Annotated in this window: 119 protein-coding genes, 1 pseudogene and 1 other annotated feature (1 of these 121 cut by a window edge); of the genes and pseudogenes, 26 read left to right on the top strand and 94 right to left on the bottom strand. The window is 59.9% G+C overall.

What is annotated here, in order from left to right; genetic code table 11:
• The 25 genes from priA to Q1M04_RS02050 all read right to left on the bottom strand — a co-directional run.
• Window positions 1-1,733, bottom strand: partial view of a primosomal protein N' gene (gene priA, locus Q1M04_RS02170; protein WP_297996871.1) — the 5' portion only. The gene continues 712 nt to the left of window position 1, outside the view; the window shows 1,733 of its 2,445 coding nt (coding positions 1-1,733); its start codon is at window positions 1,731-1,733; its stop codon lies beyond the left edge, outside the window.
• A gap of 9 nt (window positions 1,734-1,742) precedes the next feature.
• Window positions 1,743-1,958, bottom strand: a complete 216-nt coding sequence (rpoZ, locus tag Q1M04_RS02165; protein ID WP_204789472.1) for a DNA-directed RNA polymerase subunit omega — start codon at window positions 1,956-1,958, stop codon at window positions 1,743-1,745.
• 38 nt (window positions 1,959-1,996) lie between these two features.
• Entirely contained in the window at window positions 1,997-2,593 is a 597-nt protein-coding gene (gene gmk / locus Q1M04_RS02160; RefSeq protein ID WP_293279295.1) for a guanylate kinase, read from the bottom strand.
• Window positions 2,590-2,829, bottom strand: coding sequence for a DUF370 domain-containing protein (locus Q1M04_RS02155; RefSeq protein WP_293279293.1), 240 nt, complete (start codon window positions 2,827-2,829; stop codon window positions 2,590-2,592). Before Q1M04_RS02155 ends, gmk begins: the two co-directional genes overlap by 4 nt.
• Before the next feature lie 2 nt (window positions 2,830-2,831).
• Window positions 2,832-3,713, bottom strand: a complete 882-nt coding sequence (locus tag Q1M04_RS02150; protein ID WP_297996873.1) for a YicC/YloC family endoribonuclease — start codon at window positions 3,711-3,713, stop codon at window positions 2,832-2,834.
• Window positions 3,714-3,731: 18 nt separating this feature from the next.
• Window positions 3,732-4,334, bottom strand: a complete 603-nt coding sequence (locus Q1M04_RS02145; RefSeq protein ID WP_297996876.1) for a DnaJ domain-containing protein — start codon at window positions 4,332-4,334, stop codon at window positions 3,732-3,734.
• Window positions 4,331-5,218 (bottom strand): DUF5685 family protein, encoded by an 888-nt coding sequence (locus Q1M04_RS02140; protein ID WP_297996879.1) that lies wholly within the window; start codon window positions 5,216-5,218, stop codon window positions 4,331-4,333. The genes Q1M04_RS02145 and Q1M04_RS02140 overlap by 4 nt, the downstream gene beginning before the upstream one ends.
• Entirely contained in the window at window positions 5,218-5,628 is a 411-nt protein-coding gene (locus tag Q1M04_RS02135; RefSeq protein WP_297301289.1) for a SoxR reducing system RseC family protein, read from the bottom strand. Before Q1M04_RS02135 ends, Q1M04_RS02140 begins: the two co-directional genes overlap by 1 nt.
• Window positions 5,625-7,004 carry a YbbR-like domain-containing protein gene (locus tag Q1M04_RS02130; protein WP_293279284.1) on the bottom strand — a complete coding sequence of 460 codons (1,380 nt, stop codon included), beginning with the start codon at window positions 7,002-7,004 and terminating at the stop codon, window positions 5,625-5,627. Before Q1M04_RS02130 ends, Q1M04_RS02135 begins: the two co-directional genes overlap by 4 nt.
• On the bottom strand, window positions 6,997-7,869 hold the full coding sequence (gene cdaA, locus Q1M04_RS02125; protein ID WP_293279282.1) for a diadenylate cyclase CdaA: 873 nt from the start codon (window positions 7,867-7,869) through the stop codon (window positions 6,997-6,999). Before cdaA ends, Q1M04_RS02130 begins: the two co-directional genes overlap by 8 nt.
• Before the next feature lie 152 nt (window positions 7,870-8,021).
• On the bottom strand, window positions 8,022-9,155 hold the full coding sequence (locus Q1M04_RS02120; protein WP_293279281.1) for an aminotransferase class V-fold PLP-dependent enzyme: 1,134 nt from the start codon (window positions 9,153-9,155) through the stop codon (window positions 8,022-8,024).
• Entirely contained in the window at window positions 9,152-9,403 is a 252-nt protein-coding gene (locus Q1M04_RS02115) for a DUF3343 domain-containing protein (RefSeq protein WP_204789462.1), read from the bottom strand. The genes Q1M04_RS02120 and Q1M04_RS02115 overlap by 4 nt, the downstream gene beginning before the upstream one ends.
• A gap of 112 nt (window positions 9,404-9,515) precedes the next feature.
• The gene (gene ispF / locus Q1M04_RS02110; protein WP_366131403.1) at window positions 9,516-10,004 is read right to left on the bottom strand and encodes a 2-C-methyl-D-erythritol 2,4-cyclodiphosphate synthase; all 489 of its coding nucleotides are present in this window, start codon (window positions 10,002-10,004) and stop codon (window positions 9,516-9,518) included.
• Window positions 10,001-10,732, bottom strand: coding sequence for a 2-C-methyl-D-erythritol 4-phosphate cytidylyltransferase (ispD, locus tag Q1M04_RS02105; RefSeq protein WP_297996882.1), 732 nt, complete (start codon window positions 10,730-10,732; stop codon window positions 10,001-10,003). The genes ispF and ispD overlap by 4 nt, the downstream gene beginning before the upstream one ends.
• Window positions 10,733-10,773: 41 nt before the next feature.
• Window positions 10,774-11,271: a CarD family transcriptional regulator gene (locus Q1M04_RS02100; protein WP_204789459.1), complete on the bottom strand. Its 498-nt coding sequence runs from the start codon at window positions 11,269-11,271 to the stop codon at window positions 10,774-10,776.
• Between the two features lie 195 nt (window positions 11,272-11,466).
• Window positions 11,467-12,813: a butyryl-CoA:acetate CoA-transferase gene (locus tag Q1M04_RS02095; RefSeq protein ID WP_297996884.1), complete on the bottom strand. Its 1,347-nt coding sequence runs from the start codon at window positions 12,811-12,813 to the stop codon at window positions 11,467-11,469.
• A gap of 211 nt (window positions 12,814-13,024) precedes the next feature.
• Entirely contained in the window at window positions 13,025-14,983 is a 1,959-nt protein-coding gene (locus tag Q1M04_RS02090; protein WP_297996886.1) for a bifunctional 4-hydroxy-3-methylbut-2-enyl diphosphate reductase/30S ribosomal protein S1, read from the bottom strand.
• On the bottom strand, window positions 14,974-15,615 hold the full coding sequence (locus Q1M04_RS02085; protein WP_204789456.1) for a 1-acyl-sn-glycerol-3-phosphate acyltransferase: 642 nt from the start codon (window positions 15,613-15,615) through the stop codon (window positions 14,974-14,976). The genes Q1M04_RS02090 and Q1M04_RS02085 overlap by 10 nt, the downstream gene beginning before the upstream one ends.
• The gene (cmk, locus tag Q1M04_RS02080; RefSeq protein ID WP_295755091.1) at window positions 15,612-16,289 is read right to left on the bottom strand and encodes a (d)CMP kinase; all 678 of its coding nucleotides are present in this window, start codon (window positions 16,287-16,289) and stop codon (window positions 15,612-15,614) included. The genes Q1M04_RS02085 and cmk overlap by 4 nt, the downstream gene beginning before the upstream one ends.
• 12 nt (window positions 16,290-16,301) lie before the next feature.
• Window positions 16,302-17,531, bottom strand: a complete 1,230-nt coding sequence (locus Q1M04_RS02075; protein WP_297996888.1) for an aminoacetone oxidase family FAD-binding enzyme — start codon at window positions 17,529-17,531, stop codon at window positions 16,302-16,304.
• The gene (locus Q1M04_RS02070; RefSeq protein WP_293279849.1) at window positions 17,524-18,384 is read right to left on the bottom strand and encodes a MurR/RpiR family transcriptional regulator; all 861 of its coding nucleotides are present in this window, start codon (window positions 18,382-18,384) and stop codon (window positions 17,524-17,526) included. The genes Q1M04_RS02075 and Q1M04_RS02070 overlap by 8 nt, the downstream gene beginning before the upstream one ends.
• Window positions 18,385-18,425: 41 nt before the next feature.
• Entirely contained in the window at window positions 18,426-19,322 is an 897-nt protein-coding gene (locus Q1M04_RS02065) for a polyprenyl synthetase family protein (protein WP_297996890.1), read from the bottom strand.
• Between the two features lie 3 nt (window positions 19,323-19,325).
• Complete coding sequence (gene xseB, locus Q1M04_RS02060) at window positions 19,326-19,565, bottom strand: exodeoxyribonuclease VII small subunit (protein WP_204789451.1); 240 nt, start codon at window positions 19,563-19,565, stop codon at window positions 19,326-19,328.
• Entirely contained in the window at window positions 19,547-20,779 is a 1,233-nt protein-coding gene (gene xseA, locus Q1M04_RS02055) for an exodeoxyribonuclease VII large subunit (protein WP_297996893.1), read from the bottom strand. The genes xseB and xseA overlap by 19 nt, the downstream gene beginning before the upstream one ends.
• A 4-nt stretch (window positions 20,780-20,783) precedes the next feature.
• Window positions 20,784-20,990 carry a helix-turn-helix domain-containing protein gene (locus Q1M04_RS02050; RefSeq protein ID WP_204791473.1) on the bottom strand — a complete coding sequence of 69 codons (207 nt, stop codon included), beginning with the start codon at window positions 20,988-20,990 and terminating at the stop codon, window positions 20,784-20,786.
• 86 nt (window positions 20,991-21,076) lie between these two features.
• Between Q1M04_RS02050 and Q1M04_RS02045 the strand changes: the two genes are divergently transcribed.
• Window positions 21,077-21,337 carry a hypothetical protein gene (locus tag Q1M04_RS02045; RefSeq protein WP_293279852.1) on the top strand — a complete coding sequence of 87 codons (261 nt, stop codon included), beginning with the start codon at window positions 21,077-21,079 and terminating at the stop codon, window positions 21,335-21,337.
• Between the two features lie 79 nt (window positions 21,338-21,416).
• On the opposite strand, the gene nusB is transcribed toward Q1M04_RS02045, so the two are convergent.
• From nusB to Q1M04_RS01995, 10 genes are all read right to left on the bottom strand, one after another.
• On the bottom strand, window positions 21,417-21,866 hold the full coding sequence (gene nusB, locus Q1M04_RS02040) for a transcription antitermination factor NusB (protein WP_297996895.1): 450 nt from the start codon (window positions 21,864-21,866) through the stop codon (window positions 21,417-21,419).
• A 37-nt stretch (window positions 21,867-21,903) separates the two neighbouring features.
• Entirely contained in the window at window positions 21,904-22,281 is a 378-nt protein-coding gene (locus Q1M04_RS02035) for an Asp23/Gls24 family envelope stress response protein (protein WP_204791475.1), read from the bottom strand.
• Between the two features lie 114 nt (window positions 22,282-22,395).
• A complete protein-coding gene (locus tag Q1M04_RS02030; protein ID WP_295755080.1) occupies window positions 22,396-23,016 on the bottom strand; it encodes a SpoIIIAH-like family protein in 621 nt (206 codons plus the stop codon).
• A 23-nt stretch (window positions 23,017-23,039) separates the two neighbouring features.
• A complete protein-coding gene (locus Q1M04_RS02025) occupies window positions 23,040-23,570 on the bottom strand; it encodes a hypothetical protein (protein ID WP_297996897.1) in 531 nt (176 codons plus the stop codon).
• Window positions 23,554-24,036: a stage III sporulation protein AF gene (locus Q1M04_RS02020; protein WP_297996900.1), complete on the bottom strand. Its 483-nt coding sequence runs from the start codon at window positions 24,034-24,036 to the stop codon at window positions 23,554-23,556. Before Q1M04_RS02020 ends, Q1M04_RS02025 begins: the two co-directional genes overlap by 17 nt.
• Window positions 24,033-25,112: a stage III sporulation protein AE gene (locus tag Q1M04_RS02015; protein WP_297996902.1), complete on the bottom strand. Its 1,080-nt coding sequence runs from the start codon at window positions 25,110-25,112 to the stop codon at window positions 24,033-24,035. Before Q1M04_RS02015 ends, Q1M04_RS02020 begins: the two co-directional genes overlap by 4 nt.
• A complete protein-coding gene (locus tag Q1M04_RS02010; RefSeq protein ID WP_204790888.1) occupies window positions 25,109-25,498 on the bottom strand; it encodes a SpoIIIAC/SpoIIIAD family protein in 390 nt (129 codons plus the stop codon). Before Q1M04_RS02010 ends, Q1M04_RS02015 begins: the two co-directional genes overlap by 4 nt.
• A 2-nt stretch (window positions 25,499-25,500) precedes the next feature.
• Entirely contained in the window at window positions 25,501-25,695 is a 195-nt protein-coding gene (gene spoIIIAC, locus Q1M04_RS02005; protein ID WP_204790889.1) for a stage III sporulation protein AC, read from the bottom strand.
• Between the two features lie 12 nt (window positions 25,696-25,707).
• Window positions 25,708-26,205 carry a stage III sporulation protein AB gene (locus Q1M04_RS02000; RefSeq protein ID WP_297996905.1) on the bottom strand — a complete coding sequence of 166 codons (498 nt, stop codon included), beginning with the start codon at window positions 26,203-26,205 and terminating at the stop codon, window positions 25,708-25,710.
• Window positions 26,199-27,113, bottom strand: a complete 915-nt coding sequence (locus Q1M04_RS01995) for a stage III sporulation protein AA (protein WP_297996907.1) — start codon at window positions 27,111-27,113, stop codon at window positions 26,199-26,201. Before Q1M04_RS01995 ends, Q1M04_RS02000 begins: the two co-directional genes overlap by 7 nt.
• Before the next feature lie 182 nt (window positions 27,114-27,295).
• Here Q1M04_RS01995 and Q1M04_RS01990 point away from each other — a divergent pair, with 182 nt between their 5' ends.
• Both Q1M04_RS01990 and Q1M04_RS01985 read left to right on the top strand, forming a co-directional pair.
• Window positions 27,296-27,499, top strand: coding sequence for a helix-turn-helix transcriptional regulator (locus Q1M04_RS01990; RefSeq protein ID WP_297996909.1), 204 nt, complete (start codon window positions 27,296-27,298; stop codon window positions 27,497-27,499).
• Complete coding sequence (locus Q1M04_RS01985) at window positions 27,496-27,912, top strand: hypothetical protein (protein ID WP_297996911.1); 417 nt, start codon at window positions 27,496-27,498, stop codon at window positions 27,910-27,912. The genes Q1M04_RS01990 and Q1M04_RS01985 overlap by 4 nt, the downstream gene beginning before the upstream one ends.
• A 298-nt stretch (window positions 27,913-28,210) precedes the next feature.
• Here Q1M04_RS01985 and Q1M04_RS01980 read toward each other — a convergent pair whose 3' ends face one another.
• The 18 genes from Q1M04_RS01980 to tyrS form a co-directional block, all read right to left on the bottom strand.
• Window positions 28,211-29,083 carry a TylF/MycF/NovP-related O-methyltransferase gene (locus tag Q1M04_RS01980; RefSeq protein ID WP_297996913.1) on the bottom strand — a complete coding sequence of 291 codons (873 nt, stop codon included), beginning with the start codon at window positions 29,081-29,083 and terminating at the stop codon, window positions 28,211-28,213.
• Entirely contained in the window at window positions 29,080-29,988 is a 909-nt protein-coding gene (locus Q1M04_RS01975) for an NAD(P)-dependent oxidoreductase (protein ID WP_297996915.1), read from the bottom strand. Before Q1M04_RS01975 ends, Q1M04_RS01980 begins: the two co-directional genes overlap by 4 nt.
• 21 nt (window positions 29,989-30,009) lie before the next feature.
• The gene (locus tag Q1M04_RS01970) at window positions 30,010-31,035 is read right to left on the bottom strand and encodes a CatB-related O-acetyltransferase (RefSeq protein WP_297996917.1); all 1,026 of its coding nucleotides are present in this window, start codon (window positions 31,033-31,035) and stop codon (window positions 30,010-30,012) included.
• Window positions 31,036-31,071: 36 nt separating this feature from the next.
• Complete coding sequence (locus tag Q1M04_RS01965; RefSeq protein ID WP_297997039.1) at window positions 31,072-31,323, bottom strand: hypothetical protein; 252 nt, start codon at window positions 31,321-31,323, stop codon at window positions 31,072-31,074.
• Window positions 31,323-31,835, bottom strand: a complete 513-nt coding sequence (locus Q1M04_RS01960; RefSeq protein WP_297996919.1) for a methyltransferase domain-containing protein — start codon at window positions 31,833-31,835, stop codon at window positions 31,323-31,325. The genes Q1M04_RS01965 and Q1M04_RS01960 overlap by 1 nt, the downstream gene beginning before the upstream one ends.
• 109 nt (window positions 31,836-31,944) lie before the next feature.
• Entirely contained in the window at window positions 31,945-32,409 is a 465-nt protein-coding gene (locus Q1M04_RS01955; RefSeq protein WP_297996921.1) for a methyltransferase domain-containing protein, read from the bottom strand.
• 23 nt (window positions 32,410-32,432) lie between these two features.
• Window positions 32,433-32,996, bottom strand: coding sequence for a dTDP-4-dehydrorhamnose 3,5-epimerase family protein (rfbC, locus tag Q1M04_RS01950; protein ID WP_297996923.1), 564 nt, complete (start codon window positions 32,994-32,996; stop codon window positions 32,433-32,435).
• Window positions 32,997-32,998: 2 nt separating this feature from the next.
• Entirely contained in the window at window positions 32,999-34,102 is a 1,104-nt protein-coding gene (locus Q1M04_RS01945; protein ID WP_297996925.1) for a radical SAM protein, read from the bottom strand.
• Window positions 34,099-34,671, bottom strand: a complete 573-nt coding sequence (locus Q1M04_RS01940) for an SIS domain-containing protein (RefSeq protein WP_297996927.1) — start codon at window positions 34,669-34,671, stop codon at window positions 34,099-34,101. Before Q1M04_RS01940 ends, Q1M04_RS01945 begins: the two co-directional genes overlap by 4 nt.
• Before the next feature lie 26 nt (window positions 34,672-34,697).
• Window positions 34,698-35,876, bottom strand: coding sequence for an HAD-IIIA family hydrolase (locus tag Q1M04_RS01935; RefSeq protein ID WP_297996929.1), 1,179 nt, complete (start codon window positions 35,874-35,876; stop codon window positions 34,698-34,700).
• A 10-nt stretch (window positions 35,877-35,886) separates the two neighbouring features.
• Complete coding sequence (locus tag Q1M04_RS01930) at window positions 35,887-37,401, bottom strand: glycosyltransferase family 2 protein (protein ID WP_297996931.1); 1,515 nt, start codon at window positions 37,399-37,401, stop codon at window positions 35,887-35,889.
• A 17-nt stretch (window positions 37,402-37,418) separates the two neighbouring features.
• On the bottom strand, window positions 37,419-38,405 hold the full coding sequence (locus tag Q1M04_RS01925; protein ID WP_297996933.1) for a GHMP kinase: 987 nt from the start codon (window positions 38,403-38,405) through the stop codon (window positions 37,419-37,421).
• A gap of 4 nt (window positions 38,406-38,409) precedes the next feature.
• Complete coding sequence (locus Q1M04_RS01920) at window positions 38,410-39,309, bottom strand: class I SAM-dependent methyltransferase (protein WP_297996935.1); 900 nt, start codon at window positions 39,307-39,309, stop codon at window positions 38,410-38,412.
• 1 nt (window position 39,310) lies between these two features.
• Window positions 39,311-41,230, bottom strand: a complete 1,920-nt coding sequence (locus Q1M04_RS01915) for an FkbM family methyltransferase (protein ID WP_300446315.1) — start codon at window positions 41,228-41,230, stop codon at window positions 39,311-39,313.
• A gap of 143 nt (window positions 41,231-41,373) precedes the next feature.
• Window positions 41,374-43,518: a glycosyltransferase gene (locus tag Q1M04_RS01910; RefSeq protein WP_297996939.1), complete on the bottom strand. Its 2,145-nt coding sequence runs from the start codon at window positions 43,516-43,518 to the stop codon at window positions 41,374-41,376.
• A gap of 141 nt (window positions 43,519-43,659) precedes the next feature.
• Window positions 43,660-45,429: a flagellin gene (locus Q1M04_RS01905; protein WP_297996941.1), complete on the bottom strand. Its 1,770-nt coding sequence runs from the start codon at window positions 45,427-45,429 to the stop codon at window positions 43,660-43,662.
• A 469-nt stretch (window positions 45,430-45,898) separates the two neighbouring features.
• A complete protein-coding gene (locus Q1M04_RS01900) occupies window positions 45,899-46,174 on the bottom strand; it encodes a recombinase family protein (protein ID WP_297996944.1) in 276 nt (91 codons plus the stop codon).
• A gap of 116 nt (window positions 46,175-46,290) precedes the next feature.
• Window positions 46,291-47,517, bottom strand: coding sequence for a tyrosine--tRNA ligase (gene tyrS / locus Q1M04_RS01895; RefSeq protein ID WP_297996946.1), 1,227 nt, complete (start codon window positions 47,515-47,517; stop codon window positions 46,291-46,293).
• 58 nt (window positions 47,518-47,575) lie between these two features.
• Window positions 47,576-47,820 (bottom strand) — a binding site (T-box leader).
• A gap of 185 nt (window positions 47,821-48,005) precedes the next feature.
• On the opposite strand from tyrS, the gene Q1M04_RS01890 reads away from it, so the two are divergent.
• The 4 genes from Q1M04_RS01890 (at window position 48,006) to Q1M04_RS01875 (ending at window position 51,103) form a co-directional block, all read left to right on the top strand.
• Window positions 48,006-48,587, top strand: coding sequence for a hypothetical protein (locus Q1M04_RS01890; RefSeq protein WP_297996947.1), 582 nt, complete (start codon window positions 48,006-48,008; stop codon window positions 48,585-48,587).
• Window positions 48,588-48,615: 28 nt separating this feature from the next.
• Window positions 48,616-49,503 (top strand): radical SAM protein, encoded by an 888-nt coding sequence (locus tag Q1M04_RS01885; RefSeq protein WP_297996949.1) that lies wholly within the window; start codon window positions 48,616-48,618, stop codon window positions 49,501-49,503.
• Window positions 49,504-49,640: 137 nt separating this feature from the next.
• On the top strand, window positions 49,641-50,096 hold the full coding sequence (locus Q1M04_RS01880) for an RNA polymerase sigma factor (RefSeq protein ID WP_297301850.1): 456 nt from the start codon (window positions 49,641-49,643) through the stop codon (window positions 50,094-50,096).
• Window positions 50,093-51,103 (top strand): DUF4179 domain-containing protein, encoded by a 1,011-nt coding sequence (locus Q1M04_RS01875; protein WP_297996952.1) that lies wholly within the window; start codon window positions 50,093-50,095, stop codon window positions 51,101-51,103. The genes Q1M04_RS01880 and Q1M04_RS01875 overlap by 4 nt, the downstream gene beginning before the upstream one ends.
• Window positions 51,104-51,296: 193 nt before the next feature.
• On the opposite strand, the gene Q1M04_RS01870 is transcribed toward Q1M04_RS01875, so the two are convergent.
• The 9 genes from Q1M04_RS01870 to Q1M04_RS01830 form a co-directional block, all read right to left on the bottom strand.
• Window positions 51,297-51,788: a pyridoxal-phosphate dependent enzyme gene (locus Q1M04_RS01870; protein ID WP_366131423.1), complete on the bottom strand. Its 492-nt coding sequence runs from the start codon at window positions 51,786-51,788 to the stop codon at window positions 51,297-51,299.
• 96 nt (window positions 51,789-51,884) lie between these two features.
• Window positions 51,885-53,378: a lysine--tRNA ligase gene (lysS, locus tag Q1M04_RS01865; protein WP_297996957.1), complete on the bottom strand. Its 1,494-nt coding sequence runs from the start codon at window positions 53,376-53,378 to the stop codon at window positions 51,885-51,887.
• A 24-nt stretch (window positions 53,379-53,402) separates the two neighbouring features.
• Complete coding sequence (greA, locus tag Q1M04_RS01860; RefSeq protein WP_297996959.1) at window positions 53,403-53,876, bottom strand: transcription elongation factor GreA; 474 nt, start codon at window positions 53,874-53,876, stop codon at window positions 53,403-53,405.
• A 100-nt stretch (window positions 53,877-53,976) separates the two neighbouring features.
• Window positions 53,977-54,732, bottom strand: coding sequence for a hypothetical protein (locus Q1M04_RS01855; protein ID WP_300446307.1), 756 nt, complete (start codon window positions 54,730-54,732; stop codon window positions 53,977-53,979).
• A 57-nt stretch (window positions 54,733-54,789) separates the two neighbouring features.
• Window positions 54,790-56,028: a murein hydrolase activator EnvC gene (locus Q1M04_RS01850; RefSeq protein ID WP_293280075.1), complete on the bottom strand. Its 1,239-nt coding sequence runs from the start codon at window positions 56,026-56,028 to the stop codon at window positions 54,790-54,792.
• Between the two features lie 10 nt (window positions 56,029-56,038).
• Complete coding sequence (gene ftsX, locus Q1M04_RS01845; RefSeq protein WP_297294556.1) at window positions 56,039-56,920, bottom strand: permease-like cell division protein FtsX; 882 nt, start codon at window positions 56,918-56,920, stop codon at window positions 56,039-56,041.
• Entirely contained in the window at window positions 56,913-57,626 is a 714-nt protein-coding gene (gene ftsE, locus Q1M04_RS01840; protein ID WP_293280073.1) for a cell division ATP-binding protein FtsE, read from the bottom strand. The genes ftsX and ftsE overlap by 8 nt, the downstream gene beginning before the upstream one ends.
• A gap of 242 nt (window positions 57,627-57,868) precedes the next feature.
• Window positions 57,869-58,960 (bottom strand): CdaR family transcriptional regulator, encoded by a 1,092-nt coding sequence (locus tag Q1M04_RS01835; protein WP_293280072.1) that lies wholly within the window; start codon window positions 58,958-58,960, stop codon window positions 57,869-57,871.
• Window positions 58,961-59,116: 156 nt separating this feature from the next.
• On the bottom strand, window positions 59,117-59,839 hold the full coding sequence (locus tag Q1M04_RS01830) for a pseudouridine synthase (protein ID WP_297996965.1): 723 nt from the start codon (window positions 59,837-59,839) through the stop codon (window positions 59,117-59,119).
• A gap of 107 nt (window positions 59,840-59,946) precedes the next feature.
• Between Q1M04_RS01830 and Q1M04_RS01825 the strand changes: the two genes are divergently transcribed.
• On the top strand, window positions 59,947-60,411 hold the full coding sequence (locus Q1M04_RS01825; RefSeq protein ID WP_293280070.1) for a DUF4830 domain-containing protein: 465 nt from the start codon (window positions 59,947-59,949) through the stop codon (window positions 60,409-60,411).
• A gap of 49 nt (window positions 60,412-60,460) precedes the next feature.
• Here the strand turns inward: Q1M04_RS01825 and tuf are convergent, their stop codons facing one another.
• The 6 genes from tuf to Q1M04_RS01795 form a co-directional block, all read right to left on the bottom strand.
• The gene (gene tuf, locus Q1M04_RS01820) at window positions 60,461-61,663 is read right to left on the bottom strand and encodes an elongation factor Tu (RefSeq protein WP_297996967.1); all 1,203 of its coding nucleotides are present in this window, start codon (window positions 61,661-61,663) and stop codon (window positions 60,461-60,463) included.
• 134 nt (window positions 61,664-61,797) lie between these two features.
• A complete protein-coding gene (gene fusA / locus Q1M04_RS01815; RefSeq protein WP_293280068.1) occupies window positions 61,798-63,900 on the bottom strand; it encodes an elongation factor G in 2,103 nt (700 codons plus the stop codon).
• Between the two features lie 23 nt (window positions 63,901-63,923).
• Window positions 63,924-64,394, bottom strand: a complete 471-nt coding sequence (gene rpsG, locus Q1M04_RS01810) for a 30S ribosomal protein S7 (RefSeq protein ID WP_295757317.1) — start codon at window positions 64,392-64,394, stop codon at window positions 63,924-63,926.
• A 146-nt stretch (window positions 64,395-64,540) separates the two neighbouring features.
• Window positions 64,541-64,957 carry a 30S ribosomal protein S12 gene (rpsL, locus tag Q1M04_RS01805; RefSeq protein WP_204790371.1) on the bottom strand — a complete coding sequence of 139 codons (417 nt, stop codon included), beginning with the start codon at window positions 64,955-64,957 and terminating at the stop codon, window positions 64,541-64,543.
• Window positions 64,958-65,047: 90 nt separating this feature from the next.
• Window positions 65,048-65,281 carry a ribosomal L7Ae/L30e/S12e/Gadd45 family protein gene (locus tag Q1M04_RS01800; protein WP_293279674.1) on the bottom strand — a complete coding sequence of 78 codons (234 nt, stop codon included), beginning with the start codon at window positions 65,279-65,281 and terminating at the stop codon, window positions 65,048-65,050.
• A gap of 167 nt (window positions 65,282-65,448) precedes the next feature.
• The gene (locus Q1M04_RS01795) at window positions 65,449-66,285 is read right to left on the bottom strand and encodes a TraX family protein (RefSeq protein WP_297996970.1); all 837 of its coding nucleotides are present in this window, start codon (window positions 66,283-66,285) and stop codon (window positions 65,449-65,451) included.
• 233 nt (window positions 66,286-66,518) lie between these two features.
• Here Q1M04_RS01795 and Q1M04_RS01790 point away from each other — a divergent pair, with 233 nt between their 5' ends.
• Window positions 66,519-66,986, top strand: a complete 468-nt coding sequence (locus Q1M04_RS01790; protein ID WP_295757319.1) for a hypothetical protein — start codon at window positions 66,519-66,521, stop codon at window positions 66,984-66,986.
• A 60-nt stretch (window positions 66,987-67,046) separates the two neighbouring features.
• Here the strand turns inward: Q1M04_RS01790 and Q1M04_RS01785 are convergent, their stop codons facing one another.
• Window positions 67,047-67,607 carry a biotin transporter BioY gene (locus tag Q1M04_RS01785; RefSeq protein ID WP_297294562.1) on the bottom strand — a complete coding sequence of 187 codons (561 nt, stop codon included), beginning with the start codon at window positions 67,605-67,607 and terminating at the stop codon, window positions 67,047-67,049.
• Window positions 67,608-67,740: 133 nt separating this feature from the next.
• Window positions 67,741-68,310, bottom strand: a complete 570-nt coding sequence (locus tag Q1M04_RS01780; RefSeq protein ID WP_293279667.1) for a uracil-DNA glycosylase family protein — start codon at window positions 68,308-68,310, stop codon at window positions 67,741-67,743.
• Window positions 68,311-68,355: 45 nt separating this feature from the next.
• On the opposite strand from Q1M04_RS01780, the gene Q1M04_RS01775 reads away from it, so the two are divergent.
• Window positions 68,356-68,952 (top strand): putative ABC transporter permease, encoded by a 597-nt coding sequence (locus tag Q1M04_RS01775; protein WP_300345675.1) that lies wholly within the window; start codon window positions 68,356-68,358, stop codon window positions 68,950-68,952.
• A 71-nt stretch (window positions 68,953-69,023) separates the two neighbouring features.
• Here the strand turns inward: Q1M04_RS01775 and Q1M04_RS01770 are convergent, their stop codons facing one another.
• Window positions 69,024-70,253 (bottom strand): class I SAM-dependent rRNA methyltransferase, encoded by a 1,230-nt coding sequence (locus Q1M04_RS01770; protein WP_297996975.1) that lies wholly within the window; start codon window positions 70,251-70,253, stop codon window positions 69,024-69,026.
• Window positions 70,254-70,342: 89 nt separating this feature from the next.
• Here Q1M04_RS01770 and Q1M04_RS01765 point away from each other — a divergent pair, with 89 nt between their 5' ends.
• From Q1M04_RS01765 to Q1M04_RS01755, 3 genes are all read left to right on the top strand, one after another.
• Complete coding sequence (locus tag Q1M04_RS01765; RefSeq protein WP_297996977.1) at window positions 70,343-71,083, top strand: N-acetylmuramoyl-L-alanine amidase; 741 nt, start codon at window positions 70,343-70,345, stop codon at window positions 71,081-71,083.
• Window positions 71,084-71,543: 460 nt separating this feature from the next.
• Window positions 71,544-73,091, top strand: coding sequence for a ribonuclease Y (gene rny, locus Q1M04_RS01760; protein ID WP_293279659.1), 1,548 nt, complete (start codon window positions 71,544-71,546; stop codon window positions 73,089-73,091).
• A 118-nt stretch (window positions 73,092-73,209) separates the two neighbouring features.
• A complete protein-coding gene (locus Q1M04_RS01755; protein WP_297996979.1) occupies window positions 73,210-74,085 on the top strand; it encodes a hypothetical protein in 876 nt (291 codons plus the stop codon).
• Window positions 74,086-74,127: 42 nt separating this feature from the next.
• Here Q1M04_RS01755 and Q1M04_RS01750 read toward each other — a convergent pair whose 3' ends face one another.
• A complete protein-coding gene (locus Q1M04_RS01750) occupies window positions 74,128-74,721 on the bottom strand; it encodes a hypothetical protein (protein WP_297996981.1) in 594 nt (197 codons plus the stop codon).
• Entirely contained in the window at window positions 74,705-75,685 is a 981-nt protein-coding gene (locus tag Q1M04_RS01745; protein ID WP_297996983.1) for a M23 family metallopeptidase, read from the bottom strand. Before Q1M04_RS01745 ends, Q1M04_RS01750 begins: the two co-directional genes overlap by 17 nt.
• A gap of 248 nt (window positions 75,686-75,933) precedes the next feature.
• Between Q1M04_RS01745 and rpsT the strand changes: the two genes are divergently transcribed.
• From rpsT to Q1M04_RS01720, 5 genes are all read left to right on the top strand, one after another.
• Window positions 75,934-76,197: a 30S ribosomal protein S20 gene (gene rpsT, locus Q1M04_RS01740; RefSeq protein ID WP_293279654.1), complete on the top strand. Its 264-nt coding sequence runs from the start codon at window positions 75,934-75,936 to the stop codon at window positions 76,195-76,197.
• Between the two features lie 116 nt (window positions 76,198-76,313).
• Window positions 76,314-77,117, top strand: coding sequence for a TatD family hydrolase (locus tag Q1M04_RS01735; protein ID WP_297996985.1), 804 nt, complete (start codon window positions 76,314-76,316; stop codon window positions 77,115-77,117).
• Window positions 77,105-77,959, top strand: a complete 855-nt coding sequence (locus tag Q1M04_RS01730; protein WP_297996987.1) for a hypothetical protein — start codon at window positions 77,105-77,107, stop codon at window positions 77,957-77,959. The genes Q1M04_RS01735 and Q1M04_RS01730 overlap by 13 nt, the downstream gene beginning before the upstream one ends.
• A gap of 19 nt (window positions 77,960-77,978) precedes the next feature.
• Window positions 77,979-78,599, top strand: a complete 621-nt coding sequence (locus tag Q1M04_RS01725; protein WP_297996989.1) for a TatD family nuclease-associated radical SAM protein — start codon at window positions 77,979-77,981, stop codon at window positions 78,597-78,599.
• 17 nt (window positions 78,600-78,616) lie between these two features.
• Window positions 78,617-78,856, top strand: coding sequence for a GlsB/YeaQ/YmgE family stress response membrane protein (locus tag Q1M04_RS01720; protein ID WP_295757327.1), 240 nt, complete (start codon window positions 78,617-78,619; stop codon window positions 78,854-78,856).
• 178 nt (window positions 78,857-79,034) lie between these two features.
• Here the strand turns inward: Q1M04_RS01720 and Q1M04_RS01715 are convergent, their stop codons facing one another.
• From Q1M04_RS01715 to Q1M04_RS01685, 7 genes are all read right to left on the bottom strand, one after another.
• Complete coding sequence (locus tag Q1M04_RS01715) at window positions 79,035-79,433, bottom strand: VOC family protein (RefSeq protein WP_293279646.1); 399 nt, start codon at window positions 79,431-79,433, stop codon at window positions 79,035-79,037.
• Between the two features lie 151 nt (window positions 79,434-79,584).
• Complete coding sequence (locus tag Q1M04_RS01710) at window positions 79,585-80,841, bottom strand: acetyl-CoA C-acetyltransferase (protein WP_297294570.1); 1,257 nt, start codon at window positions 80,839-80,841, stop codon at window positions 79,585-79,587.
• Window positions 80,842-81,123: 282 nt separating this feature from the next.
• Window positions 81,124-82,128 (bottom strand): peptidylprolyl isomerase, encoded by a 1,005-nt coding sequence (locus tag Q1M04_RS01705; protein WP_297996992.1) that lies wholly within the window; start codon window positions 82,126-82,128, stop codon window positions 81,124-81,126.
• 100 nt (window positions 82,129-82,228) lie between these two features.
• Window positions 82,229-85,729 (bottom strand): transcription-repair coupling factor, encoded by a 3,501-nt coding sequence (gene mfd, locus Q1M04_RS01700; RefSeq protein ID WP_297996994.1) that lies wholly within the window; start codon window positions 85,727-85,729, stop codon window positions 82,229-82,231.
• Between the two features lie 18 nt (window positions 85,730-85,747).
• Entirely contained in the window at window positions 85,748-86,335 is a 588-nt protein-coding gene (gene pth, locus Q1M04_RS01695; RefSeq protein WP_293280328.1) for an aminoacyl-tRNA hydrolase, read from the bottom strand.
• Between the two features lie 121 nt (window positions 86,336-86,456).
• A complete protein-coding gene (locus tag Q1M04_RS01690) occupies window positions 86,457-87,413 on the bottom strand; it encodes a ribose-phosphate pyrophosphokinase (protein WP_204789414.1) in 957 nt (318 codons plus the stop codon).
• Between the two features lie 90 nt (window positions 87,414-87,503).
• A complete protein-coding gene (locus Q1M04_RS01685; protein ID WP_297996997.1) occupies window positions 87,504-87,992 on the bottom strand; it encodes a hypothetical protein in 489 nt (162 codons plus the stop codon).
• A gap of 320 nt (window positions 87,993-88,312) precedes the next feature.
• On the opposite strand from Q1M04_RS01685, the gene Q1M04_RS01680 reads away from it, so the two are divergent.
• The 4 genes from Q1M04_RS01680 to gpmI all read left to right on the top strand — a co-directional run bounded on the left by Q1M04_RS01680 (window position 88,313) and on the right by gpmI (window position 92,766).
• The gene (locus Q1M04_RS01680) at window positions 88,313-88,816 is read left to right on the top strand and encodes a tRNA (cytidine(34)-2'-O)-methyltransferase (RefSeq protein ID WP_297996999.1); all 504 of its coding nucleotides are present in this window, start codon (window positions 88,313-88,315) and stop codon (window positions 88,814-88,816) included.
• A gap of 72 nt (window positions 88,817-88,888) precedes the next feature.
• Window positions 88,889-90,157: a phosphoglycerate kinase gene (locus tag Q1M04_RS01675; protein WP_297294575.1), complete on the top strand. Its 1,269-nt coding sequence runs from the start codon at window positions 88,889-88,891 to the stop codon at window positions 90,155-90,157.
• 156 nt (window positions 90,158-90,313) lie between these two features.
• Window positions 90,314-91,087, top strand: a complete 774-nt coding sequence (gene tpiA / locus Q1M04_RS01670; protein ID WP_293280336.1) for a triose-phosphate isomerase — start codon at window positions 90,314-90,316, stop codon at window positions 91,085-91,087.
• A gap of 161 nt (window positions 91,088-91,248) precedes the next feature.
• On the top strand, window positions 91,249-92,766 hold the full coding sequence (gene gpmI / locus Q1M04_RS01665; protein ID WP_297997002.1) for a 2,3-bisphosphoglycerate-independent phosphoglycerate mutase: 1,518 nt from the start codon (window positions 91,249-91,251) through the stop codon (window positions 92,764-92,766).
• Between the two features lie 48 nt (window positions 92,767-92,814).
• Here gpmI and yihA read toward each other — a convergent pair whose 3' ends face one another.
• The 13 genes from yihA to lepB (Q1M04_RS01600) form a co-directional block, all read right to left on the bottom strand.
• Window positions 92,815-93,402 (bottom strand): ribosome biogenesis GTP-binding protein YihA/YsxC, encoded by a 588-nt coding sequence (yihA, locus tag Q1M04_RS01660; RefSeq protein ID WP_297997004.1) that lies wholly within the window; start codon window positions 93,400-93,402, stop codon window positions 92,815-92,817.
• Between the two features lie 12 nt (window positions 93,403-93,414).
• Entirely contained in the window at window positions 93,415-95,808 is a 2,394-nt protein-coding gene (gene lon / locus Q1M04_RS01655) for an endopeptidase La (protein ID WP_297997006.1), read from the bottom strand.
• Between the two features lie 131 nt (window positions 95,809-95,939).
• The gene (gene clpX, locus Q1M04_RS01650; protein ID WP_297997008.1) at window positions 95,940-97,244 is read right to left on the bottom strand and encodes an ATP-dependent Clp protease ATP-binding subunit ClpX; all 1,305 of its coding nucleotides are present in this window, start codon (window positions 97,242-97,244) and stop codon (window positions 95,940-95,942) included.
• Between the two features lie 36 nt (window positions 97,245-97,280).
• The gene (gene clpP / locus Q1M04_RS01645; RefSeq protein ID WP_293279540.1) at window positions 97,281-97,883 is read right to left on the bottom strand and encodes an ATP-dependent Clp endopeptidase proteolytic subunit ClpP; all 603 of its coding nucleotides are present in this window, start codon (window positions 97,881-97,883) and stop codon (window positions 97,281-97,283) included.
• 151 nt (window positions 97,884-98,034) lie between these two features.
• On the bottom strand, window positions 98,035-99,501 hold the full coding sequence (gene tig / locus Q1M04_RS01640) for a trigger factor (RefSeq protein WP_297997011.1): 1,467 nt from the start codon (window positions 99,499-99,501) through the stop codon (window positions 98,035-98,037).
• A 99-nt stretch (window positions 99,502-99,600) separates the two neighbouring features.
• Window positions 99,601-100,281, bottom strand: a complete 681-nt coding sequence (locus Q1M04_RS01635; protein ID WP_297997013.1) for a metallophosphoesterase — start codon at window positions 100,279-100,281, stop codon at window positions 99,601-99,603.
• A gap of 37 nt (window positions 100,282-100,318) precedes the next feature.
• Entirely contained in the window at window positions 100,319-101,806 is a 1,488-nt protein-coding gene (gene thrC / locus Q1M04_RS01630; RefSeq protein WP_297997015.1) for a threonine synthase, read from the bottom strand.
• 36 nt (window positions 101,807-101,842) lie between these two features.
• Window positions 101,843-102,202, bottom strand: coding sequence for a YraN family protein (locus Q1M04_RS01625; protein WP_293279546.1), 360 nt, complete (start codon window positions 102,200-102,202; stop codon window positions 101,843-101,845).
• Complete coding sequence (locus tag Q1M04_RS01620) at window positions 102,199-102,819, bottom strand: ribonuclease HII (protein WP_297997017.1); 621 nt, start codon at window positions 102,817-102,819, stop codon at window positions 102,199-102,201. The genes Q1M04_RS01625 and Q1M04_RS01620 overlap by 4 nt, the downstream gene beginning before the upstream one ends.
• A complete protein-coding gene (locus tag Q1M04_RS01615) occupies window positions 102,782-103,315 on the bottom strand; it encodes a hypothetical protein (RefSeq protein ID WP_297997019.1) in 534 nt (177 codons plus the stop codon). The genes Q1M04_RS01620 and Q1M04_RS01615 overlap by 38 nt, the downstream gene beginning before the upstream one ends.
• Entirely contained in the window at window positions 103,315-104,184 is an 870-nt protein-coding gene (gene ylqF / locus Q1M04_RS01610; RefSeq protein WP_297997021.1) for a ribosome biogenesis GTPase YlqF, read from the bottom strand. Before ylqF ends, Q1M04_RS01615 begins: the two co-directional genes overlap by 1 nt.
• Window positions 104,184-104,777: a signal peptidase I gene (gene lepB / locus Q1M04_RS01605; RefSeq protein ID WP_293279550.1), complete on the bottom strand. Its 594-nt coding sequence runs from the start codon at window positions 104,775-104,777 to the stop codon at window positions 104,184-104,186. Before lepB (Q1M04_RS01605) ends, ylqF begins: the two co-directional genes overlap by 1 nt.
• Window positions 104,778-104,812: 35 nt before the next feature.
• Window positions 104,813-105,406: a signal peptidase I gene (lepB, locus tag Q1M04_RS01600; protein WP_204789398.1), complete on the bottom strand. Its 594-nt coding sequence runs from the start codon at window positions 105,404-105,406 to the stop codon at window positions 104,813-104,815.
• Between the two features lie 694 nt (window positions 105,407-106,100).
• Here lepB (Q1M04_RS01600) and trpS point away from each other — a divergent pair.
• From trpS to Q1M04_RS01580, 4 genes are read left to right on the top strand one after another with little or no spacing between them, the layout of a single operon-like run.
• Window positions 106,101-107,102 (top strand): tryptophan--tRNA ligase, encoded by a 1,002-nt coding sequence (trpS, locus tag Q1M04_RS01595; RefSeq protein ID WP_297997023.1) that lies wholly within the window; start codon window positions 106,101-106,103, stop codon window positions 107,100-107,102.
• Window positions 107,103-107,114: 12 nt separating this feature from the next.
• Complete coding sequence (locus tag Q1M04_RS01590; protein ID WP_297997025.1) at window positions 107,115-108,272, top strand: MraY family glycosyltransferase; 1,158 nt, start codon at window positions 107,115-107,117, stop codon at window positions 108,270-108,272.
• Window positions 108,269-109,420 (top strand): non-hydrolyzing UDP-N-acetylglucosamine 2-epimerase, encoded by a 1,152-nt coding sequence (wecB, locus tag Q1M04_RS01585; protein ID WP_297294659.1) that lies wholly within the window; start codon window positions 108,269-108,271, stop codon window positions 109,418-109,420. Before Q1M04_RS01590 ends, wecB begins: the two co-directional genes overlap by 4 nt.
• Before the next feature lie 6 nt (window positions 109,421-109,426).
• Entirely contained in the window at window positions 109,427-110,209 is a 783-nt protein-coding gene (locus Q1M04_RS01580) for a hypothetical protein (RefSeq protein ID WP_297997027.1), read from the top strand.
• 37 nt (window positions 110,210-110,246) lie between these two features.
• Here the strand turns inward: Q1M04_RS01580 and Q1M04_RS01575 are convergent.
• A pseudogene (locus tag Q1M04_RS01575) lies at window positions 110,247-110,458 on the bottom strand (hypothetical protein); the annotation flags it as partial.

Here is a 110,458-nt window from a genome sequence, read left to right as displayed (position 1 = left end):
CCCGCTCCCACCCGCTTCATGATGCCGCCGCAAACCGGACAGGCGTCAAAGCTCCTCTGGGAGTGTCCGCAGTGGTGGCACATCAGCCGTCCGTTGGCGGAGTGATAGGTCAGAGGCGCGCTGCACCGGGGACACTCCGGCACATGGCCGCACTCCCCGCAAAGCAGCATCCTGCTGCTGCCCCGGCGGTTCAAAAAGAGGATGCTCTGCTCTCCCCTTTCCAGGTTTTGTTCCAGCTCCCGCCGGAGGTCCGCCCCAATGAGGCCGGGATTCCCGGCCTTGATCTCCTGGCGGAGATCGGCGATAAGAACTTGAGGGAGACTCTGCTCATTATACCGGCGGCGAAGCAGCTCTTTGTGATACTGCCCCGCCTCCGCCGCCCAGGCCGTCTCAATGGACGGCGTAGCGGAGCCCAGAAGCAGCAGAGCCTTATCCCGGGCGCAGAGATATTTGGCAACGTCCCGTGTATGATACCGGGGCGGATTTTCCGATAGATAACTGCCCTCCTGCTCCTCGTCCAAAATAACAACGCCTAGATTTTGCAAGGGGGCGAAAATGGCGGAGCGGGTACCCAGCACCACCTTGACCTCTCCCCGGCGGATGCGCTTCCATTGGTCATAGCGCTCCGTCATGCGAAGGCCGCTGTGAAGCATTGCCGCGCCGTCTCCAAAATAAGAAGAGAATTTCCCCATCATCTGTGGCGTCAGCACAATTTCCGGCACCAGGACAATGGCGGTTCTTCCTTTGGACAGTATCTCCTGGACCAGCCGCAAATAGACCTGGGTTTTTCCGCTTCCGGTCACGCCCTGCAAAAGCGCGCCGGAGGCCCGGCCTGCCTCCGCCAGTCCGAGGAGCCGCTCAAAAGCCGTCTGCTGTTCCTCATTCAGCACGATGGGAGGTCCCGGTTCCGTGTTTCCCGGCAGGAAGACCCGCAGCTCTTCCGCCTCGGAAAAGGCCAGCAGCCCCGCCTTCTCCATTTCCCGCAAGGTTCTTGCGGAAGCGCCGGTAAAGTAGGTAATTTCCGCACAGGCCGTCTTTCCGTTTGCGGCCAGCAGCTTCACCACCTCATAACGGGCGGGAGAGGAATGCTTCTTTGCCTCCGTCAGGGCCAGGGCCTCTTCGGCACTGAGGGCCAGCTCCGCCATCCGGCGGGTCTTGTCCCCTACCTTCTGCTTTGCCGCCGTCTCATGCCAGACCACTCCCGCCTTCTCCAGAGCCCGGAGCGCCGGAAGAATGTCGTCCCCGCAGACTTCCCGCAAATCCTCCAGCCCGGCGGAACCGCCGGAGCGCTCCAGCGCATCCAGAATCTCCACCCCCCGGCGGATCCCCCCGGCGGCGGCTTTGGCCGTCTCCGGGTCCAGTTCCGCCTGTATGCGCCAGATCTCTTGAAGGCGGTACCAAAGCCCCGCAGGCAGAATGGTCCGGATCGCCTCGGACAAGGTGCAGAAATACCGCTGCCGCATCCAAAGGGCCAAGGCCAATCCGTCTCCGTCCAGTACCGGCTCCCGGTCCAACACGGCGGAAAGGGCCTTCAGGCCCTGGACCTTCTTTCCCTCGCCCCTGGCAAGAATCATGCCCTCCGACAGTTTGTTTCCCCGACCAAAGGGTACGGTCACCCGGACGCCGGGGACCGCCGAATCCTTCAGCTCCGCCGGAACCAGATAGTCATAGGGTTTGTCGATGTGATAAGGCGCGGCACTGACCGCCACTTTTACGATGGGTGAGGTCTCCATCCGGCGGCGTTACGCCTCTTCAGCGGCCGTGTCAGCGTCGCCGGAGGTGAGTTTGCCGTCAGCCACCTCGTGGATTGCCAGAGTCACCGGCTTTTCATCCAGGTGAAGCCCGGTCATCTCGGCTTCTTCCGCAATCTGGCGGGCCCGGCGGGCCACCACGTTTACCAGCATATAACGGTTGGGGATATAAGAATTGAGCTTGCTCATGGCGGGATACAGCATCATAGTCAATTGACTTCCTTTCCTGTTGCAGTTTATGGCAATTACTTACCGCTGATGATCTCCATACGCTCCTGGGGACGGCAGTGCTCGGCGGTCATAATGGCCTCCAGCTCCCGCACCGCGTTTTCCACGGAATCGTTGATGACAAAGTAATCATAGGTATGCGCCGTCTGAAACTCCACCTTGGCCCGGACCAGCCGCTTTTGGATTTTCTCCTGGCTGTCCGTCCCCCGTGAGCTGAGCCGGCGTTCCAGCTCCGCCCAACTGGGCGGGGCGATGAAAATGCGGATTGTCTCCGGCCGCTTGGCTGCGATTTGAATCGCGCCCTGAATCTCAATGTCTAAAATCACGTCCTTCCCCTGCTCCATGGCCTCGTCCACAAAGCGCTTCGGCGTGCCGTAGAAGTTTCCCACATACTCGGCATACTCTAAAAATTGATCTTCCGCAATCCACTGCTGAAAGGTTTCCACATCCAGAAAGTGGTAGTGGACGCCGTCCGTCTCACCCTCCCGGGCAGGGCGGGTGGTGGCGGACACGGAGAAATACAGGTCGTCCCTCTTGCTCAAAAGCGCCTGGAGCACCGTACTCTTCCCCACGCCGGATGGTCCTGACACGATGAACGTCTTTCCCTTTTTCATGCTTCCTCCTCTTCCCCCGCGCCGAATTTTTCCGGCGGCAGGGCTGACAAAATCACATGGTCGCTGTCCATGATGAAAATGGACGCGGTTTTCCGCCCATAGGTGGCGTCGATGAGCATCCCCCGTTCCCGGCTCTCCTGGGTCATGCGGCGAATGGGGGCGGAATCCGGGCCCACAATGGCCACCACCCGCTCTCGGGAGACCATGCTCCCAAAACCGATATTGATGAACTCCATACTCACTCCACGTTCTGCACCTGTTCCCGCATCTTCTCCACTTCGGCTTTCAGGTTCACCACCACTTGGGCGATGGACACGTCGCCGCATTTGGACCCGATGGTATTGGCCTCCCGGTTGACCTCCTGGATGAGGAAGTCCATCTTCCGCCCCATGGGCTCCGTGGATTCCAGCATCGTCTGAAGCTGCGCCGCGTGACTCCGTAAACGGACGGTCTCCTCATCCACCGCCACCTTATCGGCGTAAATTGCCGCCTCGGTGAGAATGCGCTGAGGGTCGATGGAAGCGCTTTGCAGCACCTCCTGCATCCGGGCGGTGAGCTTGGCGCGGTACTCCGCCACTGTCTCCGGGGAGCGGGCCTCCACCTGCCCCGTATACGCTTCAATGGCTCTCAGGCGGTTCCCAATGTCCTCCGCCAGCCGGGCGCCCTCCACGCCCCGCATCTCGTTGAACGCGGCCAAGGCCGCGTCCAGCACGGCGCAGAGGTCGGCGCTGACGGTTTCAAGGTCCTCATCCGCCTTGGTGACGGACAGCACGTCCGGAAACCGGGCCAGGACCTCCGGCGTCGCCTTATACGCCGCGGGGCCACAGATCTCCGCCAGCTCATTCAAGGCGGCGGCATACTGCCCCGCCAGCTCCCGGTTGACCGTTACCTGCGTCACATCGGCGGCGGAGGCGTCTACGGTGACGAACACATCCACCTTTCCCCGGGAGACCGCCTTCTGGACCCGCGCCTTCAGCGCGTCCTCGGCAAAGATATACAGTCGGGGCATCTTCACCGTACAGTCCAAATAGCGGTTATTAACCGCCCGGACCTCTACCGTGATATCCCGACTGTTCCTCGTCTCTCTGGCCCGGCCATAGCCGGTCATGCTCTTAATCATGGCAATCTCCCCTTATTTTCAGATAAAGCAGCAGTAGCCGCCGTTGCACAGGGTATAGGCACAGCAAAGGGTCAGGCAGGGATTTCCGGCGCACAAGGTCCCAAAGGGCTCCCCTCCGGGGCGGTAGGGCGAGCCGTTCCTCATCAGGTTCAGCGCCCGCTGGTACTCCGGGTTGTTGGGTTCCATTTGACAGGCGGTCTGGTAATAACGCATCGCCTCGTCCATCCAGCCTCTTCGGTAGCAAACCGCGCCCTTGAGAAAATTCCACTCGGCGTTGTGGTCGCCGGTATTGTTTAGAAGCGCCTCCGCCCGGGCAATATCGCCCATCTGGATGGCGGCTCGAACCTGCTGGAAAACGGAGGAAGACCCGCTGGAGCCATAGGACTGCTGCCAGCCTCCGGCGTAGGAGGCGCCGGTGGTCCTGCCCCCGCCGCTGCGCCGTTTGTTGATCTCCTCGTAAGCGGCGTTGATTTCCTTCATTTTCTCCTGGGCCAGGTCGGCCAGGGGATTGTCATGGTAATTGTCCGGGTGATATTTCCTTGCCAGCTCCCGATAGGCCCGCTTGACCTCGTCGTCGGTGGCGCTCTCCGAAATACCGAGTACCTGATAGGGATCGTTCATGTGTTTTTCTCCTGCGTTTCTCTCTTGTTTCCCCCGCCCCGGAAGGTGCCGTCCAGCACCGCCTTTCCCACGCGGAAAAGGCCGGTATAGAGGGTGGTTTCCAAAACCGGCGTCCAGACGCCGAAGTCCCACAGCTCAAAGGCGGTGGCCATCATATGGATGGAGTGGTCCAGGGTCGCGGCGAAGCTCTGCCGGGCTTCCTCCGTCCAGACGCCATCCGTCAGCCCATAGCGCAGGGCCACCGGGTTGTAGTTTCCCGAGGCGGCGTCTTTTTTCAAATCGTCCGCCGCGTCTACCAGGTAGACCCAGCGGCCCAGGTGGTAGAATATCTGCTCCAGCACCCGCCGCCGGACCGGCTCGTTCACCGCCTGGGCGGCTCCCTGCAAAAGCACGGCGAAGGTATCCGCCGCCCGGTCCATAGACGGGCAGTTCTCCCGTTCCAGCTCCGCCAGCCGGTTCAGCTGGCAGCGGGTGGATACATCAAACTCCGGCCGGGCCTTGGCGGCTTTCCGGTAGGCCCGTTCCAAAACGGCGGAGGCCCCCCGGTATTTCAAGCCGTGGAAGCGGTCATGGTCCTCCACGCCGTCCCGGGCCTGCCAATAAGCTAAAATCACGCTTTCGTCCGCCGCCAGGGCCAGCGCCGGGCTGGATTCCAGCCGTTCCCGCCCGTGGACGAGATGGGCGGCGCAGCGGCCGTGATGGATGGGGCCTTCCTCTTTCTCCGAAAGAAGGATGGCCAGGAAGGTGAAATCGTAGTTCAGGATAAACCGTGCCGCCGTTCCGTACCGTTCCCCCAAGGCGTGACAGAGCCCGCAGTAGGCCCGGCCGAAGCGTTTTAACTCCTCCTCCGGCAGATCCTGAGGCGGCCTGACATAGCCGAACATCAGAACAGCCGGACAATGGTAAAGGACAGTCCCCCCCTGGCCCGGAGGCGGCGGTCATAGCTGATAGCCCCCAAGATGCCCAGGATGAAGCCCGCGGCTGCGGCGGTGTACTGGACCGCCACGCTGGCGGTCACCGCCATGGCGGCAAGATAGCCCAGAAAGAACAGGGCCACTGGGATCAGATAAACCAGAGCTACAATGCGAAGCATTTTCTTGGTACTGCTCTCCACCACAACCTTCTGCCCCGGAAGGGCCCCGATGGGATTCAGCGCCTTGGCATGAACTGCCGCGCCGGTGACGCCGCAGCCCGCGCACTCCTCGCAGTCGTGGCCGCAGGCGGATTTCCGGGGGACGGAAATCTCGGCATGCCCGGAGTCCAGAATTCGTTCAACCGTTGCAATCTGCGTCATGGCGTTCCCCCTGTCTGCGCGTCTTCCCCGGCGGGAGCGGCGGCCTCCACGTCTTCCGGTCCCGCTTCCTCCTCCGGCGGCGGCTCCTCGCCGCCCTCCCGGATAGTGACCTGAATCTGATACAGGCCGCTGATGCCCACATCTCCCTTGTTTACCGTCACTTCCGCGGGAATGGTATAGGTGCCGGAGGCGGCGGAATAATCGTCCAGGTCCACCGTTACGGCAATGTCCTCTCCCGTGAGGGCGGCAACGTCCGCCTCGGTGCCAAAGACCTTCACCGCCAGGCTGTCCGTCAGCAGCTCCACGCGTTTGCCCTCCGGCAGGTTCAGCCAGGAGATATTTTCCGTAGAAATCGTAGCGCTGGTCATGTCCTTGAACCGGATGCGCAGGGCGGCCCGGGTGACGCCGCTGACATTTGTGCAGCCGTCCGGCAGGATGATGGGGTAGTTGGTGGTGGTGTAGTTCTCCGAGGCCGTGGTCCCCAGCTCCAGCAGGTTGTAGGCGGGACTCAGCTTCAGGGTCTCCACGTCCTTAAGCCTGGTGGCGTCCCCGGTGACGGCGATGGTCTGGGGTTCAATGACATACTCCGTGTTCCGGGCGCGGCAGCCAGGGGCGTCGATGAAGTCCACCGCCAGGTGCAGCTCCTTGGTGACGAACACTGGCAGCGTGGCCCGGACGGTCTCCGCCGAGGAGTAGATGCCGGACTTGTCCAAAATCCGGCCGTTTTCGTCATAATACTGGAGCTCCAGGTCCCGGGATACCGTCTCTACCGCGTTGGCGCCGATGTCCAGGGTGACCTTGGCGTAGCTGATGGGGTTGATGTCCTCCTGAAGGCCCCGGACCTCCACCTCCGTGTGGGAGAGCTCCACCTGCCCGGCGGAATAGGTGTCCGCCACGCCGCCCACCAGCTCGCAGCTGACGTCGATGGTCCGGCTGTAGAGCTCACTGATGTTTACCGTCGCCATGCCAAAGCTGGCGTTTTCCCGCTGGATGGCGTTGTTGCCAAATCTGGAATCCGTAAAGCTAACGACGTAGTTGACCCGCTGCACCCCGGCGCTGGTCACATCATAAAGGCTGGCGGTCACCCGGATATGCGAACGGTCCAGGCTGGAAATCAGCCAGCGGGTGCCCTTCAGCTCCAAATCAATGGTGCGGTCCGTGTCCTCGTCTACCAGCATCAGCCCCCGGTCCGTCAGGGTGCTCTCATATAAATACTCAATGGGGATCTCCAGGAACTCCCGGGTTTGGGTCTGCGGCGTGCCGTTGGGGCCGCTGGTTAAATCGGCGTAGAGCCAAATACCGGCGGCTACCAAAATGGACAGCAGCACATAGACGACCCTCCGGCGTCCGATCTTCTCGTTTTCCACCTTACGCACCTCCGTCCTTCCTGGAGCGCAGCAGGCCCGTCAGGCTGAATTTCTGCTTTTCCGTCCCGGCCTCCTCCTGCGGAAGCAGTTCGTTCCGCAGGAGGTTATCCAGGGTCTCCGGCTTCAAATGCCGTTTCAGCATTCCGCCGGTGGCCACCGAGATAGAGCCGGTCTCCTCCGATACGATGACCACCACCGCGTCGGAGTTTTCGCTCATGCCGATGCCCGCCCGGTGCCGCATGCCTAAATCCCGGGACAGATTCACGTTCTTGCTCAGGGGGAGCATGCACCCCGCCCCCAGCACCCGACCGTGGCGGACGATGACCGCCCCGTCGTGCATGGGCGCCTTGACAAAAAAGATATTTTTCAAAAGCTCGCTGGACACCGCGGCATCCAGCACTGTGCCGCTGCGGACCATGTCGTCCAAAAGAATCTCCCGCTCGAACACAATCAGCGCGCCGGTACGGGACTGGGACATCTCCGAACAGGCCAGGACGGTCTGCTCGATGGTCTGCTCCAGAACGCTGGCGTTCTCCGTCCGGGTGAAGAGGGCCAGGATGCGGCGGCTTCCCATCTCCTCCAAAATCCGGCGGATCTCCGGCTGGAACAGGATGATGAGCGCCAGCACTCCCACCTCCACCATTCGGCTCAGCAGATAGTAGATGCCGTTCAGTCCAAACAGGTAGCTTAAAAGCAGAGCCGCCAGGAAAACGAACAGCCCCTTCAAAAGGCTGGCGGCTTTCGTAGTCTGCACCAGGGTCAGTACTTTATAGAGCGCGAACGCCATGATGGCAATATCCAAAACATCCGAAACCTCAATGGTCAGCAGATACCGGCCGATGGTGGCAAACAGCTCCGTCAGCGTCACATTCATTTTACGTCGTCATCCCTTTCCTCTGGGCCGCCGGGAAAGCGGCTGTTTCCGCTGAGAGAAACGTCAGGTCATGAATACTATAGATTATATAGAACCCGGCGGTAAAAAGCAAGGTAAACCAAGGGAAAATTACCGGAAAATTCACGGTCTGTTCAGAAAGCCCGCCCCAAGGCCCCAGGAAACACCCGGAGCAGCCGGGCTACCTCCTCCGGCGTGTTGAAATCGGAAAAGCTGACGCGGACGGTGCCGGTGTCCAGCGTTCCCGCCGTTCGGTGGGCGCTGGGAGCGCAGTGAATGCCCGTGCGAACGGCGAATCCCCGTTCCGCCAGGGCGGAGCCGATGCTTTCCACGTCCAGTCCCTCCACCGTCAGGGACAGCACCCCGGTCTGATGCCGAAGGCCGGGAGAGGCGAAGATTCGCATACCCGGCATGGCCGCCAGCCCCTGGGCGGCAATTTGGGTCAGGTGCTTTTCATGGGCCAGAATTTTTTCCTGCCCTCCCCGGCGGACATAGCGGATACCGGCTAACAGTCCTGCGATTCCAGGCATGTTAAGCGTCCCGGCCTCCAGACGGTCCGGCAGGAAATCCGGCATCTGCTGCTGGATAGACTGGCTTCCCGTTCCCCCCTCCAGAAGGGGCCGGGTGGGAACGTCCTCCCGGCACAGCAGTACGCCGGTGCCTTGGGGGCCGTAGAGTCCCTTGTGCCCCGGCATAGCGATAAAGGCCGCGCCAAGAGCTCCCATATTCAGGGGCAAAACCCCCGCAGACTGGGAGGCGTCGATGATAAAGGGCACTCTCCGGCTCCGGCAAATGGCCGCGATGTCCTCTACCGGCTGGATGAAGCCAAAGACGTTGGACACATGGCTGCAAACCACGGCGTCGGTCCCGGGGACAATGAGGCGGTTAAAAGCCGCCGTCACCGCCTCCGGCTCAAACAGCGGGGCGGCTGCTACGGAAACATCTGCCCCCAGGGCCTCCAAGGGCCGGGTGACGGCGTTGTGCTCATAGCCGGAGATGACTGCCTTCCCCCCCGGCGGAACCAGGCTTTTGATGGCGATGTTCAAGGCGTGGGTTGCGTTGAGCGTGAATACCACTTGCTCCGGGTTTTTCATGCCGAACATCTCCGCCAGCTCCGAGCGGCACTGAAAGGCCGCGTCGGCGGCCCGGGCAGCGGCGGAATAACCGCCCCGTCCCGGGGAACTCATGGCGGCCAAGGCCTCCCACATGGCGGCGGCAACGGAAGCGGGCTTCTGAAAGCTGGTGGCCGCGCTGTCAAAATAAATCATGCCTCCACCTCCTGGTACAGGCCCTTCTGGAACAAAAATATTTGAACGGGGTCCAGGCCGTCCCTGTGCAGGGCGGTCAGAGCCCCCGGCAGATCGGAAACCGCTATGCGCACGGCATAGGCGCAGCCCATGTCCGTCAGGTCTCTGGGAGGCCGGAAGACATGGCAGCGGATGCCCGCCCGCCCCAGGGACTTCTGCATCCGCTGGGCGTAGGTTACGGAGCGGGCCAGGATGATATAGTGCTCCACAAACACTCCTCCTTTCTCTCCCATATTATGGGACTTGGAGCGAAAGGTGTCAGGGCACAAAAACGCCCCGCGGAAAAGCGGGGCGCGGAAATCGATTTGGCATGGTACGCGCTTACGAGGGGCTTTGTTCCAGCAAAACCACGGCATGGGCCGCCATGCCGGAGCCGTCCCCGGTGAAGCCCAGCCCCTCCTCGGTGGTGGCCTTGACGTTGACCTGCTCCGGCTCAATCCTCAAGGCGGCGGCGATGTTCTCCGCCATTTGGGCCTTGTAGGGGGCCACCTTGGGCGCTTGAGCCAGCAAGGCCGCGTCAATGTTCACCACGGCAAAGCCCTTCTCTCCCAAAAGGCGGCCCACCTCCCCCAGCAGCTTCAAGCTGGAAATGCCCTTGTAAGCCGGGTCCGTATCCGGAAACAGCTTTCCAATATCCCCCAGGCGGGCGGCTCCCGCCAGAGCGTCCATGACGGCGTGAACCAGCACGTCCGCGTCGGAGTGGCCCAAAAGGCCCTTGTCCCAGGGAATTTCCACACCGCCCAGAATCAGCTTCCGCTCCGGGACCAGACGGTGAACGTCGTAGCCGTGGCCGATCCGCAGATTCGTCATCGCCCTTCCTCCCGAGCCTTCACGACGGCTTCCGCCAGAATCAGATCCGCCGGAGTGGTGATTTTCAGGTTTTCCTCCTCGCCCTCCACCAGGAAGACCACCTTCCCCAGCCGCTCCACGGCAGATGCGTCGTCGGTGACAGGGGCCTCCTGCTCCAGGGCGGACTGGAGAGCGGCCTTCAACAGGCTGGCCTCAAAGACCTGGGGGGTCTGGACGGCCCGAAGCCGTTCCCGGTCCAGGGTCCCCTCCACTCCGCCGTCCTCCCGGACCGTCTTTACCGTGTCTTTCACCGCCACGGCGGGGACGGCGGCGGAGCACCGGGCGGCAGCGGACACGACGCGATCCACCAGCTCCGGCGTCACCAGAGGCCGGGCGCCGTCATGCACCGCCAAAAGCTCCATATCCGGCGAGGCCTCCAGCGCCGCCAGCAGCACGGAATGGACCCGGTTTTCCCCGCCCCGGATTACCTTTGTGCACTTTGTCAGACCATAGGTCCGGCAAAGCTGAGAGATCTCCAGAATGTCCTCTTCCCGGGCGGCGACAATGATCTCGTCCACACTCCCGGCCACTTGAAGGGCCGCCAGGGTCCGTACTAAAACCGGAACGCCCTCCAGCGGCTGGAGCAGCTTGTTCACGCCGCCCATTCGGGTGGAACTGCCCGCCGCCGCCACCAGCGCGGCACAGCGGGGTCGCCTGGCTTCCCGCACTTTTTTAAAAAACGGCAGCATTGCAAAACCCCTCTCTGCCCCAGCGGGGCCCTTGCGCCATTTTACTGTGGAACCGGCGGCTTCTGCATCACCGCCCGTTCCAGCCGCTCTTCCGCGTCCTGGTAGGCGCAGCCCTCCACCAGCGCGATCTCGGAGATGATGATCTGCTTCGCGCTGTGGAGCATCTTCCGTTCCCCCGTAGATAGCCCGCGCCGGGAATCCCGCCGCATCAAGCCCTTCACCACCCGGGCCACCTCGTTGAGGTTCCCGCTTTTCAGCCGGAGAAGGTTTTCCTGATAGCGCTTGTTCCAATTGGCGTTGGACTCCACCTCCAAGGCGGGGATGCCGGCGAAAAACGCCTCCGCCTCCGCTTCTGAAATGATGGTCCGGATACCGATGGCCTGGCAGTTGGCGGTGGGAATCTTCAAAGTCAGCCCGCCTACGGGCATTTTGAAGACATAGTACTCCTTCACTTTGCCCGCCACCTTTTCCTGGATGACATCATCGATGACGCCTGCCCCGTGCATAGGGTGCACGATCAGGTCTCCGATTTGGAACATGGACACCCCTTTCCCTGTCGCGGCCTCCGCCGCTGTGTTGTTTGCCTCTTGATCCGCTCGATTCCATGCTGGTTCGAATTCCGTGCCGGTTTTTCCGATTCCGTGCTAAGACTGCCCTGGGTAGGGACTGCTGTCCAACGAAGTTCCTGTGAGACAAACACCACACAGCAGAGGCCCCGCAGAGAAAGCGGCGGCTCAGCGCTTATTGGAGCGCCGCCAAATGCGCATTTTTTCCGCCTCGGCGATAAGCTCTTCCCGGAACTGGGGATGGGCCAAGCCGATCAGGCCCTCCGCCCGTTCCCAGGTGGACTTGCCCTTGACGTTGAATTTTCCGTACTCCGTCACAATCCAATGGAGGTTTGTGCGGGTGGCGGTAACCACGGAGCCCTCCACCAAGGTGGGCCGGATGCGGGATTTCAGCTGGCCGGACTTCTTGTCCGTGAAGGACGAGGAGCAGCAGATGAAGCTCTTGCCGCCCTTGGCCAGGTACGCGCCCATGACGAAGTCCTGCTGCCCGCCGGCGCCGGAAATGTGGTTGATGCCGGAGGACTCGGAGGACACCTGTCCGTAGAGGTCGATGTCCACCGCTCCGTTGATGGAGGTAAATTTCTCGATCTGAGACACCCGGGCGATGTCGTTGACATAGCTAACCGGCGCGGCCATGCACTCAGGGTTGTTGTTCAAGAAGTCATAGAGCTTCTGGGTCCCGGCGGCAAAGGCATAGGTCTGCCGGCCCCGGTCGAAGGGCTTGCACGCGCCGGTGATGCGGCCCGCCATAGACATGTCTACAAAGGCGTCCACGTACATTTCGGTATGGACGCCCAGGTCCTTCAAATCGGACTCGGCAATCATCTTGCCGATGGCGCTGGGCATGGACCCGATGCCCAGCTGGAGGCAGGCGCCGTCCTCGATCTCCGGCACCACCAAATTCGCCACGGCCAGGTCCACCTCGGAGGCCGCGGAAGCGCCGCCCAAAATCTCCATGGGAGGGTTCTCTCCCTCCACCACCATGGCTACGTCGCTGATGTGTACGCAGTTCTCAAAGCCGCCCAGGCACACGGGCATGTTTTGATTGACCTCAACGATGACGGTTTTGGCGCAATCGCACACCGCCTTCAGATGAGAGCCCCCGGGGCCGAAGTTGAACCAGCCGTGCTCATCCATGGGGGCCACCTGGAACATGGCCACATCCAGGGTCTTGATGCAGTCCCGGTAATAGCCCGGCAGCTCGGAATAACGCAGGGGGATATAATAGGCAAAGCCCTCCTTGATGGCCTTCCGCTCAATGCCGCTCATATGCCAGGAATTCCAGGCAAAATGTTCAGCGGCGCCGGGCACATCAAAGATGGCGGGACGGCGGGTCAGGATGCCGCCCCGGATGTTTACGTCCTTCAACTCCCCCATGCGGGCAGCCAAGGCCTTGTCCAAGGCGTTGGGAGAGCAGACCGTCCAGCCGTAATCCAGCCAGTCGCCGGACTTGACGGCCTTGACGGCCTCGGCCGCGGTAGTCAGTTTCTGACGGTATTCCTCCTGGTAGCTCATAGCAGATTCCTCCATATAACTTTTTCTTTTGTCTCTTCGCAAGCGGCGAAAGGTAAATTTTTGCAGTATGACATTTCTATTCAATAGTATAACATCTCTGGGAAAATATTGCAACGTCAAAACGTGAAAAAAATAACATGTTTTTTGAAGAAAAGAGGCAGACCGATAGGCCTGCCTCTGAAATCTTGGGATTTTTCCGGTTTGTGAAGCCTTACTCCTCCGCCTCGTACTCCGCGGCTTCTTCCACAGAGGGGGCCAGCAGGGCGCGGATAGAAAGGGAAATCTTTTTCCGCTCCTCATCCACAGCGGTGATCTTGGCGTCCACAATCTGACCTTCGGACAGCACGTCCTCCGGTTTCTCGATGCGGCGATCGGCAATCTGGGAGATATGAATCAAGCCGTCCACGCCGGGAACTACCTCGGCGAAAGCGCCGAAGGTCATCAGCTTTACGATGCGGACGGAAGCCACGTCGCCCACGGCGTACTTGTCCATAAACACCTGCCAGGGGTCCACGTTGTGGTCCTTGACGCCCAGGGAAATCTTCCGCTTCTCGGGGTCGAAGGAGATGACGTAAACCTCCATGGTGTCGCCCACCTTGCACACCTCGGAAGGAGTCTTGATGCGGCTCCAGCTCAGCTCCGAGATATGTACCATGCCGTCCACGCCGCCGATGTCGACGAATACGCCGTAGGTGGTCATGGATTTTACGGTTCCGGTGTAGCGCTTGCCCACCTCGATGTTGGCCCAAATCTCCTCCTGGGCGGCCCGGCGGGCCTCGTCGGAGACGGAGCGGATAGAGCCCACCACCCGGCGGCGGGCACGGTTGACCTCTGTGATGCGGAGCTGGACCTTCTGGCCCTTCATGGCGGAGAGATCCGCGCCCCGGGGCTGGCCGCTCTGAGAGGCGGGAACGAACACCCGCGCACCCCTGACGGACACCACGATGCCGCCCTTGTTCTCTTCCGTGACAACGCCTTCCATTACCGTCTTCTCGTCCACGGCCCGCTCGATATCCTCCCAGGCCTTTACGGCGTCCAGGCGCTTCTTGGAGAGCTCGGCATAGCCCTCCACATCATTGACGCGGACGATGTAGGTTTCGATTTCGTCGCCTACCTTCACCACATCCTCAGGCTTCGCGTTGGGGTCGTCGGAAAGTTCGCTGAACTTGATGTAGGCCGCCTGCTTGGCGCCCACATCCACCTGCACCTCCGTCGGGGTGATGGCGGTGACGATGCCGGTTACCTTCTCTCCTGTATTTAAAGTTTTGAAGGACTGGTTCAGCAGTTCCTCAAAGGACTCCTCGTTGTTCTCCACCGCTTTGATTTCTTCACTCATGGCTGCATATACCTCCTTAATAATGCCCGCTGGCGTGGAAGCACCGGCCGTAAGGCCCGCAACAAAACAACCACTGAAAAAATCCGGCGGGAGCTCGTCCGCATTTTCGATCTGGACAACGCGGGAGCAGCTCTCCTTACAAATTTCCGTCAAATGTTTGGTGTTGGCGCTTTTACGGTCTCCTACCACGACCATGACGTCCGCTTTCGCGGCGAGAATGGCCGCTTCAGACTGACGCTTATGCGTAGCGGTACATATTGTATCAAATTTTTTTGCGTTTGTACACTCTTTTTTTACGATTTTCCAAGAAGTTTCAAAAAGTTCACGAATGCACGTTGTTTGTGCAACAACCGTCACCGGCGTTTCCCGGGCTTTTGGGTCCTGTTTCAGCCATTCTTCCACCGCTTCCGGACCGCTGAATATCAACGGATGCCCGCACCAGCTGGCGATCCCGGCCACCTCCGGGTGGGCCGCGTCGCCAATAATGACGGGAGTCCGGCCCTCCTCCTCCGCCTGGGCCGCCAGGATCTGAATGCGGCGGACATTGGGACAGGTGGCGTCCACACAGCGGACGCCACGGGCTTCCAAACAGTACAAAATCTGCTTGGACTCCCCGTGGGAACGGATAATCACCGTGTCGCCAGGCTGTAAAGCCTCTACACTTTCGGCCTTTTGAATTCCAATGCTTTTCAGTTCTTCCACTACATGAACATTGTGAATGAGGTCCCCCAGCATCCAGCAGCGGCCCGTCTCCGCCGCGGTCTGCCGGGCCAGCTCCACCGCCCGGCGGACGCCGTAGCAGAACCCGGCGCTCTGCGCCAGCGTCACCCGCACAGCGGCTTCCCTCCCACGGCCTGCCCGCCCAGGGCATAAGCCGCCGCCAGCAGGTCGTCGGCGATTTTCTGCATTTCCTCGGAGGTGCCCCGGCGGCCGGTGTAGTGCGGCTCGTAAGGGTCGCCGAAAATGATCCGGGTTTTATGGAACAGCTTCTTCTCCCCGTCCACAAAGACCGGCACCAGTGTAGCTCCTGTACGGACGCCGATCATGGCAACACCCGCCTTGGCCTGAGGCGGCAGGCCGTCTATGTAGCCGATCCCGTTTCGGATGGTCGTTCCTTCGGAAAAAATCAGCAGATTGTCCCCCTCCTTCAAAACCTGGATGGCGGTGCGGACGGTGCTGATGTCGTTGTTCCCCCGGCTGACGGGGAACGCCCCCACCTTTTTCAGCAGCCAGCCCAGGAGGGGATTTTGGAACAGCTCTTCCTTGGCCATGATGTGCAATCGATAATTGATGGGCAGGCGGAGGGCCACCAGAATGGGGTCCCAGTTGCTGGCGTGGTTCGGACAGAGGAGCACCCCGCTTTTCGGCAGCTTCTCCATACCCTCTACAGAGGTGGGATGGAGCACGCGGGCGACGAAGCCCACAACATAGTAAATCAAAATGAACAAGCGGTTGAAGGGTTTCATAGGCCAGTCCTTTCCCGAATGATCTCCAGCAGCGCCTCCAGGCTCTGCCGGAAGTCCAGCGCCGAGGTGTCCAGCAGCGCCGCATCCTCCGCCCGGCGCAGGGGAGCGGCCTCCCGGTGGGTATCCCGGAAATCCCGATCCTCAATGTCCCGGAGAACCTCCTCAAAGGGCTGGGGGGTCCCCCGCTCCTCCAGCTCCCGGCAGCGGCGTTCCGCCCTGGCCTGGGCGGAGGCCGTTAAGAACACTTTCACCTCCGCGTCCGGCAGGACCACGGTACCGATATCCCGGCCATCCATAATCACGTCATGCTTTCGAGCCAAATCCCGCTGGGTTTCCATGAGATAGGCCCGGACCACCGGAAGGGCAGAGACGGCGGAGGCATACCGGGAAATCTCGGGCAGCCGAATTTCCCCGCTGACATCCCGCCCGTTTAAAAACATGCGCTGCCCGCCTTCTCCGTCATACCGGAGCTCTATCCGCAGCGGCGGCAGCATCTCCGCCACGGCGGCCTCATCTCCGGGGTCTACTCCCCGGTCCCGGACGGAGAGTCCCACTGTCCGGTAAATCGCCCCGGTATCCACATATAAAAAACCCAGTGCGGCGGCGGCGGCTCTGGCCAAGGTGCTTTTTCCCGCGCCGGAAGGACCGTCGACGGCCACGCGTATCGTACTCATAAAGAAATCCTCCTAACCTTCGCCAGCTGCGGAAATCCCGGCGGCCCGACCGGTTGACCAGGCAATCTGGAGATTAAATCCGCCGGTATAGGCGTCCACATCGATGATCTCCCCGGCAAAGTAAAGTCCGCGGATCAATTTCGACGCCATGGTGGCCGGGTCAATTTCCCGCACCTTCACGCCGCCGGAAGTAACAATAGCCTCTGTTACCGGACAGGGCCCTGCGATAACCACGGGGAAATGCTTCAAAACCCGCAGCAGACCCCGGCGCTGTTCCCGGGTGATGCTGCGGACCTTTTCCCGGGGGTCGATTTCCGAGGCCCGGACAATCTCCGGAATCAGCTTTTTGGGCAGTAGGTCGTCCAAGGCGTTGCAAAAATCCTGATTGCTGTACTTCTCAAAATCCGACAGCAGCCGCCGGTCCAAAGCGGCTTCATCCAGCGCCGGTTTCAAGTCAATTTCCAAATGATACGCCCGTTCCCCAAAGCGCCGCATGTGGGCGGAGGCCGACAAAATCAGCGGACCGCTGAGTCCGAAGTGGGTGAACACCAATTCCCCAAAGTCTGTATAGATTTTTTTACTATTTTCGAAGACCGTCAGCCCCACGTTCCGAAGGCTCAGGCCCTGGAGGCTCCGCCCCACGCCGAAGTCTCTCAAGGGCACCAGGGAGCCCCGGAGGGGCGTCACCGTGTGCCCGGCTTCCGCCGCCATGCGGTGGCCCTCGCCGGTAGAGCCGGTGGCGGGATAGGACACCCCGCCGGTGGCTAAGACGATGGCCTCCGTCGGATAGCGCTCCCGCTCCCCGGCGACGCCCCGGACCGCGCCGTCCTCGATTTCCAGGCTTCGTGCCCGGTCCCGGACCACGCGGACCCGCATTTTTTTCAGCCGCCGCTCCAGGGCGGCGCTGACATCGAAGGCCCGGTCGGACACCGGAAACACCCGGTTTCCCCGTTCCGTCTTCAGCGGCACGCCCAGGTCTTCAAAAAAGGCCATGGCATCCTGTGCATTGAAGCGGGAAAAGGCGCTGTAAAGGAATTTCCCATTGCAGGGAATATTCGCCAGAAGCTCTTCCGGCCCCGCGTTATTCGTCAGATTGCACCGGCCTTTTCCGGTGATGTTCAGTTTTTTCCCCAGCCGTTCGTTGGGCTCCAGCAGCGTCACGAACGCTCCTCGCTCCGCCGCAGATATGGCTGCCATCATCCCGGCGGCGCCACCGCCGATTACCACGATTTCCTTACTCATCGTCCATCTTCCCAAATACGCCGTACTCGTTCCAAATGTCCTCCAGCTCCGCGAAGGTGGCGGAGACATCCGCTCCGTAACGGTTGGACAGGGCCACCAGCAGGGCGTTGATGAGAGACAGCGGCGCCACCATGGAGTCCACAAAAGAGATCATCTCGCAGGGGGCCAGCAGCGCCGCCTGAGAGAGCTGATACACCGGGGAAAGCTCATTGTCCGTGATAGCGATGATCTCCGCCCCCCGGTCCCGGGCAAACTTCACCGTGTTGATGGTGACCTTGGAGTACCGGGGAAAGCTGATGGCAATCAGCACGTCCCCGGGCCCCATGCGGAGCATCTGCTCGAACATCTCCCCCGCCGCGTTGGACTGGATCAGCGTCACATTCTCCGACAGCAGGTGCATGTAAAAATGGAGGTATCCCGCCACGAAGGAGGAGGACCGGACGCCCAGAATGTAGACGTGACGGCTGGTCATAATCTTGTCCACCACCCTGTCGAACTCGTCCTGCCTCCCATGGCTGAGCATTTGGCGCAGCTTGTCAATGTCGGACTGAATGACCGCCGGCAGCACATTTTGATACATATCCCCCGCCGCCTGGATGCGCTGGGTGGAGGTCAGGCGGCTGCGGATCATGTCCTGTAAGGCCCGCTGCATGCTGGGATAACCGTCATAGCCCAGCTCGGAGGCAAAGCGCACCACCGTGGACTCGCTGACTCCCGCCAGGATGCCCAGGCGGCTGGCGGTCATAAAGGCCGCCTTGTCATAGTTTTCCAAAATATAGGAGGCTATGCGCTTCTGGCCCTTGGAAAAGCCGCTCATGCCCCGTTCCAGGCAATTCAAAATATTCTTTGCCACACTTCTCCCCCCGGAATCAAGTTTTCCAGGAATGACGCTCCTCAGTTTTTGCGCACCGCCAGGCTGTCCGCCAGCTCCCGCAGAAACGCCGTGTCCCCCAGCCAGCGGCCGGCGTCCAGGGCTTCCTTGGCCCGGACGGTGTAGTCCAGCACCAGCGCCTCACAGGCTTCCACCCCCAGCAGGTTCACATAGGTGGCCTTTTGGTTCGCCGCGTCGGAACCCACGGGCTTGCCCAGCTCCTCGGCGGTGGAGACCGCGTCCAGAATGTCGTCCCGAATCTGGAAGGCCAGCCCCAAGTTCGTCGCGTAATGCCAGGCGGCGTCCATGCAGCTCTCGTCCACCTCCCGGCGGCCCATGGAGGCGCAGATCCCCATCATGCACGCCGCCCGGAGCAGGGCCCCGGTCTTCTTGTTGTTGATGTCCGTCAGGTCCTCCGCCGTCCGGGGCTGCCCGTCGCCCGCGGTGTCCCAGTACTGCCCGCCGCACATGCCGGTCTCTCCGGCGGCCTCCGCCAGAATCTTCGCCGCCATGACCACAGCCGCCTTTCCGCCGTGCCGCCACTTTCCTTTGGCGGACAATACCGTCTGAAACGCCGCCGCCTGGAGGGCGTCCCCCGCCAGGATGGCGACGCATTCGCCGAACTTTTTGTGATTGGTGGGCATCCCCCGGCGGAGATCGTCGTTGTCCATGCAGGGCAGATCGTCATGGATGAGGGAATAGGTGTGAAGCATTTCCACTCCACAGCCAAAGTCCAGTGCCTCTTCCAGGGTTCCCCCCGCCGCCTCGCAGAATTTCATGGTCAAAATAGGCCGGATGCGCTTGCCCCCGGCCAGGAGGCTGTAGCGCATTGCCTCCTCCAGCCCTCCGCCGGAGAAAAACGTCCGCAGGCGGGCCTCCGTCAACTCCCGAGCTTCCTCCAATTGCCGCTGAAACTCCATGGTTCAGACCTCCTCCGTACTTTCAAAGGGCAGCTCGACGGGCGCGCCGCCGGGGCCCTTCATTAACTTCACCACTTGCTGCTCCGCCTGGTCCAGCTGCTTCGTGCAGGCGGCGATGAGCTTTGTCCCCTCCTCAAAGAGGGCCAGGGAATCCGCCAGCTGGACATCCCCCTGTTCCAGGGCGGAGACAATCTCCTCCAACCGGGCAATCTGCTGTTCAAAGGTCAGCTTTTTTGCGGCCATGCCGTTCCCTCCTTTTCATAAGGCTCCTCCACCGTGCAGAGGAAGCCCCCTTCTCCCAGGGCCACGGAAACCCGCTCCCCGGCCTGTACCTCCCGCCAGGATCGCAGAATTTCCCCCGACGGCCCCTGGGCCATGGCGTAGCCCCGGCCCAGTACTTTCAAGGGGCTCATAGCGTCCAGCGCCGCCCCCAGGACGGAAACCCTCTCCCGCTTCCCGGCTACCAGTCCCGCCGACAGGTCTCCCAGCCGCTGCTGGACGTGGAGAAGCTCCATCCGCTTGTCCTGGACATAGGCCATCTGGTCCCGGAGGACCCGCTTTTCCGCTAAAGTCTCCAGCCGCTGCCGAAGGGCCGCCAGCCGGGCGGTTTCGCTCCGCTCCAGCCGGGAGAACGCGCCGCTCAGCCACTGTTTTAACGCCTCCTGGTCCGGCACCGCGATCTCCGCCGCGTTGGAGGGCGTGGAAGCCCTTGCGTCCGCCACAAAGTCGGAAATCGTCACGTCCGGTTCATGGCCCACGGCGGAGATGACGGGCAGCTCCGAGTCGTAGATGGCCTGGGCCACCCGCTCGTCGTTGAAGGCCCACAGGTCTTCCATGGACCCGCCGCCCCGGCCCGTGATGATCACGTCCCCCACCTTCCACTTGTTGGCATAGCGGATGGCCCCGGCGATTTCCGGCGGGGCCTCGGCCCCCTGGACCCGGACAGGCAGGAGGACTGCCTTTGCCAGAGGATACCGCCGCCGCAGGATGCGGATCATGTCGTGGACCGCCGCCCCGGCGGAGGAGGTAACGATGGCAATCCGATCCGGGTAGGGCGGCAGGGGCTTTTTGTGGGCGGGATCGAAGAGGCCCTCGGCGTAGAGCTTGGCTTTCAGCTGCTCGAAGGCCACCGCCAGATCCCCCGCCCCCTCGGGGGTCAGGGAATTGCAGTAGAGCTGGTAGGCCCCGTCCCGGGGGAAGACGGTGATCCGCCCCTGGGCGATGGCCTTCATGCCGTTTTCCGGGCGGAACCGGAGGCGGGAGGCCTGCCCCCGGAACATGACGCACCGCAGGGCCCCCTCCGGGTCCTTCAAGGTGAAATAGTGGTGGCCGGAGGGATACATTTTATAATTGGAGAGCTCCCCCCGGACGTACACGTCCTGGAGCATGGGCTCGCCGTCCAGCAGAAGCTTGACCAGCTGGTTGACCTCGGCAACGCCGAAAATGTGCTGTTCCATGGGGTTACCTCTCGTCGGTGCGCCCGGCCAGGTAGTCCAGGGTGACGCCGAAATGATCCGCCAGGGCGCAGAGATTTTCAAAACCCGGAAGATTCTCCCCCGCCTCGAACCGCTGATATTGACGATCGGTAATCTCGATTGCTTTTGCGGTTTGCACCTGGGTTTCTTTCTTCTCTTTCCTAAGTTCTCGCAATCTTTCCGAAAAATCCATAACAAACTCCTTGGCACGACGGATTCTGCGTGTTAAAATCATTTTATTACCCGACGAATTCGTCGTTACGAAGAAAGGTGGTCCATATGTCCGATTTCATGCTCTGGCTCCACGCCAACTACATCCAGCCTCAAATCGACGCCGTTGAAAAAGACGAGTACGAATTCCATTTCCATCTCGTCGAAAACGCATTATCGCCAGCCAACTGCGTAAATCTGAAACACGCCCTGGAATTTACGGCCATCCAGGCGTTCCTCCTGGGCTTTCGCACCAGCGAGGGCCTGACACCCCGGACGCCCCGGCGGCATGTGGTTCCCGTCAAGAGGAACGGTCAAAACGCCGATTGAAGAGGAGCGGTTCCGGGACCTCCCCCACGGGAAAAAGCAGAGCAGGACATGGTACGTCCCATGCCCGCTCTGCTGTTTTTTATTCGGAGAGCTCCTGCCGGGAGAAGCTGCCCAGGATGCCGTTGATGAATTTCACCGTCTCCGGCGTTTCGTACTTTTTGGCGATTTCCACCGCCTCGTTGATGGCGGCGGCGTTGGGCACGTCCGGCATGTACAGCACCTCGTACATGGCCACCCGCATGATGGCGGAAGCCACCAGCGGGATGCGGGAGAACTTCCAGCCTTTGGCATACTTCTCGATATAGCCGTCCAGCTCTGCGCCGTGCTCGTCGACGCCCTGAACCAGGCGGCGGATATAGGCCGTCTGCTTGGCGTTGGGGGCCTCCCGGTAGAGGTCCTCCTCCTCCGCAAGCTCCGCGAAGGCCGCCGCCGTCAGCCGCTGGTCCAGCAGCTCTTCCGCCGTCTTGTCGGTAAAACTCAATTCATAGGAGAGATGAACGGCGATCTCCCGGGCGGTGTTCCGTACCATAGTCCTTCGTCCTTTATCTGATGTTCAAATCCGGCGCTCAGTTCAGCGTCACGCCGCCCACATGGATGTTCACCGCCTCCACGGCGCAGCCGGTCATGGCCTCCACAGCGGAGGACACGGCCTTCTGGGCGTTTCCCGCCACCTCGGGGATGGGGTTGCCATACTGGACGGTCAGATACAGGTCCAGCACCAGCGCCGCGCCGGTCATGTCGATTTTCACGCCCCGGACGCCCTTCTGGGCGTTTTTCCGGTTGTTCACCAAATCGCTGACGCTTCCGCCCAGGTTGGTCATCATTCCGGACACGCCCTCCACCTCCCGGACCGCGCCCACGGCGATGGCGGCGATGACCTCCTCCGAGATGTTGATGCTGCCGTTTTCCTCCGGCAGGGTCATATATTCCTTACTCTCGGCCATTGCTGTACCTCTCCTTATTTTTCCTTCGTGAAATGGGACCGCCATTTCACGGCGGGCCTTTCCGCTGAAATCATGCTGAGTGATTATATCACATCCCGCCGGAAATTACAACTACTAATTTGCCGCCATGATCTTGATATTTCCCGCCGGGAGGCCCGTCTCCGTCATGGTGATGTCGGTGATTTTTGCCACATCCTCGGCGGTCAGATCCCCGCTTTTGGTGGACACCACCACGCTGACGCATTCGTCCCCCATGAAGGCCACGCAGTCCGTGTAGCCCTTGGCGGTGACCAGGTTTTCGATCTGAGCCTCCGCCAGGGTGTAGGAGGCCAGGACCTGGATGCCCTGGGAGGCCTCGTTGGCCACGGCGGCGTCGGCGTTTTCCTGCTCCGCCGCCTCCTGGAGGAGGGAAAGGGCGTTGTCCCGGGCCTGCTGCCGGGTCAGCCGGGCGGAGGCGAAGTAGTCCGAGCCGGTGTAGATCATCCCCTCGTCCGGCGGGGCCCCGGTCTCCTCCGCCTCCGCGGGGGCGGGGGCCTGCTCCCCTTCCCCGGTCTTTTCCTCTTCGCCGGTTTTTTCGGTCCCCTTGCCGGAAACCAGCTGGGCCTCCCCCAGGAGCTTCCCTCCGGAGGCCTCCTGCACCTCCTGCCCGGTGTACAGCCAGTTCAGCGCCACCGCCGAGCAAACCAGCACCGCCATCACCGCCACCACGGCGTTCCGCTTCCATCTCGCGCTCATAGACCCTTTCCTCCTCCAAATAATCACTGCCATTTTGCCACCGTGACCCGGTCGGTGGGCAAGCCGGTGAGGGCGGCTACCGCCCCCGTCACCGCCAGCCGGACCTCCGCGCTGCCGCCGCCCTGGCACACCACCAGGGCTCCCCGGTACGTGGGATACGTGGTCCGCACCACCACCGCCTCGTCTCCCCCGGAGCCGTCCAAGCGGACCGTCTCCGACTTGCGGGAATAATCCTCCGGCGCGGCGGTGTCCCCGCTGTAGCTCAGCTGCGTGTCCTGGGCCAGCTGCCGCTCCCCGTCGGAATCCACCGTCAGCATCACCTTCACCTGGCCCACGCCGTCCATGGCCGCCAGGATGTTCTCCATTTCCGTCTGCACCGTCTGGAGGTCCCAGCCGCCCTTGGCGCTCTGGGACTCCTTCCGCTCCGGCCGGGAGGCGGCCTCTCCGCTCCCCAGTCCCGGCCACAGCAGCAGCCCCGCGCCAATCAGCGCTACCAGCGCCGCGTACTTGTACTTGTTCCATATCTTTCGCGCTCCTTCAGTTTTTTCCTTCATGCCAAACCTGCCTCTCCGCCGGAATTCCAAGCTCCCCCGCGATCCAGTCCGCCAGGTCTTGGGAGTAAGGGCCCCTCAGCTCCGCCCAGGCCGGGAGGGGGGGCTCCCCGTCCGCTCCCGGCTCCGTCTCCACCCGGGCCTCCACGTCCAGCCCCAGCGCGTCCGCTTTGTCCGATATATATGCTGCGGTCCGCCCGGCTATGATTGCCGCCAGCTCTTCTTTTCCCGCATTGTCCAGCTCCGCCGTCCTTGCCTCAATGGCCTCCTCATAACCGGAGAAGTCCAGCCGCAGCCGCCCCAGGTCGGTTTTCAGCACCGGCTGGAGCAGCGCCGCCAGCAGCAAAAGCCCCCCGGTAAACCCGGAAATCTTCCGCAGGGTTCCCTCCGGCACCAGGGTCTGGACCACGGTCAGCATCAGCGTCACCGCCGCGATGGAGGTGAGCCAGCTCCGCACCGCCCCGATCATGGCGTCACCGCCGCCACGGAGCTGAGAACCGACACCAGCAGCAGCAAAGCGCAGCTCCCGGTCATGCCCAGCACCAGGCCGAAGGCCCCGCCCAGCCCGTCGATGAGCTTACATAGATCCGGGGCGCCCACCGCCGCCGCCAGGAAGGCGGAAAGCTTGTACAGCAGGTACTGCACCCCCAATTGCAAAAACGGATAGGCGCAGGCCGCCAGAATCGCCAGCATCCCAAAGACGCCGATGGTGTTTTTCAGCATTCCCGCCCCGGCTAGGACGGTCTCCGCCGCCGCGGCGATGATCCCCCCCACCACCGGCACCGCGCCGGAGATGGCGGCCTTGGCCACCTTCACCGAGGCCCCGTCCGCCGCCCCGGCGATGACCCGGACAGTGGAAAGGTACACGGTGAACAGCAGCAAAGATGTGGTGAGAATCCAGGTGACGATTTTTTTCAGCGCCTCGGCAATAGCTCCCAGACGGTTTTCCGGCAGGCAGGCCCCCGCCGCCAGGGCCCCGATGTACAGATAGACCATGGGAATCAGCAGCCCGTCGATAAGCTCCATCAGAAGGTCCGCCAAAAACACCGTGGTCACCTGCTGAAAGGTGGCGGTGGTCACCGCTCCCGAGGCCGCCGTGGCCGCCGCCAGGGTCGGCAGCAGGGCTTTCGAAAAGACATTCAGCTCCCGGATGGTCTCCGCCCCCAGGCCGATGAGGTCCTCCAGGCTTCCCGCCGTCAGCAGCGTCACCGCCAGAGCTCCGGCCATGGGGAGAAAGGCGGCCGCTTTCCCCTCCCCGGTTCCCCGGGCGAAGCCGTCCACCGCGCCGCAGGCCACCGCCACCAGCAGGATGGACGCCGCCCCCCGGACGCGCTGGCGCAAAACGGCTTTCACCTCCTCAGAAACGCGCTCTGCAATTCCCGCCAATCCCTGGGAAAAGCCCTCGGGGCCGGAGAGGTCCCCGATTTCCAGCATATCCTCCGCCGCCTCCGGCAGCGCGTCCGTCAGGTCCTCCGGCACCTCCGCCGCCCTGGCCTCCCCCGTCAGGACCAAGAGGAGGAACAGGAGACAAATCCATTTCTTCATCGCATCAGCTCCATCAACAGCGACAGCACCGCCCGGAGAAGGGGCAGGGCGGCGATGAGGGCGCAGACCGCTCCCGCCGTCTCCACCACCGAGGCCAGGGCCGACTCCCCCGCGTCCCGGCAGAGGCTGCCGCCGATTTTCACCACCAGGGCAATGCCCACGGTTTTGTAAAGGGGGGTGAACAGCTCCCGGGACAATCCGCTCTCCTCCACCAGTTCCCCTAAAAAGTCCATCAGCCGCTCCAGGCTCCCCGCCAGGGAGAGGAGCACCGCCGCCGCGGCCCCCAGGGTCAGCAGCAGCGCCGCCTCCGGGCTTCCCCGCCGCACCACCAGGGCCAGCAGGGCCGCCACGACGCACAGCGCCGCCGCCTGTATGGACAGCTCCACGGCTAAAAGTTGAACAGGGTCTTGATGAGGTCAAAGAGGTCGCTGATCTCCTGGACCATCATCATCAAGACCACCACCAGCCCCGCCAAGGTCGTCATCATGGCCTGCTCCTCCCGGCCGGAGCGGACCAGCAGCTGGTTCAGCACCGCCACCAGGATGCCGATGGCGGCAATTTTGAAAATCAGATCCACATCCATGTGTTCGTTCCCCTATATCAGTAAAATCACCAGCAGCGCCGCGGCGGAAAACCACAGCGCGGCGGCTCGCTTCTCCTCCTCAGGGCGCTTCCTCTCCGCCTCCCCGGCACTCTCCGCCAGGGTATTTATGACATGTGATATCCCTTTACAGGCCTTTTCTTCATCCCCTTGCAGGTCCTGGGCCAGGACGGAAACAGCGGACTTGTCCCTCTCAGACAGGGGCAAAAGATTTGCCCGCTCCCGCCAGATGCGGGGAAGGTCCTCCCCTCCGGCGGCGGCTTGGGAAGCGGCCCGAAAAAAGGCGGCGGCGGGCCCCCCGCAGTCCCCGGCCAAGGCGGTTAACACCGCGGGCAGGGGCGTGCGGGCCATGCGGACCTCCTCCCCCATCCGGCGGAAAGCCCGCTGGAGATCCGACAGCGTGTCCCGTTCCCGGCGGCGCTCCGCCCGCTGGACATACCAGGCCAGCGCGCCCCCGGAGGCGACGCAGAGACTTCCCACCAGCTTCAGCACGGCAGCTCCTCCAGCGCGTAGGCCCGTCCCTTTTCATCCCGCAGAATGCGGACCGCCAGGCGGAAAACCTGATTTTCCAGCAGGGTCCGGTAGAGGGGCTTGCGCAGCAGCTCCGGGACGTCGGCGGCGTGGATGGTGGCCAGCAGCCCTACGCCGCAGCCCGCCGCCATATTCATCGCCGCCAAATCCTCCCGGACGGTGATCTCGTCCACGGCGATGATCTGGGGATTCATGGCCCGGAGGACGATGGGGATGCCCAGAGCCTTGGGGCAGGCGTCCAGCACATCCGTCCGGGGCCCCACGTCCATTTGAGGCGCGCCCCGGTGGACCACCGCCACCTCCCCCCGCTCGTCAATGAGGGAAATCCGCTGGGGCGGGCGGTCCGGCCCCCCCTCGGAGAGACAGCGTACCAAGTCCCGCAGGAGAGTCGTCTTTCCGCCCCCCGGCGGGGAGAGAATCAGCGTATTCACAAAGCCGCCGTCTCGGAACAGCCGGGGAGCGACGCCCTCGGCCACGCCCTTCCGCTCCCTGGCGATGCGGATCGCCGCCGAGGAGAGGTTTTTCAGGTTTGTGTTGGCCCCGTCCTTCATCACCGCCGTACCGCAGAGCCCTATCCGGAAGCCCCCCCGGACGGGAAGAAATCCCTCCCGGATAGACTCGGACGCGGCGTAGCGGGAGAACTCCGTGGCGATGTCGCACAGGGTTTCCAGCTCCTCCGGCTCCACCTCCGCCTCCAGCGGCAGCTCCCCCGCAGGCAGCAGCACCGTCAGAGGCCGCCCCGCCCGGAGGCGCAGCTCCTCCGCCGCGGCCTTCTCCTCATTGGAGAGGGCCAGCGCCGCCTTGCGGAGGCGGCTGGGCAGGATGGCGGCAGCCTGTTCATAACGGGAAATCAGTTCATTTTTTGGCAAGGGAGATTCCCCCTTTCTTTGGTTACTCCACTCTATGAGCGCCCGGGGCGCTCTATGACGGGTTTGTCCAAAAAAATTATGGAAAGTGTACTTGACATTCAGTGAAACTCATGTTATTCTACTGATGGAAAGCAAACTTTCCATTAAGTCACAAGGAGATTATGAGTGAGAGGAGGCTTTTGATGAAAAACAGGCTGGAGGAGCTGCGGAAGGCCCGGGGACTCCGGCAGGAGGAGCTGGCGGAGGCGCTGGAGGTCTCCCGGCAGACCATCGGGTCCTTGGAGAATGGGCGCTACAACCCGTCCATCCTGCTGGCGTTTAAGCTGTCCCGGTATTTCGGCGTGCCGATTGAGGAACTTTTTATTTATGAGGAGGAACCGTCATGAAAGGGAAAAAGACGCTGTATATCGCGCTTATCGTCATAGGGCTGTGTTTTGCCGCGGCGTCGCTGATATTGTGGGAGGCAATTCCCAACAGCCTGGGCGGCGTGCTGATGGGCTCCGGCAGCGGCATGGCGGCCATCGGGCTGACGCGGCTTTTGATGCTGCGCTTGGACACAAAGGACCCGGCCCAGGCCCGGAGAAAGGAGATCGAAGTCAACGACGAGCGGAACGTGGCGATTCGCCGCCGGGCCAAGGCTCTGTCCGGGGACGTCCTGCAATGGGGCGTCATGGCGGCGGCATGGGTGTCCATCGGGTTTGACGCGCCGTTTTGGGTAACTTTGGCGGCAATTGTGACCTTTGTTTCCAAAAGCCTGCTGGAGGTTTATCTGGTAGTGCGTTATCAGCGGGAGATGTGACACAGTGACTGCGCCCCTCTGCCCGACTGCAAAAGGAAGCGCCTGTCGTCAGACAGGCGCTTCCTTTTGCTGCGATTCATTTTTTCGGCTTTTCCAGAGGAATCACCACGCCGCTGAACGGAAGGGATTCCACCTTGGAGAAGGCGCTGGGACGCATCCGGTCATACCCGGCGGGGCTCCAGGTTCTCTCACGGGAGGCGGGGAAATTTTTTAAATCAAAAAAGGAGGGCTTCACACCCTTCGCATAGCAGACCCAACTGCTGAAAACACATCATGAACCTGTTCCCCGCCAAAACGCTCATCGCAATGCCTGCCAATTTCCCGCCAGCATCACACTGTAGCCGTCTCCAATGGGGTATTTCCGGATGTCCCCCATATACTCACAGAGAAAGCGGTCTACAGCCGCCCGGACACCTTTGTATTCACCCGCGTCATAAAGCGAATAGTAGTCATGCACCAGAATAACACCGGAGTCCGTCATTTTGTCCTGAAAAAACCATAAGCCCTGATAGGTTGGATCATAAAGATCCAAGTCCAAGTTCACGAAGCAGAATTTTTCGTGAAGCCCTGCCGCTGATTCTGGGAAATAGCCCTTATGGATACGGCACTGCTCGGGATGAGGCATCTTTTTCATTACCAATTCCACCGAGGTGTCCGCATAATAAGTATGCGCTTGGGCTGTGGAGAAATCTCGTTGTTTATCGGCCTTCATCTCATCCGGATGAAAACCCTGAAAGGTGTCAAATAGATGCAGCACCCGATTGGGAAAGCATTGGTTGATCCATTTCGCAAATTCTCCCTGAAACACACCCGCCTCCGCTGCACTTGCCTCCTGCTCACAGTCGTTCAGCATATCGGCGAGATTTTTCAGGTATATCCGCCGGCTCTCCATAGGGGCATGAGCATATGAGGTGATGATCTGATTTTCCGGCACCCCAAGAGCAAGGCATTGCTGAAAAATATCCTCCGCACCTGTTGTAGACGCAATGACCACCGCGTCGTAAATCTGCTTCCTCAGAGCCTCCGCCGGCAAAAGAACCGGCAGCCCAAATAAGGTATCTTCTTCTTTTTTGATGTAGTTGCTGGCAAAGCCGACAACGCTGTGCGCACAGCGCAGCTTTTGATAGAGCGCTTTTCCAAAATAACCTGTCCCAAATATAATAATCCTCATATACTCTCCCTTTTTGAAAATCTGATATACCGTTCAAGGCCCTCCTCAAGGGATACGCGCGGTTCCCAGCCCAGCCGCTCTTTCGCTGCTCGAATGTCCGCCCAGAAGGGAGGCGCTCCTACAACCGGCGGCTCATAAAGCGAGAGATCAATGTGCACCTGGAGGATTCGCGCTGCGGCAGCCACCACGTCCAGCACCCGAACCGCTTGCCCGGAGCCGATATTAAAAGTCCCGCAGGAGGGCTCCCCTTCCATGGAATCCAGCGATTTGCACACCGCTTGGGCCACATCCGATACGTGGACAAAGTCATTTTGATTAAACGCGCCGCCGAGAACCGGACACACTCCGCTCCTTAGCTCCCGCACCACATAGGGAATCAGGGAGCCCGGACGCTGGCCTTCCCCATAGACATAAAACAGCCGCAGCCAATGGACGGCAATGCCATTTTCCCGGCAGAACATCTCCGCTATTGTATGAAGGGTATTTTTAGCCGTCTTGAAAGGATTTTCATAAGAAAGCGGGGCGTTTTCTGAAATCATTCCGGAGGGCTTTTCATATTCCCAGCAACTGCCGGAAATAACCAATTTTTTGATTTCCATCTGTTTGCACAGCCTTAAAACCCGAAAACCATATTCCATGTTTTTTATGCTGGGTTCGCTGCTGTAATCCGGGATTCCTTCCCAGGCCAGGTGGACGCATGCATCCATGGTTATACCGGACAGGCTCTGCTCCAGCGCACCAGCTTCGGCCAGTGTCCCCGTCAAAAATGTCTCCCCTGGATAGGGGGCCATGGCTCCGCCAGACGTGCGCACCAAAGAGATAATCTCGTGTCCGGCTTCATGCAGCGCTTTCCTCACATGGGTTCCTATGAAACCGGAAGCGCCTGTTAAAAGAATTTTGCTCATCGAAAATGTTCCATCCCTTCATCACCGCAAGCTCTCTGGAAAAATCGGCTTATCTGTTCCGTATAGAATTTTTGTCTGGAACAAATCCGCAAGGCATGTGCGGTAAACCGTTGGCCGGCTTCGGGTTGTGACAAAATAGGACGCGTTCCGCATCAAGGTCCGTTCATCCATCGTGGTTCCCTCCTGCAAAGTCACATAGGAGTCCCGGTCTGCATATTGGTTCAGTAATTTCTCAATTGCCTGGAGGGACTTTTTGTCGGAGTCTTCCTGGGGCAGGTAGAGCAGCAGCTCCACATTTGGCCGGTCCACCGCAAAATACTGCCGCAAAACATCCGGGTATACCGGGTGGGATTCCTTAACATCCGGCACAAACAAAACCACGTTCCTGCCGGAGAACACGTTTGCAGAATTGTCCGCGGGGGGGGGGCATTTATCCGCGAGAGAAAGATACTTCTCAACAAACTCTTCCACTGGGCGGATAAAATCGTCCCGGCGCTGTTTTTTCCATTCGTTGGGCCAGTCCCACCACGCGATTTTCTGGAGGCCGTCAATGATCTCCGGCTCAAAGCGATAGCGGATAATCTTCGCAGGATTTCCGCCAACAATCGCATACGGCGGCACGTCCTTCGTCACCACTGAACCGGCGGCTACTACGCAGCCGTTGTGGAGCGTCACCCCCGCCATAATCGTGACGCCGTATCCCACCCAGACATCATTTTGGATGATGATGGAGGCTTTTCGGGGGGTTGTCATAAACTGCCTGGTGTTGAAAATGGAGGGCAGCGCGCCTTGAAACACGGAGTTATAGTTATGATTCATATCAATCATAAACACAATGTCAGTTGCCAGAGAGCATGACTTTCCAATCGCGATACAGTGCCGCCCTTCATAGGGCAGGACGTTCATTCCGCTTTGAATCTCACCGCCGTCAATATAGCTTTCTGAATCGATGGACAGCATCGGAAAACCATTGAGTTCTCCCTCTGAAGCAATCGTCATCTGCATATATTCATGCGTGCAGAACTCTACTCTGAATTTTTGAATCATCGTACAATCTCCTTATGCACCAAAACGCGGATTCGTTTAGCAAGGGAGAATCCCCAGCAATTCATTAAGAGAAAACACCTGGATTCGCTCATCTATCTTTTTCGCTTCTTTTTCAATCTCTTCAAAATACACGTCATTTTCAACCAATATATAGGGAGCCTTCTCGTATGTTACATCCATCGGGGCAATGACCTTGTGCCCCGTCCCAGGGATAAATTTTCCCTGCTTAAACGGATTCTTATCAATACATCCAAGAATCCGGCCCCCATCCAGAAGGTTACAGCACATCACACCTTTTCCGCCTGCGCCCCACAGGTATACACCGGCCGGCAAAGGGAACTGGGCGCCGAGAATCTTTCCCTTGCTTGAAGATAAGTATTCTTTGTTTCCCTGAACGCCAGTCTCACCCGCTCCAGTTCATCCATGCCAGCGGGAGCAAGCTCTGCGCCCTCTCCCTCTTTTCGCGCCAGTATTGAAAAATATTGACCGTCAAAGCTGGGCCTCATTTCCATCAAGGAAAATCCGGCGGCAGTCAGCAGCCGGATCATAAACACATCGGTATAGTAGGAACAATGCTCATAGCTGAAGTCATAAAAAACGTGGTTTTTCAGAATCCAATCCAGCCTGGGTGTTTCCAGATACAAAATGGCGGCTTCCGGCAGGGCTTTTCCAAACAGGCGAAGCATCTCCAAGGGATTTTCAATATGTTCGATCATGTGACGGCTGATTAAAATGTCAATAGAATCCGAATATTGATCTAGGCCTTGTTTGAAAAATGGCAAAACGCCGTCTTTGGGCACCTTTTTCCGCCAGGACTGCGTTGATTTGACTTGAAATCCGTCAGGATTCCCGCGTCAAATCGCCTTGCCTGGCAAAAAAATCTGCCCCAATCCGGCATTCCGCCAATTTTCAAACAAGGCCTAAATATATTTCATCAAACAATCTGCTGTGAATTGTGATGCTTCCCTGTATTTCATCGGCGCTGGGATCCACGCCAATACAGGCCTGCGGCTCATACTTTGCAATCGCCCGCAGAAACTCGCCGGTGCCGCAGGCAACTTCCAAAACACGTTTTCCTTTCAGCGCATAGGCAGCGTCAATCTGCTCCGCTACGTTTTTCAGGTGCTGATTGAAGTACACAGACGTACTGCGTTCTGCATGATATCCGCTCCCATAAATCACGTTTTCCGGGTCAAACGCACGGTTGAATACAAAGCCGCAATGCTGACACTGCGTCATGCTTTGCGTGCCGCAGCCATCGTGTCTGGCCTGAAGTTCGCTTTCGCACAGGCGGTTCTGAAAATACGGAATCTTATGCAGTGTAAGCAATTCTTCTATACCGGCGCTGCCGCAAAGGGGACATACCGTTTTCATGGTTCCACTCCATCCTTGCTTTATCAGCAGTTTTTCCCAAAAACAAAGGGGCTGTCCAGCTCCGCGAAGGGCGGAAGAGCGGCGTCTTTTTCGGTCATGATGGGAGCAAGCTCCCCGAAGTCAATCCCCAGGCTGTCCCACCGGACACCCGCGTCGTACTCCGGCATATACTGAGCCCCCAGCTGGTAAAGCACTCTCGTATTCTCCCGCAGCACCAGATGGGCATTGGCGATGCCTTCCGGGATATAAAGCAGTTTCCGTTCCTCCTCCCGCATATTGATGCAGATCACTTTTCCATATGTGGGTGACCCTTTCCGCAGATCCACGGAATAATTGTTCCACTCTCCCTGAAGGCAGAAATACAGCTTGTATTGCGCATAAGGCGGACGCTGGTAATGGAAACCGCGGATGACGTTTTTGTGGAGGTTGGTGGTAATCATCGTCTCCCCAAAATCGCAGGGCAGCCCCTTTTCCTCAAACGAAGGCTTGTGAAATGTCTTTAAATTGCTCCCCCGCTGGTCCTGGTGAAAATGGGGCTGAACAATGTACAGTCCGGGAATTTCCGTTTCAGTAAATGTAAATGGCATGATTATCCCTCCCATTCCGGTGCGAATGTCTGTCCCCTCTGGTCAAAAGAAGACGGTCTGTTCCAGTTGGCCGCAGATGCCTGATAGCAGTTCCGACAGGCCGCACACATATTCTCCGTGTTTACGGCGGCCCGGAACGCCTGATACTCCGGAGAATTCCACATCTGATCAAAGCTGGAATAATCTTCCACCCGGAAAAGCTTTACCGGCGTGGACATACAGCTGCGTACGAAACCGTCGGATCCCAGGAAAAAGTCCCGCCAGCCCACGTAGCAGTCCTTATGGGGAGCGTCCCCTGCAATGTCCTCCCCCTGGAGATAAGGCAGTTTGACCTCGATTCCCAATTCCTCTCCCTGTGCCTGTGCCTGCGCATAAACTTCTCGCAGTTCTTCCGTCCTGCCTTCCAGGGACTCCGCCGCCATAGCGTCGTCAAACACGGTCAGATAAACACCCTTGACCTCTTGAATCCCCACTTTTTTCGCAAGGCGGACATAATCCGGAAAACTGCGGAAGTTAGAGTCCATCATGGTCATTACAAAGCTGAGATACGGATACTGGACCCCCAGGGCCCGTTTCTTCTCCACAATACCCTCTACGTCCCGGAGGATGGTGTCAAAGTCCGCGCCGCAGCGGATGGCGTTGTTGGTAGCCGCGTCCGCGCCGTCCAGGCTCACAGTCAGAAGATCCACCTCATACCGGAAGATGTCCTCCGTCAGCGCCTTCAGCCTGGTGCCGTTGGTGCAGAAGAAAATCCGCAGTCCCCGGGCATGGGCCCAAGCAAGGAACTCGGAGAACTCCGGATGGAGCGTAGGCTCCCCCCAGCCCAGCAGAGTCACCTCCTCAATTTTATCCGCAATGGGTTCGAAAATGGAAAGCCAATCCTTTTTAAAGACGGTAGGAGTAAAATCGGCGGCAACACGTCCGCACATTTTGCAGCGGATGTTGCAGGCGCTGGTCATCTCCAGCACCAGACGCCGGGGGTAGGACCGCAGTTTCACCGCACCTTCCAACGCCTCCCGTTCGTTTCGATCACTGTTCTCCCGGCGCAGAGGCGTCAACGGCCTCGTCTCCTTCAGATCCAGGCGGCGGGCTCGAATGATGCTCATATATTTACCTCGCTCTTCTTAAAGTAAGATACCAGCATATGGATGGCGGTCATATGCAGATCCTCCACCTTCTCGTATTCACTACAGGGAATGTGCAGGCAGATGTCGGAAAGCTCCTTCAGCCGCCCGCCGGTGAAGCCCGTCATACTCAGGATTACCGCCCGCTTCTCCCGGGCATAGGTGCAGGCGTTTACCACATTGGGCGAGTTCCCGCTGGCGGAGATGGCTAAAATGATGTCCCCCTCCGTCAAATCAATATTTTTTAGCTGCTCTTGAAAAACACAGTCGAAACCCACATCATTGGCGTAGGCCGTGACGGTAGCCATGTTATCGCAGATAGAGAGGATCTGAAAACGTCCTGCTTCCCGGCTGGTCACGTTTTTGCCCAAGTCGCAGGCAATATGGTTGGCATGAGAAGCACTTCCGCCATTGCCGAACACAAAGACACGCCTGCGCTCTGCCCTCGCCTTTTCAAGGCATTCGATCATCCGGCTGACAGCTTCCAAATCAAAACTTTGTTCCAGAGACAGTAGACTGTCTAAATATTCCCGTAAAAATAGTTTGCTCATGCTGGTTTCCTCCTTATGTCCGCTCTTCACGGAAGACGCTCCGCATAGGAGAGCAAGCTGTACTTCTCATCCACTAAAAAGCAGCGGCAGCCCGCCGCCTCTCCGGCCTCAATATCCCGCTGGTCATCCCCAATGAGGACGCATTGAGTTAAATCCAAGGAATATTTCTTCTGTGCTTGATACAGCATTCCTGGTTTGGGCTTTCGGCAGCCGCAGCCCTCGTCCCAACCGTGGGGGCAGATAAAGATATCATCCACTTCTCCGCCGGCTTCCCGGAGCTCCTGCCGCATTTTGTCGTGGATGGAGTCCAGCGCCTCCCAGGTCAACCGGTTTCGCGCGATGCCGGGCTGATTCGTCACAAGATATACGGCATAGCTCTTTTTCTTCAAAAGACGCACCGCTTCCCGTGCGCCCTCCAGCCACACAAAGTCCTTCGGCGCAGTAACATACTCCGCCTTAGGTGGGCGGCGGTTCAGTGTGCCGTCCCTGTCCAGGAAAACCACTTTTTTCGGCTGAAAAAACGCTTTCGTCAGCTCGATCCGAGGCCAGCCGCCGACGCTGTAATAGCGGTGCGGCGTGACATACGCCCCGACTTTTCCCTGGGAAATCAGAGTGGGATAGAGGCTCCCCTCAAAGCTGACGTCTCCCTCCGGCAGATCGTCCACCAAGTCCCTGTGCATCAAGATGTAACCGATATCTACCCCGCTGAGGCCAGGCGCTTCCCGCCGCTTGTCATAACAGGTCATGACGCCCTCCGGAGAAACCGCCAGATTGTTCTTCGTGTAATTGTCCCCGTTTTCGTAGACGGTAATTTGGAGAGGCAGGCCGCTTTTTTCGTACTGCGCCGTCAGTTTTTCCCATTGCAGGGGGCAGTAATTGTCACAGTACAGCAGCAAAAAGCGTTCCGCCAGCAGGCTTCTCGCGGCTTTTAAACGGCTTCCCGTTTCCCACTCGACCGGGGTGACCTGGTATTGGATCCGGATACCGAAGGCACCGCCATCTCCAAAATAGTCCATGATCTTCTCAGGCAGGTAACCCAGAAGCAGAAGGACGTCCGTAATGCCGAAATCCTTCACCTGCCGAATGAGATATTCCAGAAAGGGCCTGCCCTCAAAAGGGTACATGGCCTTAGGCGCGGTGTCGCTGAACGGGCGCAGCCGGGTTCCCCGGCCACCGGCCAGGATCACAGCCTGATGAATCTCCATCCCTGCCCTCCTATTTTTCAATCAGGAAGATATATTCCCAAATGTTCATTCTCTGGACCGCCTGGGCTGGGTCGGCGCAGATTTTTGACGCCTGCAAACCACTCACCAACGCCTCCATAGTTTCTTTGGGGATGTCCTGCACGCAGTTGAGCTGATGAATCCGCTTCACGTTCATCATCTGCAAACACTGGGTATACTCCGCCTCCGAGATTTGCAGCGGCATATCTCCATCGATGGACTGCTGAATACCCAACAGGTTTAAAAATGCCTGGGCGCTGGCGGTGTTTCGCAGCTTCACCAGAAGCTTTCCGCCCTTACGCACGCTACGCAGCAGATTTTCCGTCACCCGGATCGGCTCCGGGTAGGTGTTCACCGGCTCACCAAGGAGGACGATATCGAAGCTTGCCTCCCGGTAGTGTTCCGGGAAAAAGGCGATGCGGTCACAGACCGTGTTCCCTTCTGTTACCAGCTGTAAATCATAGAAGTATTTTGCTTTGGTGGTAAAGGCGCTGGAGACACAGTCCATAATACCTTTGGCGCGCAGCATATTCCGGACCTGAAGGACCGGCGTGCCGCAGCGGGGATCCACGCATAGGATTTCCGGTTTTTGGGGATAGGCCGCTTCCCGCTCCAGAAGCTGCATCATGGGCAGCTCAAAGTTGCTGATATCGTCCCAGGCATCAATTCCCTGGTATTTTTCCCGGTAATTTTTCCGTCCCATCGCAAGGGATTTTTGAAACTGCTCCGGGTCCTTGTCCTCCATGTTTCGAAAATCGTGGTCATGATGGACATATGTATCTCCGCAGATCATCAGCTTATAGCCCGCGTGCCGGACACGGGCGGAAATGTCGTCATCTCCGAAGTCATGATAAAAGCCCAGATCGATCGTGCCGGCAGCATCACATACCGCCCGCTTCACCATCAGAATGATGGTGATGATCCGCATCCGCTCCTGCCACTTTCTAGGATCCGAACGGTTGAATTGGGCCGCCTTTCTCTGCATGTCGTCAAAGTCTTTTACATGCAGGTCAACCTCTTGACAGTTGGAAACATGGGAGCTGACCGGACAGACGACGCCAATTGCGGGATCGCTTTGCATACAGCACAACAGATTCTTCAGCCAGTTTTCCGTCACGTACACATCATTGGAAACGGAAACAAAATACTCTGTGTGAAAATACCGCATTGCCAGAGAAAACGCATAACTCAGCCCCACATTGTTAGAAATTGTCCATACGGTGGTCTTCTCATAGGGTACACTCTGAAAATACTCCAAAGTACCGTCATCAGAGCCGTTATCCAGCAAAAGCAGTTCGTAGTCAATGCCCTTGGTATACTTCAGGATGCTTTCCACGCACCGCCGGGTCTTTTCCAGCCGGTTGTAGGCAACTACTAAAATGGTAATGATCGCCGTGCTGTGGGAGTTGCAGTTTTCATAGGCAGCCTGCCGGGCGTCAAATAGATTTTTCTCGTCCACCGGCATACGCATTCGGTCCGTATTAATCTGTACTGTATGATTTTTCATGCTCTCTCCTTCCGGCATTACCGGACATAAATGATCTTGCTGCCCTCCGGTTCCAGGGACACAGTCTGCTCCCGGTAGCGTCTCATTGCCTCCCGCACGGACTGCCGGGCATTCTCCGGAACGTACAGCATCATAAAGCCGCCGCCGCCCGCGCCCAATATCTTGCCGCCAAGGGCCCCTGCTTTCCGGGCGGCGGCATACATCTCGTCGATCTCGGGAACAGAAACACCGCTAGCCAGTTCCCGTTTCAGCTTCCAAGCCTCATCCAGCAGCGCGCCGAAATCATCCAAGGCGTTTTGCTGCAAGAGCCGTTCCGCCTCGCAGGACATTTCCACCATTCGGTCCAGGTTTCGCATTTTCTGAGGAATATTTTCCTTCTGTTCCGCAAGAATATGAGAGGAGATGTGGGTCATGTTGGTGTAGAAAAACATGAGATTGCTTTGAAGGGCTTCTTTCATTTCCGGACGGCAGATGACGGGATCCACGAAGACCGTCTCATCTGCGTTGAAGCGATACCGATGAAACCCTCCATACGCAACTGCGTACTGGTCCTGCTTGCCAATGGGATTGCCCAAGCGGTCAATCTCGATTTCGCAAGCTTTTTGCGCCAGAAATTCCGCTGAAACAGCCTTTCCTTGATAGGCAAAAAGAGCATGCAGCACCCCTACTGCCAGAGCGCTGGAAGACCCCAGTCCCACACCGGCGGAGCCCAGGGGAATGTCTCCCATGTAAACAATCTCGATCCCCTTTTCTATTCCGGCGATCTTCAGCGCTTCGCGAATGATATTGTGCTCGATCTGATCTACATGGTCCACAATTTCCGTTTTGGAGTAACTGACACGAATTTGGTCATCGAATTTTTTGTTGACCGTAATATAGACGTACATGTTGATCGCGCTGCTTAAAACCGCGCCGTATCCTCCGGCGCAGTTTTTGTAGTATCCGCTCAAGTCGCTGCCGCCGCCAAAAAAGGAGGCCCGCAACGGGGTCCTGGAGATGATCATGTAGCTAACTCCTCGTTATATATTCCAGCAGTTTTTCCTTCTGCTCCAGCAATTGAATCTTTTTATCGGCCTCTCCCATCCGCGCAACGGCGTCTACGTTGCTTTTCAACACTTCCATCGCTGAAAGAGCTGCTTTTCGGCCTGACCGAATGGACTTTTTGACCAATTTTCCCGTTTCATTGACATCAATGTGCGGCGGTTCCACAGCCTGCCAGCAGACATTTTCCACGTCCGCCAGCAATATTTTTTGGGACGGCTGCAAAACGAACTCCTCCCGCAGCTCAAAGAAGAGCTTGAAAACGCTTTCTAAAAGCGGGCAGTCATCGGTGTAGCAGAAAATTACACCATCCTTCCGCACCAGACGAAGCGCGTCGGCAACCACCTCATACGGATTTTGGAAGTCTGTCCGTCCATTTAAGACAACCATATGAAAGCTATTGGACTGCAGACCCAAGGCTCCAAAATCACCCGCCAGAAAGCTGAGCTTCGGAAGATGTTCCACATGGGAAATCCGCTCCATCCACTCCAGTTCAATCGTGTCGTGCGCGCAAACCAGCATGGACTCCTCATGAAACGTCCCCAGCAATTCCGCTAAATGGGCGCTCAACTCGCCCTGCCCGCTGCCATACTCCAAAACCCAGACCGGCTTTGAAGAGCGAATCAAACGTACCGTCAGCAGCGCATCCAGCAGCCCAAAGGGAACTGCAAGATCGGCCTCTTCCTCTTGCTGCCGCTGAATCAGCTTCAGCAGAATATCACTGATGATGGGGTGTTTCTGATCCGCCAAACGGTGCATGGAAACCCGGCTCTTATTCTCCAGCGGTTTTTCGCTGTCCAAAAGGACCACAGTTCCTTCCAAGCCGGTAAAGGCAACAGAGCCATTGTTCAGATTCAGGCTTACCATCTCATGCCTCCCCGCCAAAAATCAGTGCATAAAGCCGCGCCGCGATCCGCTCCATATCATAGACCTCCTGCGCATAAGCGTAAGCCTCCCGGCAGATCTCATCCAGCCGCTCACTTCGGCAAAGCTGAAGCAAGCTGCCCGCGAAGCCGTCTACATCGCCAATCTCCGAAGCCAGGCCGCAGCGGCCATTTCCAATCGCGTCCGAATACTCGTCTATTTTTGTAACCGCCATGGCATTTCCGGCAAACAGCGCCTCCGCAATCACGTTTGCCCCGCCTTCATATGTAGACGAAAGGGCAAAAATCTTGGCCCGCCGGTACGTTTCATAGAGCGCGTCCCTCTCTGAAATACGCCCCAAAAAGCGGATGCGATTTTTCAGCTCCGGAAACCGTTCCCAAAACTCGCTCAGCCACTTCTGGAAGGAATCCTCTATACTGCCCGCCAGGTGCAGCTCCCAGCCGGGAATCTGATCCGCGATTTTGGCGAAGGCCTCCAGAAGAACATTTGTCGCCTTTTGCGCCGTCCCCAGACGCCCTACCGTCAGGATGATATTTTCCTTTTTCGAAAAATCAACGTGCCAGGGCTTGTCTGAAAAATTATAGAAGCCATTTGGAATAAACTCAACCGGCCAGGGCCATTTTTCATTCAGGTGCCTTTGCATCGTATGGCCTGACGCACTGATCACGTCGCACCGATCCATAAAAGCCCGAAATTCCGGTTCGTCCCACTGGATCCGGTCCATCCAGGAGGAATTGGCGGCCAGGACCAAATTGATCTTTCCCTCCGGATTGCAGACTTTATAACATTCCGCCAAGGGAAAATAAGAAGGATAGGGGCCATGAAGCATGAGGCAGTCAATTTGCCTCGCGTTTTGCTTCAAATATTCCCATTTCGTTCGGAGTGCGCCATCAGGCAGGAATTCCAGCTTCATGCCGGGCACATATCGTGCGTTTGGATAATCCTCCTCAATGTTCGCTCCCACCATGCTCACCTCGCATCGGTGGTTCTTGTGGAACAGATAGGGCAGAACTCCGCAGTCTTTGACCAATTGGGCATTCTCCCATCCCTCAGAGTGAGGAATGGCAACTACGCGTTTCCTTGGGCGAACCACCTGAATCAGCGGAGCCGCCGCCTTTGCCTCTGGGACCGCGTAAATTACGGTCTCCCAGTTTTGCGGGAAATCATAATGGCGGAGATGAAAGTGATAGCCTGGATGGATCGCGTCAATCAGCCGGGGGATTTCCCACAGGTCGCTGACAATATGATACGTACAGATCGCCAGCTTCGGAAAATCATCCCGAATGTGGCGCTTCGCCCCCAGCAGGGCCGGAATCTCAAACCCCTCAATATCCATTTTCAAGAAGGTTATCGGTTCCCGGATGTCCTCATCCAGGGAAACGATTTGGATTCCTTGGGAATCCGATGACTTCTGCTCTGTCATAAAAGTGGCCGAGGAGCCGCCGCTTTCCATTGCCAAACGGTTCGTTTTTTCTCCTACGCCGCAGGGCCGCACCGTAATATGGGGATACTTTGCTAAATTTTTCCAGCAGACTTGATAATTGTCCTGATTTGGCTCATATACATAGAGGCGCTTATATTTTCCAAATTGCCGGATGAACTCTTCCGCGGTATCGCCAGTGTAGCCTCCGCAGTCCACAAATACCTCATTCTGATCACAGGAAATAATTCTTTTGTCAAAATACTGGGGGGTTTCCCCATCATAGGCCGCTTGCAGAAAGCTTTGAGCCGGGAAAATCCGATAGCCCAGAAGGTTTCCAAACACTAACCGGGATGCGTCATCCTCCAGGCGGCTGTACAGCCAATCGTAGTGCTGGATATTCTTTAACAGGTCATGAAGCACAAAACGATAGGCGCCGCTGGTCATTCCCTTGGAATAACCGCCCATCGGATACTGCTCCAAAGTTTCCTCCGGCATACCGGCCAGCTCTGCCGCGGCCTTCAGAATCTCCTCGTAACTATGGGTTTTCAGCATGGTAGACATGGCGTCATAGCCTTGGAATGCGCTTTTCAGTTCTGTTTGATTCATCATCCACCTCGGGCGCGTTACCGCGCGTTTTGACCGCCCAGCGGCTCAGCACTCTCAATCAAATACGATACCTTCTGATAGGCGGGGCTTGCCTTCAGCGCCGCCACCGCCGGATCATCCGGTGAATAGGCCGCCAGCATTGCCCGCACCTTTTCCGCCAACTCCAGCAGCTCCGGGCTGGGCGGCGGGGTCTGGAGCTCCGGCGTGTGGTTTATCAAGAATTCCACCATGTCCTTGCGGCTTTCACAGGAGACCAGTCCCTTTCGCAGAAGACGGATGTACTCTACGGAGTCCCCGATCTCCAGCGCGTCGAACGCCTCGGCGCAGTACCATCCAAAACGGTGCATCGCCGGAAGGGCCAACAGATTTTCCTCCCTCAGGACTTCCGATGTATAGCAGCCAACGAGGAAGGCCCGTTCTACCTTCGCGAAGACATGGGCCAGATACAGCCCCTTTTCCCCGTCCTTCCAATCGTAAGCCCGCACCGCCGCCAGGACCAGGGCCCGGGCCCAGGTCAGGCTCTGCCAGCTGCCGGAAAAATCAGCCCCGGTCACACACTTCAATATATCGCTCAGGTCCTCCCGCTCCCGTACCAGGCGGGCGGCAAGCGTGTCCAGCTCCTCCAGCCGCATCGGCCGCCCCAGCACGGGAAAGGCTGTCCCCACCATGACTGCGTGGGCCAGGGCGGAAACCGGCAGCTCATCCCAGTTCTCCACCGTCAGCAGCAGTTCCTCAATTTCCGCCGGGGAATCGCTCTCCAGAATCGCGGCGGCGGTTCCCAAAACGCATCTGCCCTCTAAGGCCTTGTACATGCTCCACACATGGCGGCGGAACGAGGCGTCCTTCGTTTCCGTTTTCTGATAACCCGCTGTAAATGTTTTTCCGCCGGTCTGGATAAACTGCGCGCGCCGCTTTTCTCCCCACTCCCGGTTCGGCTTTTCGGCGCGGATCCCCTCCCAGGCATCCGCCAGCAGCGGCCCGATTTCCCTCTCGCTTCGGAAATAGACCATCTGCATCGTTTCAAGGAAATTGTCCGTCCACTGGGGGTCCAGGACGCTGAAATCCAGGCCGCCCAAAAGTGCCAGCGCCTCATCTTCCCTTCCGACTTCAAAATACCCCCGCGCCAGCACAATCCGAAGGCCCATTTCACAAAGAGGTCCTGTGGTTTGTAAAGAGCCGTACAGCTGACAGGCAATGTCGCCTTTTCCCGCGCGAAAGTCCTCATAGGCTCTCAGCCCAATCTCGCCCCAATGAACGCAGGCGTCAAAGTTCTCTTTGCCCCAATAATATGCCGCGATGTTAAACGCCGCGTCCATGCGGATGAAGTAGGAATCCAAAAACAGCTCTTCCGCGATATGGATCCACTCTTCCAGTTCCGGAAGCCTTAATGTCCGCCCGGAATTGATTGCGTGGCGGAAGATGGACGGACCAAGCGTGTCCCAGCCGCTCGCCTTTTTCCGAACCAGCCGGACTGCCTCGCGGACCTGATCCAGGTAGTCCGGCTCCTCCCCGCCGCTTTCAATCATCTGCAAACGGCTCAGAAGGCTGTCCGGGTCCTCTTCCAGCTTCTTCCTGAGGAGCTTCATGTTCCGCTCCCGCTTTTCCTTCCCCTCGGGGCCATACATACAGACATAGCCGTCGTGGTGAATCAGCGTTTTGCCCAGGCCCAGATTCCGGTATTTCGGCGCTGAAGCCCAATGCTCGTGGATTGCTCCCTCATACCGCACGCCCAGCGACAGCCGCATCAGCCGCCAGGGCATAAAGGTGCCGTAATTTCCATTTGTGTCATAGCTGTAATAATTCCGCTCCGTGATAAAGGCGAAATCCCAGTTCTCTCCACCACCGTTTAGAAACCAGAGAAATTCCTGAATGTCTTCATCCAGCCACTCGTCCGCGTCCAAAGAGAAATACCACTCGCCGGAACAGCGATCAATCACCGCGTTCCGGGCGGCGGCGAAGTCATTGACCCAGGGAAAGTCAAACAGTATGTCAGCGTAACGCTCCGCGATCTCCCGGCTGCCGTCGTCTGAGCCGGTATCTGCCATAACCAGTTCGCAGTTCGCCGCCTCCCGCAGAGGCGCGAGGGATTTCAAGCACCGCTCCAGGCAGCGGATCTCATTTTTAAAAATAATTCCAATGGATAAAACCGGTTTTTTCTCCATGTTCGCAACTCCTTTGTTCCATGTCCTTGGGAAAACCGGCGTAAAAACAACGGCTTTCCCAGAGATAGGGAAACGGGACGGGCTTGTGCCCGCCCCGTAAATGCAATAGCCGGTCCGAAAAAATTTGAAATTAGCGAGGAATCAGCCCAGCAGCTGGAGAACGCCCTGAGGCACAGCATTGGCCTGAGCCAGCATGGCCTGAGCGGACTGCACCAGGATGTTGTTCTTGGTGTAGCTCATCATTTCCTCGGCAACGTCGGTGTCGCGGATGGTGGACTCGGCGTCCTGAATGTTCTCCGCCATGACGGACAGGTTGTTGGCCGTGTGCTCCAGACGGTTCTGGACAGCGCCCAGGTCGCCGCGGATGGAGGAGACATAGTTGATCGCGTTCTTGATAACATCAATGGCCCCATGGGCATTCTCCGCGGTCTTGATGTTAACGTCATTGATGGACTTTCCGTTTGCGGTGATTTTGCCGTCCTTGTCCAGGTCGAAGCCCATGGCGGTGACGTGCATATCGCCCACGTTGACATCCATCTGGTTGAAGGTGTCGCTGGTATCGCCGATCTGAAGCGTCAGCTTGCCCGCCTTAGTGGAGCTGGCCGCAGCCGCTTCCTTCTGCTCCTTCGTGGCATAACTGACAACGCCTTTCCAGGTGGCATCCTGCGGAGTAGTAGACGAGCCCGTCAGCTCATAGCCGGGCTTCGTCTTTCCGTCGTCCGTGACGCGCTCGGTCAGTTTGAGGGTGGCGCTGCCGGCATCGTTACCGATGATGAAGTCGCCCTTGTCCTTGGCCGCGCCGGAAATCAGGGCAGCCGCTTTCTTCAGGCCATCGTTCGTAATCGCGCCGTTCGCGTCGAACAGGTCGCTGCTCAGGGTAATCGAGGTTCCATCGAACTTGTTCTCGGTGCCCTTGGTGAAGGTAAACTCCAGATCGCCAATCTTCAGCGAGCCGCCGTCCGTAATCATGTCGGTGGTCAGATTGAAGCTGCCCTGCGCCTGGGTCGTAAGCTTTCCGACCACCAGATCCTTCTCGATATGGGGCTGGATACCCTCGCCGAAGTTCAGCGTGGTATTGCTACCGCCTGATACGGCGACGTCCGCGCCGATTGCATTACCAGTGGCAGTCAGGGTTGTGGTGGCCTCCGTCTTCATCTCGAAGGTCAGCTTATCGCCAGCGAAGGAATAGGAGAACCCATGGTTGCCAATTGTTACAGAGCCGGTATTACTACCACCGCCGGCAACAGAGAAGCTGGTCATACCGCCGGCGGAAACCGACGCGGTAAGGGTCACGCCCGCATAGGCAACCGTCACAGTCTCATTGCCGGTGGAGGTGCTCTCAGCCTTCAGGTCGGACAGGTCCAGGGTGAACACCATCTTCTGGGCCGTAGCGCCGTCTTCATGGTCCTTAATCTTTGTGAAGTTGGTGACCTCGGTAAAGGCGTTGGACATCGCCGCGTCCTTTTCCGCCTGGGCGGCTTTGGCGTCCAGGTTTCCGTTCAGCAGGCTGATGCCGTTGAAGTTGGCGGAGTCCGCGATACGGTTGATTTCGGCTTTCAGCGCGTCCATTTCCTTGTTCAGGTTCACGCGGTCCACGGGATCGTCATAGGTGCCGTTGGCGGACTGAGTGGCCAGGTAATCCATGCGGTTGAGCATGTCCTGAATCTCCTGCATGGCGCCCTCGGCGGTCTTCACCAGGGAGATGCCGTCCTTGACGTTTTTCTGGGCGGCGTTCAAGCCGGTGATCTGGGCACGCATTTTCTCAGAAATAGCGAGGCCCGCGGCGTCGTCACCGGCGCGATTGATTTTATAGCCGGAGCTCAGCTTTTCCAGGTTCTTAGAAAGAGCGCTGGTGTTGGTGTTGTAGTTCCGGTAGGCGTTCATAGCCATAATGTTATGCTGGATTCTCATTTTATAATCCTCCTATAAATAAAATGATTGCAGGGATTCCGGCGCTTTAGGACATCCTGTCCCTCAGCTTGTGTGGAGTACCATTCAAACTATCCGCTTGCGCACAGCAGCCGGTTTGTCCGGTACGGTACATTATTTCATCCGGCTCGTCAGCCGTCTGAAACCCATTTATTTTGGGGTGCACGCGGTTTCGTTGGACGCGAATTCAAGCGGGAAGATGAAATCAAGCTGCTGCCGCGGGGCTTTCGCGTCCTCGTCCCCGCCATCCATCCGGCGAAGCAGCTGCCGCATGGAATATTTCAGTCCGGCCTTTGTGATACAGATCGTCCGGGGTTTTGTACACCCCCGTCCAGCCGTCTTCGGTTTACTCAACCGCTTTCAATACTACATATCGGCGGCATTCTACCAAAAATAATAGTCTGAATAAAAATATTTTTCTGTCCGGGGTGTACACTTCCCCGGACAGTTTTTATACCTGTTCGACTGCCGCTTCCGCCCGCAAAGCGGCGTCATGGAAGGTGGCCTTTGGCATTGCGCAGGCATTGGCGGCTTCACGCTTTTGGGTGATAAAGGACCGCTGGTCCAGAATTTCCGTGTAGTTACACCCAAGGCGGTCAATGCTTTTGACCGCCAGCACGTCCTCCGGACGCAAGGTTCGCACCAGCCGCCGGTAATGGGGCCTTTTAAAGTCCTTCCCGGACAGCTTCTCCACCACGATGTCTTCCTCCGGAAAAGGTACTTCCATCTTTCGTGATTGCTGACAAAGTCAGCATTTGCAAGGGTTTCAATATGGCGCTTTATCAATGTTCTTCAAAGGAACACTTCTTTATGTGATGTGTTCCTTACGCCCTCTCTTTCTGCTCACCGGATATAGGCCCGGTGGAACATCTTCTTGCCCTTTTTGATAATAACGCCCTCTCCCTGGAAGTCCGCCTGGTCAAAGGACGCGGCAATGTCCGTCACTTTTTTGTCGTTTACCATCATGCCCCCCTGCTGAATCAGCCGCCGGGCCTCCCCGTTGGAGGGGCACAGGCCGCAGGCCACCAGCAGGGCGATGGCTCCGATCTTCCCGTCCTCGAACTTGGCGGCGGGCAGCTCCGTGGAGGGCATGTGCTCCGTAGAGCCGCTTCCCGCGAAGAGGCCCCGGGCGGTCTCCTGGGCCTTTTCCGCCTCCTCCTGCCCGTGGACCAGCTTGGTCAGCTCGTAGGCCAGAATCTCCTTGGCCCGGTTCAGCTGGCTGCCCTCCCATTTGTCCATAGCGTCGATCTCCTCCAGGGGCAGGAAGGTCAGCATGCGGATGCACTTGAGGACATCCGCGTCCCCCACGTTCCGCCAGTACTGGTAGAACTCGAAGGGAGTGGTCTTGCTGGGGTCCAGCCACACCGCGCCCTTGGCGGTCTTTCCCATCTTTTTGCCCTCGGAGTTCATCAGCAACGTGATGGTCATGGCGTAGGCGTCCTTGCCCAGCTTCCGGCGGATCAGCTCCGTGCCGCCCAGCATATTGCTCCACTGGTCGTCGCCGCCGAACTGCATATTGCAGCCCAGGGTCTGGAACATGTGGTAAAAATCATAGGACTGCATGATCATATAGTTGAATTCCAGGAAGCTGAGGCCCTTCTCCATCCGCTGCTTGTAGCACTCCGCCCGGAGCATGTTGTTCACGGAAAAGCAGGCCCCCACTTCCCGCAGAAGCTCGATATAGTTCAGCTTCATCAGCCACTCGGCGTTGTTCACCATAATGGCCTTGTCCGGTCCGAACTCAATGAACCGCTCCATCTGCTTTTTGAAGCAGTCGCAGTTGTGCTGAATGGTTTCCGTGGTCATCATCTGCCGCATGTCCGTCCGGCCGGAGGGGTCCCCCACCATGCCGGTGCCGCCGCCGATCAGGGCGATGGGCCGGTTTCCCGCCATCTGAAGGCGCTTCATCAGGCACAGCGCCATGAAGTGGCCCACATGGAGGCTGTCCGCCGTGGGGTCGAAACCGATGTAGAACACCGCCTTGCCGGTATTCACCAGTTCCCGGATCTCCGCCTCGTCGGTGACCTGGGCGATAAGGCCCCGGGCCTTGAGTTCCTCGTAAATCTGCATGTTGCATCTTCTCCTTTGTTGTGTTTTCGGAACGAAAAACGCCCCCGTCCCGGTGGGGACAGAGGGCGAAAGCATTCGCGGTACCACCTCTGGTTCGCCGTCTTCTCGCGAACACGGCCTCATGGAGTGCCGACACACTCCCGCGCGGTAACGGGCGCACCCGGTGCGTGCCTACTGGGATTTCCTCCGTTCGGACGCCAGCTCCAAGGGGTATTCGCCGTCCGCCTCCCTCCCCCTTCCACCAAGCCGGGGGCTCTCTTTGCGAAGGACATGACGGGTACTGGGCCTTTTCATCGCTGTGAATGGTATTGTAGCAGACGGACCGGGGATTGTCAATACAAACCGGCGGCGGCCTGCCTGGCAGTGTAATTTATCCATACGGCAAATCGAGCGGGAAACTGGGCGCGGGCGGTTTCCCGGCGGAGCCCGCTCTTGTGATTTTTGAAAATACGTGCTATGATAGATATATCAAAAAGAGGAGGCCCGCCATGAAAAAGGGAATGCTTGCCGCGCTGCTCTGCCTGATCCTCCTCTCCGGCTGCGGAGGGAAGCCGGAACCGATTCCTCTGGAGGAGCTTCCCCAGGACTACAGCCTGGAACAGGCCAAGGCGGATGGCTGTCTCGTCACAGAGGACTGTACCGTCACCAGCGGGCGGGAGAGCTGGGAGGATTTTTTAGAAGCTGTTGCCGCCGGAAAAGCCGCCTCGGTGCGGCTTTGCAGCTACTACACGCTGGACGACCCTTCCCGGTATGACCCGGAGTATTATGCGTCCATCAAGAACGACTATCCCAAGATGTCTCTTGAGGACCTGTCCTATGACGGGGAGAGCTTTACCTCTGTTTTCTATCAGGAGGGCGAGCGGTGTGAATGGAATTATTCCCTCCTTCGAAGGTTTGAGGAGGAGGTTCAATCCGACCTGCTCCCCTATGATTCCTGCATCTCCTATATACTGACCGATGACGCCGAGGCTACTTACGACCAGCTTCTCGGCAGTCTTGCCAGTTCCCGGCTGGAGGACCACATTCCATTCCACATTGTATACCGTGAGGAAATCGTCCTGGAAGCCTGAACCGCCCTGCCCATGAGAGGAGAAGTGGATGGAATATATCCCCGCCAAGTCCATCGTGAACCGGACCAAGGACCCCAGTTGGTTCGGAACGGAATACAACATGAACATCTACCGGGGCTGCTGTCACGGCTGCATCTACTGCGACAGCCGGAGCGATTGCTACCACAACGAGGACTTTGACCGGGTCAAGGCCAAGGCGGACGCCCTGCGGATCATCCGGGACGACTTGGAAAGCAAGGTCAAGGTGGGCGTAGTGGGCACAGGCTCCATGAGCGACCCCTACAATCCCTTTGAAGAAGAGCTCCAGCTTACCCGCCGGGCCCTGACGCTGCTGGAGGCCTATGGCTTCGGCGTGGCCATCGCCACGAAAAGCGACCTCATCGTCCGGGACATCGACGTGCTGGCTTCCATTAACCGGACCATGCCCGCTATCTGCAAAATCACCCTCACCACCTGCGACGACGCCTTGGCCGCCAAGGTGGAACCCCATGCCCCTCCCCCCTCCCGCCGTCTGGCGGCGGTGGAGCGGCTCAGCGCGGCGGGGCTGTTTACCGGCATTTTGATGATGCCCATTCTTCCCTTTTTGGAGGACCGCCCGGAGAACATCCGGGATATCGTGAACCGGGCGGCGGACGCGGGAGCCCGGTTTGTCTACCCCGCCCTGGGCATGACCTGCCGGGCGGGACAGCGGGAGTATTTTTACCGGAAATTAGAGGAGCATTTCCCTGGTCAGGGCCTGGCGGAAAAATACCAGAGGCGGTACGGTCCCCGGTACGAATGCGCCAGCCCAAAAGCCCGGGCGCTGTGGGAGGTCTTTCAAGAGGCCTGTAACCGCCGGGGGATGCTGTACTCCATGGGCCGCATTGTCACCGCCTCCCGGCGGGGGCATGAGACGGACCAGCTCAGCTTATTTTAGGACTTGGTTGAAAGGCGGCGAAACGCCGGTTTTCAGCCGGGTCCTAAAAAAATAGCCTGAGCGTGCAGCATTTTCCCCCTCTGGACGGTATTCCTGATAGAGCGCTCACCATCCGCCAAATAGGAAGAAGGTGCAAAATGGACACGGAATCCGCCGTGGAGCGGTACGGAACCATGGTCTACCGCCTGGCTTATGCCCAGCTCCGCAGCCGCCAGGACGCCGACGACGTCTTTCAGGAGGTTTTCCTCCGCTACCACCGCGCCGCCCCGCCCTTTGAAAGCGAGGAGCACCGAAAGGCCTGGCTTCTGCGGGTGACGGCCAACCGCGCAAACAGCCTTGCCGTCTCTCCCTGGCGGAAACGCAGCGTCCCGCTGGAGGACGTCTATTCGTACAGCCAGCCGGAGGAATCCGGCCTGGACGCCGCCCTGGCCCAGCTGCCGCCCAAGTACCGGGCCGTCATCCATCTTTACTACTATGAGGGCTATGACACGGAGGAAACCGCCCGTATTCTGGGGCGCAAGCCCTCCACCGTCCGCGCCCAGCTGACGCGGGCCCGGCAGGCCCTGGCCCGCCTTTTGAAGGAGGATTTATGAACTTTACAGAGACTTACCAGCGTCTCAATACCCCCATTGCTCCCTCCCCCCGCTTAATCGAAAAGACCCTGGCAAAAGCACGGCGTCCCTCATTTCCCCTTCGCCGCCTGATTAGCATTGCCGCGGCGGCGGCGGTGCTCCTGTCCACCCCGGCTTTGGCGGCGCAGACCGAAGCGGGCTACCATCTGCTCTATGCTCTCTCCCCTGCCGCCGCTCAGTTCTTTCAGCCTGTGCAAAGATCCTGCGCAGACAACGGCGTGACGGCGGAGGTGGTTTCCGTCCGTGTGGAGGGCGATACCGCACAGGCGTACATCGCCCTTCGGGGGAACACGGTGGACGCGAACTGCGACCTCTTTGACAGCGCCAGCTTTCACTTCCCCTTTGACCAGACCGGCCACTGCGAGCGGGCCGGCTTTGACCCTGCCACCAATACCGCGCTCTTCCTGGTGACCACCCAGACCATGGATGGCTCCGCCATCCCCCAGGGACGAAAGATGACCTTCTCCCTGGGCTGCTTCCTCTCCGGCAAACAGGCGCTGGAAGGTGCGGCGGTTCCTCTGGCGCTGGCGGACCACGCCGCGGAGGCAGAGACCGTGGAGGGATTCTTCCGCACCGGCGGCGGTGGAAACCTGGAGCTGGCGGACTCAGTCTCCATGCTCCGGCCCGGCGAGGCCCTGGCGGAACCGGCCCCCGGCCTTCCCGTCACTGCCGCCGGGTACGCGGACGGCCTGTTCCATGTCCAGCTCTGCCAGGGCAACGCCGTAGAACTGGACAACCACGGACGGCTGTGGCTGGAAAGCGAGAGGGGACAGCGTATGGACAGTCTTGCTTCCGCTTCTTTTACTGATTTGACAGAGGAGGGCGCGCGGCTGGATTACCAGGAATTTGTCTTCGATGTCGAGCCGGAAGACTTGGCAAACTATACGCTCCATGGTGACTTTTACACCGCCTCCGCCCGGATTGACGGGAACTGGCGCATTACCTTCCCCCTGGAAAACGCCGCGTGAAGCGCTTGCGGTTCCAGCGCGAATATAAATCGCCCCAGGCCATGCGCTTCGCATCGCCTGGGGCGGTTTCGATCTTGGGTTCCCTCCATCCAGGGGCTTACTTTCAAGTCCTAATGCCGGTAGAAAGTTGAAAAGGAGAACCGTCTTTCAAATCTGCCAAAAACCCACAGCCAAACGATTAGGAGGGCTGTCTTCAATCAGTGAACAGCGGCGTGGAGAGATAGCGGTCGCCGGAATCCGGCAGAAGGGCTACGATGGTCTTCCCCTTGTTCTCCACTCGCTTAGCCAGCTGGACCGCCGCCCAAACCGCCGCGCCGGAGGAAATGCCCACCAGCACCCCCTCCTTTTGTCCCACCAGCTCCCCGGCTTTGGCGATGGCCCCCCGCATGCCCTTGGCCCCCTCGGTGAGGACCAGCTCCGCACCGTAGGCCTTCATAATCTGGCGGCGCTCCACGCTCATGGTTTCGGGCATGACGATGATGATCCGATACCCTCTGGCGGCGGCCACAGAGGCCAGGCCGATGCCGGTGTTGCCGGAGGTGGGCTCAATAATAACGGAGTCGGCCTCTTTCTTTAGGGCGTCTGCGCTCCCAAATAGGCCAAGTGAAGTTAACGGATGGAACCTACAGCAAGAAGTACCAGCCTCTTGGCTGGTACTCCTTCGTTTGTCGTAAATATGCCGCAAACCTGAAAAGCAGCATCCGGCATCGCAGAAATCCGAAAGGCTGCCAAAGCTTTTTCCCAGGAAGCCACCCATTCCGTGAAAACTTTTTGCCGGAATTTAATCCAAGGGCTTCATCGTGGGGAACAGAATCACATCCCGGATGGTATCCGCCCCGGTCAGCAACATGACGCACCGGTCGATGCCAATGCCCAACCCGCCAGTAGGAGGCATGCCGTATTCCAGAGCCGTAAGGAAATCCTCGTCCATCATACCAGCCTCATCGTCTCCCTTGGCCCGCATCTCAACCTGCTTCTGGAACCGCTGGCGCTGGTCAATGGGATCGTTGAGCTCGGAGAAGGCATTGCCCATTTCACTGTGGCAGATAAACAACTCAAACCGCTCGGTGAGCCGGGGGTCCTTGGGAGACCGCTTTGCCAGCGGCGAGACATCCACAGGGTGCATCGTGATAAAAGTAGGCTGAATCAGCTTTTCTTCCACCTTCTGATCAAAGCACTCATACAGAGCATTGCCCCAGGTCTTGTCCGCTGTTTCCGGCAGTTCTACGCCGATGGATTTGGCGGCGGCGACCGCCTCCTCATCCGAGGCGATTGTCATAAAGTCGATGCCGCAATACTGCTTCACCGCCTCATGCATGGGCATACGAGGCCAGCCGGGAGTCAAATCAATATCCTCACCCTGCCACTGTACCTGATAAGTCCCCAGCAGCTTCTGGGCAGCGGATGACAGCAGGTCCTCAAAAAGGTCCATCATATCATTAAAATCCGCGTAGGCCTGATACAGCTCAATGGTGGTGAACTCTGGGTTATGCTTAGGGTCCATGCCCTCGTTGCGAAAGATGCGGCCGATCTCATATACCCGGTCCATACCGCCCACGATCAGCCGCTTTAAAGGCAACTCGGTGGCAATACGCATATACATGTCGATGTCCAGGGTGTTGTGATGGGTTATAAAAGGCCGGGCGGTAGCGCCGCCGGAAATAGTGTTCAGCACAGGCGTTTCGACCTCGATATATCCCCGGCCGTCCATAAAGTCCCGCACATGCTTGATGAACTTCGACCGGACCAGGAAGTTGTTCTTCACATCCGGGTTCACCATCAGATCCACATAGCGCTGGCGGTAGCGGAGCTCCTTGTCCTGGAGGCCGTGGAACTTCTCCGGCAGGGGCAGCAGGGACTTGGAGAGCAGGGTGATGTTCTTTGCCCGGACGCTCATCTCCCCCCGCTGGGTGCGGAAGACCTCGCCGTCCACGCCGACAATATCGCCGATATCGAATTTCTTGAATTTCTTATAGACCGCCTCGTCCATTTCGTCCTGGCGGGCATAGAGCTGAATGCGGCCGTCCTTGTCCTGCAAATCGCAGAAGCTCACTTTCCCCATGCCCCGCTTGCTCATGAGGCGGCCCGCTACCTTGACGGGCTTGCCCTCCATGGCGTCGAAATTCTCCTTGATCTGCCGGGACGTGGCGTCCCAGTCAAAGCGGGTCAGCTGGAAGGGGTCCTCCCCCGCCGCCTGGAGCTCCGCCAGCTTCTCCCGGCGGACCCTGGTCTGCTCGCCCAGGTCCATCTCGGGCTTTTTCATTTGTTCTGCCATGCTTTTCTCCTTCCCTGACGATGCTCAGCGCTCGATCTTCAAAACCTTATACTGGATATTCCCCCGGGGGGCCTCCACCACGGCGGTCTCCCCTTCCTTCTTGCCGATAAGGGCTTTTCCAAAGGGGGACTCCTCGGAGATAATGCCGTGCATGGGGTCGGATTCTTGGGAGCCCACAATGGTATACGGCGTGGGCATGGGCTTGCCGTCGGGTCCCTCCACCGTTACCTTGCAGCCGATGGCCACCACATCGGTGTTGCTGCTCTCGTCCACAATGACGGCGTGCTGGAGAATTTCCTCCACCTCGGCAATGTGGGAATAGAGCTTGCCCTGTTCGTTTTTGGCTTCGTCATATTCGCTGTTTTCGCTGAGGTCGCCGAAGCCCCGGGCCACCTTGATCTGCTCCGCCACCTCGTCGGACCGGGTGGTCTTGAGGTAGTTCAGTTCCTCCTGCAGCTCGTCGTAACGAGCCTGACTCATCTTGTATTCTTTTGCCATATCGGACGGTTCCTTTCTTCATTATGCCTCACGCCGGGAGTCGAATTTTCCCAGGGCACAATTTTACAAGATGATATTATATAGAAGGACTTCGGGAATGTCAAGCCTCTCCGCCCGCGGCAGCCTTCCCGGTCCCCAGAACGATCTGCTCCCGCTTCAAGGCCCCCGCTTCCCGGAGGACCGCCAGGAGCTGGCCCCGGTCCGCGCCATGTGGCAGGGCCTCCTCCGCCTCCGGCGGCAGAGACAGCGGCGGCAGGGCCTGACCCTCGTCATAGAGCCGCAAGGCCACGGGATTTTTCAGGGACAAATCCGTCCTGGGGTCGAACAGGACCAGGGCTTCCGCCCCCTCCATCTGGTCCTTGGAGGGGCCCAGCAGCAGCGACACGCCGTACTCCCGCCGGAGCTGGCGGCAAAGCTCCTCCCCTCCGTAGGGCAGGTCCAGCAGCACATAGCGGTGCCGGAGGCACAGCTCCGTCACGGTCCGCACCGCCTCCCCCGTCAGCGCCGCCGCCGACACCGCCACCCGGGCCCCGGCTACCGGGCAGCCTTTCTCCGTCAGCCCTACCCGGACCCAGTCCGCCGCCAAGGCCCGCCGCAGGGCCAGGGTGGCTACAGGCCGCAGGCCGCATTTCACCAGCAGCTCCCGGAAGGGGAACTCCTCCGGCAGCACAATCTGAGTCACGCCGCGCTTTCGCAGCTTCTTTCCCGCCGCCACACAGCGGCGGCGCAGAACCGCCCCATGGGGGCTTTGTATAATCTCCGCCTGTAAAAAACGCATCTTGAGCACAAAGCGCTCCTCTATCTGAACGCTTTTTTGTCCCCTCTTGGGCTCCGTCAAGGCTAAGTAACCTACCATAAAAGCACTACCTCCCGCCCCATGATATGGGGCGGGAGGCCGGAATATGTATCGGAATCAAGCGTCCTTTGCAAATGTGGCCCCGGTGAGGTAGCCTTTGGCGATGGGATTGATAATCGTATTGTTTTCTTTGATCTCGAAATGGAGGTGAGGGCCGGTGGAATTTCCCGTGGAGCCGGTAATTCCAAGCACGTCGCCCTGCTTTACCTGCTGGCCCACGCTGACCTTCCGGCTACTCATATGGCCGTATAGGGTGGTGTTGCCCGCGCCGTGGTAAACAACCACATAATGCCCGTAGGACTTGGAGTACTCGGAAATGATAACCTGTCCCGCCTTGGCGGCGTAGATGCTGCTGTTGTAGCCTACCCGGCCGATGTCGGTTCCCTTGTGGTTCGTGGAGCCGATGCCGCCGGGAGAGGCCCGGCCGCCTACGGTAGAGGTAACATAGCGGCTATTTACCGGCCAGATATACCCGCCGGGATTGGAGGTGGGACCGGACTGGCCCGCCGCGGCCCGCCGGGCCGCTTCCTCCTCCTCCATCTTCTTAATCAGGGCCTTGATCCGGGCCTGGACCTGCTCCTCCTCTTCGGAGAGGTCGTCCAGGGCGTTTTCCTGCTCCTGCTGCTGCTGGCGGAGCTTTGTCACCAGGGCGTTGGCCGCGTCCCGCTGGGAATCCAGGTCCCGCTTCTTGGCCTCCAGCTCCGCCTTGGCCTCCTCGGAGGCGGTTTTCTGCCCCTCCAGCTCCGCTTTTTTTTCGGCGGTAAGGGCTTGCAGGATTTTCAAATCGTCAATGACCCGCTGGTCATACTCCATGATCTCGTTCACCACGTCCAGGCGGCCCAGGAGATCCGAAAAGCTGTTGGCCCGGAACAGCACGGACCAGTACTCCACCTTCCCCTGCTCCTCCATAGCCCGGACCCGCTTGCAGAAAAGCTCATACTGGGCCGCTTCCCTGGCCTCCGCGTCCGCCAGCTCCGCCGCCGTCTGGGCAATCAGATCCTCATAGGTGGCAATTTCCTCTTCCTTGTTGCCGATCTCCTGCTCTGTTACGCCGATCTGGCCGTCCAGGAGGCGCTTGCGCTCCATGGTAGTGCTGATGTCGGAGGACAGCTTGTCAATCTGGGCCTGGATATCCTTTTTCTCCTGAGCCAGGCCCTTGGCGTCGCTTTTCAGCGCGTCGATGTCCGCCTGGGTCACCGCCGAAGCGGCGGGAGCCAGATCCGCCAGAAGCAGGCACAGCGCCAGGGCCAGAAGCGGCAAGGACCGGAGGAGAAACCATCTGCAATTTCGTTTCATGCCGCCCTCCTCAGACCTGTAAGTACTTCCGAATAGCGGAAAGGCTGCCCCCCACGCCGATGAAGATGCCCGCCCCCGCGAAGGAGCCCGCCACAGGGCCCCAGAGCTCTTTGAAGGGGATTACCTCGATGAGCTGCATAGCGTCGCTGGTGCTGACTCCCTGGGCCACGGCCTCATAGAGGCCCCACTCCATCAAGAAAGCCACGGAGGCCCCCAGGAAGCCCATGAGGAAGCCCTCATAGACGAAGGGCCAGCGGATAAAGCCGTTGGTAGCCCCCACCATCCGCATGATGGCGATTTCCTCCCGCCGGTCGAAGGTGGTGAGGCGGATGGTGTTGGAGATGATGAACACGGACACCAGGAACAAAATGGCAATCAGGGCCACGCAGACCACAGTCGCCACGTTCCGCAGGGTGATGAAGCCACCGGCAATCTCCTCAGAGGCGTTGACATAGGCAATGCCGTCCACCGCATCCACTGCCGCCTTCGTCTGCGAGATACGTTCCAGATCCGCAACCTTAATGGAAAAGCGGTCCCGCAGAATGTTGGGGTCCAGGTCCCGGAACATTTCCTCGTCGGGATACTGCTCTACAAACCGCTCCATGGCCTGCTGGCGGCTGATGAAGGTAACGGAGGCCACATTGGGAATCGCCGCCAGCTTGCTCTGGAGGTTCTTGGGCTCCGCGAAGTCCTCCTCCACAAAGGCCAGCATCTCGTTCTCCCGTTCCAGGTCCTTCAAAAGCCCGTTGGCGTTCACCGCCACCAGGGTGAAGGTCCCCATGATGAGAAGGCACGCCACGGTGATGCCGATGGCGGCGAAGCTCATGAACCCATGGCTGAACATGTTGGAGACGCCCTCATGGATAAAATATCCGAAATTGTGCTTAGACATGAATGCGTCCTCCCACATAGCCGCCGACGCTGTCATTGACCACACGGCCGGAATCAATGGTGACCACCCGTTTGCCGAAGTGGTCCACCAGGTCTTTCTCGTGGGTTACCACCACCATGGTGGTGCCCAGCTTGTTGATTTTTACCAATAAATCCATCAGCTCCAGGGACCGCTCCGGGTCCAGGTTTCCGGTGGGCTCGTCGGCGATGATGGTGGCCGGGTTGTTCACCAGGGCCCGGGCAATGGCCACCCGCTGCTGCTCCCCGCCGGAAAGCTCGTCGGGGTAGCTGTAGGCCTTCTTCTCCAGGCCCACCAGCTCCAGCACATAGGGAATGCGCTTCCGGCTCTCCTTGGCGGAGGCTCCCACGGCCCGCATGACAAAGGCCAGGTTATCATAAACCGTCTTTTTTTCAATCAGGCGGAAATCCTGAAAGATGACCCCCAGAGTCCGGCGCATCAGGGGAATCTGGCGCTCGGAAATGTTCCGGGTGGAAAAGCCGTTGACCCGGACCCGGCCCGCGTTGGGCTCCACCTCGCCGGTGAGCAGCTTGATGATGGTGGACTTGCCGGAACCGGAGGGGCCCACCAGGAAGACAAATTCGCCGGGGTCAATCCGCAGGGAGATTCCCCGGATGGCCTTGGTTCCGTTGTCGTATTCCATTTCCACGTCCTTCAATTCAATGAGGGCGCTTTCTGATTCTAACATAGAGGCACCTCCAAATGGCGTCGAAAACTGGGAGAGACGGGGGCAGCCGACAAAATTCGGATATAATTGTAGCATAAACCACGGGCTCAGTCAATGCGGAGCGCCGCCAAACTATTGTGGTAGTTTTCGTGTATCTTTTATCACGAATTCTCAAAAATGATAATACCATTTCATTTCCCAGGAACAGCCTTCCGGCGGCACACGAGAAAGCGGCGGACAGAGGTCCGCCGCTCAGGCTCTTATCAGGAATCAATGCCCCGGGAGGTCAGGTATTTCTTGACCATCAGCGCCACCTTAAAGGTGATGGCGTCGTCGAACTCCCGCAGGTCCAGTCCGGTCAGCTTCTTGATTTTCTCCAGCCGGTAGACCAGGGTATTCCGGTGGACGAACAGCTTCCGGGCCGTCTCGGAGACGTTCAGGTTGTTCTCGAAGAAGCGGTGAATGGTGAAGAGGGTCTCCTTGTCCAGGGCGTCGATGGGGTTCTTCTTGAAGACCTCCTGGAGGAACATCTCGCAAAGGGTGGTAGGCAGCTGGTAGATCAGGCGGCCGATGCCCAAGTTCTCGTAGTTAATGACATATTTTTCCGTGTCGAAAACCTTGCCCACGTCAATGGAAATCTGGGCCTCCTTATAGGACTTGGCCAAATCCCGCAGATGGGTGGCGATGGTGCCGATGCCCACGACCACGGTGCTCTCCGTGCCGGAGCGGAGGCTTTCCTCAATGGAGGAGGCGATTTTATTCAGCTCCCGGAAGCCCGCTCCCTCGGGCATCTGCCGGACCAGGACCACATCCCCGTCGCCGATGTTCAGCACGAAATCGTTCTGCCGGTCAGGGAACATAGCCTGCACCACGTCGGTGGGAACAGACTCCCCTTTCTTCAAAGCCCGGACTACGAACACACCCCGGGCCACATCGGCGGTAACCCGCAGCTCCTTGGCCCGCATGTAGATGTCGCCCAGCATGATGTTGTCAGAGATGATATCCTTGATAAAAGACCCCCGGTCATGCTTTTCCTCATAATACGCCTTGGCCGCGTTCAGCGCTACCGTGGCCACGGAGCACACCGCTTTGCTCACGTCGTTTTCCCCAAAGGCGAACGCCGCGTAGTCAAATTGATTCCCCCAGCCGTTCAAGGCCTTAAAGGTTTTTCCCTCGGAGGAGATCAGCGCGCCGGCGGCATTGTTTACCACTGGGACATACTCCGTCCACCGCTGGCCGATCAGGGAGAGCTCGCTGCAGGCAATGACCACGCCTTCCCCATCAATGACTCCAATCGTGCGGTCCGTGTTTTCCTTCAACTGCAATACCACATTTTGATAAATTCTTCCAGACATGGCCGTCCTCCTCACCTAAAATACCGGGGAAGCAGTGATACCATTTTTTCAACATCCCTATTATATCGTCAACTTCACCAAATTGCAAGATGTTTTTTCTTTTTTCAACAAAAAACTCATTCCCTTTTTGGTAAGTATTCGGACTTTTTCTCAGAACTACACAAGGGCACGCAGTTTTGCAATCTCCTCCTCAGTCAAAAAGCGAAATGCCCCCCGGGGAAGCTCCGGGTCCAGGGGCAAATCTCCCATTTGCACCCTCTCGAGGTATGCTACCGGCTTTCCTCTCGCCGCCAGCATCCGCTTAATCTGATGAAACTTTCCTTCCCGTAGGGTAACCCGCGCTTCGCTCTCTTCCCCAGCCGTAAGAATCTCCAGCCCGGCGGGAAGGCATTGAAGTCCATCCGCCAGGGACATTCCGGCGGCGAAAGCCCGGCAGTCTTCCTCTGTCAGACGGCCAGACGTCCGGACATAATACACTTTGTCCACATGCCGTTTTGGGGAAAGGAGGGCATGGGCCAAGCCTCCCTCATTCGTCAGCAGCAGCAAACCCTCGGTGTCCTTGTCCAAACGGCCTACAGGAAAAAGCTCCTGCCGCTGAAGGTCCCGGGGCAGCAATTCCAGAACCGTCTTCCCCCGCCCATCCTCGGTCGCGGAGAGAAATCCGGCGGGCTTATTCAGCATAACCCAAGTATAACGGCGGAAGAGCAGCGGCTCTCCGTTCACATGAATCGCCGCCTCCTCCGGGTCAAACTTTTCTTCTACGGAAAGAGCGGCGGCGCCGTTTACCGTTACCAATCCCCGGCGGACCAGCTCTTTCGCCTCCCTGCGGGACCATTTTCCCGTGGAGGCGATGATTTTATCCAGCCGCTGCTGTTCCACGGCGTTACTCCCCCTTCCGGCCCTTTTGCATGGGCCCTGTGATTGCTTGTTTAATTGTAGCATATTTTTATGAAAAAATGAATAAGGAACTGTCAGGAGGGATTGACATGTTGATTTGGACCGCAAAATTTTCCCGAAAGAAAGCCGTCGCCGCCGTCGTCCTCATGGGCGTGGTTATGGCGGCGCTGATTGTCCTGACCGGCCGGACCCCGGAAGAGCCGGAAGTTCCACTGCCCACGCTGTCAACCAATGAGGAGCGAGTAGCCTATCTGCGCTCTCTAGGCTGGGAGGTTGAGCCGGAGCCTATCGAAACCCTGCAATTCCTGCTGCCCGCGGAGCTGGAAGAGCCCTACCGCTCTTACAATGAGCTTCAGCTCAGCCAAGGCTTCGACCTGACAAATTGCTGCGGCAAGCAGATAAGCCGCTGCACTTACACCGTCACAAATTACCCGGGCCAGGCTGAGGGCGTGCAAGCGAATCTTTACATTTGCGAGGACGCGCCGGTGGCCGGAGACGTCTGCTCCTCTGGTGCCAGGGGATTTCAAGAGCCGCTTATTCAAAAGGGGGAATGAGAAAAAAGGACTGCCGCGAAAAACGGCAGTCCTTTTTATGCACAGGGAATTACTCAGCGATGTCGGTGACAGCGCCGGAGCCAACGGTGCGGCCGCCCTCGCGGATAGCGAAGCGGAGGCCCTTCTCAATGGCGATGGGGGTGATCAGCTCCACGGACATTTCGACGTTATCGCCGGGCATGCACATCTCGGTGCCCTCGGGCAGGGAGATGACACCGGTGACGTCGGTGGTACGGAAGTAGAACTGGGGACGATAGTTGTTGAAGAAGGGGGTGTGACGGCCGCCCTCTTCCTTGGACAGGACGTAGACCTGGCCCTTGAACTTGGTGTGGGGGTTGATGGACTTGGGCTTCGCCAGAACCTGGCCGCGCTCAATGCCATTGCGGTCGATGCCGCGGAGCAGAACGCCGATGTTGTCTCCGGCCTCGGCGAAGTCCAGCAGCTTGTGGAACATCTCGATGCCGGTGACGACGGTCTTCTTGGTCTCGTCGGCCAGGCCCACGATCTCGACTTCCTCGCTGAGCTTCAGCTGGCCGCGCTCCACACGGCCGGTGGCGACGGTGCCGCGGCCGGAGATGGTGAACACGTCCTCGACGGGCATCAGGAAGGGCAGAGAGTCGTCGCGGGGAGGAGTGGGGATATAGTCGTCAACAGAATCCATGAGCTCCTTGATGCAGGCATACTCGGGAGCGGCGGGATCGCTGGAATCGGACACCAGGGCATTCAGGGCGGAACCCTTGATGATGGGCAGATCGTCGCCGGGGAACTCGTAGGTGCTCAGCAGCTCACGGACTTCCATCTCCACCAGCTCCAGCAGCTCCTCGTCGTCCACCTGGTCGCACTTGTTCAGGAACACCACGATGGCGGGCACGCCCACCTGGCGGGCCAGCAGGATGTGCTCACGGGTCTGGGCCATGGGGCCGTCGGAGGCGGCGATGACCAGGATCGCGCCGTCCATCTGAGCAGCGCCGGTGATCATGTTTTTGATATAGTCGGCGTGGCCCGGGCAGTCAACGTGGGCATAGTGCCGCTTTTCGGTCTCATATTCCACGTGGGCGGTGTTGATCGTGATACCACGGGCCTTTTCCTCGGGAGCCTTGTCGATGCTGTCATAAGCCTCGAATTCGGCCTTGCCCTGGAGGGACAGCCACTTGGTGATGGCGGCAGTCAGGGTGGTCTTGCCATGGTCGACGTGGCCGATGGTGCCAATGTTTACATGGGGTTTGTTTCTTTCAAACTTTTGCTTAGCCATTTGAAAATCCTCCTAATTCATGTTCGGTTGCAGTCTGGGCATTGCGAAACGATAATCAGCAATGTCTATTCTACAGTATTCCAACTGGAAAATCAATCCCCTTTTCCCAATTTGGTCCAGGGCTTTTCCAAAGGTCAGTTGGGCTTCACCCGGGTTTCCACGATCTTTTCCGCGATGCTCTTGGGAATCTCCTCATAGCTGTGGGGCTCCATAGAGTACTGGCCGCGGCCCTGGGTGCTGGAGCGCAGGTCGGTTGCGTAGCCAAACATGTTGGCCAGAGGCACCAGCGCGTCCACCTGCTGGGCGCCGGGACGGGCTTCCTGTCCCTGAATCTGGCCGCGGCGGGCGGTCAAATCGCCGATCACGGTGCCAAGATACTCGTCGGGGACGATGACGGAAACCTTCATGATCGGCTCCAGCAGCGTGGCTCCCGCCTTGCGGCAGGCCTCCTTGAAGGCCATGGAACCGGCAATCTTAAAGGCCATCTCGGAGGAGTCGACCTCGTGATAAGAGCCGTCGTACAGGGTGACCTTCACGTCCACCACCGGGAACCCGGCCATGACGCCCGCGTTCATAGCGCCCTGGATACCCGCGTCGACAGCGGGGATATACTCCTTGGGCACCGCGCCGCCCACGATGGCGTTGACAAATTCGTAGCCCTTGCCGGACTCGTTGGGCTCCACGCGGATTTTGACGTGACCGTACTGGCCCTTGCCGCCGGACTGGCGGGCATACTTGGTGTCCTGCTCCACCGATTTCTTGATGGTTTCCTTATAGGCAACCTGGGGCGCGCCCACGTTGGCCTCCACCTTGTACTCCCGGAGAAGGCGATCGACAATGATCTCCAGATGCAGCTCGCCCATGCCGGCGATGATGGTCTGGCCGGTTTCCTCGTCGGTGTAGGTCTTGAAGGTGGGGTCCTCCTCCGCCAGCTTGATGAGGCCCATGGTCATCTTCTCCTGGCCGGCCTTGGTTTTAGGCTCAATGGCCACCCGGATAACGGGTTCGGGGAACTCCATGGACTCCAGAATGACGGGGTGCTTTTCGTCGCAGAGGGTATCGCCGGTGGTGGAGTTTTTCAGGCCGATGACCGCGGCGATGTCGCCCGCGTACACGGTTTCGATGTCCTCCCGGTGATTGGCGTGCATCTGGAGGATGCGGCCAATGCGCTCCTTCTGCTTTTTCGTGGAGTTGAGCACCTGGGTGCCGGTGTTCAGCGTGCCGGAATAGACACGGATGAAGGACAGGCGGCCCACATAAGGATCCGTGGCAATCTTGAATGCCAGGGCGGAGAAGGGCTCGTTGTCAGAAGAGGGACGCTCCTCTTCTTCCTCGGTGCTGGGGTTGACGCCCTTGATGGCGGGAACGTCGGTGGGAGAAGGCATATAGTCCACAATGGCATCCAGCATCTTCTGCACGCCCTTGTTTTTATAGGACGTGCCGCAGGTGACGGGGACCATTTCGTTGGCGATAGTAGCCTTGCGGATGGCGGCCCGGATCTTGTCCTGGGGAACCTCCTGGCCGTCCAGATACATCTCCATGATCTCCTCGTCGAACATGGAGACGGCGTCCATCAGTTTCTCATGGTACTCGTTGGCAAGGTCCACCATGTCGGCGGGGATCTCCTCCACCCGCATGTCCTTGCCCAGGTCGTCATAATAGATATCCGCGTCCATCTCCACCAGGTCGATGATTCCCTTGAAGGTCTCCTCGTTGCCGATGGGGAGCTGGATGGGCACGGCATTGCACTTCAGGCGGTCCTCCACCATGTGGAGCACGTTGTAGAAGTCCGCGCCCATGATGTCCATTTTGTTGACGTAGATCATCCGGGGGACCTTGTAGGTGTCGGCCTGACGCCACACGGTCTCGGACTGGGGCTCCACGCCGCCCTTGGCGCACAGAACGGTCACAGAGCCGTCCAGAACGCGCAGAGAGCGCTCCACCTCCACGGTGAAGTCCACATGGCCCGGGGTGTCGATGATATTGATACGGGTGGGCTTGAACTGGTTTTTGGAACCAGACCAGTAGCAGGTGGTGGCGGCGGACGTGATGGTAATGCCGCGCTCCTGCTCCTGGGCCATCCAGTCCATCGTGGCGGTTCCGTCGTGGGTCTCGCCGATTTTATAGTTCACGCCGGTGTAGAACAAGATCCGTTCCGTGGTCGTGGTCTTGCCCGCGTCGATGTGAGCCATAATGCCGATGTTTCTGGTGTTTTCAAGCGATGTTTTTCTCGGCATACTTGATTTCTCTCCTAACTAGCTTACCAGCGGAAGTGCGCGAAAGCCTTGTTGGCCTCGGCCTGCTTGTGCATGTCCTCGCGCTTTTTCACAGCCGCTCCGCTGTTCTCGGCGGCGTCCATGATCTCGCCGGCAAGACGCTCCGCCATGGTGCGTTCGCTCCGGGCGCGGGAATAGGTGGTCAGCCACCGAAGGCCCAGCGTGGTGCGCCGGGCGGGACGGACCTCCATGGGGACCTGATAGTTGGCGCCGCCCACACGGCGGGCCTTGACCTCCAGGCTGGGCATGATGTTGTCCATGGCCTGGGTGAACACTTCAACGGGGTCCTTGCCGGTCTTTTCCTTGATCTGGTCAAAGGCCGCGTAGACCACCTTCTGCGCCACGCCCTTTTTGCCGTCCAGCATCACGTTGTTGACAAGACGCGTCACCAGCACGGAGCCGTACATGGGGTCGGGCAGAATTTCTCTCTTGGGAACATTACCTCTTCTAGGCACTATGCTTCCCTCCTTCATAATGATTCTATGATCTCATAGGTACTCAAAAGGCGTATCTCAGCCTTCCGTGAATGCCTCTGCCGAAGGGCAACGCCCCGCATTTATATAAAATGCCTGTTCGGCAAAGTGATTCGTTGGGGTTGTCCTTACTTGGACTTGGGCCGCTTGGCGCCGTACTTGGAACGGCTCTGCATCCGGCCGGACACGCCCTGGGTATCCAGAGTGCCGCGGATGATGTGGTAGCGGACGCCGGGGAGGTCCTTGACACGGCCGCCGCGGATCATGACCACGGAGTGCTCCTGGAGGGAGTGGCCCACGCCGGGGATATAGGCGGTGACCTCGTAGCCGTTGGTCAGGCGCACACGGGCGATCTTACGCAGAGCGGAGTTAGGCTTCTTGGGGGTCGCAGTTCTCACAGCGGTGCAGACGCCTCTCTTCTGAGGGGAGGGCTGATTGGTGGTCTTGGTCTTCAGGGTGTTCAGACCGAACTGCAGGGCGGGAGAATTGGACTTGTAGGAAGCCTGTTCTCTTCCTTTCCGGACCAGCTGGTTAAAAGTAGGCATTGAATTTCTCCTTTCTTTCATATTTTTGCTTTATATGTTTTACAGAAAGCCGGTGGGCTATTCCGTAAAAACCAAAATATTCTCACGCGCTCAATCCGTCAGCTCCACCGCGACGGAGGCTCCCACCGAAATCCCGCAGGCCCGGCCCAGCTGGGCCATGGTCCGCTCCGTCTCCACGGGGATGCCGGCGGCGGCGCACTCGGCGGCGATGGGCCCGGTCAGCGCCGGGTCGGCGTCGCCGGCCAGGAACACCCGGCGGGCCCGTCCCTCCCGGATGGCCTTGCGGGACTGCTTCACGCCGACGACCCGCTTTTCAGGCTCCATGGGACTGACCTCCTCCAGCGACGCTTCCGCTGAGGAGCGCACGGCAAAATTCACGGACTTCAGGTCCGCGCAAGTAGGCATTATAGCATGACCTCTCCCAGCCGTCAAGCGTTTTTGCCAAAAAGATTTTGATTTTCCTGTTTTTCCAGGGATTTCCCCGGCTCCGCTCACACCAGTGGCGGCTTGAGGAAGCCGATCAGGGCCAGGACCGTGAAATGAGCGGGATAAAAAGCGTAACAAAAGCGCTGAAAGCCCTTCCCGGCCCTTCCCTTTTCTCCATTATCTGAAAGCGTAACCAGCATCCCAAAGTAGTTGCCCAGCACGTTCAAAAGGCAGTTTCGCAGAGCTCCGGTCAGTTCCGGCGTTCCCAGGCTCTCCGCAACCCACAAGACCAGCCCCCGGCGGGACAGCAGAACGGCGGGAATATAGATGAGCGCCCTCTGCCACCGGGGACAGTTTCGAGTAATGTAATAAACCCAGGCCAGAATAATATAGCCCTTTCCGCCCTCCATGCGGAGCTCCATGGCAAGCCATGTGGCCGCCGCCACGGCCAAGGGGCTCAGGAAAAGCAGCTTCCGGCGCTTCAGCTCCTCATGGGCCCAGAGGACGCACAGGGCCAGGGCCAGCGTGAACAGGATGTTCAGTCCCGTCTCCCGCCAGTCTCCCTCCACGCCCAGCACCCGCATTTCCGCCAGATCAAACAGCGTATAGGGAACCTGTGCAATCACCGCCGTCAGGAAAACGCGGCCTATGTAGCGGCGGACATTGGAGGTATGCGCAAACCCTTGGGCAATGCAATACACGAAGATGGGCGCTGCCAAACGGCCAATATACATTATATATAAAATGCACTCGTCCAGCAGCCAGTCGGCAAGGCCCCCATAGCCTCCGCTCCATAAAAGGTCCGCCAAGGGAGCAAATATCTGATACAGAGGAAAGATGCGGACGGTGTGGTCAAAGACCATGCAGCCTATGGCAAAAATTTTCAGTTGTTTGTAGCTCATGTTATCCTCCTAAATTTTCGGCCCGAAGCCAATTTCAAGGAGAGTATACAAGACGTTTCTTACAAACTGCTTGACAAAAATCTTACGAATTTCTTACAATTGCAACTTCTGCAGCTTCGTTCTGAACCGCCCGCCTGAACAGCCGCTTGCCTCCCCGCCAATGCGCCTTGACAAATTTCGACAAAACAGGTACTATAGAGCAGGTTATCCCAATCAGAGAGAACGCGAGGGGGATGAGCGCGTATATGGAGGACGATCTCTTTAAACCCATACCTGGCGAGGGCGTCATGCCCCACAGGCCGGAGACGGATACGCCGAAGGAGCCGGAAATTCCCAAGGACGGTCCCATCCTGGCCCGGGTCCAGAACTCCCGGCCCCGGCACTTGGACGGCGGCAGGACCGTCCTGCGGCCCAGCCTCCCCTACGATGATAAAAGCCACATGATGAGCTGCTTCCTGGACCTGTACATCGGCGCGAAGTATGCGCCCGCCCCCTCCCTCCCCGGCTGCGTCTGCCACGCCACCGTGATTTCCGGCACCGTCAGCCTGACGGCGGAGGGACAGGACTTCCAGCTCCTGGAACGGGACGCCGTTCGCTTCAAGGCGGACCAGCCCTACCACTTCGGAAACATGTCCAGCGGCACCGGGCGGCTGCTGCTGGAATATCAATACCTGCAAAATCCCACGGAACCCGTGAAATGAGGAAAGGGGCCGGCGCTTACAGCGCCGGCCCCTTTCCTTGAGAATGAGAGGGCTTGATAATCACTGGACATATTTTCCGACCCGCCGGGCCAGCAGCACCGCCAGGACCAGCTTGACCAGATCCGGGAAAATAAAGGGGAACACGCAATAACCCAGGGCAGTCAGCACGCCCACAGGTTTCCCCATCTGGGCGTAAAGGACCAGATACCAGGCAGTTCCGAAAGCATAGCACAAAATCAGCCCAGCCACGCTGGCGGCGATTTTCACTTTCAGGGTTTCCCCCAGTCTGGCGGTCATCAGCCAGTAAAGCAGCGCCTGGAAGAAGAATCCCAGAATATAGCCGCCGGTGGCCCCCAGCAGTACGCTGAGCCCGCCTCTGAAATTGCTGAACACCGGCGCTCCCACTGCTCCAAGCAGCAAATAGGCGGTGACGGCGTAGGTTCCCCGCCTTCCTCCCAGGGTCAGCAGGGCGGCAAAAACGGCGAAAGTCTGCATGGTAAACTGAATCAGGGGCGCGGGGACGGGCACGGAAATCCAGGCGCACACTGCCGTCAAGACGGTGAAGAGGGCAATCAGGGTCAGATCCTTTGTCCGCAGCCGGGACGCAGTTTGTTCGGGCATAAATGGGTTCCTCCTTTTTCTTCCTGGCTTTGAGGATAACGTAAATTCCCCCGTTTGTCAACCATTATTTTTCAATCGGTTTACAAGTTTCCAAAAACCCGGGGAGAGGCTGGGCCTCTCCCCTTTTTTGTGCTCAAAGCTCCGTATGCTCACACAGCTCCCGGGCCTTGGCCTGGATGGCCTTCAGGTCCTCAAAGGTCTCCGGGCGCTTGCGGACGTCCCGGAGCAGCGCCGCCGGATGGTAGAGCGCGGTCATCCAAACGCCGCTCCGCTCGAACCATTGGCCATGCTCCTGGGTGATGCGGAAATCATCCTTGATGATGACCTTGGCCGCGATACGGCCCAGGCAGACGATAATTTTAGGCCGCAGCAACGCCGTCTGGCGGCGGAGCCAATCGATGCAGGCATCCTGCTCCACCCCCAGGGGGTCCCGGTTCTGAGGCGGGCGGCATTTGACGATGTTGGCAATGTAGACTTTGCTCCGATCCAGATTTACCATCTCCAGCATCTCGTCCAGCAGCTTCCCCGCCCGGCCCACAAAGGGCTTGCCCTGCTCATCCTCGTGCTGGCCGGGGCCTTCGCCGATGAACAACAGCTCCGCGTTCTCCGCGCCGTCCCCAAAAACCACGTTATGGCGGGTGTCTGCAAGGGAACACCCTTTACAGTCCAAACATTCCTTTCGCAAGCTCTCCCAAGTATCCATGCAAAAATCCTCCTGTCTTTTTCCCTCTTTTTCGACCATTGTACCATGAAAAAACTACCTGCGCAAGAGGCGGATACCATCCTGCCCACGGGAGACACTGAAACCCGAGGTGATACGATGGACCTCTGGCTTTGGTATTTTTGGATCTACAGCTTTCTGGGCTGGCTGGTGGAGCTGGCCTTTGCCGCCGTCTCCCAGTCGGAGGAAAAACGGCGGCGCTGTCTGCTGCTCCTGCCCCTGTGCCCGGTGTATGGGCTGGGTATGCTGGCGGCGCTGGCCCTGCCTCCCATGGGCTGGCTGGGCATAACGGTCCTGGGCGGGCTGGCGGCCACGGCGGTGGAATACGCCTGCCACTGGGCGGGAGAACGGTTTCTAGGCGTCCGCTTCTGGGACTACGCCCAGGTCCCCGGGAACCTCCGCGGCCGGGTCTGTCTGCCCTTCACCCTGGCCTGGGGGGTGTTGGTATGGGCGGCAATAGCATTCGTCCAGCCTGTGGTGGCGGCTCTGGCCGCATCGATCCCAGAGGCGGCAACCTATATTTTCCTGCTGGTTTTCACTGGGGACCTGGTCTGTTCCCTCCGGTTCCTCCGGGTTACGGGAGATTTGAAAGGAATGCGGGCGGCTGTGTTTTCCCCGGATTAGGCCATGTTTCAAACAAGGCCTAACCACCGCATCCACACCGAAAGCCTCTTTTTCATACAATGTCTTTTCCTTTACACCACTTGAAACAGATAGAATTTCAGATAGTTTGTTTCCTCCACGCCCCATAAAATCGGGTGGTCACAGCTCTGCTGCCTCGCCTCAATCTGCCGGAGCCGGACTCCGGCGTCCCGGGCGGCAGACCGGAGCATGGCAGTGAACTTCTCCTCTTCCGCAAAGTGGGAACAGGAGCAAGTGGCCAGATAGCCGCCCCGAGGCAGCAGCTTCATGGCCCGGTAGTTGATTTCCTTGTAGCCCGTCATAGCGCTGGCCGCCGTCTTCCGGGATTTGGTAAAGGCCGGCGGGTCCAGAATGATAAAATCATACTTCACCGGCTCCTTTTCCAGGGCCGGGAGCAGCTCAAAGACGTTGGCGGCCACGCAGTCCACCACGCCGCCCAAGCCGTTTCGCTCCGCGTTGGCCCGGGCCATCTCCACGGCGGAGGCCGACACGTCCACGGCGGTGACCCGCTTCGCTCCGCCCAGGGCGGCGTTCAAGGCAAAGGACCCGGTATGGGTGAAGCAGTCCAGCACCGTCCTTCCCTCCGCCAGCCGCCCCACTGCCCGGCGGTTGTATTTCTGGTCCAGGAAAAAGCCGGTTTTCTGTCCGTTTTCTACATCCACCAAATATTTTACGCCGTTCTCTACAATCTCCGTTACCGGAGAATCCGCCGGGGCCTCCCCAGGCAGGGGAAACCATTCCTTGTACTGCTCCAGTCCCTCCTTCTCCCGGAGGGGGACATCATTCCGCTCGAAGATGCCCCGAACAGCCTGCCCGTCCTCCCGAAGAATCCGGACCAAAAGAGGCAGCAGCAGGTCCTTGATCCTCTCCATGCCCACAGACAGCACCTGGACGCTGAGGAGGTCATGGAACTTGTCCACCGTCAGGCCGGGGAACATGTCGGCTTCCCCGAAGATGACGCGGCAGGCGTCCAAATCCTCGGGAGCCATGACCGTTTTCCGGTACTCCCAGGCCCAGCGGAGCTTCCGCTCCCAGAAGGCGGCGTCAAAGCGGTCGTTGGCGTTCCGGGAAATCAGGCGGACCCGGATTTTCGATTTCTCCGACAGGAAGCCGGTGCCCAAGTACGCGCCCTTCCGGCTCCGCACATCCACCAGCCCGCCGTTCTCCAGCGTGCCCTCTATCGACAAAATTTCCGCGTCGTAGATCCAGGGATGCCCCCGGAGAATAGCCGCCTCGGCTTTTGGGGTGACTGCAACACTGGGATATGCCCGCTCTGCTTTCATAATCAAATGACCTCCCGGCTTTTTTCCTCCCCAGTGTATCACACTTTCGGCGGCTTTGCCATAGGATTCAGTAAGAAGGAGGAATTGCCATGCCCACTATATATTTAAGCCCCTCGACACAGGAGTGGAACAGCTACGTTACCGGCAGCGGCTCCGAGGAGTACAACATGAACCTGCTGGCGGACGCACTGGTCCCCTATCTTCTCTCCAACGGAATTCAATATAAACGCAACAAGCCCGAAATGACCGCCAGGTCCTCCATCCGGGAGGCCAACCGGGGGACCTACGACCTTTACCTGGCCCTGCACTCCAACGGCGCGCCGGAGGGGCGCTACGGCGAAGAGCGGGGCATCATCGCCTTTTACTATCCCACGAGCCGCCAGGGCCAGCGGGCGGCGGAGCTCATCGCCCAGGAGCTGCGGAAAGTCTACCCCCTCCCCAACAAGGTCACCACCCGTTCCACCACCACCCTGGGAGAGGTATCCCAGTCCAAAGCCCCGGCGGTGCTGGTGGAAATCGGCTACCACGACAACTGGTCCGACGCCCAGTGGATCGAGGGGCACATGGACGCCATTGCCCAGCAGCTGGCCCGGGCCCTTACCGAGTTCTTCGGCCTGCCCTTCATCTACCCCTCGGACCCCGTGCAGGGCACAGTGGCCGTCAACTGGGGGACGCTGAACCTGCGGAGCTACCCCGCTCCCACCGGAACAATCATCGCCAATCTCCCCGACGGCGCCCAGGTAACCATTTACGGGGAGTGGCAGGGCTGGTATGTCGTCCATCACGAGGGCCGCGTAGGCTACGCCGCGGCCGCGTATATCGACACCTGACCGCCTTTTCACAGGGGCGCGGCTGTTGCTTTTGCGCCGGATTTGCCGGGGTATTTTCGTTCCTTCCAAAATTTTCTTGTAATTTCGCCGCCGGTTTGAGGATTTTGCTTGACAGCGGTCCAGTAAAAGTTTAAACTAAAAGCAGATTGCCGTCGGAGGGCAAAGGGGTGTCCTCCGGTCGTTTTCTAAAACGCTCCTGTCCGCGGGTTCTGTTTTGGAAGCCGGCAATGCGCCCAAACGCGAAAGATGTTCCGCCCCTGGAAGACCGGCGCCCCTCATTCGGGGCGCGGGCGGAAGACAAGGAGACCCATGTCCAAAAGCCGCCGGCGGCCATACCGCCCCGGGGACATCCATGCCCTTGGAGGGGATGCAAAGCCCTCTCCGCCGCACGGGCGTGTTGACGGTTTTTGAAGCGGGCTTCCCGCGGCAATACCAAAACTGAATGGAGGAATCAGCAGCCGTGATTCAAAGCGTCATTGCCCTTCTCATAGGGCTGGTGGCCGGCGGCGTGATTTGCTTCCCGCTTGGTATTCGCTATCGGAAGAACGTCTCTGAAAAAGAAATCTCCAGCGCTGAAGAAGAGGGAACGCGCATCGTCAACGAGGCCATCAAAAGCGCCGAATCCAAGAAGCGCGAGGCCCTGCTGGAAGCCAAGGAGGAGATCTTAAAAAACCGCAGCGAGTACGAAAAGGAAGTCAAGGAACGCCGCGCCGACCTTCAGCGGCAGGAAAACCGCCTGCAGCAAAAGGAGGAAAACCTCGACCGGAAAATCGAGGCCGTGGAAAAGAAAGAGGAGTCCCTGACTCAAAAGCACGCCGCCATTGACAAGGAGACCGAGGAAATCAAGCTTGTCAAGCGCGGCCAGACCGAAATGCTGGAGCGCATCTCCGGCTTCACCACCGAGGAAGCGAAGCAGTACCTCATCGACCAGGTGGAAGCGGAAGTCACCCACGAGACCGCCCTCAAGATCAAAGAGGTGGAGTCCCGGATGAAGGAGGAGTGCGATGCCAGGGCCCGCGAAATCGTGGCTCAGGCCATCCAGCGCTGCGCCGCCGATCAGGTGGCCGATATGACCGTCAGTGTGGTTCCCCTGCCCAATGACGAAATGAAGGGCCGTATCATCGGCCGGGAAGGCCGGAATATCCGCACCATCGAGACCCTGACGGGCGTGGACCTCATCATCGACGACACGCCGGAGGCCATCACCGTCTCCTGCTTCGAGCCGGTGCGCCGGGAGATTGCCCGCCTGGCCCTGGAAAAGCTGATTTCCGACGGGCGCATCCATCCCACGCACATTGAGGAAATGGTGGAGAAGGCCCGCCGGGAGGTGGACGCCACCATCAAAGCCGAGGGCGAGCGGGTCGTCTTCGAGTGCGGCGTCCGCAGCCTCCACCCGGAGCTGGTGAAGATGTTGGGCCGCCTCCACTACCGCACCAGCTACGGCCAGAACGTTCTTCAGCACTCCGTGGAGGTCAGCCACATCGCCGGCATGATGGCGGCGGAGCTGGGGGTGGACGTCCAGGCCGCGAAACGGGCCGGACTGCTCCACGACCTGGGCAAGTCCGTGGACCACGAGATGGAGGGCACCCATGTGGCCCTGGGCGTGGAATTCGCCCGGAAGTACAAGGAAAAAGAGGACATCATCCACGCCATCGAGGCCCACCACAACGATGTGGAGCCCAGGACCATCGTTGCCTGCCTGGTTCAGGCCGCGGACGCCATTTCCGCCGCCCGGCCCGGCGCCCGCCGCGAGAACCTGGAGAACTACATCAAGCGCCTGGAGCAGCTGGAGACCATCACCGGCTCCTATCCCGGCGTGGACAAGGCGTTTGCCATCCAGGCGGGCCGGGAGGTCCGGGTCATGGTGAAGCCCGAGCAGGTCAGCGAGGACCAGATGGTCATTCTGGCCCGGGATTTGGCCAAGAAAATCGAGGAGGAAATGGAATACCCCGGCCAGATCAAGGTCCATGTCCTCCGGGAGACCAAAGTGGTCGAGTACGCGAAATAAAAATTCCCTCCGCAACGGACTGCGGGGGACAAGAACGCAGGGAACAGAAAGCGGTCGTGATACATTCACTGCCGCTTTCTGTTTTTTGTCATCAGCGAAAGAAAGGATGCCGTTTCCCATGAGTGTTCAAAATCTCCTTCACACCCAGCCCCGGACAGACAGCCGCCCTGCCGCCGGACGGAGCAGGGCGGCGGGCGCCTCCTTCCAGGAGAAGCTGGTCCAAACCTCCGCCGTGGTTGAGGCGCCCCCTATCCATCTCCGTATGCCCACGGAAAACACCGTCTACTCCGGCGCTCACGCCGGGCGGAACAACACCATGCAGGAAATCTACGCGGAATACGCCGCGGACTCCACCCCGGAGGACCCCATTGTCCGCATCAGCGGCGTGTCGGACAGCGGGCCTTATGATTTCACCTGTCATATCAAAGACATCGACCCCTCCAACGCCTCCTACGCGGAATTGGCCGCCCTGTACGGCCATTTGGCAAAGACCGGCGCGCTCCAAAGCGCCCCGGGCGGAACCGTACTGCCCACCGGGCTGGAAACCGGCGATATCACAGAGCGGCGGGACTACCTCGGTATGATCGACCGCCACCAATACGACCCCCATTTTGGCGGTACCTGCAAAGCGCAGGCAGCCGAACTGCTGGCTTTGTACCAGCCTTACGCCTCCGAAGGCGGAACCTCCCGGAGCGCCTCCGCCCTAGACCACAGCGTTCTCATGAAAAACAGCCTTCTTTCCGCGCTGGGTGATTTCAAGACCTCCACCCTGGAGCGGATGGAGAAGGCCAAGGAGAACGAGGAGGAGCAGCAGGCCTGGGAAAAGCTCCTGAAATATCTGGACGCCTGGATCGAGTCCCTGCGGGAGGAGGCTGACGTCCGGAAGATTGCCCAGGCTCACGCCGCCCTGGCGGCCCTTCAGGCGGACGCCGAGTCGGATCGCCCGGACCTCGGCGACTATCTCCTGGAGCAGCTTCGAAACGCCATTGCCTGATGAAGATCCCCGGCGCGTACACGCCGGGGATCTTTTCCCGCTCTATAGACGCACGCCGCGCAGCCAGGGCACCGCCCCCCATTGGATGCCTGCCAGCAGCGCAGGCAGCAGCCACAGGCTTCCCCCGGTCTTCCATATCACCCAGAGGATCAGCCCCGACAACGCCGCCGCCGCAACCGTCCCCGCCCAGCGGCCCGCCGCCTCCCCTGCCGCCGGGCCCGCCGCCCAGGAGACCAGCAGATACAGCGCCCGCCCTCCGTCTAAGGGCCGGACCGGCAGCAGATTAAAGGCGCACAGCACCAGGTTTGCCCCCACGGCGGCGGGCCAGCGCTCTCCTCCCAGGGCCGTCAGGACCAGCGCCACCAGAAGGTTGGCGGCGGGGCCCGCCAGCACCGCCGCCAGCTCCCCGCCGTAGGACAGCCGCCCGCTGTCCACCTCCATTGCCGCCCCCAGGACGCTGAGCCGCAGCGCCGCCGCCTTCGCTCCTAAAAGATGAAGGACGGTCCAGTGTCCCAGTTCATGGAACGCGGCGGCTCCCAGCACGGTGACCAGGGGCTCCCAGCCGTTGGCCAGAACAAACCAGGCCGTCAGCAGGACAAAGCCGCCGGTAACCTGAACCCTACAGGGATGAGACATAGTAAATGGGATTCAGGTAAGTTCCCTCCCGCTGGAGCTCAAAGTGAAGATGGGGCCCGGTGGCCATGCCGGTTTCCCCTACCTCGGCGATTTTCTGCCCCCGCTTCACCGCTGCTCCAGAGGAGACCGTGATGCGGCTGCAATGGGCGTAGAGGGTGGAATATCCCCTCTCGTGCGCTACGACGCAGTAACGCCCATAGCTGCTGCTGTCCCCCACGGCGGTGACGGTGCCGTCGGCAAAACAGCGCACCTCCGTCCCCGTATCCGCCGCCAGGTCCACCCCGTAGTGGAACAGCTCTTCCCCCTCCGTGGGGTGCTCCCGATAGCCGAAGTCAGAGCTGAGCGTTCCCCCCGTCACCGGAGCGCAGAAGTCAAAGCCCAAGCGGTCCTGCTCCATGCTGACGCCCTCGGGGAGATTCTCCTGGGAGTAGAGCACATAGGCCAGATTCGAGGCCGACTGGATTCCACCCGCCCCTTCTGTTTCCGCTTCTGTTTCCGCCGCCTCCGCCTGGGATGGCGTTTCCGGGCGGAAGCGCCGCAGGACGTCCAGCGCCGCGCCGTCCCGGAGCTGCACTGCCCGGGCGGTCATCTTTGGCGGGCTGTCCGCCGGGGAGAGCGCCCCGGTCTGGACGGCTCCCTCCTCAGGATGGAATACCGCCTGATAGACGCCCGCAACGCTTTCCTCTCCCGAAAAGGCCCGGCCCACGGCGGAGAAGACCGCCTGCACGTCCATGTTCCGCTCCATGGCAGCGGAGAGCTTCTCATTGAACGCCTCCATCCGCGCCGGAAGCAGCAGCTTTGCCGCCACCAGCGCCACAAAAATGCCGCCGCAAGCCACCAGCCGCAGCATCAGCCGCAGATCCTTTGCCTCCAGCGGCTCACTTTTTCGGGTCCCGCCTCGGATGCTCCGGGTCCTGCGCCGCGTATTGGCGGCAATCCGCCGTCCCGCCTGCCTTGAAGTCATATCCGTCCCTCCTTCTGGAGTTTTACACAGCTTGTTTGACTCCATTTTATGAGCTTGCCCTCGGAAAAATGCCGGGAAATCCGCGCGGCGGCCCTCCGGCGGACAGGGTTTCCTCCCTCCTCTTGATAATCTTATGAAAATATGAAAAAAAACCCTTGCTTTTTGGAGCTTTCCCTGCTAAAATATAGGTCTGTACGGTAGGACTTGTCCTGCACGCATGAAATCTACGGCCAAAGGAGGTGTTTGGTTTGCCGAATATCAAGTCTGCCAAGAAGCGCGTTCTCATCGGGAAAGCGAGGAACGCCCGCAACAAGGCCACGAAATCCGATCTCAAGACTGCGATCAAAAAATTCGAGGCCGCGGCGGCGGAGGGCAATCGCACCGATGCCGATGGCGCTTACAAGGTTGCGGTGAAAAAGGTCGATCAGGCTGTGGCGAAGGGTGTTCTCCACAAGAACGCGGCCGCTCACAAAAAGAGCGCCATGACCCTGAAGCTCAATCGGATCGGTTGATCCAACATATCCCCGCTCCCGGGGTATTGACGCTTCCGTGTGAATGCCCGGAGGCCGTCAGGCCAAAAGGGCATCCGTTCGGATGTCCTTTTTGTTTTGCCAGGAGGTGCTTTTCCATGCCTATTTTTGATACCCACGCCCACTATGATTCCAATGGGTTCGCCGCCGACCGGGACGAAATCCTCTCCGCTCTCCCTGCCGCCGGGGTTGGGCTGGTGGTAGATCCCGGCTGTGAGCTGGAGAGCTCCCGGGCCGCCCTGGCCCTGGCGGAGCGGTATCCCTTTGTCTATGCCGCCGTTGGCATCCACCCTTCTGACTGCGCCGGGACGGGCGAGGCGGAATTTGCCGCCCTCCGGAAGCTCTGCGGCCACGAAAAGGTGGTGGCAGTGGGAGAAATCGGCCTGGATTACTATTGGAAGGACAACCCTTCCAAGGAGTTCCAGCAGACGGTCTTCCGGCGGCAGATTGAGCTGGCGATTGAGCTGGACCTGCCCGTCATCGTCCACGACCGGGAGGCCCACGGGGATTCCCTGGCCATTGTGCTGGACTATCCCGAGGTGCGGGGGGTGTTCCACTGCTTTTCCGGCAGTCCCGAGATGGCGGAGGCGCTTTTAAAACGGGGATGGTTCTTGGGCTTCGACGGGCCCATTACCTACAAAAACGCCCAAAAGGCCCCGGAGGTGGCCGCCGTCACGCCGCTGGATCGCATCGTGGTGGAGACGGATTCCCCCTACCTCTCCCCGGTCCCCCTGCGGGGGAAGCGGAATGACAGCCGGAATTTGTCCTATATCATTGAGAAGCTAGCGGAATGGAAGGGCGTGTCCCCGGAAGAGATGACCCGGATCACTTGGGAGAACGGGCTGCGGTTATTTCCGAAGATTGGGGCATTCTACAAGGAGGAAACTGGATGTACCGAATAATTCCCCTGCTGTTGATGCTGGTAGTGCTGACGGCCTGCGGCGCGAAACCGGAAACCGTTATGGAAGTTCTGGAGGTCCCGGCTTTTGCCCTGCCGGAGACGGCGGAGGCCGAACCCATTTCCTCAGAGGCCGCCGTCACCGAGGGCCGGGCCCCGGCGGAGGACTATGACCTGCCCCTTCCGCGGGAATTCAGTCCAGAGAACAGCTGGATGCGTTATGACATAGACGGCTGGCTGCGAGGAGGGACCATCGGCCTTCTAGCGGAAGCGCCCGAAGCAGGCGCAGCCTTTTACGGCTTGCCTTATTCGGAGAATGCCCACGAGACCGCCCTCATCCGCTGGGGGAACAGCCTGGCGGAATTCGACTGGGACTTCCTCACGCCCCGCCGGTTCCTGCCCCGCATGGCTGTAATGGACCTGGACGGCGACGGGAAAGACGAGCTGATTGTCCTCACCTACGTAGGCAGCGGCACCGGCGTTTCGATCTATGACCTGCATGTGCTGGAGAAAAATCCGGACGGAACCCTGACGGATTACGCCATGCCGGGGAGCCTCTGGCAGGAAAGGCTTCCGCCTCTGCTGAGGTTTGTCCAGACAGATGGAAGAAACTTCCTAATTTTGGGTCGGGAGCTTCTGGAAATCGATATGGAGCACGTTTTGGAGGGCCAGATGGAGCCCTCCGCCGGATGGATTGCAAACTTCCGCCTTCTGCCGGAGGAGCATGCCATCCAGCTTTTGGGCGCGGTGGACCTTTGGAAGACCACGAACTACGTGGCCGATTATACCGCTGATGTCGGATACCGGGACGGCGTGTTTACTCTGTCCGGATTTCATCTGCAATAGGAAAAGGAGCGATTCTTCTATGGAAAAAGGCTTTACCATCACCTACGAGTACGGGGAAAACCTGTATGTCAACACCACCAACCGCTGCAACTTCAACTGTGAATTCTGTCTCCGGCACAACGGCCGCGGCGGCAGCATCTACACCCACAATCTATGGCTGGAGCGGGAGCCCACAAAGGAGGAAATCCTGGAGAACATCGAAAGCCGGGACCTCGCAAAATACAAGCAGCTGGTCTTCTGCGGCTTCGGCGAACCCAGCTACCGCATCGACGATATCTGCTGGGTGATTGACCAACTCAAATCCAAGGGCAAAAAGCCCTTCACCCGCATGGACACCAACGGCACCGGAAACCTGATTCACGGCCGGAATATCTGCCCGGACTTCGCCGGGCGGTTCGACATGGTATCCATCTCCTTGAACACCGACACGGCGGAGAAGTACGACGCTCTCTGCCATCCGGTCCAAACCGGGGCCTACGAGGCCATGAAGTCCTTTGCCAAGGAGCTCCGGCAGTATGTGCCCACGGTGATGATGACCGTGGTGGACACCATCCCCACGGAGGAGATCGAGAACTGCCGGAAGATCTGCGAGGAAGAAATTGGAGCGGTTTACCGGGTGCGGGAATATATTGAAGACTGAGGAAAGGAAGCGTTCGCATGTTTCATTTACTAGGCTCTCTAATTATGGGTGCACTGGTGGGCTGGATTGCCGGGAGGCTGATGGATGCCGGCGGCGGGTTTCTCCGCAACATCATCATTGGCGTGGTAGGCTCTGCCGTAGGCAGCACCGTGTTCGGCCTGTTCGGCTTTTACGCCTACGGCTGGTTCGCCAATCTCATTGTGGACGTAGCAGGCGCATGCCTGTTCATCTGGGTGGCCCGGAAATTGTTCCGCTAAGCCGCCGGTTATTATTTCCGAGCTCAAAACTCGGAAATAATAAATTTGATTCAAGCCGCTTTGCTCGCCGCTGTAAACAGCGGCAACCGCAAAGCATGGCACATATTACTTCCGACCTTTCAGTTCGGAAGTAATATGCAGAAATGGCTTTCACCATTAGGTGAAAGCCACTTTCCCTTTACAGCATTTGCAAAAGCTCAATTTGCTCCCCGGAGGGGCCGGTGAAAAACCAATTCTGCAAGCCTCCGAAGAGGTCCGGCAGGACCTTCTTCTCCGGTGTCAGGAAACTGTCCACTCCCGCCGCCCGGATTTCCGCCGCTGCCGCATCCAGGTCGTCTACCAGGATAGCGAAGTGGGGGACGTTCCCTTCCCCCATGGGCATGGCCCCAGGGCTCTGGATCAGCTCCAGCGTAATGCCGCCAAACAGCACCAAAGCCAGCTTCTTCTCTCCCGCCGGAGCGTTCACAGCGCCCCGGCCCCTTACTTCGCCGCCCAGATTTTCATAAAAGGCAATGCTCTTTTCAATATCCTGCGTATAAACAGCCACATGGCCCAACCCTTGAAAATGTTCCCGCATTTTTATCTCTCCTTAACAGCCAAAGAGGGACCCGAAGGCCCCTCTTTGTAAATTCAGCAATTCCGCGCTGCCGCTCCGGCCCGGACGCCCTCCAGACAACCGGAGCGGGCGAACGCTCTTTTTGGATACTTTTTCTCTCCGAGAAAGAGTATCAGCACTTCTCAAAGACGGTGGCAACGCCCATGCCGCCGCCGATGCAGAGGGTGGCCAGACCCTTCTTGGCCTCGGGGCGCTTCTGCATCTCATGGAGCAGGGTGACAATGATCCGCGCGCCGGAAGCGCCCACGGGGTGGCCCAGAGCGATGGCACCGCCGTTGACATTGACCTTCGCCATGTCAAAGCCCAGCTCCCGGCCCACGGCGATGGACTGGGCCGCAAAGGCCTCGTTGGCCTCGATGAGATCGATGTCGTCAATGGTCACGCCGGCTTTCGCCATGGCCTGACGGGAGGCGGGCACGGGGCCCACGCCCATGATCTTGGGGTCCACGCCGCCCTGGCCCCAGCCGATGAGCTTGGCCATGGGCTTCAGGCCGTATTTCTCCACAGCCTCGCCGGAGGCCAGAATGATGGCCGCCGCGCCGTCGTTGATGCCGGAGGCGTTGGCCGCGGTGACCCGCTGCTGGCCCTTGTCCTCGGTTTCCTTCTTGCCGGTGACCTCGAAGGTATGGACAACCTCGGGATTGGGGGACTCGGGACCCACGGGGAACGCGCCGCGGAGCTTCGCGATGCCCTCGGCGGTGACGCCGGCCTTGGGATATTCGTCCTTCTTGAAGTCCACCATGTCCCGCTTGACCTTCACGGGGACGGGGACGATCTCGGCATCAAACTTACCGGCGGCCTGGGCGGCCTCGGTCTTCTGCTGGGAGGCGGCGGCAAACTCGTCCTGCTCCTGGCGGGTGATGCCCCAGATGTCGTTGATGTTTTCCGCGGTGGTTCCCATGTGGTAGTTGTTATAGGCGTCCCAGAGGCCGTCCTTGATCATGGTGTCCACCAGCTTCTTGTCGCCCATGCGGGCGCCCCAGCGGGCGTCCATGGAGGCAAAGGGAGCGGCGCTCATATTCTCCGTGCCGCCGCAGACCACGATATCGGAATCCCCGGCCAGGATGGAGCGGGCGCCCTCGATGAGAGACTTCATGCCGGAGCCGCAGACCATGCCCACGGTGTAGGCGGGAACGGAATAGGGAATGCCGGCCTTGATGGAGACCTGACGGGCCACGTTCTGGCCCTGGGCGGCGGTGAGGATGCAGCCGAACATGACCTCATCCACATTCTCCGGCTTCACACCGGCGCGGTTCAGGGCCTCTTTGACCACGATCGCGCCCAGCTCCGCAGCGGGAGTGTTCTTCAGACTGCCGCCAAAGGAGCCGATGGCGGTACGGCAGCAGTTCACGACATAAAGATCTTTCATGATGTTCCTCCGTATTTGTAATATTTTGGCGGCTCGGCGGGCCGCCGGAGTCTCAACGGGCAAGGCGGGACGCAGATTGCCAATTTTTTGACAAGCCCGCTGACCGCCTTTCTCTGCGTATCATTATAGAGACTCCTCCCCGTTTCGTCAATGGTCTTTCGTCAGGTTTTACAATTTCGTTAAATCTTTGACAACATCAGGTCCGTTTTCGTCAAGGTGACGAAAATCCATCGTTTTCCAATCCCGCCCGGTCCCGCTTCCCGGTTTCAGGAAGCGGAGGGCTTACGTCTTCTCCGCCCGCAGCTCCGCCAGCGCCTGGTCAAAAGCAGCGGCGTCCAAGTTATCATAGGCCGGGGCGGTCTGGACCAGAGCTTCCTCAGCGGCAGCCTGGAGCAGGCGGTCAAAGGCCTCTCCCGCCAGGTCCTCCCCCTGGAAGACCAGACGGCGAAGTATGGAAAACCCCTCCTCCGACTCCAAAATTCCGGAGCATTGGCCCTCCTCCAGGGTCTGCGCCGCCTCCTCCAGCGCCGGGGGCAGGGTCCCGTCTCCCGGCAGAAGGGTCCGGGGGCCCGCCGCATCGTCTCCCTCCGCCGCCAGAACCGAAAAGGCCGCCGCCGGGTCCTCCGCGCTGTTGAGGCGGGAGAATACCTCCGCCGCCTTCTCCCGGGCTGCCTCCCGGTCCTCCCCGGCGGAAATCAGAATACGGTCCACCGTCAGGCCGTCCGTGTTCTCCAGGAGGCCTGAGAGCTCGCTGCCCTCCGTCAGGCAGAGGTCGTAGAGCTTGGCGTAGAGCATCCCCACCTCCGACAGCTCCTCGGAGCGGAGGCGATCCAGCCCCAGGGCCGCCAGTTCCTTTAAGTACGCCTCTTCCCCGCCGCGGGCTGCGGACTGCTCCTCCCAGGTCTCCGCCAGGGCCGCCCGCTCCCGCTCGCTGAGGGCGCAGCCGTACTGCTCCGCCCAGTTCTCCACCGTGGCGTAGAGGGCCGTGTTGGCCAGGGCCTGGTCCTTGGCATAGTCCGCCAGGGTGCCGCCGGGGACCGGGGTCTCCCAGTCCAGGGACAGGCCGGCGTCCTTGTACTTCTCCCGGACTTGGTCACAGGTGAAGGCCAGCCAATAGAGATACCGCCAGGCGGGGACCTCCCGGCCGTCCACGGTCAGCAGGACCAGCTCCTCCCCCAGCTCCGCCGCCCGGCCCAGCAGGGAGGCGTTTTTCTCCTCCCCTTTCACCGCGCAGCCGCTGAGTCCCAGGCATAGAGCCAGGCCCAGCGCCGCCATCCGTTTCCGCATCGCTCCCACTCCTCCCATCATGAGGTTGTCCCAACCATTATATTGGGAAGGAACGGAAGATATGACAACACGGGGGATCTGTCTTCAGATCCCCCGCGTTTTACGCCTGGGTTTGCAGCTTCAAATCCTCCACCAGCTCCATGGCGCTCTCCAGCGCGTCCGCGCCGGGCTTCAGCTTCAGCTTCAGGGCCGGGTCCTCTCCGGCGGCCACGGACAGGCGCTGGCGGTACTTGTTCAGTCCGCAGACCTTCACCACCGCCTCCGGGCGGAACACCGCCATCTGGAAGCGGAGGACGTCCTTCTTCTGGGTAATGTCCGACACCCCCGCCTTGGCCGCCGCCGCCCGCAAAAGGGCCACGTCCAGCAGGGCCAGCACCGGCTTGGGAGCCTCCCCATAGCGGTCCAAAAGCTCATCCAGCAGGTCCGACGCGTCGTCGTTGGAGCGGATGGCGGCGATGCGGCGGTAGAGGTCCATCCGCTGCTCCGGGGAGGAGACGTAACGCTCCGGGATGTTGGCGTTGACGGTCAGGTCGGCGGAGCACTCCGTTTCGATCTGCCTCTCCTCGCCCCGCTCCTCCAGCACGGCCTCCTCCAAGAGCTTTAAATAGAGGTCATAGCCCACGCTCATGAGATATCCGGACTGCTCCGGGCCCAGGAGATTCCCCGCCCCCCGAATCTCCAGGTCCCGCATGGCGATGCGGAAGCCGGAGCCAAACTCCACGTACTCCCGGATGGCCGAAAGGCGCTTGGCGGCAATCTCCTGGAGGACCTTCCCCTTTCGGAAGGTCAGGTAGGCGTAAGCACGCCGGGCGCTGCGGCCGATGCGGCCCCGGAGCTGGTGGAGCTGGGCCAGGCCCATTTTGTCCGCGTCCTCTACGATAAGCGTATTGACATTGGAGATGTCAATGCCCGTCTCTATGATGGTGGTGCAGACCAGCACGTCCGCCTCTCCCTCCACCATGGCCCCCATAACGGCGGACAGCTCCTGCTCGCTCATCTTCCCATGGCCGGTGACCACATGGACCTCGGGCCCCAGCATCTTTTGAATGCGGGAGGCCACGCGGTCAATGCTCTCCACCCGGTTGTGAAGGTAGTAAATCTGCCCGCCCCGGTCAAGCTCCTTTCGCATGGCGTCCTCCAAAATGGCCCAATCGTGCTCCAGCACATAAGTCTGGACCGGCTGGCGGTCCGCCGGGGGCTCCTCGATGGCGGACATGTCCCGGAGTCCCGACAGGGCCATGTTCAGCGTCCGGGGAATGGGCGTAGCGGACAGGGTCAGCACGTCCACCTGACGGCTCATCTCCTTCAAGCGCTCCTTGTGGGTGACGCCGAAGCGCTGCTCCTCGTCGATGATGAGCAGCCCCAGATCCTTGAACTCCATGCCCTTTTGCAGCAGCTTGTGAGTACCGATGAGAAGATCCACCCGGCCCTCCTTCGCCAGCTCCAAAATACGCTTTTGGTCCTTGGGCGGCGTGAAGCGGGACAGCACCTCAATCCGCACCGGGAAATCCCGGAAGCGGCCCATGGCCGTGGCGTAGTGCTGCTGGGCCAGGACGGTGGTGGGCACCAGGATAGCCGCCTGCTTCCCGTCCAGCACGCACTTCATCACCGCCCGGAGGGCCACCTCCGTCTTGCCGTAGCCCACGTCGCCGCAGAGGAGGCGGTCCATGGGCCTCGGGCGCTCCATGTCCTTCTTGATTTCCGCGATGGCCCGGAGCTGGTCGTCCGTCTCCGCGTAGGGAAACGCCTCCTCAAACTCCTGCTGCCAGGGGGAGTCCTGGGAAAAGGCGAAGCCGGGACAGCGCTGGCGCTCGGCGTAGAGCTTCGTCAGGCCCTTGGCCAGGTCCTTGACGGCCTTCTTGGCCCGGGTTTTCTGCTTGGCCCACTCGGTGCCTCCCAGCTTGTTCAGCTTCCGGCTGCCCTCGCCGTCCTCTCCGCCGCCGATATACTTGCTTACCAAATCCAGCGCCGTGGCGGGGACATAGAGGCAGTCCCCCCCGGCGTAGTCAATTTTAATATAGTCCTTCTCCACGCCGTCCACCGGCATCCGCTGGATGCCCGCGAAGCGGCCTACACCGTGGTGAGCATGGACCACCAGATCCCCCGGCTTCAAGTCGGTATAGGACTGGATTTTCTGGCGGTTGGAATCCTTTTTGGGCCGCGCCCGCTTCCGGGAGGGGGCGATGAGCTGCCCCTCCGTCAGCACCGCCAGCTTCAGGGCCGGCCACTCGCACCCGGCGGAGAGGGCTCCCACGGATATCCGCACTTCCCCGGGGCCCGGCATGGCGGTTCCCTTGATGTCCAGGGCAGCGGGAATCCCCCGTTCCGAGAGAAGATTGTGCAGATTTTTCGCCCGCGTCTCCCCACCGCACAGCAGCAGCACGGCGCTGCCGCTCTCCCGGTACTGCTCCAAATCCGTGACGGCGGTCTCCAGGCTGCCGCCGTAAGAGCTGAGCTGGCGGGCGTTGACGCTCAAAAGGCCCTTGGGCGGGTATGGATAGCGGGAAGTGGGCAGAGCCCCCGCCATGATCACCGGGAAGGCCTCCAAGGCGGCGTAAAGCTCCTCGGCGGAGAGGAGCAGCTTCGCGTAGTCTCCTGCTAAAATCCCGGCCTCCATTAAGGTCTCCAGGTCCTGCCGGTTTTGGAGCAGCGCGCCCTTCACCCGCTCGTCCACCCGGCCCGCCTCGCAAAGGAACACCAGGGCGTCCTGGGGCAGATAGTGGACTCCGGCGGCGGCTTTAGGATAGACGGCGGTCAGATAGCGGTCCATTCCCTCGGGGACGGAACCGTTTTTCAGGCGCTCACCGTCCTCCCGGAGATGAGCGGCGGCGGGAGAGCCCTTTTTCTCCAGCTTTCCGGCCAGGGCCAGGAGCTTCTCCCCCAGGCCCTCCAGTCCTCCCTTTGCCTGCCGGGGCAGGACCTCGGCGGCGGGGAGAATCAGGGCGGAATCCAGGTTCGCCGTCCGCCGCTGGGTACCGGGGTCAAAGGCCCCCATGGAGTCGATTTCATCGTCGAAGAACTCACAGCGGACCGGCTGGTCCATCAGGGGGGAGAACACGTCCAGAATGCCGCCCCGGAGGGCAAACTGGCCCACGCCCTCCACCTGCTGGCAGCGGACATACCCGGCGGAGAGAAGCCGGTCCGGCAAATCGCTCAGATCCAGACGCTCTCCCACCCTCAAAATGACGGACAGATCCCTCAGCAGTTCCGGAGGCATGGTCCGGGCCATCAGGGCGTCGGCGGTGGCCACAACGGCCCCGGGAGCGCCTTGGGCCATGGCGTACAGCGCCGCCAGGCGGCCCCGCTCCCAGTCCCGGGAGGACACCGCCCCGGGGCGGAGCCGCCACTCCCGGCTCAGCAGCGTCACCGGAGCTTCGCCCAGCAGGGCCTCCAAGTCCCCGGCCAGCTGCCGGGCCTCCCCCTCGTCGCCGCAGACAAAGACCGCCGGACGGCCCGCCGCCCGAGCCGCCGCCGCGCCCAGGCAGGCCCGCTGTACGGGCTGAAGGCCCGTCACCGCGGCGGGACAGCCGCCGTCCTCCACCCGGCGGAGCAGCTCCCCCGCCTCCGGAATGGTCATCAGTTTTTCCAGCAGATGCTTCATGGCAAAAACCCTTTGCAGTCAGTTAAAATCGTTCATGGCCCTCTGGCAGCCGTGCTCAATGACGCACGCCGCCGCCTCGATGGCCCGCCGGAAGGCTTCCAGAAGGACCTCCCGCTCTTTCTGGGAGGGGACGCCGATAACCCAGTCGATCATGCCGTCCTTGTCCTCCGGGGCCCCGGTGCCGATTTTGATTCGGGGAAAGTCCTGGGTGCCCAAGTGGGCGATGATGTTTTTGATGCCGTTGTGCCCCCCGGCGGAACCGGTGGGCCGTACCCGCAGCTTTCCCACGGGAAGGGCCACGTCGTCGTAAATCACCAGCACATGGTCCGGGGGGATTTTATAAAACTGCGCCGCCTCCCGCACCGCTTCGCCGGAGAGGTTCATGTAGGTCTGAGGCTTCATCACCAGGCACCGGGCCCCGGCGAATTCCATCAGGTTGTAGGCGGACTTGAACTTCACCTTGTTCAGCTTCACGCCCTTTTGCTCCGCCAGCAGCTCCACCGCCCGAAAGCCCATGTTGTGCCGGGTGTTCTCGTACTTCGTTCCAGGGTTCCCCAGCCCCGCGATCAGCCACTCCACGGAGGAGCCCTTATTTCCAAACAGCATATCGGTCCCGCCTTTCCAAAAAACTCAAAAATTCGACCATTCCGCACAACCCACGTAGGCGGGGAAGTACGACTTCCCCGCCTTGGATGGCTCTATTGCTTTATAGATGCGGACGCCGGCCTCAGCGGAACAGCTTGGAGATGGAAACCTCCTGATAGACCCGCTCGATGGCCTCGCAGAACATAGGCGCCACGGAGAGATACTTCACCTTGCTGCTCAGCTCCGGCTGAATAGCCGGGATGGTGTCCAGCAGGGCCAGCTCCTGAATGGGGCTGGCATTGATCCGGTCAATGGCCGGGCCGGAGAGCACGCCGTGGGAGGCACAGGCGTGGACGCTGTGGGCCCCATTGTCCATCAGGGCCTGGGCGGCATTGCAGAGGGACCCGCCGGTGTCCACCAGGTCGTCAAAGAGGATGCAGTCCCGTCCCTCCACGTCGCCGATGACATTCATGACCTCACAGTGGTTGGCCCGCTGGCGGCGCTTATCCACAATGGCCAGCTGCATGTGCAGCTTCTGGGCAAAGGCCCGGGCCCGGGAGACAGAGCCCACGTCCGGGGATACCACCACCATGTCCTCACAGCTGCCGCCAAACTTCTTGGCGTAGTAGTCCACGAAAATGGGGTTGCCCGCCAAGTTGTCCACCGGGATATCGAAGAAGCCCTGGATCTGGGCGGCGTGGAGGTCCATGGTCAGCACCCGGTCCGCCCCGGCGGCGGTGATCATGTTGGCCACCAGCTTGGCGGTGATGGGGTCCCGGGCCTTGGCCTTCCGGTCCTGCCGGGCATAGCCGTAGTAGGGAATGACAGCGGTAATGCGGCCTGCGGAGGCCCGCTTCAGCGCGTCGATGATGATGAGCAGCTCCATCAGGTTGTTGTTAACCGGGCTGCAGGTGGGCTGGACCACGAAAACGTCGCTGCCCCGGACGGTCTCATACAGGGAGACAAACACCTCGCCGTCGGAGAAGGCGCCGACCTCGGCCTCTCCCAGCTTCGTGCCCATCTGCGCGCAGATTTCCTTCGCCAGCTTCAGGTTCGCGTTGCCGGAGAACACCTTGATATCTTTCCCGTGTGAAATCATATCCTAAACGCTCTCTTTCCATGACCGGGCCTCCGGTCATTTATTTTTTTGTCCAGCCGCGCCATTGGCCGGACGAATTCACTTTTTTCTTTATCCCATTTCCTTGGAGGCTTCCCTCTGCCGCAGCAGCGCCTCAATCTCGGCCACGGTGTCCGGCCCGTAGACCGGCAGCCAGCCGGAGACCAGCTCCGCGCCCTGCACGCTGTTGGTCATTTTCACCCGCCAGGTCTCCCGGAGCTCCCGGCCCGGCGCGGCGTAGGCAAAGCCCGGCCCGGCCTCCTCCATAGGGAACGCGGCCCTGGGGAGCACCAGCGTGGCGCCGTCCGTGTCCAAAAACGACTCCAGGTCCGTCCACTGCTCGGAAACGGCGGACTCCGGGGGCAGGATGCCCCGGGCTTCCTCCGCGAAGCGGGGGCCGCAGACAGCGAAAAGCCGCTGAACGCCTTCAGCCCGCAATCGGTCGCATACCCAGGATAGGATGGGACGGGACAGCACGGTTTCCAGCATCAGCGGCTTTAAGCCCGCCGGGACGGCGGCGTCTTCCTCAAAAATCAAAACAGCCTGTTTCGGACAACTCATGAACTCGCCCTCCTTTGCACATTTTTACTAAAGGCAACTCCATTATAGCAAACTTTTGGGGAAAATCCAGTGGTTACGGTGAATTTGTCCCTAGAATTTTTTCCAAATTTTTTCCTGTCTCTTGTTCTTTTTTGTCAGAGCTCACGGAAAAAGAGAGAAAAGCCCCCAAATCTCCCGGCTTTTTTCGGCGTTTCGCAGAATTTGCTTTTTCCCCCTGGTATGTTTTAATCAAAAATGTAATTTTTTCAAAGAATGTAGTTGAATTTGTTAAGGTAATAGATTACAATAACACTATTCTGTGAAAAAGCGGGAGGGCCCCTATGCTGCACGTCGTACTGGTGGAACCGGAGATTCCCCAGAACTGCGGGAACATCGCCCGCACCTGCGCCGCCACCGGCTCCAGCCTCCATCTGGTCCGCCCCCTGGGCTTCGACATCTCCCAGGGCGCCATCCGGCGGAACATGAAGCGCTGCGGCCTGGACTACTGGCACTTGGTGGAGGTTTCGGACTACGAGAATCTGGAAGACCTCTTCCGCCGCCATCCGGAGGCCGCGTCGGACCTTTGGCTCACCACCACCAAGGCTCCCCAGCCGTACACGGAGGCAGCATTCACGGAAGACAGCTGGCTTTTCTTCGGCAAGGAGACCGCCGGGCTGCCCCTCCCCTTCCGGGAGCGGTTTCGGGAGCGCTGCGTCCGGCTGCCCATGGTGGACGAGGCCCGGAGCCTGAACCTGAGCAACGCCGTAGCCGTATGCGTATACGAGGCCCTGCGGCAAAGCGGATTCCCCGGCCTTTTGGGTACGGGAGAAATGGCGCGCTTATAACTTATAGCATTATAATATGTTTAAACCGGCGTTCGCGCCGAGAAATAAGTTCTTTTTAGGAGGAGTCCTGAGATGAATTACAACAAGAAGACCGTCAAAGACGTAGAGGTGTCCGGCAAAAAGGTGCTGCTGCGCTGCGATTTCAACGTCCCCCAGGACAAGGAGACCGGCGCGATCACCAGCGACAAGCGCATCGTGGCCGCCCTGCCCACCATTCAGTACCTGCTGGAGCAAGGCGCCGCTGTGATCGCCTGCTCTCACCTGGGCAAGCCCGAGGCCAGCTTTGACAAATGGGTCAAGAAGCAGGCCGAAAAGGGCAAGGATCCCGCTTCCCTCACCGAGGAGAAGTGGAAGAAGTCCCTGGCGAAGCTGAGCCTGGCTCCCGTGGCCAAGCGCCTGGGCGAGCTGCTGGGCAAGGAGGTCGTCATGGCCGCCGACGTGGTGGGCGAGGACGCCAAGGCCAAAGCCGCCGCCCTGAAGCCCGGCGAGATTCTGCTGCTGGAAAACACCCGCTTTGAAAAAGGCGAGACCAAAAACGACCCGGAGCTTGCCAAGGCCATGGCCTCCATGGCGGAGGTCTACGTGTCCGACGCCTTCGGCGCGGTGCACCGGGCCCACGCCTCCACCGCCGGCGTGGCCGATTACCTGCCCGCCGTCTCCGGCTTCCTGATCCAGAAGGAGCTGGACTTCCTGGGCGGCGCCATCGCCAGCCCCAAGCGGCCCCTGGTGGCCATCCTGGGCGGGGCCAAGGTCTCCTCCAAAATTGGGGTTATCAACAACCTGCTGGAAATCGCCGACACCATTATCATCGGCGGCGGCATGTCCTACACCTTCTCCGCCGCCCAGGGCGGCAAGGTGGGCAACAGCCTGCTGGAATCCGACTGGATGGACTATTCCAAAGAGATGATCGCCAAGGCCGAGGCCAAGGGCGTGAAGTTCCTTCTGCCGGTGGACACCGTCTGCGGCGACAAGTTTGCTCCCGACGCCAAGAGCCAGCTCGTCAAGGCCGGGGAAATTCCCGACGGCTGGGAGGGCTTGGACATCGGGCCCGAGACGGTGAAGCTTTACTGTGACGCCGTGTCCGGCGCGGGCACCGTCATCTGGAACGGCCCCATGGGCGTGTTTGAGTTCCCCGCCTTCGCCAAGGGCACCGAGGCCATGGCCGAGGCCCTGAGCAAAACCTCCGCCATCACCGTCATTGGCGGCGGAGACAGCGCGGCGGCGGTGGAGCAGCTGGGCTACGCCGACAAGATGAGCCACATCTCCACCGGCGGCGGAGCCTCTTTGGAGTTCCTGGAAGGCAAAGAGCTGCCGGGCGTGGCGTGCCTTTTGGACGCCTGACGCCGTCTTTTTGAGGAAAAAGTTCAGGAAAAAGCACTCTGCGCCCTTGACTTTTTCCCTCAGTTCGGCTATATATTAGTTGATTGCTTTTTGCTTTCCCACGGGCCCTGACGCCCGCCATCTTGAAAACATAAATATAAAGGAGTTTTGAACATCATGAACCGCAGATATCGCAAAACCGTCATCGCCGGAAACTGGAAGATGAACATGACCGCCAGCGAAACCAAGAAATTTGCCGAGGAAATCCGCAAGATTATGCCCCGGGCCAAGTGGTGCGAAACGCTGATCTGCGTCCCCGCCTGCAACATCTCCACCGCTGCCAAGGCTTTCAAGGATCTGCGCATCTCCGTGGGCGCCGAAAACGTCTACTTTGAGGAGAAGGGCGCCTACACCGGCGAGATCTCCGCCGATATGCTGAAAGACCTGGCCGTCAAGTACGTCATCATCGGCCACAGTGAGCGCCGCCAGTACTTCGGCGAAACCGACGTCTCCGTCAATAAAAAAGTCCACGCCGTGCTGAACGCCGGTATGAGCCCCATCATCTGCGTGGGCGAAAGCCTGGAGCAGCGGGAGACCGGCATCACCAACGAGTGGATTGCCCTCCAGGTGAAGAGCGCCCTCTTCGGCGTGCCCGCCGACAAGCTGCGCCGCTGCATCATCGCCTATGAGCCCATCTGGGCCATCGGCACCGGCAAGACCGCCACCGCCGAGCAGGCCGGTGAGGTCTGCTCCAACATCCGCGCCACCATCCGCTCCCTGTACGGCGCCCGGGTGGCCCGGAGCGTCACGATCCAATACGGCGGGTCCATGAACGCCAAGAACGCCGCGGAGCTCCTGGCCCAGCCCGACATCGACGGCGGACTCATTGGCGGCGCGGCCCTGAAGCCCGACCAGTTCGTGGAGATCATCAACGCGGCCAATCAAGAATGACTCCGTCTCAAAGGGGGGGACTCCGTCCCCCCTTTGGATTCCCCCACACCAGTGACATCAGTCACTGGTGTATGCGCCCAAGGCGCACGCATCGGGGAATTTTCCTGACGCACATGCCGTCGGGAAAATGATTTCAATTCTCCCCTGAGGAGGAGTATTTAATGAACAAAACACCGACTACTTTGATCATCATGGACGGCTTCGGCACCGGCGGCGGAGAGACGGGAAACGCCGTCCAAACCGCCAAAACGCCCCGGCTGGACGGCTTCTTCCAGGAGTTCGCCCACACAACCCTCTCCGCCTCCGGGCTGGACGTGGGCCTGCCCGACGGGCAGATGGGCAACAGCGAGGTGGGCCACACCAACATCGGCGGCGGCCGGGTGGTCTTCCAGGACCTGCCCCGCATCACCCGCTCCATTGAGGACGGCAGCTTTTTCCAAAATCCCTCTTACCTCCACGCCATGGACGCCTGCATGGAAAAGGGCTCCGCCCTGCACCTGTTCGGCCTTTTGTCCGACGGCGGCGTCCACTCCCACCTGACCCACCTCTTCGCCCTTTTGAAAATGGCCAAGGACAAGGGACTTACCCGGGTCTATATCCACGCCTTCCTGGATGGGCGGGACGTGTCCCCCACCTCCGGCGCGGGCTTTGTGGCCCAGACGGTGGAAAAGTGCGAGGAAATCGGCGTGGGCAAAATCGCCACGGTCATGGGCCGGTACTACGCCATGGACCGGGACAAACGCTGGGACCGGGTGGAGCAGGCCTATGACGCCATGGTCTACGGCGAGAGCCTCATCAACAACCCGGACCCCGTGGACGCGGTGAAAAAGTCCTATGAAAAGGGCGTCACCGACGAGTTCGTGGAGCCCGTGGTCTGCGATGCCGACGGCTCTATTTCCGACAACGACAGCGTGATCTTCTTCAACTTCCGCCCCGACCGGGCCCGGGAGATTACCCGGACTCTGGTGGACCCGGAGTTTGACGGCTTCACCCGGCAGTTCTTCCCCCTGACCTTTGTGTGCAACACGGAGTATGACGCCTCCATGCCCAACGTGGAGGTGGCCTTCCCCCGAGTGCTGGTGAATAACGGCCTGGGTGAATACCTCAGCAAAATGGGCATGACCCAGCTCCGCATCGCGGAGACGGAGAAGTACGCTCATGTGACCTTCTTCTTCAACGGCGGCAGCGAAACCGTCTTCCCCGGGGAGGATCGGGTGCTGGTCCCCTCCCCCAAGGTGGCTACCTACGACCTTCAGCCGGAGATGAGCGCTCCGGAGGTCTGCGAAAAATGCGTGGAGCGCATTGAATCCGGGGCCTACGACGTCATCATCCTGAATTTTGCCAACTGCGACATGGTGGGCCATACCGGAATTTTTGACGCCGCGGTCAAGGCGGTGGAAACTGTGGATACCTGCGTAGGCAAGGTGGTGGACGCCACCTTGAAAATGGGAGGCATCGCTATGATCACCGCCGACCACGGAAACGCGGAGCAGATGGTGGAGCCAGACGGAAGCCCCATGACCGCCCACACCACGAATCCTGTGCCCTTCATTCTCTGCGGCGCGGGGTCCGAGCTGCGGAGCGACGGAAGGCTTGCCGATATCGCGCCGACGATGCTGGATGTGATGGGCCTGGCCTGTCCGCCGGAAATGGACGGAAAAACCCTCATCGTGCAATAAGCAGCCTGTATAGAAAAAGAGCCGCCCAGCCGGGCGGCTCTTCTTTTTTTATTCTACAGCGGCGTTCAGAAGGCGGATGAGCTCCTCCTTCCCCGTTCCCTTCTCGGCGGAGAACGGCAGGAGCACGTCCTCCTCCCCCAGCTCCAGCGTCTCCCGAATCAAAGCCAAAGCCGGGTCAATCTGGCTCTTTTTCAGCTTATCCAGCTTGTTGGCCACTACAATCTCCGGACAGCCCGTCTCCCGAAACCAGCCGTGCATCGTCAAATCATTGGCCGTCGGCTTGTGCCGGGCGTCCACAATCAGCACGCCGGCGGTGATATGGGCCTCCTGGAAATAGCTTTCCATCAGGCGCCCCCAACGCTCCTTCTCCGCCTTGGAGACTTTGGCATAGCCGTAGCCCGGCAGGTCCACCAGGTAGGCTTTCCCGTCCACCAGGAAGTAGTTCACCTGGGTGGTCTTCCCCGGGGAAGACCCCACATAGGCCAGGTTCTTCCGGCCCAGGAGCCGGTTGATCACCGAGGACTTCCCCACGTTGGACCGGCCCGCAAAGGCAAACTGCGGCAAACCGTCCCAAAGGAACTGTTCCCTGGTCCCGGCGGAACGGACAAATTCCGCTTTTCCAAAATTGACGGACATCCTTCCCCTCCTTTACTGCCGGAGAACAGCGGCTTCTTTCTTTTCCCGGCCGATAGGGGGAAAGACCGGCGCTTCCTCACGAGCCGCCTCCGGCATGGGCACCAGCGCCGCGGCAAAGACTTGATCCACGGTCTCCACCGGAATGAAGTTCAGCGCCGCCCGGACCGTCTGGTCAATTTCCTCCAGGTCCCGGATATTGTCCTTGGGAATCAGCACCGTGCCGATACCGTTCCGCAGGGCGGCCATGGTCTTCTCCTTCAGTCCGCCGATGGCCAGCACACGTCCCCGGAGGGTCACCTCTCCCGTCATGGCCAGGCCCGCCTTGACCTTACGGTCCGTCAGGGCGGAGAGCATGGCCGTGGTGACGGCGATGCCCGCCGAGGGGCCGTCCTTGGGCACCGCTCCCTCGGGGAAGTGGACATGGATGTCCTTGTTTTTATAAAACTCCGCTTCCACGCCCAGCACCGCCGCCCGGCTGCGGATGCAGCTCAGGGCCGCCTGGGCCGACTCCTTCATCACGTCGCCCAGGTTTCCGGTGAGCTCCAGCTTGCCGGTGCCCTCCATCACATTGACCTCGACTTCCAGAATCTCGCCGCCGGTTTCCGTCCATGCCAGGCCGTTGACCACGCCGGTCTCCTCCCTCTCCGTATGGAGGGCAGGGGGATAGGGCTGGCAGTCCAGGAATTTCGGAAGATCTTCCTCCATTACCGTCACCCGCTTCGTCTCGCCGGAAACCAGCTTCATGTCCGTTTTCCGGCATAGGGCCGCAATGCGCCGCTCAAGCAGCCGGACGCCGGACTCCCGGGTGTAGTTCCGGATTACGGCCCGGAGCACATCGTCCCCCACCCGGAGGGAGGATTTCTTCAGGCCGTGCTCCGCCAGCTGCTTGGGCAGCAGATGGCGGCGGGCGATTTCCACCTTCTCCTCGTCGGTGTAACTGCTGAGGCGGATAACCTCCATCCGGTCCAGCAGGGGCTGGGGAATGGTGTCTGTGGTGTTGGCGGTGGTAATGAACATCACCCGGCTCAAGTCCACGGGAATCTCCATATAGTGGTCCCGGAACGAATGGTTCTGCTCACTGTCCAGCACTTCCAGCAGGGCCGAGGCCGGGTCTCCCCGGTAATCGTTCCCCAGCTTATCGATCTCGTCCAGCAGCAGCAGCGGGTTCATGGACCCGCCCCGGATGATGGCGTCAATGACCCGGCCGGGCATGGAGCCGATGTAGGTCCGCCGGTGGCCCCGGATGTCCGCCTCGTCCCGGACGCCGCCCAGGGAAAGCCGGGCCAGCTTCCGGTTCAGCGCCTTGGCAACGCTGATGGCAATGGAGGTTTTTCCCACCCCCGGCGGGCCCACCAGGCACAAAATCTGCCCCTTGCCCTTGGGGTTCATCTGCCGGACGGCAATGGTCTCCAAAATCCGTTCCTTCACCTTCGCCAGGCCGAAATGATCCTTTTCCAGCACCTTCCGGGCGGCCTCCACGCTGACGCGCTCCCGCGTCTCTGTGTTCCAGGGCATCTCCAGGCATACATCCAAATAGTTTCGGATCACCGACGCCTCGGCGCTGCCATAGGGCTGGCGGGAGAGCTTCCCCGCTTCCTTCAGCAGGTGCTTCTCCGCCTCCTCCTCCAACTGCAGCTCCAAAATCTTGCGGCAATAATCCTCAACTTCATCCTCGTCGTCCTCCCCCAGCTCGTTCTGGAGGACCCGAATCTGCGTGCGGAGAATCTGGTCCCGCTGCGTGCGAATCAGCTGGTCCCGGATCTTGCCCTCCATCTCATGCTCAAAACCCAGGATGCTGCACTCCCTGGCCAGAAGGCCGTTCAGCTTCCGCATTCGGACGAAGGGGGCCAGCTCCTCTAGAATCCCCTGCTTATCCGTGTGCCGCAGGGGGATGTTCTGGGCAATGAAGTCCGCCAGATACCCCACGTCCCGGCCATCCATCACAGCGGTGACAATCTCCCCCGGAACCGATCCGGAAAGCTGGGCGTACTCGCTGAAGAGGCTCCAGGCTTGGCGAAGCAGGGCCTCTGCCCGGGGGCTCCTGGCTTCGGAGGGAACCTCCTCCGGCAGCACCTCAATATTGGCCTGCAGGTAGGGTGAGGACTGCCACAACCGCCGGAGGCGGGCCCGCCTCCGGCCCTCCACCATCACCCGGGCGGAACCGGAGGACAGGCGGAGAATCTGCCGGATGTGGGAGACGGTGCCGATTTGATACAGGTCCTTCTCCTCCGGCTGTTCCACTCCGATCTCCCGCTGGGTGACCAGGAAAACATCCTGCTCCCCCTCCATGGCCGCAATGGAGATGGGCCGCTCCACGTCAAAGGTCAGATTCATATGAGGGAAGACCGTCAGACCGCGAAGAGCCAGCACAGGCATATTGATTGTAGCCGGTTCCATAGGCGTCATAGGGTTCACGCTCCTTTCCAGGCACTGGAAAATAATGGTACGGAATGGAAGATGTCCTTACAACCCGAGAGGAAGGGACGTTACTCCCTTCCTCTCTTTCAGTCCGGCGCGGGGCCGGGCGTCTTCTTGTGTCAGGATGCGGACTTCGGCGGGCGGGATTTTCCGCTCTTGCCCGGATTCAGCTTCACGGAATAGCTCACCTTCTCCGGGTCCTTTGTCAAAACGGGACGGCCCGTACCGTCTACGCACTCCCTGGTAATAACAGCCTTGACAATGGTGGGGTCCGAGGGGATGTCGTACATGATCTGAGTCAGCATGCCCTCCATGACGGCCCGAAGGCCCCGTGCACCGATATTCCGCTCAATGGCCTTGTCGGCAATCGCGTCCAGCGCCTCGCCTTCAAACTCCAGCTCCACGTCGTCGTACTCCAGCAGCTTTTTGTACTGCTTCACCAAGGCGTTCTTCGGCTCCTGGAGAATGCGGACCAGATCTTCCCGCCTCAAGCCGTTCAGCGGCGCGATGACCGGAAGACGACCGACCAGCTCCGGGATGATACCGTACTTCAGAATATCGTGGGGCTGGACCTCGTGGAGGATTTTGCTCAGGTCTTTGTCCTTCTTTCCCTGGATGTTGGCCCCAAAGCCGATGCTCTTTTGATCCAGGCGCTTTTCAATAATTTTTTCCAGCCCGTCGAACGCGCCGCCGCAGATAAAGAGGATGTTCTTCGTGTTCATCTGGATGAATTCCTGATGGGGATGCTTCCGGCCGCCCTGGGGCGGGACGTTGGCCACGGTCCCCTCCACAATTTTCAGCAGCGCCTGCTGCACCCCCTCCCCGGAAACGTCCCGGGTAATGGAGGTATTTTCGCTCTTCCGGGCAATTTTGTCGATTTCATCCACATAGATGATGCCGTGCTCAGCGCGCTCCACGTCGAAGTCCGCCGCCTGAAGAAGGCGGAGGAGAATGTTCTCTACGTCGTCGCCCACGTAGCCCGCTTCCGTAAGGGTAGTGGCGTCGGCAATGGCGAAGGGCACTTTCAAAATCTTGGCCAGAGTTTGGGCGAACAGGGTCTTGCCGGAGCCGGTGGGGCCCAGCATCAGGATATTGCTCTTTTGGAGCTCCACGTCCTCGTCCCCGCCGAAGAAGATGCGCTTGTAATGATTATACACCGCCACGGATAGGGCGACCTTCGCCTCGTCCTGGCCGATAACATACTGATCCAGCACATCTTTAATCTCCCGGGGCGTGGGCAGCTGGTCCGGCAGGTCCTCCAGCGCCGGGGCGTCGGGCTCGAAGCCGTCGTTCAGAATGCTCATGCACAGGTGGACGCACTCGTCGCAGATACGCACACCGGGGCCCTGTATCATGCGGCGGATCTGCTGCTCATGCTTGCCGCAGAAAGAACACCGCAGAGTTTTCTTGCCGTCGTCGTTCATGGTTTTTACCTTTCTATCGGGGATGGGGCTTCGCGTTTAGGCCTCGTCCTTTTTCTCTTCCTTGTTGACCAGTATCTTGTCAATCAGGCCGAACTCCTTGGCCTCCTCGGCACTCATGAAGTTGTCCCGCTCGCAGGCGTCCGTGACTTCCTCGATGGATCGGCCCGTGTTTTCCGACAGGATGCGGTTCATCCGCTTTTTGATCGTCTCCAACCGCTTCAGGTGGATGGCCATATCGGTAATCTGGCCCTGGGTGCCGGCAGAAGGCTGGTGAATCATGATCTCCGCGTTGGGCAGAGCGATGCGCTTGCCCTTGGCTCCGGCGGAGAGGAGGAAGGCTCCCATGCTGGCCGCCATGCCGACGCAGATGGTGGACACGTCGCATTTGACGTACTGCATGGTGTCGTAAATCGCCATACCGTCGGTAACCGATCCGCCGGGGCTGTTGATATACAGCTGGATGTCCTTATCCGGGTCCTGGGCCTCCAGATAGAGGAGCTGGGCCACGATCAGGCTGGCCGTGGTGGCGTTGACCTCCTCGCCCAGGAAGACGATCCGGTCGTTCAGCAGCCGGGAGAAAATGTCATAGGACCGCTCGCCCCGGTTGGTCTGTTCGACTACGTAGGGAACTAGACTCAATTTGATAACCTCCAGTCTTTTGTGCGGGCCTGCCAGGGGTGAAGCGCGCTCCAGCGCCCGGCAGTTATGCCCATATAACCATTTTCACATGATACCACAGGCATCATGTGAAAATGTGTCGAATCTGTGAATCCGCAAGTAAAGATTCGGCTTATTCGGCGTCCTTCGGCTCCTCGGTCTCCTCCGTCTTCTTCTTTCTGGGCTTCCGGGCGGGCTTTTTCTCTTCCGCGTCCGGCTCCGCACCCTCGGACTCTTCCGTCTTCTTCTTGCGAGGCTTCCGGGCGGGCTTCTTCTCTTCCGCGGCGGGCTCCTCCGCGGGTTTTTCCTCGGGCTTCTCCTCCGGCTTCACAGCGGTGGCGCTCTCCACCACCACGTCGATGGCCCGGCGGCTGCAAACCTGGTCCTTCACCTGGTCGGCCTGGATGTACTTCTTTACCATCTCCACATCCATGCCGAACTGCTCCGCCAGCTTCTTGTATTCTTCCTCTACATCTTCGTCGCCGGCCTCAATGTTTTCGGCCTTGATGACGGCCATGACGGCCAGGTCCATCTTCACCTGGCGCAGGGCGGGCTCCTTAGCGTCCTCCAGCAGCTTGGACTCCTGGATGCCGGTCATCTGGAGATACTGGTCATAGGGGATTCCCTGCTGGGCGATCTGGGTGCGGAAGTTCTCCACGAACTGCCGGGCCTGGCCCTCCACCATGGCGTCGGGGATCTCGGCGGTGATGCCCTGGGCCACCTGCTCCATCAGCGCGTCCTCAAAGCCGCGCTGGGCGTCCTTCTCCCGCTCCTCTTTGATCTGCTTTTCGAGATCCGCCTTCAGCTCGTCCAGGGTGTCGAACTCGCTGACGTCCTTGGCAAACTCGTCGTCCAGGGCGGGAACTTCCTTCTCTTTGACCTCGTGGCACTTGACCTTGAAGACCACGGCCTTGCCGGCCAGGTCCGCATGGTAGTCCTCGGGGAAGGTGATGTCGATGTCTTTTTCCTCGCCGGCCTTCATGCCCGCGACCTGCTCCTCAAAGCCGGGAACAAAGCTGTGGGAACCCAGCTCCAGGCTGTGGTTGGTCCCCTTGCCTCCGTCGAAGGGCTTTCCGTCCAGGAAGCCCTCGAAATCGATGACGGCGGTATCGCCCTCCTTGGCCTCCCGCTCCACGGACACCAGGCGGGTGTTCCGGTCAGTGAGGGTCTGGAGGCGGCGGTCCACGTCCTCGGATGTGACCTGCACTTCCTCCTTGGGAGCGGTCAGGCCCTTATACTGGCCCAGGGTGACCTCGGGATACACGGGCGCGACAGCTTTGAAGGTAAAGCCCTGCCGGGTGCACTCGCCCACCAGCTCCACGGACGGATAGCCCACCACCTGGAGCTCTTTTTCCTTCACGGCGGCCTCATAGGCGTCGGGGAAGGCAATATTGATGGCCTCGTCGAAGAACACCTCCGCGCCGTACATGCCCTCGATGATCTTCCGGGGGGCCTTGCCGGGGCGGAAACCGGGGACGTTGATCTTGCCCCGCATCTTCCGGTACGCCTTTTCCATGGCGGCCTCAAACTCCGCGGCCTCCACCTCGATGGTCAACGCGACCTGGCTTTTTTCGATCTTCTCGCAGCTTTTCACACTCATGTCTGTTTTCCTCCGTTCATTCCCGGCACTCAAAACGTATATGGCCGGGCAAATAAGTATTCTATCAGAAAAAAATTGAAAATACCAGTCTTTTTTCCTTCAATCACAAATTTTTTTTGGAACAAAGCCCAGATAGTCGGCGGAGATCAGGGAAAACTCCGTTTCTCCCCGTTTTCCCTCCAGCCTCCGGCGGATGGCGTGGCCGTGAAGATGGCCGTAGCAGCATGTGGAAACCCGGTATTTTTCCAGCGTTTCCAAGATTTCCGGGCACTCATAGCCCTGGTAAAGTGGCGGGTAGTGGAGGAAGCACAAAATGGGCTTCTCCCCCGCCGCTTTCAAAGATGCCTCCAGCCGCCCCACCTCCCGGTTGAGGACCTTGACGTTGTGGGCGTCCTCCTCCAAAAACCAGCCCCGGGTGCCGCAGACGGCGTAATCCCCGTAGAAGACGCAGTTATTATGGAGGAGGTCCAGGGTGTGGATGCCCTTCTCGTCAAAGAAACGGTGGAGCTTGGCGGCGGTGGTCCACCAGTAGTCGTGGTTTCCCTTCACCAAATACTTCTTGCAGGGGAACCGGTCCAGGAATTGAAAGTCGGCCTCCGCCTCCTCCAGGCTCATGCCCCAGGAGGTGTCCCCCGCCAGGACCAGCACGTCCTCCGCCGTCAGGGCGGAGAGGCCTTCCCCAATGCGGGCGGTGTAGTTCTCCCAGGCGGGGCCGAAGATCTCCATGGGCTTGTCGGCCGTCAGGGAGAGATGCAGATCCCCAATGGCGTAGAGGGCCATAGCAGCTCCCCCCTTTCTGTTTGATGCCCGTCGCTCTTTATTTTAAGAAATCCAATACCACGCCGTCCATGCCCGGCTTCTCGCAGGTGAGGTCAAACCGCCGTTTCTTGCCCTTCAGCGCCGCCAGCCGTTTAGGAATCGCCACGCCGGAAACGGCGTTCAGCTGTTCCAGCAGCTCCACGCCGTCCCCCTCGGGGGTCTCTCCAATAGCCCGGAGAACGTGGTCGCAGAACTTATAGGGGGACGCGGTGGAGGCAAAGACCGTCAGGGTCTCGTCCCCGGTCTCCACCCGGTACTGCTCCAGCACTCCCGCCGCCACGGCGGTGTGGGTGTCGATGAGGTAGCCGTGCTCCTTATAATACCGGGCGATGGTGGCAGTAGTCCCCGCCTCGTCGCAGAAGCCGCCCCAGAACTGCTCCCGGAGGGCCGTCTTGATGGTTTCCGAAACCTCGTACTTCCCACTGGCGTTCAAGGCCTCCATATAGCCCCGGACCTCCTGGTCGTTCTCCCCGGAGAGGTCGAACAGCAGCCGCTCCAAGTTGCTGGACACCAGAATATCCATAGAGGGACTCATGGTGGTGTGGAAGGGCCGGTTTTTGTCGTACACGCCAGTACGGAGGAAGTCCGTCAGCACGTCGTTTTTATTGGACGCGCAGATGAGCTTCCCTACCGGCAGGCCCATGCGCTTCGCGTAATACGCCGCCAGGATATCCCCGAAGTTGCCGGTGGGGACGCAGAAGTTCACCTTGTCCCCCATGTTGATCTCTCCGTCCCGGAGCAGGTCGCAGTAGGCGGAGATGTAGTAAACCACCTGGGGCAGGATGCGGCCCCAGTTGATGGAGTTGGCGGAGGACAGGAGATAGCCCCGCTTCGCCAGGGTCTCCCGGATACCCTCGTCGGAGAATATTCGCTTCACCCCCGCCTGGGCGTCGTCGAAGTTGCCCACCACGGCGCAGACGCCAACATTCTCCCCGTCCTGGGTGACCATCTGGGCCTCCTGGACCTTGGACACGCCGTCCTTGGGGTAGAAAACCATGATTTTCGTCTGGGGCACGCCGGCAAAACCCTCCATGGCGGCTTTGCCGGTGTCGCCGGAGGTGGCCACCAGAATGCAGACCGTCTTGTCCTCCCCGGTCTTCCGCAGGGCGGCGGAAAGGAGCTGAGGCAGCATCTGGAGGGCCATGTCCTTAAAGGCGGAGGTGGGGCCGTGCCACAGCTCCAGACAGTGGGTGGAGCCATCCACCTTCCGCAGGGGGGCGGCGGCGGGGTGGCCGTACTTATCGGGACCGTAGGCGTTATTCGCAAAGCCCAGCAGCTCTTCCTCGCTGTAGTCCGTCAGATAAAGGGCCATGACCTTGGCGGCCCGCTCCTGGTAGGAGGCCCCGGTAAGGCTCTTCAAAAAGGCCTCGCCAATCTGGGGAACGGCCTCCGGGGTCAGCAGCCCGCCGTCCCGGGAAAGGCCCAGCTTCACGGCCTCGGCCCCGGTCACCCGCAGGGCACGGTCTCTGGTGCTCAAATACTTCATGTCTCGTATCTCACCTTTCTGGTTGTGTTTTGGAATCTATGCAAAGGCGTCCTCCAGGTACTCCACCCGGAACGCGCCGTCCTTTCCCTCATAAACCTCCGCCACGTCGAAGCGGGCGGGGCAGTCCAGGCCGTGAAAGCCCATGTAAAGATTCGCGGCCCGGCGGAGGCGCTGCTGTTTCCGCCCGTCCACAAATTCCCGGGGCAGCCCGATGGAGCCGGGGCCCCGGCGCTTTGCCTCCACAAAGCAGAGGACGCCCTCGGGGCTGCGGGCCACAATGTCCAGCTCCCCGAAGCGGCAGCGCCATTGGCGGTCTAAGATGGTATAGCCCCGCGCCTCCAAATACCGCCCTGCCAGGGCTTCCCCCTGGTCCCCGGAGGCCTTTGTCCCGCTCACCGCCGGGCCTCCCACTTTTTCAGGAAGGTCTTCCGGTGGGCCGGACATGGGCCGTGCCGGTCCAGGGCGGCATAGTGGGCCTTCGTGCCGTAACCCTTGTGCTTTGCGAAACCGTATTGCGGGTAAAGGGCATCCAGCTCCCGGGATACATGCCGGTCCCGGCTGACCTTTGCCAGAATGGAAGCCGCGGCGATGGAGGCGCTTTTTCCATCCCCGCCAATCAGGGTGGCGTGGGGCGTTTCTATGGCAAACCGGCTGCCGTGATCCCGATTGCCGTCGATGAGGGCCAGGTCCGGCTTCACGGACAGGCCGTCGATGGCTCTTTGCATCGCCAGCATCCGGGCGTTGAGGATATCCATTTCGTCAATTTCTTCCGCCGTGGCGAAGGCCACGGACCACGCCTCCGCCTGAGCGGTAATCTCGTCAAAGAGGATTTCCCGTTTTTTCTCGGTCAACTTCTTGGAGTCGTTCAGGCCGGGAATCTCGATTTCCCGGGGAAGGATGACGGCGGCGGCGTACACCGGACCCGCCAGGGGGCCCGCCCCCGCCTCGTCCACGCCGCAGAGGAAGCTGTACCCCCTATTCCACTGTTCCCGCTCCGGGGTCCAAAGGTCCATGGGCTTCTCTCCTTTTGTCCCGGCGGTGGAGCCAGGCGAAATAGATGAAATGAATCACGCAGACGAACAATACCGCCCCGCATCCCCCGCTGTACCGGACCATTCCCGGCAAGCCCGCCAGCCATTGAAACAGCAGCCACGTAAAGGCCAGCAGCTGATTTAGCGGCGTCAGGAAGGAACAAAGCACCCCAAAAACAAGAATCCCATTCACATCCCGGATCAACTCCAGTTCCGCAGCCAAAATCACTCCTGCGGCCAGCGCGGCGCTGAACCCCCAGTACCACTTCACGAAACGAAGCAGCCCCGCTCCCCCGGAGACAAGCCGCACGTTCAGAACCAGCAGGCCCACAAGCCATACCCCCAGCAAAATCCAGAACCGCGTTGTATATGTTTGATACAAGCCGTATCCAAACGCGCTGACGCTAGTATACAAATGCAGGGCCACCCATAAAAGCGCCGCGAAGTCGGCGGCGGACCATCGCTTGTTATCTCCCATTACGGTGCCTCCAGCGTAAACCGCCCCAGCTTGCCGGAGCGGAACTCGTCCAGAAGAATCTTCGCCATGCGCTCGGTGTCCACCTCGCCGCCGGAGACAAGAAAGCCCCGCCGCCGCCCGGCGGCCTCCAGAAGCCGCCAGCCGTAGGCCACGTCGTTCTCCTCCCCCTCCCGCTCCGGAAGGGCGGGGAGCTTGTAGCCGGTTTTCAGCGCCTCGGGGTAGTGCTCCGCAAGGTACGCCATCAAATGGCACCCCAGGGTTTCCGTGTCCAGAATCTCGTCCTTCACCGCGCCGGTGAAGGCCAGGTGCAGCCCCACGTCCTTGTCGTCCAACTTGGGCCAGAGGATGCCGGGGGTATCCAGCAGCTCAAGCCCCCGGTCGATGGGCACCCACTGCTTCGAGCGGGTCACGCCGGGGCGGTCCTCCGCCTTGGCGGTCTTCCGGCCCGCGATTTTATTGATAAAGGTGGACTTCCCCACGTTGGGGATGCCCAGGACCATGACCCGGACCACCCGGCCCATCTGGCCCTTCTCGGCGTAAGCGCGCAGCTTGTCCGCCAGCAGCTCCCGGACCGCGGCGGAAAATTTCGCCGTGCCCGCGCCGCTCTTAGAATCCGTTTCCAGCACCGCCCAGCCCTTTTCCTTGAAGAAAGCCGCCCAGTCTTTGGTCGCCTCCCGGTCCGCCTGGTCCGCTCGGTTCAAAACCACCAGCCGGGGTCTCCCCGCCGTCAGGCCGTCTATGTCCGGGTTGCGGCTGGAGCGGGGAATGCGGGCATCCAAAATCTCGCACACCGCATCCACGTTTTTCAGCTGTTCCCCGATCATCCGCCGGGTCTTTGCCATGTGCCCGGGGTACCATTGGATTTCCACTAGCCGATTCCTCCAATTCGTCCGTAGTCCCGGATTCCCGTTTCGGCGTCCGGGCCGGGCAGGGCCAGAAACGCCGCCCGGCCAATGATATAGCGCGTGTCGATGGTGCCCAGCTGACTGCTCCGGCTGTCGGTGGAGTGGTTGCGGTTGTCCCCCATGACGAAAACGCAGCCCTCCGGCACGGTGAGGGGAAATTCCGTTCCCTCCGGCGTGAAGGTCAGCTCGTTGATATAGTCCTCATGGAGGCGTTTTCCGTCCACATAGACCACGCCGGACCCAAAATCGATGTCCACCACCTGGCCCTCCGCGGCGATGACCCGCTTGACGATGGGCGTGGGGAGGAAGCTCTCCTTCCGCAAAACCACGATGTCCCCCGGCTCATATCCGCCGCAGAGCATGGAGTTCAGCACCAGCAGCCGGTCCCCGTCCTGGAGGGTAGGCACCATGGAGTGCCCGTCCACACCGATGAGGCGTGCGCCGAAGGTAAATACCAGCACCACGGCCAGCACGGAGCAGACCAGGGCCTGGACCCACTCGTACATTTCGCGGCCCCGGCCCTTCTTCTCCGGTTCCGCCCGCGCTTCTTTCTGCATGTCTCTTTCTCTCCTTGATTCCAGGGTACCGCTCCTCAGAGCGACCCAATGCGATCCCACTCCCGCATACCCAGGTCCTCGGTCATTCCCGGCAGCAGCAAAAACACCGCCCGGCCGATGAGGCAGCGCTGGTCCACCGCCCCCAGCTCCGGGGCCCGGCTGTCCCGGCTGCCGTTGCGGTTGTCCCCCATGAGGAAGACGCAGCCCTCCGGCACGGTGAAGGGGAACTCCGTTCCCTCCGACAGGTGGGTGGCCTCCCGGATATAAGGCTCCTCCAGGGCCTGGCCGTCCACATAGACCACGCCGTTGTCAAAATCCACGTCCACGGTCTCTCCCTCCGTGGCGATGACCCGCTTGACAATGGGCTCTCCGTTCTCAAAACCGGCCTTGGCGGCAATGACCACGTCGCCCCGCTCAAAATCCCCGCAAAGAACCCGGTTCACCACCAGCAGCAGATCTCCGTTTTGCAGCGTTTCCCGCATGGAACCGCCGGAGACGCCCACCACCCGGGCCCCGAAGGCAAACATCACCACCGCCGCCAATACGGAGCACACCAGCGCCTGGGCCCAATCGTAGAGGCCCCGGCCCGGCTGTTCCTGCTTTTTTTCATCTTTCTTCTCGTCCGGCATGCTGCTTCCTCCTATGGCGTCAAAAATTTTCAATCTTAATTAGTATAGCAAGAAAATCTTGAAATCACAAGGGGTTTTGCCAAAAAACCTGTTCAAAAACAGGGGAAACGGCCCGTCCTGAAAGGCCCGCGTTTATAAAAACCGTCAAAATGCGCTCCGGCACTTGACAAACCCGGCCCCGCGGCGTATGCTGTATAAAACATATAAGCGCAAACCGATGATGCGGAGAAGTAAACGGGGTCTTGGTTCTCATAGCGAGCCGCCGGTGGTGGAAGGGCGGCAGACGCAAGCCTGTTGAATGGACCGCGGAGGGCGGGCTGAACCGGGAGCAGGCTCCCTCATTACGCTTCGACGGGCTTTTCCCCCGTTACCAAGGAAAGGCGCGTGACGGCGCGCCGCCGAGCGGGCGGTTTGAAACCGCCAATTTGGGTGGCACCGCAGAAGTTTTAAGGCTTTTGTCCCAAAGATACCTGCAACAGGTCTTTTCTTGGGATGGGGGTCTTTTTTTGACCCTTCGTCCGGGAATCGGCCGGCATTTTGAAAGGGGCGGGCGCCATGCTTTATCTTCGATAATTCAATAAAAAGGAATCTCCACCGTTTTTGCCCTCCGGCAATTGCACTTTTCGCCAGTTCGTGGTAAACTAGTAAAATTGAGTAGGTTCCGGCGCTCCGGAACCGGACAGCGAGGTATGTTATGGAAAGCAAGAAGAAACGGATTTTCAGCGGCATTCAGCCCAGCGGAGAGCTGACCCTTGGGTCTTATATGGGCGCCATCAAAAACTGGGTCGCCCTTCAGGACGAATATGAGTGCGTCTACTGCATCGTGGATATGCATGCCATCACCGTGCGGCAGGTGCCCGCGGATCTGCGCCGCCGGGCGCTGAGCCAGCTGGCCCAGTATGTCGCCTGCGGCCTGGACCCGGAGAAGAGCATCCTCTTCATTCAGAGTCACGTCCCCCAGCACGCGGAGCTCAGCTGGGTGCTGAGCTGCTGCACCCAGTTCGGCGAGCTGAGCCGCATGACCCAGTTCAAGCAGAAATCCCAGCAGCACGCCGACAACATCACCGCCGGCCTCTTTACCTACCCGGTGCTCATGGCGGCGGACATCCTGCTCTACCAGACGGACCTGGTGCCCGTGGGCGAGGACCAGCGCCAGCATGTGGAGCTGTGCCGGGACATTGCCCAGCGCTTCAACGGCGTCTACAGCGACACCTTCACCCTGCCGGAGCCCTTCATTCAAAGAGTGGACCAGGGCGCCCGGATCATGAGCCTGGGCAACCCCATGAACAAGATGAGCAAATCCGACCCCGACGGCTGCGTCAACCTGATGGACCCGCCGGAGGTCATCCAGCGGAAGTTCAAGCGGGCCGTCACCGACAGCGAAACCGCCGTCCGCTATGACAAGGAGTCGAAGCCCGGTGTCTCCAATCTGCTGACCATCTACTGCGCCGCCGCAGGAAAGACCCTGGAGGAGGCGGAGGCCGAATTCCAGGGCCAGGGCTACGGAGTCTTCAAGCCCGCCGTGGGCGACGCGGTCATTGAGCTGTTCCGCCCCATCCGGGAGGAGGCCCAGCGCCTGATGGCCGACAAGGCGTATTTGGAGGGCCTCTACCGCCAGGGCGCGGAGCGGGCCTCCCGCATTGCCGGCCGCACCCTGGCCAAGGTCTACAAAAAGGTCGGGTTTCTACCCAGATAAGGAGAACGCAACATGCCCTTAGATAACCGGCTGATTGCCTATGTGGCCCTCGCCCTTTTGACGGCGCTGGTCGTCAGCTTCCTGATGACCCCCGTGGTAAAAACCTTCGCCTATAAGGTGGGGGCGGTGGACGTGCCTAAGGACGCCCGCCGGATGCACAAGGTCCCCATCCCCCGCCTGGGGGGCCTGGCCATCTTCATTGGCTTTATGGTCAGCGTCCTCATCCTGGGCGGCATCCGGGGGGGGAACGGCCAGATGCAGAGCATCCTCCTGGGCTCCGTCATCATCGTGGTCCTGGGGGTGGTGGACGACATCATGGCCCTGCCCGCCATGCTGAAATTCGTGGTCCAGATCGCCGCCGCCCTGATCCCCGCCTTGAACGGCGTGGTCATTCAGGCCTTTTCCAACCCCAACATCTTTTCAGATAGCCTCTACTGGGTGCTGGGCCCCCTGTCCGTGCCCTTCACGGTGCTCTGGATCGTAGCCATCACCAACGCGGTGAACCTCATCGACGGGCTGGACGGCCTGGCCAACGGCGTCTCCGCCATCTCCGCCACCACCATGCTGGTTATTGCCCTCCTGGCCTCCGAGGCCCAGGTCGCCATCGTCATGGCGGCGCTGGTGGGGGCCTGTGTGGGCTTCATGCCCTACAACCTCAACCCCGCCAAGATGTTCATGGGGGACACCGGGGCCACCTTCCTGGGCTATATCCTGGCCACCATGTCCATCCAGGGACTCTTCAAGTTCTACGCGGTGATCTCCTTCGCCGTGCCCTTCCTGATTTTAGGACTGCCCATTTTCGATACTACTTTCGCCTTCATCCGCCGCCTGGCCCACGGGCAAAGCCCCATGCACGCCGACCGGGGCCACATCCACCACCGGCTCATCGACATGGGGCTGAATCAGAAACAGGCGGTGGCGACGCTGTACGTCATTTCCGCCATGCTGGGCCTCTCCGCCGTGGTGCTGACCACCGGAGGGGAGCAGAAGGCCATGCTTTTCTTCGCGACGCTGTGCATCGTAGGGGCCGTGGCCGCCCGGGTGGTGTTCCCCAAGGAGATCCGGGAGGAGCTCCACGAAGAGCTTGAGGAGCTCAGGGATCTGGGACACCACGGCGAACACCAGGAAAAAGAGGAAGCCCCCGGTCATGGGGACAAGGAGCAGACATGAAAAACGTGCGTATCATGAGCGTCTTCGGCACCCGTCCGGAGGCCATCAAAATGTGCCCTCTGGTAAAGGAGCTGGCCTCCCGTCCCGGCATTGAAAGCCTCTGCTGCGTTACCGCCCAGCACCGGCAGATGCTGGACAGCGTGCTGGAGGTCTTCGGCGTTCGGCCTGACCGGGACCTGGACATCATGGCCCCCCGGCAGACCCTCTCCCACATCACCAGCAAGTGCCTCCTGGGCATGGACGAGGCCATCGACGAGCTGAAGCCCGACATGATCCTGGTCCACGGGGACACCTCCACCACCTTCGCCGGGGCTCTCTCCGCGTATTATCATCAGGTTTCCGTGGGCCATGTGGAGGCGGGCCTGCGGACCTATGACAAATACGCCCCCTTTCCCGAGGAGATGAACCGGGTGCTGACCTCCTCCATCGCGGACCTGCACTTCTGCCCCACCGCCGGGAACCGGGAAAACCTCCTCCGGGAGGGACAGGACCCCGGGGGCATCTTCATTACGGGAAACACCGTCATCGACGCGCTGAACACCACCGTGCGGAAGGATTACCGTTTCACCACAGATGAGCTGAACCGTCTGCCCTACGGGGAGAAGAAAGTTCTTCTGGTCACCTGCCACCGGCGGGAGAACTACGGCGAGCCTATGAAACAAATCATGCTGGCTCTCCGGCAGATTGCCGAGGAGAACCGGGACGTGGAACTGGTCTACCCCGTCCACCTCAGCCCGGTGGTCCGGGAAGCCGTGGATCAATACCTCCGAGGCGCGCCCCGGGTCCATTTGATCGACCCCCTGCCCGCCGACGAGATGCACAACCTGATGGACCGCTGCTTCTTAGTGCTGACGGACTCCGGCGGGCTCCAGGAGGAGGCCCCGGCCCTGGGCAAGCCCGTGCTGGTTCTCCGCCGGGAGACGGAACGGCCCGAGGCCGTGGCCGCCGGAACCGTGAAGCTGGCGGGCGTCGTCCAGGACGACATCGTCACCATGGCCACCCGGCTCATCCGGGACAAGCAGGCCTACGACAAGATGGCCCACGCCGTGAATCCCTACGGCGACGGGCACGCCTGCCGCCGCATCGCCGACGCCGTCGAGTGGCGTTTCGGCCTCCGGGAAGAACGGCCCGCCGATTACGGGGCGTAACGGGCCATGGATAAGCAGAAGCTGAATTGGGTCACCTGGGCCGTACTGGCCATTGCCGTTCTCCTCGTGGCCCTGATGCTGGGGGGCAGCTTGAACCGCACCGCCCATATTACCCTCCCCCCCTCCGACCTTCCCAGGGACCCCGCCGCCGGGGACGGCGGCGACTCCTCCGGCGTGACGGTTGTTGAAATCACGCCCGAGACGGTCCAGGCCGCTGTTTCCAGCCTCTCAAGACCGGAAAACTACGGGCGGAACATGACCCTTGAGTACCTTTGGGACGGCGGCGGCGGGACGGTTGAGCTCTACACCATCGTCCGGGGGCCCTGGACCCGGGTGGACCGGGGACTGCCGGACGGGAATACCCGCATCAGCCTTACCAATGGGGAGGAAACTTATATTTGGTACGGCTATGACCAGGACGCGGAGGTCGCCGTACTGCCGGCGGGAGAGTTCTCCGCCGACGTGGAGCAGTCCATCCCCACCTATGAGGACATCCTGGATCTGCCTGTGGAGGACATCTCTTTGGCGGACTACCGGCCCCTGGACACCCTGACCTGCATCTACGTGGAGACAGCGGCGGATGAGGCGGGCTATTCCACCCGGTATTGGGTCAGCGTGGAAAACGGCCTGCTGGTCCAGGCGGAGCGCCTGCTGGGGGAAAACGCCGTCTACCGGATGACCTCCCTCTACGTGGACCAGACGGAATACGACGCCTCCCGGTTCACCCTGCCCGACGGCACGGTGCTGCTGGACGACGGCGGGACGGAGTCCATGGTGCCCATAAATTGAGACGAGGAAAGGACGGGAATTCCCGTCCTTTTTCCGTCTATAAAATCAGCAGCAGCCCCAGGGCCACCAGCAGCTCCTCGTCCGCGTTCTCCCGGAAGAGGAAAAACAGCAGCGCCAGCAGCAGCAAATCCCCGGTGTCCACATGGTCCAGGTGAAGCTGATCCAGCAGATGCTGGAGAATTCCCGTCAGGCCGTCCGAGGGCCGCCCGCCGTGGGGAGGGCCGTGGGGAGGCCGCCCAGGCAGATCCA

Origin of the sequence: uncultured Oscillibacter sp., from assembly GCF_950073225.1 — a bacterium.
Lineage (GTDB): Bacteria > Bacillota > Clostridia > Oscillospirales > Oscillospiraceae > Oscillibacter.
The sequence above is the reverse complement of the archived record's forward strand: the minus strand, read 5'-3'. Positions and strand labels throughout refer to the sequence as shown.

Excerpts from the sequence above, each read along its gene's own strand:
- rpoZ (WP_204789472.1), bottom strand. The coding sequence starts at position 1,958 with ATGATGCTGTATCCCGCCATGAGCAAGCTCAATTCTTATATCCCCAAC.
- gmk (WP_293279295.1), bottom strand. The coding sequence starts at position 2,593 with ATGAAAAAGGGAAAGACGTTCATCGTGTCAGGACCATCCGGCGTGGGG.
- Q1M04_RS02155 (WP_293279293.1), bottom strand. The coding sequence starts at position 2,829 with ATGGAGTTCATCAATATCGGTTTTGGGAGCATGGTCTCCCGAGAGCGG.
- Q1M04_RS02150 (WP_297996873.1), bottom strand. The coding sequence starts at position 3,713 with ATGATTAAGAGCATGACCGGCTATGGCCGGGCCAGAGAGACGAGGAAC.
- Q1M04_RS02145 (WP_297996876.1), bottom strand. The coding sequence starts at position 4,334 with ATGAACGATCCCTATCAGGTACTCGGTATTTCGGAGAGCGCCACCGAC.
- Q1M04_RS02140 (WP_297996879.1), bottom strand. The coding sequence starts at position 5,218 with ATGTTCGGCTATGTCAGGCCGCCTCAGGATCTGCCGGAGGAGGAGTTA.
- Q1M04_RS02135 (WP_297301289.1), bottom strand. The coding sequence starts at position 5,628 with ATGACGCAGATTGCAACGGTTGAACGAATTCTGGACTCCGGGCATGCC.
- cdaA (WP_293279282.1), bottom strand. The coding sequence starts at position 7,869 with ATGAATGTGACGCTGACGGAGCTGTTTGCCACCATCGGCCGGTATCTG.
- Q1M04_RS02120 (WP_293279281.1), bottom strand. The coding sequence starts at position 9,155 with ATGATTTATTTTGACAGCGCGGCCACCAGCTTTCAGAAGCCCGCTTCC.
- ispF (WP_366131403.1), bottom strand. The coding sequence starts at position 10,004 with ATGACGAATCTGCGGATCGGCCACGGCTACGACGTTCACCGTCTGGTC.
- ispD (WP_297996882.1), bottom strand. The coding sequence starts at position 10,732 with ATGCTGCCGTTTTTTAAAAAAGTGCGGGAAGCCAGGCGACCCCGCTGT.
- Q1M04_RS02100 (WP_204789459.1), bottom strand. The coding sequence starts at position 11,271 with ATGTTCCAAATCGGAGACCTGATCGTGCACCCTATGCACGGGGCAGGC.
- Q1M04_RS02095 (WP_297996884.1), bottom strand. The coding sequence starts at position 12,813 with ATGAGCTACCAGGAGGAATACCGTCAGAAACTGACTACCGCGGCCGAG.
- Q1M04_RS02085 (WP_204789456.1), bottom strand. The coding sequence starts at position 15,615 with ATGAAACCCTTCAACCGCTTGTTCATTTTGATTTACTATGTTGTGGGC.
- cmk (WP_295755091.1), bottom strand. The coding sequence starts at position 16,289 with ATGAGTACGATACGCGTGGCCGTCGACGGTCCTTCCGGCGCGGGAAAA.
- Q1M04_RS02075 (WP_297996888.1), bottom strand. The coding sequence starts at position 17,531 with ATGAGTAAGGAAATCGTGGTAATCGGCGGTGGCGCCGCCGGGATGATG.
- Q1M04_RS02065 (WP_297996890.1), bottom strand. The coding sequence starts at position 19,322 with ATGGAGTTTCAGCGGCAATTGGAGGAAGCTCGGGAGTTGACGGAGGCC.
- xseB (WP_204789451.1), bottom strand. The coding sequence starts at position 19,565 with ATGGCCGCAAAAAAGCTGACCTTTGAACAGCAGATTGCCCGGTTGGAG.
- xseA (WP_297996893.1), bottom strand. The coding sequence starts at position 20,779 with ATGGAACAGCACATTTTCGGCGTTGCCGAGGTCAACCAGCTGGTCAAG.
- Q1M04_RS02050 (WP_204791473.1), bottom strand. The coding sequence starts at position 20,990 with ATGGATTTTTCGGAAAGATTGCGAGAACTTAGGAAAGAGAAGAAAGAA.
- Q1M04_RS02045 (WP_293279852.1), top strand. The coding sequence starts at position 21,077 with ATGTCCGATTTCATGCTCTGGCTCCACGCCAACTACATCCAGCCTCAA.
- nusB (WP_297996895.1), bottom strand. The coding sequence starts at position 21,866 with ATGGTACGGAACACCGCCCGGGAGATCGCCGTTCATCTCTCCTATGAA.
- Q1M04_RS02035 (WP_204791475.1), bottom strand. The coding sequence starts at position 22,281 with ATGGCCGAGAGTAAGGAATATATGACCCTGCCGGAGGAAAACGGCAGC.
- Q1M04_RS02030 (WP_295755080.1), bottom strand. The coding sequence starts at position 23,016 with ATGAGCGCGAGATGGAAGCGGAACGCCGTGGTGGCGGTGATGGCGGTG.
- Q1M04_RS02025 (WP_297996897.1), bottom strand. The coding sequence starts at position 23,570 with ATGAAGGAAAAAACTGAAGGAGCGCGAAAGATATGGAACAAGTACAAG.
- Q1M04_RS02020 (WP_297996900.1), bottom strand. The coding sequence starts at position 24,036 with ATGATCGGGGCGGTGCGGAGCTGGCTCACCTCCATCGCGGCGGTGACG.
- Q1M04_RS02015 (WP_297996902.1), bottom strand. The coding sequence starts at position 25,112 with ATGAAGAAATGGATTTGTCTCCTGTTCCTCCTCTTGGTCCTGACGGGG.
- spoIIIAC (WP_204790889.1), bottom strand. The coding sequence starts at position 25,695 with ATGGATGTGGATCTGATTTTCAAAATTGCCGCCATCGGCATCCTGGTG.
- Q1M04_RS01990 (WP_297996909.1), top strand. The coding sequence starts at position 27,296 with ATGAAAAACAGGCTGGAGGAGCTGCGGAAGGCCCGGGGACTCCGGCAG.
- Q1M04_RS01985 (WP_297996911.1), top strand. The coding sequence starts at position 27,496 with ATGAAAGGGAAAAAGACGCTGTATATCGCGCTTATCGTCATAGGGCTG.
- Q1M04_RS01980 (WP_297996913.1), bottom strand. The coding sequence starts at position 29,083 with ATGAGGATTATTATATTTGGGACAGGTTATTTTGGAAAAGCGCTCTAT.
- Q1M04_RS01975 (WP_297996915.1), bottom strand. The coding sequence starts at position 29,988 with ATGAGCAAAATTCTTTTAACAGGCGCTTCCGGTTTCATAGGAACCCAT.
- Q1M04_RS01970 (WP_297996917.1), bottom strand. The coding sequence starts at position 31,035 with ATGATTCAAAAATTCAGAGTAGAGTTCTGCACGCATGAATATATGCAG.
- Q1M04_RS01965 (WP_297997039.1), bottom strand. The coding sequence starts at position 31,323 with ATGTGCTGTAACCTTCTGGATGGGGGCCGGATTCTTGGATGTATTGAT.
- Q1M04_RS01955 (WP_297996921.1), bottom strand. The coding sequence starts at position 32,409 with ATGAAAACGGTATGTCCCCTTTGCGGCAGCGCCGGTATAGAAGAATTG.
- rfbC (WP_297996923.1), bottom strand. The coding sequence starts at position 32,996 with ATGCCATTTACATTTACTGAAACGGAAATTCCCGGACTGTACATTGTT.
- Q1M04_RS01945 (WP_297996925.1), bottom strand. The coding sequence starts at position 34,102 with ATGAGCATCATTCGAGCCCGCCGCCTGGATCTGAAGGAGACGAGGCCG.
- Q1M04_RS01940 (WP_297996927.1), bottom strand. The coding sequence starts at position 34,671 with ATGAGCAAACTATTTTTACGGGAATATTTAGACAGTCTACTGTCTCTG.
- Q1M04_RS01935 (WP_297996929.1), bottom strand. The coding sequence starts at position 35,876 with ATGGAGATTCATCAGGCTGTGATCCTGGCCGGTGGCCGGGGAACCCGG.
- Q1M04_RS01930 (WP_297996931.1), bottom strand. The coding sequence starts at position 37,401 with ATGAAAAATCATACAGTACAGATTAATACGGACCGAATGCGTATGCCG.
- Q1M04_RS01925 (WP_297996933.1), bottom strand. The coding sequence starts at position 38,405 with ATGATCATCTCCAGGACCCCGTTGCGGGCCTCCTTTTTTGGCGGCGGC.
- Q1M04_RS01920 (WP_297996935.1), bottom strand. The coding sequence starts at position 39,309 with ATGGTAAGCCTGAATCTGAACAATGGCTCTGTTGCCTTTACCGGCTTG.
- Q1M04_RS01910 (WP_297996939.1), bottom strand. The coding sequence starts at position 43,518 with ATGGAGAAAAAACCGGTTTTATCCATTGGAATTATTTTTAAAAATGAG.
- Q1M04_RS01905 (WP_297996941.1), bottom strand. The coding sequence starts at position 45,429 with ATGAGAATCCAGCATAACATTATGGCTATGAACGCCTACCGGAACTAC.
- Q1M04_RS01900 (WP_297996944.1), bottom strand. The coding sequence starts at position 46,174 with ATGGAAGTACCTTTTCCGGAGGAAGACATCGTGGTGGAGAAGCTGTCC.
- tyrS (WP_297996946.1), bottom strand. The coding sequence starts at position 47,517 with ATGCAGATTTACGAGGAACTCAAGGCCCGGGGCCTTATCGCCCAGGTC.
- Q1M04_RS01890 (WP_297996947.1), top strand. The coding sequence starts at position 48,006 with ATGAAAAAGGGAATGCTTGCCGCGCTGCTCTGCCTGATCCTCCTCTCC.
- Q1M04_RS01885 (WP_297996949.1), top strand. The coding sequence starts at position 48,616 with ATGGAATATATCCCCGCCAAGTCCATCGTGAACCGGACCAAGGACCCC.
- Q1M04_RS01880 (WP_297301850.1), top strand. The coding sequence starts at position 49,641 with ATGGACACGGAATCCGCCGTGGAGCGGTACGGAACCATGGTCTACCGC.
- Q1M04_RS01875 (WP_297996952.1), top strand. The coding sequence starts at position 50,093 with ATGAACTTTACAGAGACTTACCAGCGTCTCAATACCCCCATTGCTCCC.
- lysS (WP_297996957.1), bottom strand. The coding sequence starts at position 53,378 with ATGGCAGAACAAATGAAAAAGCCCGAGATGGACCTGGGCGAGCAGACC.
- greA (WP_297996959.1), bottom strand. The coding sequence starts at position 53,876 with ATGGCAAAAGAATACAAGATGAGTCAGGCTCGTTACGACGAGCTGCAG.
- Q1M04_RS01855 (WP_300446307.1), bottom strand. The coding sequence starts at position 54,732 with ATGGTAGGTTACTTAGCCTTGACGGAGCCCAAGAGGGGACAAAAAAGC.
- Q1M04_RS01850 (WP_293280075.1), bottom strand. The coding sequence starts at position 56,028 with ATGAAACGAAATTGCAGATGGTTTCTCCTCCGGTCCTTGCCGCTTCTG.
- ftsX (WP_297294556.1), bottom strand. The coding sequence starts at position 56,920 with ATGTCTAAGCACAATTTCGGATATTTTATCCATGAGGGCGTCTCCAAC.
- ftsE (WP_293280073.1), bottom strand. The coding sequence starts at position 57,626 with ATGTTAGAATCAGAAAGCGCCCTCATTGAATTGAAGGACGTGGAAATG.
- Q1M04_RS01835 (WP_293280072.1), bottom strand. The coding sequence starts at position 58,960 with ATGTCTGGAAGAATTTATCAAAATGTGGTATTGCAGTTGAAGGAAAAC.
- Q1M04_RS01825 (WP_293280070.1), top strand. The coding sequence starts at position 59,947 with ATGTTGATTTGGACCGCAAAATTTTCCCGAAAGAAAGCCGTCGCCGCC.
- tuf (WP_297996967.1), bottom strand. The coding sequence starts at position 61,663 with ATGGCTAAGCAAAAGTTTGAAAGAAACAAACCCCATGTAAACATTGGC.
- fusA (WP_293280068.1), bottom strand. The coding sequence starts at position 63,900 with ATGCCGAGAAAAACATCGCTTGAAAACACCAGAAACATCGGCATTATG.
- rpsL (WP_204790371.1), bottom strand. The coding sequence starts at position 64,957 with ATGCCTACTTTTAACCAGCTGGTCCGGAAAGGAAGAGAACAGGCTTCC.
- Q1M04_RS01800 (WP_293279674.1), bottom strand. The coding sequence starts at position 65,281 with ATGGAGCCTGAAAAGCGGGTCGTCGGCGTGAAGCAGTCCCGCAAGGCC.
- Q1M04_RS01795 (WP_297996970.1), bottom strand. The coding sequence starts at position 66,285 with ATGAGCTACAAACAACTGAAAATTTTTGCCATAGGCTGCATGGTCTTT.
- Q1M04_RS01790 (WP_295757319.1), top strand. The coding sequence starts at position 66,519 with ATGAGCGCGTATATGGAGGACGATCTCTTTAAACCCATACCTGGCGAG.
- Q1M04_RS01785 (WP_297294562.1), bottom strand. The coding sequence starts at position 67,607 with ATGCCCGAACAAACTGCGTCCCGGCTGCGGACAAAGGATCTGACCCTG.
- Q1M04_RS01780 (WP_293279667.1), bottom strand. The coding sequence starts at position 68,310 with ATGGATACTTGGGAGAGCTTGCGAAAGGAATGTTTGGACTGTAAAGGG.
- Q1M04_RS01775 (WP_300345675.1), top strand. The coding sequence starts at position 68,356 with ATGAAAAAACTACCTGCGCAAGAGGCGGATACCATCCTGCCCACGGGA.
- Q1M04_RS01770 (WP_297996975.1), bottom strand. The coding sequence starts at position 70,253 with ATGAAAGCAGAGCGGGCATATCCCAGTGTTGCAGTCACCCCAAAAGCC.
- Q1M04_RS01765 (WP_297996977.1), top strand. The coding sequence starts at position 70,343 with ATGCCCACTATATATTTAAGCCCCTCGACACAGGAGTGGAACAGCTAC.
- Q1M04_RS01755 (WP_297996979.1), top strand. The coding sequence starts at position 73,210 with ATGAGTGTTCAAAATCTCCTTCACACCCAGCCCCGGACAGACAGCCGC.
- Q1M04_RS01750 (WP_297996981.1), bottom strand. The coding sequence starts at position 74,721 with ATGTCTCATCCCTGTAGGGTTCAGGTTACCGGCGGCTTTGTCCTGCTG.
- Q1M04_RS01745 (WP_297996983.1), bottom strand. The coding sequence starts at position 75,685 with ATGACTTCAAGGCAGGCGGGACGGCGGATTGCCGCCAATACGCGGCGC.
- Q1M04_RS01735 (WP_297996985.1), top strand. The coding sequence starts at position 76,314 with ATGCCTATTTTTGATACCCACGCCCACTATGATTCCAATGGGTTCGCC.
- Q1M04_RS01730 (WP_297996987.1), top strand. The coding sequence starts at position 77,105 with ATGTACCGAATAATTCCCCTGCTGTTGATGCTGGTAGTGCTGACGGCC.
- Q1M04_RS01725 (WP_297996989.1), top strand. The coding sequence starts at position 77,979 with ATGGAAAAAGGCTTTACCATCACCTACGAGTACGGGGAAAACCTGTAT.
- Q1M04_RS01720 (WP_295757327.1), top strand. The coding sequence starts at position 78,617 with ATGTTTCATTTACTAGGCTCTCTAATTATGGGTGCACTGGTGGGCTGG.
- Q1M04_RS01715 (WP_293279646.1), bottom strand. The coding sequence starts at position 79,433 with ATGCGGGAACATTTTCAAGGGTTGGGCCATGTGGCTGTTTATACGCAG.
- Q1M04_RS01710 (WP_297294570.1), bottom strand. The coding sequence starts at position 80,841 with ATGAAAGATCTTTATGTCGTGAACTGCTGCCGTACCGCCATCGGCTCC.
- Q1M04_RS01705 (WP_297996992.1), bottom strand. The coding sequence starts at position 82,128 with ATGCGGAAACGGATGGCGGCGCTGGGCCTGGCTCTATGCCTGGGACTC.
- mfd (WP_297996994.1), bottom strand. The coding sequence starts at position 85,729 with ATGAAGCATCTGCTGGAAAAACTGATGACCATTCCGGAGGCGGGGGAG.
- pth (WP_293280328.1), bottom strand. The coding sequence starts at position 86,335 with ATGCTGTTTGGAAATAAGGGCTCCTCCGTGGAGTGGCTGATCGCGGGG.
- Q1M04_RS01690 (WP_204789414.1), bottom strand. The coding sequence starts at position 87,413 with ATGATTTCACACGGGAAAGATATCAAGGTGTTCTCCGGCAACGCGAAC.
- Q1M04_RS01685 (WP_297996997.1), bottom strand. The coding sequence starts at position 87,992 with ATGAGTTGTCCGAAACAGGCTGTTTTGATTTTTGAGGAAGACGCCGCC.
- Q1M04_RS01680 (WP_297996999.1), top strand. The coding sequence starts at position 88,313 with ATGCTGCACGTCGTACTGGTGGAACCGGAGATTCCCCAGAACTGCGGG.
- Q1M04_RS01675 (WP_297294575.1), top strand. The coding sequence starts at position 88,889 with ATGAATTACAACAAGAAGACCGTCAAAGACGTAGAGGTGTCCGGCAAA.
- tpiA (WP_293280336.1), top strand. The coding sequence starts at position 90,314 with ATGAACCGCAGATATCGCAAAACCGTCATCGCCGGAAACTGGAAGATG.
- gpmI (WP_297997002.1), top strand. The coding sequence starts at position 91,249 with ATGAACAAAACACCGACTACTTTGATCATCATGGACGGCTTCGGCACC.
- yihA (WP_297997004.1), bottom strand. The coding sequence starts at position 93,402 with ATGTCCGTCAATTTTGGAAAAGCGGAATTTGTCCGTTCCGCCGGGACC.
- lon (WP_297997006.1), bottom strand. The coding sequence starts at position 95,808 with ATGACGCCTATGGAACCGGCTACAATCAATATGCCTGTGCTGGCTCTT.
- clpX (WP_297997008.1), bottom strand. The coding sequence starts at position 97,244 with ATGAACGACGACGGCAAGAAAACTCTGCGGTGTTCTTTCTGCGGCAAG.
- tig (WP_297997011.1), bottom strand. The coding sequence starts at position 99,501 with ATGAGTGTGAAAAGCTGCGAGAAGATCGAAAAAAGCCAGGTCGCGTTG.
- Q1M04_RS01635 (WP_297997013.1), bottom strand. The coding sequence starts at position 100,281 with ATGGCCCTCTACGCCATTGGGGATCTGCATCTCTCCCTGACGGCCGAC.
- thrC (WP_297997015.1), bottom strand. The coding sequence starts at position 101,806 with ATGAAGTATTTGAGCACCAGAGACCGTGCCCTGCGGGTGACCGGGGCC.
- Q1M04_RS01620 (WP_297997017.1), bottom strand. The coding sequence starts at position 102,819 with ATGGACCTTTGGACCCCGGAGCGGGAACAGTGGAATAGGGGGTACAGC.
- Q1M04_RS01615 (WP_297997019.1), bottom strand. The coding sequence starts at position 103,315 with ATGGGAGATAACAAGCGATGGTCCGCCGCCGACTTCGCGGCGCTTTTA.
- lepB (WP_293279550.1), bottom strand. The coding sequence starts at position 104,777 with ATGCAGAAAGAAGCGCGGGCGGAACCGGAGAAGAAGGGCCGGGGCCGC.
- lepB (WP_204789398.1), bottom strand. The coding sequence starts at position 105,406 with ATGCCGGACGAGAAGAAAGATGAAAAAAAGCAGGAACAGCCGGGCCGG.
- trpS (WP_297997023.1), top strand. The coding sequence starts at position 106,101 with ATGGAAAGCAAGAAGAAACGGATTTTCAGCGGCATTCAGCCCAGCGGA.
- Q1M04_RS01590 (WP_297997025.1), top strand. The coding sequence starts at position 107,115 with ATGCCCTTAGATAACCGGCTGATTGCCTATGTGGCCCTCGCCCTTTTG.
- wecB (WP_297294659.1), top strand. The coding sequence starts at position 108,269 with ATGAAAAACGTGCGTATCATGAGCGTCTTCGGCACCCGTCCGGAGGCC.
- Q1M04_RS01580 (WP_297997027.1), top strand. The coding sequence starts at position 109,427 with ATGGATAAGCAGAAGCTGAATTGGGTCACCTGGGCCGTACTGGCCATT.